Annotated in this window: 91 protein-coding genes, 1 tRNA gene and 6 pseudogenes (2 of these 98 running past the window's edge); 36 read left to right on the plus strand and 62 right to left on the minus strand. The window is 57.8% G+C overall.

The window, feature by feature from the left end; translation table 11 throughout:
* From yeiB to K5I40_RS02745, 3 genes are all read right to left on the minus strand, one after another.
* Positions 1–603 carry the 5' portion of a DUF418 domain-containing protein YeiB gene (yeiB, locus tag K5I40_RS02735; RefSeq protein ID WP_138369915.1) on the minus strand. It extends 555 nt beyond the left edge of the window, so only the first 603 of its 1,158 coding nucleotides appear in the window; the start codon lies at positions 601–603; the stop codon falls past the left edge of the window.
* A 17-nt stretch (positions 604–620) separates the two neighbouring features.
* Positions 621–1,289, minus strand: a complete 669-nt coding sequence (gene folE, locus K5I40_RS02740; protein WP_039031058.1) for a GTP cyclohydrolase I FolE — start codon at positions 1,287–1,289, stop codon at positions 621–623.
* A gap of 117 nt (positions 1,290–1,406) precedes the next feature.
* Positions 1,407–2,540: a YbfB/YjiJ family MFS transporter gene (locus K5I40_RS02745; RefSeq protein ID WP_223073751.1), complete on the minus strand. Its 1,134-nt coding sequence runs from the start codon at positions 2,538–2,540 to the stop codon at positions 1,407–1,409.
* Between the two features lie 140 nt (positions 2,541–2,680).
* Between K5I40_RS02745 and fghA the strand changes: the two genes are divergently transcribed.
* Positions 2,681–3,517 carry an S-formylglutathione hydrolase gene (gene fghA / locus K5I40_RS02750; protein ID WP_223073750.1) on the plus strand — a complete coding sequence of 279 codons (837 nt, stop codon included), beginning with the start codon at positions 2,681–2,683 and terminating at the stop codon, positions 3,515–3,517.
* A 149-nt stretch (positions 3,518–3,666) separates the two neighbouring features.
* On the opposite strand, the gene cirA is transcribed toward fghA, so the two are convergent.
* The 3 genes from cirA to yieE form a co-directional block, all read right to left on the minus strand.
* Positions 3,667–5,637, minus strand: coding sequence for a catecholate siderophore receptor CirA (gene cirA / locus K5I40_RS02755; RefSeq protein ID WP_138369913.1), 1,971 nt, complete (start codon positions 5,635–5,637; stop codon positions 3,667–3,669).
* A gap of 213 nt (positions 5,638–5,850) precedes the next feature.
* Positions 5,851–7,320, minus strand: coding sequence for an amino acid permease (locus K5I40_RS02760; protein WP_223073749.1), 1,470 nt, complete (start codon positions 7,318–7,320; stop codon positions 5,851–5,853).
* Between the two features lie 177 nt (positions 7,321–7,497).
* Positions 7,498–8,367 carry a DNA-binding transcriptional regulator YeiE gene (gene yieE, locus K5I40_RS02765; protein ID WP_039031053.1) on the minus strand — a complete coding sequence of 290 codons (870 nt, stop codon included), beginning with the start codon at positions 8,365–8,367 and terminating at the stop codon, positions 7,498–7,500.
* Between the two features lie 123 nt (positions 8,368–8,490).
* Here yieE and K5I40_RS02770 point away from each other — a divergent pair, with 123 nt between their 5' ends.
* From K5I40_RS02770 to K5I40_RS02780, 3 genes are all read left to right on the plus strand, one after another.
* The gene (locus tag K5I40_RS02770) at positions 8,491–9,537 is read left to right on the plus strand and encodes a YeiH family protein (RefSeq protein WP_039031052.1); all 1,047 of its coding nucleotides are present in this window, start codon (positions 8,491–8,493) and stop codon (positions 9,535–9,537) included.
* A 65-nt stretch (positions 9,538–9,602) separates the two neighbouring features.
* A complete protein-coding gene (gene nfo, locus K5I40_RS02775; protein ID WP_139563257.1) occupies positions 9,603–10,460 on the plus strand; it encodes a deoxyribonuclease IV in 858 nt (285 codons plus the stop codon).
* Positions 10,461–10,462: 2 nt separating this feature from the next.
* A complete protein-coding gene (locus tag K5I40_RS02780; RefSeq protein WP_223073987.1) occupies positions 10,463–11,539 on the plus strand; it encodes a sugar kinase in 1,077 nt (358 codons plus the stop codon).
* A gap of 33 nt (positions 11,540–11,572) precedes the next feature.
* Here the strand turns inward: K5I40_RS02780 and K5I40_RS02785 are convergent, their stop codons facing one another.
* The 6 genes from K5I40_RS02785 to fruB form a co-directional block, all read right to left on the minus strand.
* Positions 11,573–12,826 carry a NupC/NupG family nucleoside CNT transporter gene (locus tag K5I40_RS02785; RefSeq protein WP_223073748.1) on the minus strand — a complete coding sequence of 418 codons (1,254 nt, stop codon included), beginning with the start codon at positions 12,824–12,826 and terminating at the stop codon, positions 11,573–11,575.
* Positions 12,827–12,915: 89 nt separating this feature from the next.
* Entirely contained in the window at positions 12,916–13,851 is a 936-nt protein-coding gene (locus K5I40_RS02790) for a pseudouridine-5'-phosphate glycosidase (RefSeq protein WP_223073747.1), read from the minus strand.
* Complete coding sequence (locus tag K5I40_RS02795; RefSeq protein ID WP_223073746.1) at positions 13,844–14,779, minus strand: pseudouridine kinase; 936 nt, start codon at positions 14,777–14,779, stop codon at positions 13,844–13,846. The genes K5I40_RS02790 and K5I40_RS02795 overlap by 8 nt, the downstream gene beginning before the upstream one ends.
* A gap of 278 nt (positions 14,780–15,057) precedes the next feature.
* The gene (gene fruA, locus K5I40_RS02800) at positions 15,058–16,752 is read right to left on the minus strand and encodes a PTS fructose transporter subunit IIBC (protein ID WP_223073745.1); all 1,695 of its coding nucleotides are present in this window, start codon (positions 16,750–16,752) and stop codon (positions 15,058–15,060) included.
* A 16-nt stretch (positions 16,753–16,768) separates the two neighbouring features.
* On the minus strand, positions 16,769–17,707 hold the full coding sequence (gene fruK, locus K5I40_RS02805; RefSeq protein ID WP_039031046.1) for a 1-phosphofructokinase: 939 nt from the start codon (positions 17,705–17,707) through the stop codon (positions 16,769–16,771).
* Positions 17,707–18,837, minus strand: a complete 1,131-nt coding sequence (gene fruB, locus K5I40_RS02810) for a fused PTS fructose transporter subunit IIA/HPr protein (protein ID WP_223073744.1) — start codon at positions 18,835–18,837, stop codon at positions 17,707–17,709. Before fruB ends, fruK begins: the two co-directional genes overlap by 1 nt.
* A 347-nt stretch (positions 18,838–19,184) precedes the next feature.
* On the opposite strand from fruB, the gene setB reads away from it, so the two are divergent.
* On the plus strand, positions 19,185–20,366 hold the full coding sequence (gene setB / locus K5I40_RS02815; protein ID WP_039031044.1) for a sugar efflux transporter SetB: 1,182 nt from the start codon (positions 19,185–19,187) through the stop codon (positions 20,364–20,366).
* Here the strand turns inward: setB and K5I40_RS02820 are convergent.
* A complete protein-coding gene (locus K5I40_RS02820; RefSeq protein ID WP_223073743.1) occupies positions 20,363–20,617 on the minus strand; it encodes a YkgJ family cysteine cluster protein in 255 nt (84 codons plus the stop codon). The genes setB and K5I40_RS02820 overlap by 4 nt on opposite strands.
* Positions 20,618–20,780: 163 nt before the next feature.
* Here K5I40_RS02820 and yeiP point away from each other — a divergent pair.
* Positions 20,781–21,352: pseudogene (gene yeiP, locus K5I40_RS02825) on the plus strand (elongation factor P-like protein YeiP).
* Positions 21,353–21,476: 124 nt separating this feature from the next.
* Here yeiP and uxuA read toward each other — a convergent pair.
* Entirely contained in the window at positions 21,477–22,667 is a 1,191-nt protein-coding gene (uxuA, locus tag K5I40_RS02830) for a mannonate dehydratase (RefSeq protein ID WP_138369902.1), read from the minus strand.
* A gap of 205 nt (positions 22,668–22,872) precedes the next feature.
* Between uxuA and K5I40_RS02835 the strand changes: the two genes are divergently transcribed.
* From K5I40_RS02835 to yejF, 9 genes are all read left to right on the plus strand, one after another.
* Positions 22,873–24,339: a mannitol dehydrogenase family protein gene (locus K5I40_RS02835; RefSeq protein ID WP_223073742.1), complete on the plus strand. Its 1,467-nt coding sequence runs from the start codon at positions 22,873–22,875 to the stop codon at positions 24,337–24,339.
* A 123-nt stretch (positions 24,340–24,462) separates the two neighbouring features.
* Complete coding sequence (locus K5I40_RS02840; RefSeq protein ID WP_138369900.1) at positions 24,463–25,449, plus strand: GTP-binding protein; 987 nt, start codon at positions 24,463–24,465, stop codon at positions 25,447–25,449.
* A gap of 33 nt (positions 25,450–25,482) precedes the next feature.
* On the plus strand, positions 25,483–26,199 hold the full coding sequence (locus K5I40_RS02845; RefSeq protein ID WP_039031039.1) for a phosphatase PAP2 family protein: 717 nt from the start codon (positions 25,483–25,485) through the stop codon (positions 26,197–26,199).
* Positions 26,200–26,612: 413 nt separating this feature from the next.
* Complete coding sequence (mepS, locus tag K5I40_RS02850; RefSeq protein ID WP_039031038.1) at positions 26,613–27,182, plus strand: bifunctional murein DD-endopeptidase/murein LD-carboxypeptidase; 570 nt, start codon at positions 26,613–26,615, stop codon at positions 27,180–27,182.
* Between the two features lie 180 nt (positions 27,183–27,362).
* Positions 27,363–28,919 (plus strand): cyclic di-GMP phosphodiesterase, encoded by a 1,557-nt coding sequence (locus tag K5I40_RS02855; protein WP_223073741.1) that lies wholly within the window; start codon positions 27,363–27,365, stop codon positions 28,917–28,919.
* Between the two features lie 75 nt (positions 28,920–28,994).
* Positions 28,995–30,800: an extracellular solute-binding protein gene (locus K5I40_RS02860; protein ID WP_223073740.1), complete on the plus strand. Its 1,806-nt coding sequence runs from the start codon at positions 28,995–28,997 to the stop codon at positions 30,798–30,800.
* A gap of 9 nt (positions 30,801–30,809) precedes the next feature.
* Positions 30,810–31,904 (plus strand): microcin C ABC transporter permease YejB, encoded by a 1,095-nt coding sequence (locus K5I40_RS02865; RefSeq protein ID WP_138369896.1) that lies wholly within the window; start codon positions 30,810–30,812, stop codon positions 31,902–31,904.
* Positions 31,904–32,929, plus strand: a complete 1,026-nt coding sequence (locus K5I40_RS02870) for an ABC transporter permease (protein WP_039031034.1) — start codon at positions 31,904–31,906, stop codon at positions 32,927–32,929. The genes K5I40_RS02865 and K5I40_RS02870 overlap by 1 nt, the downstream gene beginning before the upstream one ends.
* A gap of 1 nt (position 32,930) precedes the next feature.
* Positions 32,931–34,520, plus strand: a complete 1,590-nt coding sequence (yejF, locus tag K5I40_RS02875; RefSeq protein WP_223073739.1) for a microcin C ABC transporter ATP-binding protein YejF — start codon at positions 32,931–32,933, stop codon at positions 34,518–34,520.
* A gap of 4 nt (positions 34,521–34,524) precedes the next feature.
* Here yejF and K5I40_RS02880 read toward each other — a convergent pair whose 3' ends face one another.
* The 3 genes from K5I40_RS02880 to rsuA form a co-directional block, all read right to left on the minus strand.
* Positions 34,525–34,869, minus strand: a complete 345-nt coding sequence (locus K5I40_RS02880; RefSeq protein ID WP_223073738.1) for a YejG family protein — start codon at positions 34,867–34,869, stop codon at positions 34,525–34,527.
* A 333-nt stretch (positions 34,870–35,202) separates the two neighbouring features.
* Positions 35,203–36,399 (minus strand): Bcr/CflA family multidrug efflux MFS transporter, encoded by a 1,197-nt coding sequence (locus K5I40_RS02885; RefSeq protein WP_039031031.1) that lies wholly within the window; start codon positions 36,397–36,399, stop codon positions 35,203–35,205.
* Positions 36,400–36,414: 15 nt separating this feature from the next.
* The gene (gene rsuA / locus K5I40_RS02890; protein ID WP_223073737.1) at positions 36,415–37,122 is read right to left on the minus strand and encodes a 16S rRNA pseudouridine(516) synthase RsuA; all 708 of its coding nucleotides are present in this window, start codon (positions 37,120–37,122) and stop codon (positions 36,415–36,417) included.
* A gap of 151 nt (positions 37,123–37,273) precedes the next feature.
* On the opposite strand from rsuA, the pseudogene K5I40_RS02895 reads away from it, so the two are divergent.
* Both K5I40_RS02895 and rplY read left to right on the plus strand, forming a co-directional pair.
* Positions 37,274–39,033, plus strand: a pseudogene (locus K5I40_RS02895) (DEAD/DEAH box helicase).
* Between the two features lie 125 nt (positions 39,034–39,158).
* Positions 39,159–39,443 (plus strand): 50S ribosomal protein L25, encoded by a 285-nt coding sequence (gene rplY, locus K5I40_RS02900; protein ID WP_039031028.1) that lies wholly within the window; start codon positions 39,159–39,161, stop codon positions 39,441–39,443.
* A 46-nt stretch (positions 39,444–39,489) separates the two neighbouring features.
* On the opposite strand, the gene yejK is transcribed toward rplY, so the two are convergent.
* On the minus strand, positions 39,490–40,497 hold the full coding sequence (gene yejK / locus K5I40_RS02905) for a nucleoid-associated protein YejK (protein ID WP_039031027.1): 1,008 nt from the start codon (positions 40,495–40,497) through the stop codon (positions 39,490–39,492).
* Positions 40,498–40,631: 134 nt separating this feature from the next.
* Between yejK and K5I40_RS02910 the strand changes: the two genes are divergently transcribed.
* From K5I40_RS02910 to K5I40_RS02920, 3 genes are all read left to right on the plus strand, one after another.
* The gene (locus K5I40_RS02910; RefSeq protein WP_032612681.1) at positions 40,632–40,859 is read left to right on the plus strand and encodes a YejL family protein; all 228 of its coding nucleotides are present in this window, start codon (positions 40,632–40,634) and stop codon (positions 40,857–40,859) included.
* A 17-nt stretch (positions 40,860–40,876) separates the two neighbouring features.
* Positions 40,877–42,637 carry an LPS biosynthesis-modulating metalloenzyme YejM gene (gene yejM, locus K5I40_RS02915; protein WP_223073736.1) on the plus strand — a complete coding sequence of 587 codons (1,761 nt, stop codon included), beginning with the start codon at positions 40,877–40,879 and terminating at the stop codon, positions 42,635–42,637.
* A gap of 72 nt (positions 42,638–42,709) precedes the next feature.
* Positions 42,710–42,786: transfer RNA gene (locus K5I40_RS02920), tRNA-Pro, on the plus strand.
* Positions 42,787–42,847: 61 nt separating this feature from the next.
* Here K5I40_RS02920 and K5I40_RS02925 read toward each other — a convergent pair.
* The 5 genes from K5I40_RS02925 to K5I40_RS02945 form a co-directional block, all read right to left on the minus strand.
* A complete protein-coding gene (locus K5I40_RS02925; RefSeq protein WP_139563268.1) occupies positions 42,848–43,372 on the minus strand; it encodes a phospholipase D family protein in 525 nt (174 codons plus the stop codon).
* Between the two features lie 22 nt (positions 43,373–43,394).
* Entirely contained in the window at positions 43,395–43,835 is a 441-nt protein-coding gene (locus K5I40_RS02930) for a hypothetical protein (RefSeq protein ID WP_223073735.1), read from the minus strand.
* 306 nt (positions 43,836–44,141) lie between these two features.
* On the minus strand, positions 44,142–45,545 hold the full coding sequence (locus K5I40_RS02935; RefSeq protein WP_223073734.1) for a DUF1996 domain-containing protein: 1,404 nt from the start codon (positions 45,543–45,545) through the stop codon (positions 44,142–44,144).
* 91 nt (positions 45,546–45,636) lie between these two features.
* On the minus strand, positions 45,637–46,821 hold the full coding sequence (locus tag K5I40_RS02940; protein ID WP_223073733.1) for an MFS transporter: 1,185 nt from the start codon (positions 46,819–46,821) through the stop codon (positions 45,637–45,639).
* 2 nt (positions 46,822–46,823) lie between these two features.
* A complete protein-coding gene (locus K5I40_RS02945; protein WP_039031021.1) occupies positions 46,824–47,084 on the minus strand; it encodes a DUF2534 family protein in 261 nt (86 codons plus the stop codon).
* A gap of 196 nt (positions 47,085–47,280) precedes the next feature.
* Here K5I40_RS02945 and eco point away from each other — a divergent pair, with 196 nt between their 5' ends.
* Positions 47,281–47,772 carry a serine protease inhibitor ecotin gene (gene eco, locus K5I40_RS02950; protein ID WP_039031020.1) on the plus strand — a complete coding sequence of 164 codons (492 nt, stop codon included), beginning with the start codon at positions 47,281–47,283 and terminating at the stop codon, positions 47,770–47,772.
* Between the two features lie 34 nt (positions 47,773–47,806).
* On the opposite strand, the gene mqo is transcribed toward eco, so the two are convergent.
* Complete coding sequence (gene mqo / locus K5I40_RS02955; protein ID WP_251929494.1) at positions 47,807–49,453, minus strand: malate dehydrogenase (quinone); 1,647 nt, start codon at positions 49,451–49,453, stop codon at positions 47,807–47,809.
* 193 nt (positions 49,454–49,646) lie between these two features.
* Between mqo and K5I40_RS02960 the strand changes: the two are divergent.
* Positions 49,647–50,935, plus strand: a pseudogene (locus K5I40_RS02960) (SulP family inorganic anion transporter).
* Here K5I40_RS02960 and mgtE read toward each other — a convergent pair.
* From mgtE to K5I40_RS02990, 6 genes are all read right to left on the minus strand, one after another.
* Positions 50,898–52,334, minus strand: coding sequence for a magnesium transporter (gene mgtE, locus K5I40_RS02965; RefSeq protein WP_223073731.1), 1,437 nt, complete (start codon positions 52,332–52,334; stop codon positions 50,898–50,900). The pseudogene K5I40_RS02960 and the gene mgtE overlap by 38 nt on opposite strands.
* 141 nt (positions 52,335–52,475) lie before the next feature.
* Complete coding sequence (locus K5I40_RS02970) at positions 52,476–54,119, minus strand: multidrug ABC transporter permease/ATP-binding protein (protein ID WP_223073730.1); 1,644 nt, start codon at positions 54,117–54,119, stop codon at positions 52,476–52,478.
* 76 nt (positions 54,120–54,195) lie between these two features.
* Positions 54,196–54,846: a DNA oxidative demethylase AlkB gene (gene alkB, locus K5I40_RS02975; protein WP_223073729.1), complete on the minus strand. Its 651-nt coding sequence runs from the start codon at positions 54,844–54,846 to the stop codon at positions 54,196–54,198.
* Positions 54,846–55,910, minus strand: a complete 1,065-nt coding sequence (gene ada / locus K5I40_RS02980) for a bifunctional DNA-binding transcriptional regulator/O6-methylguanine-DNA methyltransferase Ada (protein ID WP_223073728.1) — start codon at positions 55,908–55,910, stop codon at positions 54,846–54,848. The genes alkB and ada overlap by 1 nt, the downstream gene beginning before the upstream one ends.
* A 72-nt stretch (positions 55,911–55,982) precedes the next feature.
* Positions 55,983–57,038: an FAD:protein FMN transferase ApbE gene (apbE, locus tag K5I40_RS02985; RefSeq protein WP_039031014.1), complete on the minus strand. Its 1,056-nt coding sequence runs from the start codon at positions 57,036–57,038 to the stop codon at positions 55,983–55,985.
* Between the two features lie 120 nt (positions 57,039–57,158).
* Complete coding sequence (locus tag K5I40_RS02990; protein WP_223073727.1) at positions 57,159–58,268, minus strand: porin OmpC; 1,110 nt, start codon at positions 58,266–58,268, stop codon at positions 57,159–57,161.
* A 738-nt stretch (positions 58,269–59,006) separates the two neighbouring features.
* On the opposite strand from K5I40_RS02990, the gene rcsD reads away from it, so the two are divergent.
* Both rcsD and rcsB read left to right on the plus strand, forming a co-directional pair.
* A complete protein-coding gene (gene rcsD, locus K5I40_RS02995; RefSeq protein WP_223073726.1) occupies positions 59,007–61,679 on the plus strand; it encodes a phosphotransferase RcsD in 2,673 nt (890 codons plus the stop codon).
* Between the two features lie 16 nt (positions 61,680–61,695).
* Positions 61,696–62,346: a response regulator transcription factor RcsB gene (gene rcsB / locus K5I40_RS03000; RefSeq protein WP_032612710.1), complete on the plus strand. Its 651-nt coding sequence runs from the start codon at positions 61,696–61,698 to the stop codon at positions 62,344–62,346.
* Between the two features lie 104 nt (positions 62,347–62,450).
* On the opposite strand, the pseudogene rcsC reads toward rcsB, so the two are convergent.
* Positions 62,451–65,296 (minus strand): annotated as a pseudogene (gene rcsC / locus K5I40_RS03005) (two-component system sensor histidine kinase RcsC).
* A 143-nt stretch (positions 65,297–65,439) separates the two neighbouring features.
* Positions 65,440–68,075 (minus strand): annotated as a pseudogene (gyrA, locus tag K5I40_RS03010) (DNA topoisomerase (ATP-hydrolyzing) subunit A).
* Between the two features lie 132 nt (positions 68,076–68,207).
* Here gyrA and ubiG point away from each other — a divergent pair.
* From ubiG to yfaE, 4 genes are all read left to right on the plus strand, one after another.
* Complete coding sequence (gene ubiG / locus K5I40_RS03015; protein ID WP_223073725.1) at positions 68,208–68,936, plus strand: bifunctional 2-polyprenyl-6-hydroxyphenol methylase/3-demethylubiquinol 3-O-methyltransferase UbiG; 729 nt, start codon at positions 68,208–68,210, stop codon at positions 68,934–68,936.
* A gap of 333 nt (positions 68,937–69,269) precedes the next feature.
* Positions 69,270–71,555, plus strand: a complete 2,286-nt coding sequence (gene nrdA, locus K5I40_RS03020) for a class 1a ribonucleoside-diphosphate reductase subunit alpha (RefSeq protein ID WP_223073724.1) — start codon at positions 69,270–69,272, stop codon at positions 71,553–71,555.
* Positions 71,556–71,655: 100 nt separating this feature from the next.
* Positions 71,656–72,786: a class Ia ribonucleoside-diphosphate reductase subunit beta gene (gene nrdB / locus K5I40_RS03025; RefSeq protein WP_039031007.1), complete on the plus strand. Its 1,131-nt coding sequence runs from the start codon at positions 71,656–71,658 to the stop codon at positions 72,784–72,786.
* Positions 72,786–73,040 (plus strand): class I ribonucleotide reductase maintenance protein YfaE, encoded by a 255-nt coding sequence (gene yfaE / locus K5I40_RS03030; RefSeq protein ID WP_223073723.1) that lies wholly within the window; start codon positions 72,786–72,788, stop codon positions 73,038–73,040. Before nrdB ends, yfaE begins: the two co-directional genes overlap by 1 nt.
* A 101-nt stretch (positions 73,041–73,141) precedes the next feature.
* Here yfaE and glpT read toward each other — a convergent pair whose 3' ends face one another.
* Positions 73,142–74,494 (minus strand): glycerol-3-phosphate transporter, encoded by a 1,353-nt coding sequence (gene glpT, locus K5I40_RS03035; RefSeq protein ID WP_039031005.1) that lies wholly within the window; start codon positions 74,492–74,494, stop codon positions 73,142–73,144.
* A gap of 251 nt (positions 74,495–74,745) precedes the next feature.
* Between glpT and glpA the strand changes: the two genes are divergently transcribed.
* Genes glpA through glpC form a run of 3 tightly spaced genes read left to right on the plus strand, consistent with a single transcriptional unit; the run spans position 74,746 to position 78,768 of the window.
* Complete coding sequence (gene glpA, locus K5I40_RS03040; protein ID WP_223073722.1) at positions 74,746–76,374, plus strand: anaerobic glycerol-3-phosphate dehydrogenase subunit A; 1,629 nt, start codon at positions 74,746–74,748, stop codon at positions 76,372–76,374.
* Entirely contained in the window at positions 76,364–77,581 is a 1,218-nt protein-coding gene (gene glpB / locus K5I40_RS03045) for a glycerol-3-phosphate dehydrogenase subunit GlpB (protein WP_223073721.1), read from the plus strand. The genes glpA and glpB overlap by 11 nt, the downstream gene beginning before the upstream one ends.
* The gene (gene glpC, locus K5I40_RS03050; protein WP_223073720.1) at positions 77,578–78,768 is read left to right on the plus strand and encodes an anaerobic glycerol-3-phosphate dehydrogenase subunit GlpC; all 1,191 of its coding nucleotides are present in this window, start codon (positions 77,578–77,580) and stop codon (positions 78,766–78,768) included. Before glpB ends, glpC begins: the two co-directional genes overlap by 4 nt.
* 39 nt (positions 78,769–78,807) lie before the next feature.
* Here the strand turns inward: glpC and yfaU are convergent, their stop codons facing one another.
* The 8 genes from yfaU to tctD form a co-directional block, all read right to left on the minus strand.
* A complete protein-coding gene (yfaU, locus tag K5I40_RS03055; protein ID WP_223073719.1) occupies positions 78,808–79,608 on the minus strand; it encodes a 2-keto-3-deoxy-L-rhamnonate aldolase in 801 nt (266 codons plus the stop codon).
* A gap of 16 nt (positions 79,609–79,624) precedes the next feature.
* Positions 79,625–80,914 carry an MFS transporter gene (locus tag K5I40_RS03060; RefSeq protein WP_138369874.1) on the minus strand — a complete coding sequence of 430 codons (1,290 nt, stop codon included), beginning with the start codon at positions 80,912–80,914 and terminating at the stop codon, positions 79,625–79,627.
* Between the two features lie 50 nt (positions 80,915–80,964).
* Positions 80,965–82,170 (minus strand): L-rhamnonate dehydratase, encoded by a 1,206-nt coding sequence (gene rhmD / locus K5I40_RS03065; protein WP_039031118.1) that lies wholly within the window; start codon positions 82,168–82,170, stop codon positions 80,965–80,967.
* Positions 82,171–82,183: 13 nt separating this feature from the next.
* Positions 82,184–82,966 carry an IclR family transcriptional regulator gene (locus K5I40_RS03070; protein WP_039030999.1) on the minus strand — a complete coding sequence of 261 codons (783 nt, stop codon included), beginning with the start codon at positions 82,964–82,966 and terminating at the stop codon, positions 82,184–82,186.
* A gap of 200 nt (positions 82,967–83,166) precedes the next feature.
* The gene (locus K5I40_RS03075) at positions 83,167–84,366 is read right to left on the minus strand and encodes a nicotinamide mononucleotide deamidase-related protein YfaY (RefSeq protein ID WP_039030998.1); all 1,200 of its coding nucleotides are present in this window, start codon (positions 84,364–84,366) and stop codon (positions 83,167–83,169) included.
* Positions 84,367–84,458: 92 nt separating this feature from the next.
* A complete protein-coding gene (locus K5I40_RS03080; RefSeq protein WP_039030997.1) occupies positions 84,459–85,001 on the minus strand; it encodes a YfaZ family outer membrane protein in 543 nt (180 codons plus the stop codon).
* 130 nt (positions 85,002–85,131) lie between these two features.
* Complete coding sequence (locus K5I40_RS03085) at positions 85,132–86,541, minus strand: sensor histidine kinase (protein ID WP_138369872.1); 1,410 nt, start codon at positions 86,539–86,541, stop codon at positions 85,132–85,134.
* Entirely contained in the window at positions 86,528–87,202 is a 675-nt protein-coding gene (gene tctD, locus K5I40_RS03090) for a transcriptional regulator TctD (protein WP_039030995.1), read from the minus strand. Before tctD ends, K5I40_RS03085 begins: the two co-directional genes overlap by 14 nt.
* Positions 87,203–87,352: 150 nt before the next feature.
* On the opposite strand from tctD, the gene K5I40_RS03095 reads away from it, so the two are divergent.
* The 3 genes from K5I40_RS03095 to K5I40_RS03105 are packed head-to-tail and all read left to right on the plus strand — an operon-like array spanning position 87,353 to position 90,302.
* Positions 87,353–88,333: a tripartite tricarboxylate transporter substrate binding protein gene (locus K5I40_RS03095; protein ID WP_223073718.1), complete on the plus strand. Its 981-nt coding sequence runs from the start codon at positions 87,353–87,355 to the stop codon at positions 88,331–88,333.
* An 11-nt stretch (positions 88,334–88,344) separates the two neighbouring features.
* Positions 88,345–88,776, plus strand: a complete 432-nt coding sequence (locus tag K5I40_RS03100) for a tripartite tricarboxylate transporter TctB family protein (protein ID WP_223073717.1) — start codon at positions 88,345–88,347, stop codon at positions 88,774–88,776.
* Positions 88,777–88,787: 11 nt separating this feature from the next.
* Positions 88,788–90,302 (plus strand): tripartite tricarboxylate transporter permease, encoded by a 1,515-nt coding sequence (locus K5I40_RS03105; RefSeq protein ID WP_223073716.1) that lies wholly within the window; start codon positions 88,788–88,790, stop codon positions 90,300–90,302.
* On the opposite strand, the gene menE is transcribed toward K5I40_RS03105, so the two are convergent.
* From menE to K5I40_RS03145, 8 genes are all read right to left on the minus strand, one after another.
* A complete protein-coding gene (gene menE / locus K5I40_RS03110) occupies positions 90,303–91,664 on the minus strand; it encodes an o-succinylbenzoate--CoA ligase (protein ID WP_223073715.1) in 1,362 nt (453 codons plus the stop codon). It abuts the gene before it with no gap.
* Entirely contained in the window at positions 91,661–92,626 is a 966-nt protein-coding gene (gene menC / locus K5I40_RS03115) for an o-succinylbenzoate synthase (RefSeq protein WP_223073714.1), read from the minus strand. Before menC ends, menE begins: the two co-directional genes overlap by 4 nt.
* The gene (menB, locus tag K5I40_RS03120) at positions 92,626–93,483 is read right to left on the minus strand and encodes a 1,4-dihydroxy-2-naphthoyl-CoA synthase (protein ID WP_138369868.1); all 858 of its coding nucleotides are present in this window, start codon (positions 93,481–93,483) and stop codon (positions 92,626–92,628) included. The genes menC and menB overlap by 1 nt, the downstream gene beginning before the upstream one ends.
* Positions 93,480–94,256, minus strand: coding sequence for a 2-succinyl-6-hydroxy-2,4-cyclohexadiene-1-carboxylate synthase (gene menH / locus K5I40_RS03125; protein WP_223073713.1), 777 nt, complete (start codon positions 94,254–94,256; stop codon positions 93,480–93,482). The genes menB and menH overlap by 4 nt, the downstream gene beginning before the upstream one ends.
* Positions 94,253–95,923: a 2-succinyl-5-enolpyruvyl-6-hydroxy-3-cyclohexene-1-carboxylic-acid synthase gene (gene menD, locus K5I40_RS03130; protein ID WP_223073712.1), complete on the minus strand. Its 1,671-nt coding sequence runs from the start codon at positions 95,921–95,923 to the stop codon at positions 94,253–94,255. Before menD ends, menH begins: the two co-directional genes overlap by 4 nt.
* A gap of 88 nt (positions 95,924–96,011) precedes the next feature.
* A complete protein-coding gene (gene menF / locus K5I40_RS03135) occupies positions 96,012–97,307 on the minus strand; it encodes an isochorismate synthase MenF (protein ID WP_223073711.1) in 1,296 nt (431 codons plus the stop codon).
* Between the two features lie 99 nt (positions 97,308–97,406).
* Positions 97,407–97,712: a stress response protein ElaB gene (elaB, locus tag K5I40_RS03140; RefSeq protein ID WP_039030985.1), complete on the minus strand. Its 306-nt coding sequence runs from the start codon at positions 97,710–97,712 to the stop codon at positions 97,407–97,409.
* A 62-nt stretch (positions 97,713–97,774) separates the two neighbouring features.
* Positions 97,775–98,236, minus strand: a complete 462-nt coding sequence (locus K5I40_RS03145; protein ID WP_039030984.1) for a GNAT family N-acetyltransferase — start codon at positions 98,234–98,236, stop codon at positions 97,775–97,777.
* 73 nt (positions 98,237–98,309) lie between these two features.
* Here K5I40_RS03145 and rnz point away from each other — a divergent pair, with 73 nt between their 5' ends.
* Both rnz and K5I40_RS03155 read left to right on the plus strand, forming a co-directional pair.
* Positions 98,310–99,227: a ribonuclease Z gene (rnz, locus tag K5I40_RS03150; protein ID WP_223073710.1), complete on the plus strand. Its 918-nt coding sequence runs from the start codon at positions 98,310–98,312 to the stop codon at positions 99,225–99,227.
* A gap of 66 nt (positions 99,228–99,293) precedes the next feature.
* Positions 99,294–100,298 (plus strand): chemotaxis protein, encoded by a 1,005-nt coding sequence (locus tag K5I40_RS03155; protein ID WP_039030982.1) that lies wholly within the window; start codon positions 99,294–99,296, stop codon positions 100,296–100,298.
* 99 nt (positions 100,299–100,397) lie between these two features.
* Here K5I40_RS03155 and nuoN read toward each other — a convergent pair whose 3' ends face one another.
* The 13 genes and pseudogenes from nuoN to nuoA form a co-directional block, all read right to left on the minus strand.
* Positions 100,398–101,855, minus strand: a complete 1,458-nt coding sequence (gene nuoN, locus K5I40_RS03160) for an NADH-quinone oxidoreductase subunit NuoN (protein WP_039030981.1) — start codon at positions 101,853–101,855, stop codon at positions 100,398–100,400.
* A gap of 6 nt (positions 101,856–101,861) precedes the next feature.
* The gene (gene nuoM, locus K5I40_RS03165) at positions 101,862–103,391 is read right to left on the minus strand and encodes an NADH-quinone oxidoreductase subunit M (protein WP_039030980.1); all 1,530 of its coding nucleotides are present in this window, start codon (positions 103,389–103,391) and stop codon (positions 101,862–101,864) included.
* A gap of 159 nt (positions 103,392–103,550) precedes the next feature.
* Complete coding sequence (gene nuoL, locus K5I40_RS03170; protein ID WP_138369861.1) at positions 103,551–105,392, minus strand: NADH-quinone oxidoreductase subunit L; 1,842 nt, start codon at positions 105,390–105,392, stop codon at positions 103,551–103,553.
* The gene (gene nuoK / locus K5I40_RS03175; RefSeq protein WP_032612773.1) at positions 105,389–105,691 is read right to left on the minus strand and encodes an NADH-quinone oxidoreductase subunit NuoK; all 303 of its coding nucleotides are present in this window, start codon (positions 105,689–105,691) and stop codon (positions 105,389–105,391) included. Before nuoK ends, nuoL begins: the two co-directional genes overlap by 4 nt.
* A complete protein-coding gene (nuoJ, locus tag K5I40_RS03180; RefSeq protein ID WP_039030978.1) occupies positions 105,688–106,242 on the minus strand; it encodes an NADH-quinone oxidoreductase subunit J in 555 nt (184 codons plus the stop codon). The genes nuoK and nuoJ overlap by 4 nt, the downstream gene beginning before the upstream one ends.
* Positions 106,243–106,253: 11 nt before the next feature.
* The gene (gene nuoI / locus K5I40_RS03185; protein WP_003861491.1) at positions 106,254–106,796 is read right to left on the minus strand and encodes an NADH-quinone oxidoreductase subunit NuoI; all 543 of its coding nucleotides are present in this window, start codon (positions 106,794–106,796) and stop codon (positions 106,254–106,256) included.
* Positions 106,797–106,810: 14 nt separating this feature from the next.
* On the minus strand, positions 106,811–107,788 hold the full coding sequence (nuoH, locus tag K5I40_RS03190; protein WP_039030977.1) for an NADH-quinone oxidoreductase subunit NuoH: 978 nt from the start codon (positions 107,786–107,788) through the stop codon (positions 106,811–106,813).
* Positions 107,785–110,511 carry an NADH-quinone oxidoreductase subunit NuoG gene (gene nuoG / locus K5I40_RS03195; protein ID WP_138369860.1) on the minus strand — a complete coding sequence of 909 codons (2,727 nt, stop codon included), beginning with the start codon at positions 110,509–110,511 and terminating at the stop codon, positions 107,785–107,787. Before nuoG ends, nuoH begins: the two co-directional genes overlap by 4 nt.
* A 55-nt stretch (positions 110,512–110,566) precedes the next feature.
* Entirely contained in the window at positions 110,567–111,904 is a 1,338-nt protein-coding gene (nuoF, locus tag K5I40_RS03200; protein WP_039030975.1) for an NADH-quinone oxidoreductase subunit NuoF, read from the minus strand.
* Complete coding sequence (nuoE, locus tag K5I40_RS03205; protein ID WP_119937089.1) at positions 111,901–112,401, minus strand: NADH-quinone oxidoreductase subunit NuoE; 501 nt, start codon at positions 112,399–112,401, stop codon at positions 111,901–111,903. Before nuoE ends, nuoF begins: the two co-directional genes overlap by 4 nt.
* A gap of 2 nt (positions 112,402–112,403) precedes the next feature.
* Positions 112,404–114,205 (minus strand): annotated as a pseudogene (gene nuoC, locus K5I40_RS03210) (NADH-quinone oxidoreductase subunit C/D).
* A gap of 89 nt (positions 114,206–114,294) precedes the next feature.
* Positions 114,295–114,969 carry an NADH-quinone oxidoreductase subunit NuoB gene (gene nuoB, locus K5I40_RS03215; RefSeq protein ID WP_003861482.1) on the minus strand — a complete coding sequence of 225 codons (675 nt, stop codon included), beginning with the start codon at positions 114,967–114,969 and terminating at the stop codon, positions 114,295–114,297.
* A 15-nt stretch (positions 114,970–114,984) separates the two neighbouring features.
* Positions 114,985–115,343, minus strand: the 3' portion of a protein-coding gene (gene nuoA, locus K5I40_RS03220) for an NADH-quinone oxidoreductase subunit NuoA (RefSeq protein WP_032612789.1). It continues 82 nt past the right edge of the window; the window shows 359 of its 441 coding nt (coding positions 83–441); its start codon lies beyond the right edge, outside the window — the gene reads right to left on this strand; it ends in the stop codon at positions 114,985–114,987.

A 115,343-nucleotide genomic window follows, 5' to 3' on the forward strand; every position in this document is an offset into this window, starting at 1 on the left:
ATACTGCGCCCCGAGGGCCAGCAGCGTATTTCCGATCATATCCGCCCGGTTGCTGATGGCCTCCATACCGCCGCCCACCTTCCAGTACTGCTCATACTGCAGATTGGCCGCATCCGGCACCCAGGAGCGATTGGTCGAGCCGCCGGAGATAACGCCCAGCAGCAGCAAAATGGCCACGCCGATAAGGAACAGCACAACGCCGGTATTGAAGAGATTTTTGACATCATGAGCGTCGCGGATGATGCGCCAGCAGATCAGCCCCACCAGTCCGTAGGCCAGCAGAATGTCGCCATCCCAGAACAGCAGCCCATGAATAAAGCCAAACAGCACCAGCAGGGAGAGCCGGGCCTGGATCCAGCGTTTACCACGTTTCAGTAATAGCTGAAGGCCTGCCCCGAACAGCAGCGCAAACAGGGTGAGGAATTTGACCTGAGCGAAGAGATCCAGCACAGCCCATGTCCAGGCGTCGCTGAGGGTGATATCGCCATACCAGGCGGGATTGAGGTAAGCGGCTTTCGGCAAACCGAAGCCGCTTATATTCAGCAGCAGGATACCCAGAATAGCGACGCCACGAACGAAATCCAGCGTGACATTTCTTTCCATGTACCCTGCCCTGACGATCAGTTGTGGTGACGTACGGCGCGCAGGAACTCCTGGCGGGTATTCTGGCTCGATTTGAACAGACCGCCCAGCGAGGTGGTGGTGGTGGCGCTGGTCGCATCACGAATACCGCGCGCTTTCACGCAGTAATGCACCGCATCAATCGATACCGCCACGTTGTTAGTGCCAAGCAGCGTTTGCAGCGCGATAAGGATCTGCTGGGTTAAACGCTCCTGCACCTGCGGACGCTGAGCAAAGAACTGCACGATACGGTTAATCTTCGACAGACCAATCACCGCATCTTTCGGGATGTAAGCCACGGTCGCTTTACCGTCGATAGTCACGAAATGGTGTTCACAGGTGCTGGTCAGGGTGATATCACGCACGGTCACCATCTCATCGACCTTCATCTTGTTTTCGATGACGGTGATTTTCGGGAAGTTAGCGTAATCCAGCCCGGAGAAAATCTCATCGACATACATTTTGGCGATGCGACGTGGGGTCTCCATCAGACTGTCATCACTCAAATCGAGATTGAGCAGCTGCATGATTTCGGTCATGTGTCCGGAAATAAGACGTTTACGCGTTTCGTTGTCCAGATCCTGAACCGGTGGACGCAGCGGGGTTTCGAGACCGTGTGCGACCAGCGCTTCGTGGACGAGTGCTGCTTCTTTACTCATTGATGACATTCTTTTCTCCTGCAGGTGCGGTGCTCTTCTGCCCTCCGTGGGGCAAAATGTGCACTCATTGTGCGTGAGGCGGCGAGCATAATCCAGTATTCACCGCGATAATTATTCCAATTGCCGTTACCTTTCAACCTGACGCTGCCAGACCAGTCCGCCCGCAATAAACAATGCGATACCGGCAAGGCCCAGCGCGGGCTCAAGCTGATGGGTAAGCCAGCTCGACAGTGCCGAGGTCATCGGGCCAATCAGCTGCCCGACCGCATAGCCGGTGGTGAGTAAACCGGCCATGTAACGCGTATGATTCGGCGCCAGCTCGCGCCCGTAGAGTAACGAGAGCTGCACCGCACACAAAAATCCGCCGCCGACCAGCAGCGCACCGGTCACCAGACCGGCCATCCCCGGCATCAGCCAGGCGGCAATCACCCCCACCGCCTGCAACCAGAGCACCACCGCCAGCCGACGATGGCTGGTAGAGACGTGGCGCAGAGCGATACTCAGGGCAATCCCCAGCATCGAGGCAAACCCGAACACCGGCCAGACAAACTGGGCAAAGGCGCTACCGGGAAAGCGCAACGCCGCCATTTGCGACAGAAACGTCGCCGGGAGGATGTAACCAAACCCGGCGAGGCTGTAGCTCCAGACCAGACGACGCAGATCCCGGGTCAGGGTCAGCGGCTCCGGCGTAGTGCCCGGGCGATGCAGATGTCCGGTACGCGGCAGGTAACGCGCCACCAGCGCGACGAGCACCAGCGCCAGCAGGCCGTAAATTTGCCAGGCGGCGCTGGCCGAAAGCGCCTGGGCCTGGATCCACACCGCCAGCAAACCGCTTATCGCAATGCCCGCCCCCGGCCCGGCAAACACCGCGGCACTCAGGCCCGGCTTGCCGAAATGGGCCAGCCGTTCGTTGGTCCAGGCGGCGATAAGCACCATTGACCAGCCGCTCATGCAGCCAATCACAAAGCGCAGCAGGCCATGAACAATGGCGTTATCCGCCACGGCGGAAAGCAACGTCAGCGCCACCGCCCCCGTTATGCCCAGCCATAAACGCCCTTCGACAAACCGGTGCGCGCGCATTGCATCCCACGCCCCCACCAGATAGCCGAGATAGTTCATCGCCGCCACCAGCCCGGCGCTGGTCAGGGTGAGCTCGCCTGCCGCAATCATCAGCGGCACCTGCGGGGTAAAGGCAAAGCGCCCTATTCCCATCGCCACCACCAGAACCACAAATCCGCTGAGCGCGATACGCAGCGCCATGACCACTCCAGTTGTTAAAGTTTCGTAAATTCATGATGCAGGATATGACGTCAATGCGGAAGTGAAAGTTACTCACACGTAACTGAATTATCTGTATTATGGCTTTCATACCCAATATCCTCTTCCTTAAGGAGCCCTGCATGGAACTGCTCGAAGAGCACCACTGTTTTGAAGGCCGACAGCAGCGCTGGCGTCATGACTCCAGGGTGCTGAACTGCGCGATGACGTTCAGCATTTTTCTTCCTCCGGTGAGCGGCAACGCAAAACTACCGGTGCTGTACTGGCTCTCCGGCCTGACCTGCAATGACGAAAATTTCACCACCAAAGCGGGTGCCCAGCGCGTGGCGGCGGAACTGGGGATCGCCCTGGTGATGCCGGACACCAGCCCGCGCGGTGACGACGTGGCGGACGATGCCGGATACGACCTCGGTAAAGGTGCCGGTTTCTACCTGAACGCCACCCAGACGCCGTGGGCGCAGCATTACCGCATGTACGATTACCTGCGCGACGAGCTGCCAGCGCTGATCCAGGCGGAGTTTGCGGTATCGGATCGCAGTGCGATCAGCGGTCATTCGATGGGCGGTCACGGTGCGCTGGTGATGGCGCTGAAAAACCCGGGTAAATATGTCAGCGTGTCGGCCTTTGCGCCGATCGTCAACCCAACCCAGGTGCCGTGGGGACAGAAAGCGTTCACGGCTTATCTGGGTGAAGATTCGGCGACCTGGCAGGCGTGGGACAGCTGCGCATTGATGCTGGCCAGCCAGCCGGAACAGGCGATCCCGACGCTTATCGATCAGGGGGATGCCGATCAGTTCCTCGCGACCCAGTTACAACCGGCAGTGCTGGCAGAAGCCGCGCGCCAGAAGGACTGGCCGCTGACGCTTCGCATCCAGCCGGGGTACGATCACAGCTATTATTTCATTGCGTCGTTTATTGAAGATCATCTGCGCTTCCATGCGCAGCAGTTGTTGAAGTAAGTGCCCGCCTCATGCCCGGTGGCGCTACGCTTACCGGGCCTACAAAAGACCGCACCAGCCCGTAGGCCGGGCAAGCGCAGCGCCCCCGGCAAGCAGACCGCACCAGCCCGTACGCCGGGCAAGCGCAGCGCCGCCCGGCGTTTCCATCATCAGAACTGGTAATCCACCGCCATAAAGTAACGGCGTCCTTCTTCGGTGTAGCTGTAGTCGTCGCGGCTGAGATCTTTATCCAGCAGGTTCATGACGCCCGCACGCAGCTTAACGTTTTTGGTTGCCTGCCATGCGCCACCGGTGTTCCACACCACGTAGCCGCCCGGCGTTGGCTCGCCAGCCGTAAGCGCGCGCTTCTCACCTTTATAATTGCCCTGCACGTAGAAGGACCATGCCTGCGTTGCCTGCCAGTCAAGGGTTCCGTTCGCGGTATGGAACGGCAGCTCGGAGAGCGGCTTGTTCTCGCCATTGCTGATATCACGCCCGTCGTTATAGGTATAATTCAGCGTCATGCGCCAGTCTTCGGCAATCGGGAATTTCACTTCCGTCTCCACGCCGCGGATGCGCGCTTTGTTGACGTTGTAATAGCGGAAAATCGGCTCACCGTCGGCATTCAGCCCGACATAGTTAGGGTAGCCCTGGGCCTGGTTGACGTTGGCGGTACGGCTGATGCTGATACGGTCATCCACGTCGTTCTGGAAGGTGGTGATGCTGGCCTGAACGCCTTCTAACCATCCTTCTTCGCCGCTGTAGTAGAGACCCAGCTCGTAGCTTTCGCTGGTTTCCGGTTTCAGATCCGGGCTACCGACGATTTCACAGGCACCACGGCAGGAGCCGGTGGTCCAGTCCGGGCTCAGTTGCAGCAGGGATGGCGCTTTAAATGCCGTTGCCCAGCCGCCCTTCACCGTGACGGTATCGGTGGCGTTATAGACCAGATAAGCACGCGGGCTCCAGTGGTCGCCGTAGGTTTCGTGGTCATCCATACGCACGCCGGTGGTCAACGCCAGCGGCTCGAAGATCCGCCATTCGTCTTCCAGGAACAGCGCATACTGGCTGGCCGAGGTGTTGCTGCTGGAGCCGCCGGTCAGGTTTACCGGATCCTTCAGCTTGTCGTGACGCCATTCGCCACCGAAGGTCAGGAGCTGGTTGATCTCGCCCAGCGGCAGGACATATTTGCCGTCAATGGAGTTGCTTTCGGACGTAATCGGGTTAGCGTTGCCCGGGTTCTTGTTATCCACTTTCTCGCCGTAGAATTTCAGTTCGCTGTTGCCCACGCCCCAGCGGCCATTATGGCTCAGGGAGTAGTTCTGGCGCTCCAGGCGGTTTTTGTCCAGCGAGTCGGAATCACGATCCTGACGGTCGAAACCATACCCGGCGGTGAAATCGTGGTTTTCGTTCGGGGTCCAGGCAAACTCGACGTTGGCATCGCGGCTGGTAAAGCCTTCGATACGTGGGGTTTCGCCGGTGGCGCTGGTGGAGGAGCTCTGCGGATCGTCTTTATCACGCTGGGATACGCTGCCGAAAGCTTTCAGGCCGAGGACGCCATCCACCAGCGGGCCGCTGGTATAGAACTGGCCGCCGTAGGTATCACCGCGATCGCGATGTTCCTGAATGGTGGTATCGGCGGTGAGTGTGCCGGTCCATTTCTGGCCGATCTTTTTGGTGATGATGTTAACCACGCCGCCCAGGGCATCGGAGCCGTACAGGGAGGACATTGGCCCGCGCACCACTTCGATGCGTTCGATGGCATCGACCGGAACCCAGTTAAGGTCGAAATCGTTATGGCGGAAAACGGCGTTGCGCGAGTTGACGCGTTTACCGTCAACGAGGATCAGCGTGTAACTGCTGTCCAGCCCGCGAATACTGACGCCCTTACGGTTGTCCCCTTCGTTAGTTAACTGCACGCCCGGCACGTCCTGTAACACATCTTTCAGGTTCTGCACTGGCTTACGCTGCAGATCCTGCTGGGTGATGACGCTGATACTGGCGGGGGCATCCTTCAGGTTTTGCTCGTTGGCCGAGGCGGTCACGACCATAGTGTCGCCAGATTCCGCCGCAACAACCGGCAGCGCCAGGGAAAGAGCAGACGCGCACAGCCCTCCCCGAACGAAGGGATTCAACCTAAACATTCCATTTCTCCATGAGGTAAACACAGCAAAATCAATTATGTACTGTTCACATTGCATATTTTTATTAATATGCTAATGATAAAGCAAACGATAACTATTATCAATTCAATTGTTAAAAGTTATGTCAAGACTGCATAATGTGGAGAACGGGCTGAACAGAAAACGACATAAAAAAACCCGCTCGACTGAGCGGGTTAAAGAGAGGCGTTGCGATTATTTTTTGAAGCTATTCGGGAAATCCATATCCTTATAGCTTACGAACTTCGTCCCTTTCGCCAGCTTGTAACCAAACCAGATAATCAGGAACAGCGGGATGCCGATATAGGTGGCAGCCACGCCGCCCCAGTCGATGGTGTCGGCCAGGAAGGCTTCGTAGTTCTGACCCAGAGTAATGATCAGACACAGCACAAAGGCGAAGATCGGCCCCAGCGGGAAGAACCCGGAGCGGTACGGCAGGTTGTTAATATCGTAACCCTGCTTCACATAGCCGCGACGGAAACGGTAATGGCTGATGGCAATACCCAGCCAGGCGATGAAGCCCGTCATCCCGGAGGTGTTCAGTAGCCACAGGTAGACCGTCTGGTTGCCGAACATCGAGGTCAGGAAGCACAGGCAGGCAATTACGGTGGTGGCATAGAGCGCGTTACGCGGCACGCCGCCACGGGACAGCTTAGAGAAGATACGCGGCGCTTTGCCGTCACAGGCCAGGGAGTAGAGCATACGGGTAGAGGCATACATCCCGGAGTTACCCGCCGACAGAACCGCCGTCAGGATCACCGCATTCATCACCGCCGCCGCAGAGAGCAGACCGGCATGCTGGAAGACCAGCGTGAACGGGCTGACGCTGATGTCTTTCACATCGTTACGCAGCAGGCTCGGATCGGTATACGGAATGATCAGGCTGATAATCAGGATCGCAAACACATAGAACAGCAGGATACGCCAGAACACCTGCCGCACCGCGCGCGGAATGTTCTTCTCCGGGTTTTCGGATTCGCCTGCGGCAATACCGATAAGCTCGGTTCCCTGGAAGGAGAAGCCGACAATCATCGCCACGCCGATCATCGCCGAGAAGCCCCCGGCAAACGGCGCATCGCCAATGGTCCAGTTGCTCCACCCAGCCGGTTCGGTGCCTTTGAAGATGCCAACGATCATCGCGATGCCCACGATGATAAAGATGATTACCGTCGCCACTTTGATCAGCGAGAACCAGTATTCCGCTTCACCGAAGCCACGCACGGAGATGTAGTTCAGCAGGAAGATCACCGCGAGGAAGACCGCGCTCCAGATCCAGCCCGGCGTATCCGGGAACCACCAGGTCATCACCAGCTGTGCGGCGACAAGGTCCACGGCGATGGTGACCGCCCAGTTGTACCAGTAGTTCCAGCCCAGCGCGAAGCCGAAGCCTTCTTCTACATATTTCTGGCCGTAGGTAGAGAAAGAACCGGATACCGGCATGTACGCCGCCAGTTCGCCCAGGCTGGTCATCAGGAAGTAAACCATCAAACCGATCAGAATATAGGAAAAGAGCGCGCCGCCAGGACCCGCTGCAGAAATGGTCGCACCAGAGGCGACAAAGAGGCCTGTACCGATGGAGCCGCCAATGGCGATCATCGTCAGGTGACGCGCCTTGAGTTCGCGACGTAGCGCGGGCGCTTCTGTGGTTTTAGTTTCGGAAACCATGTGAAAATGCTGTCCATTCAAAAAATGAGGCGCGATTGTAGCAGACGATCGCCAGCTCTTCCGGCACAAATGCCCTGTTATAAGAGAGCTTCATGACTGGTCCAGGATTATAAGTAAAGCAGAGAATAGTATTGGTGCGAGGAATAGATCCCGGCGGGCAAAAACCGCCGGGCGGGCTTACATTTCGCAGTAACGCAGGAAACGTTGCAGGGAGTTAGAGAGGTGTTTCTGGCGGTGGTGGATGCGCCACAGGGTGCGCACCAGCTTGTTCGGCAGGGGAATGGGGATCTCCACCAGCGTACCGCTCTCCAGCTGTTCGGCAATCACCCGGCGCGACAGGCAGCTGATGCCGAGGCCGTGACGCACCGCGTGTTTGATGGCCTCAGAGTTACCCAGCTCCATGCCCATATGAAACTGCGGCAGATGCGAAAGCAGCAGATAATCGACGATCTCGCGCGTGCCCGAGCCCTGCTCGCGTAAAATCCACGGCGCCTGCGCCAGCCGCTCCAGCGTCACCTCCTGCTGTAATAAAGAAGAAGCGGGCGAGGCAAAGACCACCAGCTCATCCTCCAGCCAGGGCTCCGCAATGATGTCGGCGTTGTGGCACGGCCCTTCGATAAGGCCGATATCCACCCGAAAATCGATCACCGCGTTGATCACATCCTGGCTGTTGCCGACGCTCATCTCCAGCGGCAGACTCGGGAAATCCCGGCGGTAGCGGGCAATCACCTCAGGCAGGATATAGTTGCCGATGGTGCTGCTGGCGTAGACGCGAATGGCGCCGTTATCCTCGCGAAACAGCTGTTCGATTTCGACGGTCTGCTCCAGCAGCGCCAGCGCGCGCGGGTAGAGCAGCCGCCCGTGCTCGTTCACCACCAGCCGCTTCCCTACCCTGTCAAAAAGCTGAACCCCCAACTGGCCTTCGAGATCGGTCAGCGCGGCGCTGACCGCAGACTGGGAGAGCGCCAGCATCTGGGAAGCCTGGGTCGTGGACCCGCTTTTCAGCACTTCGGCGAAAACTTCAAGCTGGCGTAACGTAATGTGCATAGTGATCATCCACCAGGGTAAGCACCTTGCTTACCACTTATAAAGATTAATTATAAATATATAATCAATTTTATTTTTAAGCCAGAGCGCCGTAACCTTTTAGCCAGAGAAAAGGAGAAGGTTATGACAACACTCACCCTACAGCATCATCGTACAGTGTGGCACTACATCCCGGGCCTTGCCCTCAGCGCGCTGGTCACCGGCGTGGCCCTTTGGGGCGGCAGTATTCCGGCGGTGGCGGGAGCGGGATTCAGCGCCCTGACCCTGGCTATCCTGCTGGGGATGGTGGTCGGGAATACGGTCTACCCGCAGATTTACAAGCCCTGCGACGGCGGGGTAATCTTCGCCAAACAGCATCTGCTGCGCCTCGGGATCATCCTGTACGGCTTTCGCCTCACCTTCGCGCAGATTGCCGACGTCGGGGTCAGCGGGATCGCCATTGACGTATTAACCCTGACCAGCACCTTCCTGCTTGCCTGCTTTATCGGCCAGAAGGTGTTTGGTCTGGACAAACAGACCAGTTGGCTGATTGGCGCGGGCAGCAGCATTTGCGGCGCGGCGGCGGTACTGGCGACGGAGCCGGTGGTGAAGGCCGAGTCCAGCAAGGTGACGGTTGCCGTGGCGACGGTGGTGATCTTCGGTACCCTGGCGATCTTCCTTTATCCGGCCATGTATCCGCTGGTGGCGCACTGGTTCAGCCCGGAAACCTACGGCATTTATATCGGCTCGACGATGCACGAAGTGGCCCAGGTGGTAGCGGCCGGTCACGCCATCAGCCCGGATGCGGAGAACGCGGCGGTGATCGCTAAAATGCTGCGCGTGATGATGCTGGCGCCGTTCCTGCTGATCCTCGCGGCACGGGTAAAACAGCTTGCACCGGCGGGGAACGGGGAGAAGAGCAAAATCACCATTCCGTGGTTTGCGATCCTGTTTATCGTGGTAGCCATCTTCAACTCGTTCCATCTGCTGCCAAAAGCCGTCGTGGATATGCTGGTAACGCTGGATACGGTGCTGCTGGCGATGGCGATGGCCGCACTGGGCTTAACCACCCACGTCAGCGCCCTGAAAAAGGCCGGGGCGAAACCGCTGCTGATGGCGCTGCTGCTCTTCGTCTGGCTGATTGTCGGCGGGGGCGCCATTAACCTGGTGGTTCACAGCCTGATGGCATAAACCGCTGTAGCCTTATCCTGTTAACCCGCTATCATAAGCGTTTGCGGGTTAACAGGAGTCCCTTTATGAAATATGTTGGAGCGCACGTCAGCGCTGCCGGCGGTCTGGCAAATGCCGCCATTCGCGCCGCCGAAATCGAGGCGACCGCTTTCGCCCTGTTCACCAAAAATCAGCGCCAGTGGCGCGCCGCGCCGTTAACCACCCAGGTGATTGATGAGTTCAAAGCGGCCTGCGAAAAATATCGCTTCACTCCCGGTCAGATCCTGCCTCACGACAGCTACCTGATTAACCTCGGCCATCCGGTTCAGGAGGCGCTGGACAAATCCCGCGACGCTTTCCTGGATGAGATGCAGCGCTGCGAGCAGCTCGGCCTGACGCTGCTGAACTTCCACCCCGGCAGCCATCTGTCACAAATTGATGAAGATGCATGCCTGGCGCGGATCGCCGAGTCAATTAATATCGTCCTGGCGCAGACCGAAGGGGTCACGGCAGTAATCGAAAACACGGCGGGCCAGGGCAGCAACCTCGGGTTCCGCTTTGAACATCTGGCGGCCATCATCGACGGCGTGGAAGATAAAACCCGCGTCGGCGTCTGCATTGATACCTGTCACGCCTTTGCTGCCGGGTACGACCTGCGCAGCACGGAAGAGTGTGCAAAAACCTTCGCCGAATTCGAACGCATCGTCGGCTTTAAGTACCTGCGCGGTATGCACCTTAACGACGCGAAAAGCGCCTTCGGCAGCCGCGTTGACCGTCACCACAGCCTGGGCGAAGGTAACATCGGCCATGACGCGTTCCGCTTTATCATGCAGGACCCGCGATTCGACGGTATCCCGATGGTGCTGGAAACGATCAACCCGGATATCTGGGCCGAAGAGATCGCCTGGCTGAAAGCGCAACAGCATGCCGAGGCCACCGCATAATGATGAACGAAAGGGAAAAGCAGATCCTGAAGATCCTGCGGCGTAACCCTCTTATTCAACAGCATGAGATCGCCCAGATCCTCGATATCAGCCGCTCCCGCGTCGCCGCGCACATTATGGATTTAATGCGTAAAGGGGCGATCAAGGGCAAAGGCTATATCCTGACCGAACAGGATTACTGCGTGGCGCTGGGTGCCATCAATATGGATATTCGCGGCGTGGCGGATATTCGCTTCCCGGAACCCTCCTCCCATCCGGGGGCCATTCAGTGTGCGGCGGGCGGCGTGGCGCGTAACATTGCCCATAATCTGGCGCTGCTCGGGCGTGAGGTGCACCTGATCTCTGCCGTCGGCAGCGATTTTTATGGCGAAACCCTGCTGGAACAGACCCGTCAGGCGGGCGTTAACGTCCAGAGCACCATCCGCCTGCACGGACAGAGCACGGCGACCTATCTGTCGATTGCGAATCCGCAGGACGACACCGTTTTAGCGATCAACGATACCCATATCCTGCAGGGGCTGACGCCGCAGCTGCTGAACCAGTCCCGCGAGCTGCTGGCCCATGCGGGTGTGGTGCTGGCGGATTGCAACCTCACCGCAGAATCGCTGGAGTGGGTCTTTACCCTCGCCGGGGATGTGCCGGTGTTTGTCGACACGGTATCAGAATTCAAAGCCGGGAGAGTCAAACCCTGGCTGTCACGTATCCATACCCTGAAGCCAACCCTGAAGGAGCTGCAGATTCTGGCGGAGTGCGACGATCGTCAGGCCGCGCTCAACGCCCTGCATGAGAAAGGGGTGCAGCGGATTGTAGTGTGTCTGGAAGATGATTCGGTGCTGTGCAGCGAGCAAGGCGCGGAGCCGTTCCTGCTGACGCCGCCAGCCCACCCGGTAGTCGACCGCTTTGGTGCTGATGACGCCTTTATGGCGGGACTGATCTATGGCTTCCTCGACGGGAGCGATTTTGCGGACAGCGCCCGGTTTGCCGTTGCCTGTGCGGCGCTCTCCCGGGCCAGCGAAAGCATCAACAACCCGACGCTGTCGGTGGATAACACCCTGTCGCTGCTGGACAGCCAGCCGTAAACAGGCCGGGTAGATCCCCTACCCGGCCTGCGCCTAGCCCGCTAAACCAATAAAGAAGCCCGCGATGGTGGCGCTCATCAGGTTGGAGAGGGTTGCCGCCACCAGCGCCCGGACGCCAAGCTGGGCAATCTCCGGCGCGCGCTGAGGCGATACCGCAGAAAACGCCCCTACCACCACGCCAATCGAGCCGAAGTTAGCAAATCCGCACAGCGCAAAAGAGATGATGGCGATGGTTTTCACGTCCAGCTGACCGGCGGTTTGCAGATACGGCGAGAAGTTGAGATAGGCGACGAACTCGTTAATCGCCAGCTTCTGGCCAATCAGGCTGCCTGCCAGGGTAGCATCCTGCCACTCCACCCCCATGATCCACGCCAGCGGCGCCAGGGCGTAGCCAAACAGCCCTTCCAGGCTCAGGCTTTCAATGCCAAACCAGCCGCCGATGCCGCCCAGCATACCGTTCAGCAGGGCGATGATCGCCACAAACGCCATCACCACCGTCGCCACCCCGGCGGCGATTTTTAACCCGGTCATCGCCCCGGTCGCCGCGGCTTCGATAATGCTTTTCGGCGGCGTATCGCTGAACGACAGGTTTTCAAAGGTGACCTGCGACGCCTCCGTGGCCGGGCTCAGCAGACGGGCAAACAGGATGCCCCCGGGGATCGCCATCAACGAGGCGGCGAGGAGATAATCAATCGGCACCCCCATCCCCGCATAGCCAATCAGCATTGACCCGGCAATCGACGCCATCCCGCTGCAGATGGCGGTAAACAGCTCGTTGCGGTTCAGCTTGTCGATGAAGGGTTTGACTATAGCCGGGATTTCGTTTTGCCCGAGGAAGATAGTGGTCACCGCCACGAAGGATTCAATTTTACTGATGCGCAGCGCTTTCTGGAAAATGCCACCCAGAACACGGATCAGCAATCCCATCACGCCAATGTAGTAAAGCAGGCTGATCAGCGCGGTGACAAAGATAATGGCGGGCAGAACGCGGAACGCAAACACGAACCCGGCCCCGTCAAACAGGGTGTCCATCTTCGGCCCAACCAGCGCGCCAAAGATAAAGGCGCTCCCGGCATCGCTGTAGGACATGACCTTACTGACCCCGATGGCGGCCTGTTCCACCAGCCATTTGCCGGGTGGGAAATAGAGCATGATGCCGCCGATCGCCACCTGCAATACGAATGCGGCGCCGACGGTGCGCAGGCTGATCCGGCGTTTGTTGACTGAAAGAAGGAAAGCTATTGCTAACAGTACCGCCATACCCAGCAGACTTCTCATTACGTCCATAATGATTTCCTTACCTGAAAACCCGGCGACAGGCCGGGTATCCGTGATTCCACTGCGAAGACAGGCGACGGCAAACTGCCTGTGAAAGGTTACGCGAGGCGCTGGTACGACTTAGCGATATCGCAGGCCAGGCGGGCGTTGTTAAAGACCAGCTGAATATTGGATTTCAGGCTGTCGCCGCCGGTTAATTCCGCTACCCGGGCCAGCAGGAACGGGGTGCTGGCTTTGCCGGTCACGCCCTGCTCTTCCGCTTCCTTCACCGCCTGGTCGATAGCTGCATTGATGGTCTCTTCCGGCATGGCAAACTGTTCCGGGATGGGATTCGCCACCACCAGGCCGCCGTTGAGGCCGGTCTGCCATTTCACCGCCATTGCGCGGGCGATGGCTTCTGCGCTGTCGAGACGAATGCTGACCTCAAACGGGCTGGTGCGACAGAAGAAGGCAGGCAGGGACTGGGTCTGATAGCCGATTAACGGCACGCCATTGGTTTCGAGATATTCGGTGGTTAATCCGAGATCGAGAATAGATTTTGCCCCGGCGCACACCACGGCAACGTTGGTTTTCGCCAGCTCCTGCAAATCGGCGGAAATATCAAAAGTGTGTTCCGCCCCACGATGCACGCCGCCAATGCCGCCGGTGGCAAAGACCTTAATCCCGGCCATCGCGGCAATAATCATGGTTGAGGCCACCGTCGTGGCACCGTTTATTCCGGCTGCCACGACAAAAGGCAGATCCCGGCGGCTGACTTTCGTTACGGCGTGACCTTCGCGGCCTAATAATTCAATCTCTTCTTTACTTAGCCCCACTTTCATTACGCCGTGAATAATAGCGATAGTGGCCGGAATAACGCCCTGCTGGCGGATCGCATCTTCAACTTCCAGTGCCGTCTGGGCATTTTGTGGGAAAGGCATGCCGTGAGAAATAATGGTGGATTCAAGCGCCACGACCGGTTTGTTATTATTTAAGGCGTCCTGGACTTCAGGAGAAATTTGCAGGAACTCAGCAGATAAGTTTAATTCAGACATGTTCTCTCTCCATTAATGCGTTAACATTTTCAGACGATAAATCAGGGTTATTGGTATAAATCGACGCCAGCGCCAGCGAAGAGCAGCCCTGGGCAAAACGAACGGAATGGGCGAAGGTGGCGCCTTCCAGCCAGCAGAACGCCAGCCCCGCCATCATGGCGTCGCCCGCGCCGGTCACGTTCACCAGCCGGGTTTTGAAGGGGGCTGACCAGCCGCTTTCTCCCTCTTTCTCACTGTAATAAACGCCGTCGCCACCCATGCTTAACACCAGCCGGAACAGGCCATGCTCGTGGAACCAGGCCGCGACTTTTGGCGCATCGGCGGCACAGCTCAGCGGGATGCCGCTCAGGGTTTCGGCTTCAATACGGTTGGGTTTCAGGGTGTGGATATGGCCCAGCCAGTCGCGCACTTTATGGCACTTCCAGGCGGAGACCGGGTCAACGAATACCGGCGCCTGGCCTGCGTTTTCAAAGATCCAGCCCAGCGCGGATTCACTGAGATTGCAGTCCACCACCACCGCTTTTGCTGCACGCAGAAAGGCCAGATGGTGGGCCAGATATTCCGGGTTAATGTAGTCAGAAATGGCCATGTCATTAATGGCCACCAGCATTTCGCCGGTGTTATCGAGTAACGATAAATAGCTGGAGGTGCCCTCACCCGCGATGACCTGACATTTTTCTACCTGTACGCCAGCGGCCTGGGTTTGTGACAGCAGCGACTGACCGTAAAAATCATCGCCGACCGCGGAAAACAGCCAGACATCTTTCCCCAGCAACGCAAGGTTTTGCGCAATATTCCGGCCTACGCCGCCGGGGGTAAATTTTATTTTACCTGGGTTAGAGTCCGCATAATTCAGCGAGGCATGTGAATACCCCGCAACATCCATATTTGCAGAACCAATAACAACAATATAATCCTTTTCACGCATAGAACATCCTCTGGCACGCAGGCCATCGCAATGATAATTAAGCGAGGGAGTTACTTTAAAGACTATTAGAGCATGTGTTTGTATGTGAACACATGTTCATAGTATGCGTAAGAAGGGGAAAGTAAATAGATCCAAAATGAGATCGTGAAATGTATATGAACAGAATCACAGTTTTTTGTAGATACACTTTTTCGCTCTACAAAAAACTGCGAACCGCTGCACGATTAAAGGCAAAAAAAAGGGCAGAGTTACCTCTGCCCTTTCTGGAGAACGTTAAATTATGCTGCTTTTGCTGCAACCACCTCAGCTTCCGGGCGCTTCAGCACCGCGTAAGAGAGACCTGCCACCAGGGTACCGGCGATAATCGCAAACAGGTAACCCAGCACCGGCGTGATTGCGCCAGGGATCAGCAGAACAAACAGACCGCCGTGCGGCGCCATCAGCTTCGCGCCAACCGCCATAGATATGGCACCGGTCACGGCACCGCCGACGATACAGCACGGCAGAACACGCATCGGATCGCGGGCAGCGAACGGAATCGCCCCTTCGGTGATAAAGCACAGGCCGAGAACCAGCGCCGCTTTACCGCCTTCCTGCTGCGCCTTGTCGAACTTACGACGGGCAACGATAGTCGCCAGGCCCAGCGCCAGCGGTGGCACCATGCCCGCCGCCATAATCGCCGCCATTGGGGCATACGTCTGGGTACTCAGCAGGCCAACACCGAAGGCGTATGCCGCTTTGTTAACCGGACCACCCATATCGGTACACATCATGGCACCGAGAATAGTTCCCAGCAGGACCGCGTTGGCGGTGCCCATGGTCTGCAGCCAGTGGGTCAGGCCTTCGAGAATGCCTGCAACCGGTTTGCCGATCAGGTAGATCATCGCCAGACCAACCACCAGGCTGGAGAACAGCGGAATAATCAGGATCGGTTTCAGCGCTTCCATGCTCTGCGGCAGTTTCAGCTTCGAGCTGATAAGTTTCGCCACGTAGCCTGCGAGGAAGCCCGCGATGATCCCGCCGATAAAGCCAGAGCCGGTGCTCACGGCGAGCATACCGCCGATAAGACCCGGGGTCAGACCCGGACGGTCAGCGATGGAGAACGCAATGTAACCCGCCAGTACCGGCACCATCAGCGCGAACGCCGAGCCGCCGCCAATCTGCATCAGCGCCGCCGCCAGGGTACCCGGCTCTTTAAAGGCCTCGATACCGAACGCGAAGGAGAGCGCGATACACAGACCGCCCGCTACCACCATCGGCAGCATGTAAGAAACGCCCGTCAGCAGGTGACGATAGGCTCCGGCAGACTCTTTCTTGCCTTCGGAAGCCGCAGCCGCAGTGTTCCCTGTAGGCTGGAAGAGTTTGGCTTCAGCCTGGGCTTTATCCAGCTCCTGCGCAGTTTTCTTCAGCGCCAGACCGGTTGAGGTGCGGTACATCGGCTTACCGGCAAACTTCGCCAGATCCACTTCGATATCTGCCGCCACGATAACCAGATCCGCAGCCGCCACCTCTTCCGGGGTGATGGCGTTGCCCGCGCCTACGGAACCGCGGGTTTCAACTTTCACCCACCAGCCGCGTTTTTTGGCTTCGGTTTCAATGGCTTCAGCCGCCATAAAGGTGTGCGCCACGCCGGTCGGACAGGCAGTGACCGCCACAACGCGCTTCGGCCCGCTGGCAGCAACAGGTTCAGCCGCTGCGACAGGCGCGGTATAGAGCGCTGCGTGGCCTTTCGCTTCGCTCAGGAACAGTTCCGGGTGAGCCACGGCGCGATTGATGTCGCCCAGCCACACTTTTTTGCCGTTCAGCGATCTGTCGGCCGGAATTTTGTCGCCCAGCACGATAACCAGTTCGGCATCGCCCGGGTTGTCGATGAAATCAAGGTGTGCTTTATGTCCCGCCGAACCCAGCAGGGTTTTCGCCATATAAGCGCGAGCCTGTCCGAGTGCAGAGTCAATAATCAGCAGCGTTTTCATTATGCCTCTCCTGCTGTCAGTTAAAGGGTTTCAAGTCAACGCGCGCCATCATCGCGGCCAACTGGGTACGATCGGTAATGCCGACATTGCTCTGGCTGACGGCCAGGGCAGCAACGGCGGTGGCAAGACGTAAAGTATGCTCGCTGGATTCACGCATCAGCAGGCCGTAGATCAGCCCGCCAACCATCGAATCGCCGGCACCGACGGTGCTGACCACTTCCATTGACGGCGGTTTTGCGATCCATTCGCCAGAGGCGTTAACCCACAGCGCCCCTTCGGCACCTAAGGAAATCACCACGTGCGCGATGCCCTGCTCACGCAGCGCGTGGGCGGCCTCAATCACGTCCTTTAATTCTGGCAGCTTACGGCCAGCCCAGATCTCAAGTTCGCGACGATTTGGTTTGACCAGCCACGGCGCGGCTTTCAGACCGGCCACCAGCGCATCGCGGCTGCTGTCAAAAATGATGCACGGGCACTGGCTGCGCAGGCGCGTCATCCAGTCGGTAAAGGCTTCCGGGCTGACGCCGGACGGCAGACTGCCGCTGACGCAGACCATGTCGAACTGGCCGAGCCAGGTCAGGGAGTCATTCACAAAACGCTCCCAGTCGGCCTGGGTGACTTCAAAACCGGAGAAGTTCAGGTCGGTGACTTCGCCATCTTTTTCGGTCATTTTCACGTTGATGCGGGTACGGCCCTGCACCACCTGAAAACGGTTGGCGATCCCCAGCTCGCTGAACAGCTGCTGGAAACCATCCTGGTTATCTTTGCCGAGGAAACCGCCGACGGTGACGTCGATACCCAGATCCTTCAGCACTTTCGCAACGTTAATCCCTTTACCTGCCGCGTGCAGGCCAGTGGTACGCACGAGGTTAACTTCGCCGCGTTCAATTTCCGGGCAAAAGCCCACGAGATCGTAAGCCGGGTTCAGCGTAATAGTGGCAACACGTCTGCTCATTATGCGCCCTCCCCCAGACCGGCCGCGATGGCATCGCCAATCGCTTTCAGCGCCTGTTCAGCATCTGCACCCTGTGCGGTGAAGCGCAGGCGATGGCCTTTCTTCACGCCCAGCGCCACGACTTTCATCAGGCTGCGGCCGTTAGCAGGTTTACCGCTGCCGTCGAGGTTGGTGACGGTAACGTCGCTGGAGAATTGCTTAATAGTGTTGACCAGCATGGTGCCCGGACGGGCGTGCAGGCCGTGCTCGTTACGCACCACAAACTCGGCGCTCAGCAGTTCATCGGTGTTTACGTCATCGCTGGTCAGCAGCGCCAGCAGGGTTGCAGCGTCTGCTTTCAGCAGCTGTTCAGCTTTTTTGTTCAGCAGCAGGTCGCCGAGGCGCTTCAGCACCTCTACCGGCTGTTCATCCGCCATGGCGACGGTAATCAGCATCGCCGCGGTTTCCCCGGCGGTATCGAATGCGGTGGCCGCGCGGCTGACCGCGATAGCGCTGCGCAGGTTGCCTTCAGCACAGTCGTTCAGCCAGATGCCCTGGCCGAGATTCAGCGGCTTATCGTTGATGGCGTGCGCCACGAAAGCGGTATCCACCGCACCCACTTCTTTCAGACGACCGGCGTTCAGCGCCTGCAGGGTCACCAGATCGGACGCGGCTACGTCCAGAGTCAGCGTCTCGTTATCCAGCTTCAGGGCTTCGCTCTGCTTTTCACCCATCAGCAGCGCGCGCAGCTCTTCTGCGGTGGTCGCGGATTTCAGCTGTTCAGCCACATTGTCATCGCTGAGAACGTGCGTCAGCTGACGCAGCAGGCCGAGGTGTTCATCGCTGCTGGCGGCAATCCCGATGGCGACATAGGCCACCTGGCCTTCACCCCAGAGCACGCCCTGCGGGAACTGATAAACCTGAACGCCGGTTTTCAGCACCTGGTCGCGGGTATCGGTGGTGCCATGCGGAATGGCGATACCATTACCGAGGAAGGTTGAGGTCTGCAGCTCGCGCGCCAGCATGCCGTCAACGTAGCCGTCAGCCACATTGCCCGCCTGCACCAGCGCGGCAGCGATCTGCCGGATAGCCTCTTCTTTTGTACCGGCCTGTTCGCCCGGATGAATGTCCTGCACGGATAACTGGAACATGGTTCTCCACTCCTGCTGAATTTGAATCGATTCAGCTTAACTGTGAAAAAAGGCGCCAATCCGTTTGGGTTAGGTAAACCAATTAGCGCTGAAACGTTTCAAGAAGTCTTGCGCTTTATGGGATAGCTTTCAAGTAAAGAGTCATTTAAGCGTGCAGAATTTAGAGTTACAGCACATTTTTGCTTCAGTCGCCTGCTGCCAGCCGCTCGGCTTCAGCAACTTCAGCAAGCGCAACGGCAATCTGAAATGCTATTTTGATTTTTTGTGGGGTAATTGACGCGGACAGCTGTTTATTTTCTGACAAGCGGCGTAAAATCCGCGTCTCTTCATATCACTGATACAGAAACATGCACACCACTCCCGCGGCCGCCTCGCCAAAATCCTTTGATCTGACCTCATCGGCGTTTTTGATTGTTGCTTTCCTTACCGGCATTGCCGGCGCGCTACAGACGCCGACGCTGAGCCTGTTTCTCACCAACGAGGTGCATGCCCGTCCTGCCATGGTGGGTTTCTTCTTCACCGGCAGCGCCATTATCGGCATCCTGGTCAGCCAGTTTCTGGCCGGGCGTTCAGATAAGAAAGGCGATCGCAAATCCCTGATTGTTTTTTGCTGTCTGCTGGGAGTATTCGCCTGCCTGCTGTTCGCCTGGAACCGTAACTATTTTGTGCTGCTGTTTGTTGGCGTGTTTCTCAGCAGCTTTGGCTCTACCGCCAACCCGCAGCTGTTTGCCTTAGCCCGGGAGCATGCCGACCATACCGGCCGCGAGGCGGTAATGTTCAGCTCGATCCTGCGTGCCCAGGTGTCCCTGGCCTGGGTGGTAGGGCCGCCGCTGGCCTATGCGCTGGCGATGGGGTTTGGCTTCCCTACGATGTATCTCAGCGCCGCCGTGGCGTTTGTGGTCTGTGGCGCGATGGTGTGGTTTTTCCTGCCGACGATGCGCAAGGAGCCTAAGCTGGCCAGCAGCGTGCTGGAATCACCGCGCCGTAACCGTCGCGACGCCCTGCTGCTGTTTACCATCTGCACCTTAATGTGGGGCACTAACAGCCTGTACATCATCAATATGCCGCTGTTTATCATTAATGAGCTGCATCTGTCCGAGAAGCTGGCGGGGGTGATGATGGGAACCGCCGCCGGGCTGGAGATCCCAACGATGCTGATTGCAGGCTACTACGCCAGACGTTTTGGGAAACGCTTCCTGATGCGCCTTGCCGCCGTCGCCGGTTTGCTGTTTTACGTCGGGATGCTCACCGCACAAACGCCGGTAGTGCTGCTGGGCTTACAGCTGCTGAACGCTATCTATATTGGTATTCTCGCCGGGATCGGCATGCTCTATTTCCAGGATCTGATGCCGGGCCAGGCGGGTGCTGCTACCACGCTGTATACTAATACCACCCGCGTGGGCTGGATTATTGCGGGCTCTGTGGCCGGGATTGTGGCCGAGATCTGGAGTTATCACGCGGTATTCTGGATCGCACTGGGGATGTGCGTTCTCACCACGATCTGCCTGAGCCGCATTAAGGATATTTAGGGCGCGGTGAGCGCCTCGAGTTCCAGCAGCCAGGTCATGGCCTGCTGGCGCGTATCCTGGCACATCTCCCGCGAGGGCTGGAGTCCGGCGCACACTTTTGGGCGCAAAGGCGAACCGAAGATTTTGCAGCGCTGCTGCGCGTCCAGCTGCACGCAAGGGGTATTGGCAGGCTTGCCGTTGGGCATCCCGGGAATGGGGCTGGTGATGGAGGGCGCGGTGCAGCATGCTCCACAATCCGGACGGCAATCCATATATTCACTTTACCTGAAAGAAACCCTGGAGCACGGGCGTGGCGCGCACAGTAACACCTTTTGCGTATTGATAGCAAAAGCCGCGAAATCCGCTTGCCTGAAAAGCCGCGCGCGAGTACTTTGACGCGATATTTTTGACCTTCCCGTTAACAGGATTACTGCAATGCCAAGAGCGAACGAAATTAAGAAAGGTATGGTGCTGAATTACAACGGCAAACTGCTGATTGTGAAAGACATTGATATTCAGGCACCCAGCGCCCGTGGCGCAGCAACGCTGTACAAAATGCGTTTCGCCGATGTGCGTACCGGTCTGAAAGTTGAAGAGCGTTTCAAAGGCGACGATATCGTGGATACCGTTACCCTGACCCGTCGCTATGTCGACTTCTCCTACATTGACGGCAACGAGTACGTCTTTATGGACAAAGAAGACTACACGCCATACATCTTCACCAAAGATCAGATTGAAGAAGAGCTGCTGTTTATTCCTGAAGGCGCATGCCGGACATGCAGGTCCTGACCTGGGATGGCGTCCTGCTGGCGCTGGAGCTGCCGCAGACCGTGGACCTGGAGATCGTGGAAACCGCACCGGGCATCAAAGGCGCATCAGCGTCCGCGCGTAACAAACCTGCGACCCTGACCACCGGTCTGGTCGTTCAGGTGCCAGAGTACCTCTCCGCTGGCGAGAAAATCCGTATCCATATCGAAGAAAAACGCTATATGGGTCGTGCTGACTAAGTGCGGGCTGTTTTCCCGGTGGCGCTACGCTTACCGGGCCTACGAAAAACCGGCCAATGAGCCGGTTTTTTTATGGGTGCTTTTGTAGGCCGGGCAAGGCGAAGCCGCCACCCGGCAATACCGCTTAAAGAAGTTCCGGATATTTGGTCATCTTCAGCGCCAGCTCCACGCCGCGCACTTCCGCCATCCCTTTCAGACGGCCAATCGCCGAATAGCCTGGGTTGGTTTTCTTACGCAGATCGTCCAGCATCTGGTGTCCGTGATCCGGACGGAACGGGATAGGACGCAGATCGCCCGCCTGCTTACGGCGCTTCTCTTCGCCCAGAATCGCATCAACCACCGCGACCATGTTCACGTCACCGTTAAGGTGCGCCGCTTCGTGGAAGGTCTTCGGATTCTCTTCCCGGCAGGTTGCCCGCAGGTGGGTAAAGTGGATACGGTCGCCGAAGGTTTCAATCATCTTCACCAGATCGTTATCGGCGCGCACGCCGTAGGAGCCGGTACACATGGTGAAGCCGTTGTTGATGCTGTCGACCGTCTCTTTCAGCCACTGCATATCTTCAATGGTAGAGACAATGCGCGGCAGACCGAGGATAGGACGCGGTGGATCGTCCGGGTGAACCGCCAGACGCACGCCCGCCTCTTCCGCCACCGGTACAATCGCGCGCAGGAAGACGGCCATGTTCTCACGCAGCTGGTTTTTGTCGATGTTGCCATACTCTGCCAGGCGCGCACGGAACTGATCAAGGGTATACCCCTCTTCCGCACCCGGCAGACCAGCGATGATGTTGCGGGTTAATTTTTCGATATCCGCGTCGCTTGCCGCCTCGAACCATGCCTTCGCCTGCTGCTGCTCTTCTGCGGTGTAATCTGCCGCCGCGCCGTCGCGCTTCAGGATATGCAGTTCGAACGCGGCAAAGGCGATCTGGTCAAAACGCAGCGCCTTTGAGCCGTCCGGCAAAGTATATTCGAGGTCGGTACGCGTCCAGTCGAGGATCGGCATAAAGTTGTAGCAGACGGTGTCAATGCCGCAGGCCGCGAGATTGCGGATGCTCTGCTGGTAGTTGGCAATCCAGGTCTGATAGTCGCCGGAGTGGGTTTTGATCTCTTCATGTACCGGAATGCTCTCGACGACTGACCAGGTGAGCCCTTTCTCGGCCAGCAGCGCCTGACGCGCTTTGATCTCCTCTACCGGCCACACCTGGCCGTTAGGAATATGGTGCAGCGCCGTGACAACGCCCGTCGCGCCAGCCTGACGCACATCATCAAGAGAAACAGGATCTTTCGGCCCGTACCAACGCCAGGTTTGTTCCATTGATTCACCCTCTAAAGTTGTTATACCAATATTTCGACATGTGATGACGACTACCATACATGCATGCTGCAACAGGTCAATACGCCTCGCTATATTGATTGATCCATCTCACAGTTCCCGGATATTTACGGCTCACCAATTCAATTTGTTGTCATATAACTTTACACTGGGCTTGTTAATTAATGGTTAATCAGGTGTTTATTTCATGAAGACAATTGCCTCCACCGCGCTACCTGCCCACGTGTTACAGCCGCAGTACGATCGCCAGACGTTACGCTCCCGTATCGTGCATTTCGGCTTTGGCGCCTTCCATCGCGCCCATCAGGCGCTCCTGACCGATCGGGTGCTTAACGCCAGAGGCGGCGACTGGGGGATATGTGAGATTAGCCTGTTTAGCGGCGATACGCTGATGAGCCAGCTGCGCGCGCAGGATCATCTGTTTACGGTGCTGGAAAAAGGTGCCGACGGTAATCAGCCGATTATCGTGGGGGCGGTGCATGAATGCCTGAACGCTAAGCTCGATTCGCTGGCAGCCATTATTGAGAAGTTTTGCGAGCCACAGGTGGCGATTGTCTCCCTGACCATTACCGAAAAGGGTTACTGCATCGATCCGGCCACCGGCAAGCTGGATACCCATAATGAACGTATCATTCACGATCTGGAGTATCCCGATGCGCCGCACTCGGCGCCGGGGATTCTGGTCGAGGCCCTGCATCGCCGTCGCGAGCGCGGCCTGCCGCCGTTCAGCGTGCTCTCCTGCGATAATATTCCCGATAACGGCCATGTGGTAAAAAACGCGGTGCTGGGGATGGCTCACAAGCGCTCGCCGGAGCTGGCGGAGTGGATTGCCGCTAACGTCAGCTTCCCGGGCACCATGGTGGACAGGATTGTGCCTGCCGCCACCGATGAATCCCTGGCGGAAATCGCCCGCGAAGTGGGCGTCGAGGATCCGTGCGCTATCAGCAGCGAGCCGTTTATTCAGTGGGTTATCGAGGATAACTTCGTCGCCGGGCGTCCGGAGTGGGAAGTGGCCGGCGTGCAGATGGTGCAGGACGTATTGCCGTGGGAGCAGATGAAGCTGCGCATGCTCAACGGGAGTCACTCTTTCCTGGCGTATCTCGGCTATCTGGCCGGTTTCGCCCACATTAACGACTGCATGGCCGATAGCGCGCTGCGTGACGCCGCCCGTCGCCTGATGCTTAACGAACAGGCGCCGACCCTGCGTATTACGGGTGTGGACCTTATCGCCTATGCCGACAGCCTGATTGACCGCTTCGCCAACCCGGCGCTGCAGCACCGTACCTGGCAGATTGCGATGGACGGCAGCCAGAAACTGCCGCAGCGTATGCTGGAGGGTATTCGCCACCATCTTCAGCGCGGCACCGCCTGGCCACTGCTGGCGCTCGGCGTCGCGGGCTGGATGCGCTACGTCAGCGGCGTGGATGACGCGGGCAATGCCATTGATGTGCGCGATCCGCTGAGGGATAAAATTCGCGCCATCGTCGAGACCAGCAGCGAGGAGGAGCGCGTCACTGCCCTGCTGGCTCTGAATGAAATTTTTGGCAACGACCTGCCGCAGGATCCGCAGTTTGTGGAGGCCGTTACCGGGGCCTGGCAGCGTATCCGCCAGTCGGGCGCACGTCAGGCGATTATCGATACCCTCGCGGTTTAACCTTTTTTGCGCTTAAGGCGAGCGGGGAACTCCCCGTTCGCCCTTCCCCTTCCCAATTCTGTTCTTTTCCGCCAGGATTACTGATAATTGTTATAGCATTACATTTATCACCCTGGAGCACCTGTGACTAAAACCAACCTCATTACTGGCTTTCTCGGTAGCGGGAAAACCACGTCGATACTGCACCTGCTGGCCAATAAAGATCCCGACGAAAAATGGGCGGTGCTGGTCAATGAATTTGGCGAAATAGGCATTGATGGTGCGCTGCTGGCCGACAACGGGGCGCTGGTAAAGGAGATCCCGGGTGGATGCATGTGCTGCGTGAACGGCCTGCCGATGCAGGTGGGGCTCAATACCCTGCTGCGCCAGGGCAAGCCAGACCGGCTGCTGATTGAACCCACCGGGCTTGGCCATCCTAAGCAGATCCTCGACCTGCTGACCGCGCCGGTCTATGAGCCGTGGATCGATTTGCGTGCCACCCTGTGCCTGCTCGATCCCCGTCAGCTGCTGGACGAAAAATTTGTCCACAACGAAAACTTCCGCGATCAGCTGGCCGCCGCCGACATCATCATTGCCAATAAAGAAGATCGCGCCACGCCAGAGAGCCGCGCCGCGCTGGAGATCTGGTGGCAGCACTTCGGCGGAGAACGTCAGCTGGCGCACGCTACTCAGGGGAACGTGGATAACGCCCTGCTTGACCTGCCGCGGCGCAATGTTGCTGAACTGCCCACCAGCGCAGCCCATGCCCACAGCCACGGCGAAAAGCAGGGTCTGGCGGCGCTGAGCCTGCCCGCACACCAGCGCTGGCGTCGCAGCCTGAACAGCGGTCAGGGACACCAGGCCTGCGGCTGGGTGTTCGATGCCGATACCTGCTTCGACACCATCGGTTTACTGGAGTGGGCGCGCCTTGCCCCGGTTGAACGGGTGAAGGGGGTGATGCGTACGCCCGACGGGCTGGTGCGAATCAATCGCCAGGGGGCAGATTTCTTCATCGAAACGCAGGGCGTGGCGCCGCCGGATAGCCGAATAGAGTTAATTAGTGCGGTTAACACCGACTGGAACGCCTTACAGTCCAGCTTGTTGAAGCTTCGTTTAAGTTCGGGCAACTAACGTTGCCCTGTTTTAACTGTTAACGGCGTGATGATGAAAACCCGACTAATACCCATTTTGTTGCTCAATTTTGCCGGTGTGGCGCTCTTTTTATCCTGGTATCTGCCGGCCAACCACGGTTTCTGGTTCCCGCTGGACAGCGGGATCTTCCACTTCTTCAACCACAAGCTGGTTGAAAGCCGCGCTTTCCTGTGGCTGGTGGCTATCACCAACAACCGTGCCTTTGACGGCTGCTCGCTGCTGGCGATGGGCGCGTTGATGTTCGCCTTCTGGCGTAACGAGAGCCCTGCCGGGCGTCGGCGTATTCTGATGATTGGCCTGGTGATGCTGCTGACTGCGGTGGTTCTGAACCAGCTGGCGCAGGCCTTTATTCCGGTGAAACGCTCAAGTCCGACGCTATTTTTCCCGGATATCTACCGCGTCAGCGAATTGCTGCATATTTCAACAAAAGACGCATCGAAAGACAGTTTCCCGGGCGATCACGGAATGATGCTGCTTATTTTCACCGCTTTTATGTGGCGTTATTTCGGTCATAAGACTTTCGCATTAGCCCTGATTATTTTTGTGGTTTTCGCTTTCCCGCGAGTAATGATCGGCGCGCACTGGTTCACTGATATTGCCGTCGGGTCGCTTTCGGTGGCTTTGATTGGCCTTCCATGGTGCCTTATGACGCCGTTGAGCGATCGATTAATAGCCTTGTTTGATCGCTATTTGCCTGGCAAATACAACAACTCCAAAACAAGTTACTAACAGAAATTAACTATAACTAACAGGGATCGTTATCGATCCCTGATTAGTTTCTCCCCTGACATAACGGTCGCCGTCATCTTCCTGTCACATTAATCACGTTAGAAATTAACGCGTTGAGCACTCCTTAACCTAAATTCGCCTGTTTTTTCGCTATCCCGTCAACTGACTTTTGCTATCACATTTACTTATAAAAAACTGCGTATTTTTGCTCGCAATGCCTGGCTCAATCAGGTAATCTCAGACTCGTTTTACCTCAGCGCTACAATTATTATCGTTGTAAATAAATTTGTGCGATTCGCCACAGATTTGACCATAAAGAATTGTCTGATAGTGCGCAGGTATTTAGTCTCGTCTCGCTTGGCATTTTTTATAACGATATTTGTCGTTAAGGACTTCAAGGGAATATAAACAACATGGTCAAATCTCAACCGATCTTGAGATACTTCTCACGGGTAATCCCGGCGATTGCAGTCGCGGTTCTGCTTTCAGCTTGTAGCGCATCGAACACCGCAAAGAATATGCATCCTGAGACGCGTGTTGTGGGGTCAGAAGACGCCTCTTCACTGCAAGCCTCTCAGGATGAATTTGAAAAGATGGTCAGCAATCTGGATATCAAATCCCGATTAATGGACCAGTATGCCAGCTGGAAAGGCGTGCGCTATCGCCTTGGCGGCGAAACACGTAAAGGCATCGATTGTTCCGGTTTCGTACAGCGTACGTTCCGCGAGCAGTTTGGTTTAGAACTTCCACGTTCAACTTATGAACAACAGGAAATGGGCAAATCGATTTCGCGTAGCAGCTTACGCACCGGCGATTTAGTTCTGTTCCGTGCGGGTTCAACCGGCCGTCATGTCGGCATCTATATCGGTAACGACCAGTTTGTCCACGCGTCCACCAGCAGCGGTGTGACGATCTCCAGTATGAACGAGCCATACTGGAAGAAGCGCTATAACGAAGCGCGCCGTGTACTGACTCGCAGTTAACCGCCTGTGCTGTCCGTTTCCCTTGGCTGACAGCATGGTAAAAAGCACTGCTATTGCAGTGCTTTTTTTTATCGCGATTCGCGATAATTCTGGAGTTCTCGTTCCAGGCTATAGTCTTGTAGTAGCGTGAGTTTAGCCGTCATGATAACGCGGGCGGCACATCAGGATCCCATAACATTTATGTTTACCCGCCATTTATCGTCCCGCCGAAAAGTGCTGATGCTCAGCATGCTTTCAGCTCTTATTGTCGCCCTGCTCTGCGGCGGTATGCAGTTTTTTTACAGCTACCATAAGCGCGACGTGAAATACGACAACCTGATTAGCGACCTTCGCGTGTACATGGAAAGTTATTTTGAAGAGCTGCAGACTTCTATTGATAAATTACAGCCGCTGACGCTCAGCGAGTGCAAGGACGTCAAATCTGAACTCACTTCCCGCGCCTCATTCAGTCTTAACGTCCGCGCCTTTCTGCTGGTTAAAGATAAAATGGCTTTTTGCTCGTCAGCCACCGGTCCTATGCATGTCCCGCTTAACGAACTTGTGCCAGATATCGACGTTAATAAAGCGGTAGACATGGCCCTGTTGCCGGGTACACCGATGATGCCTGAAAAACCGGCCATTGTGTTGTGGCATCGTAATCAGCTAATTAAAGACGGCGGCGTATTTACCTCCATTAACCTCAATCTGACGCCGTACCTGCTCTATACCGCCCGTCAGGATGAGTTCGCCGGGATTGCCCTTATCATCGGCAATACGGCTTTTTCGACGCATTCAACCCGGTTAATCCATATTAAAGATTTAGACGACAGGCCTCTGCGTTCAAGCCAGATAAAGGGACTGCCGCTCACCATTAATCTGTACGGCGACATCTGGTCGGCGGAAGATCTGATCTTCGCGCTACTGTTCGGCCTGCTGTGCGGCTCCAGTATTGGGCTGCTCTGCTTCTTCTGGCTGATGATGCGCGCCAATCCGCGTAAAGAGATCCTCACCGGTATCAAGCAGAATCAGTTTCATGTTGTGTACCAGCCGGTGGTGGATTCGAAGGATTTGCAGATGCGGGGCGTGGAGGTGCTGATGCGCTGGCAACATCCCGGCGCAGGGGCTATCCCGCCGGATGCCTTTATTAACTTTGCCGAGGCCCAGCAGCTTATTGTGCCGCTGACGCTGCATCTCTTCGACCTAATCCGCCGCGACGCACCGGCCCTGGCTAAACGGCTGCCGCCAGGCTCCAAGCTGGGCATTAATATTTCGCCCGGGCATCTGCACGCCGACAGCTTTAAAGACGATATGCGTCAATTCGCCGCCTCGCTGCCGCCGGATCATTTCCAGATTGTGCTCGAAATTACCGAACGCGATATGCTGAATCAGCGGGAAGCGACCAGGCTGTTTGAGTGGCTACATCTGGAAGGTTTTGAAATCGCCGTGGATGATTTTGGTACCGGGCACAGCGCCCTGATCTACCTTGAGCATTTCACCATGGACTATCTGAAAATCGACCGCGGCTTTGTGAGCGCCATCGGGATGGAAACCATCACCTCTCCGGTACTGGATGCGGTGCTGACCCTGGCGCGACGGCTGAACATGGTGACGGTCGCAGAAGGTGTCGAGACCGCCGAGCAGGCGAAATGGCTGCGCGATCACGGCGTTAATCTGCTGCAGGGGTACTGGATAAGCCGCCCGTTGATTCTGGAGCAGTTCCTGAGCTGGAAACCTGATATTCACCTTGATAGCGAATAATTTCCCAACCACCGCTGCGTCACTTATCATTCAGGTATCCTGCCCGTCGAGAATATAGAAGGAAAACGTAGCGGAATGATTGTGCGTATGATGTTGCTGCTGGTGGCGTTGATGAGCGGGTTCAGTCAGGCGCAAACCATTAAAGAGAGCTACGCGTTCGCGGTGATTGGCGAGCCTAAATACGCTATCAATTTCGATCATTACGATTACGTCAATCCTGCCGCGCCAAAAGGCGGCGCTGTCACCCTGGCGGCGAACGGCACCTTTGATAACTTCAACCGTTATGCCCTGCGCGGCGTAGCGGCAGAGCGCACCGACGCCCTCTACGATACCCTCTTTACCACCTCCGACGATGAACCCGGCAGCTATTATCCCCTGGTGGCCGAAACCGCGCGTTATGCAGATGATTTTTCCTGGATGGAGCTTACCATCAACCCGCTGGCGCGTTTTCACGACGGGACGCCGGTCAGGGCCAGCGATATCGCCTTCACCTTCCATAAATTTATGACCGAAGGCGTGCCGCAGTTCCGGCTGGTCTATAAAGGGGCGACGATCACGGCCATCGCGCCGCTGACGGTGCGCATCGCCCTTACCAGCCCCAATAAAGAGGATTTGCTGAGCCTGCTGACCCTGCCGGTAATGCCGGAGAAGTTCTGGAAAGATCACAAGCTCAGCGACCCGCTCTCTAAACCGCCGCTGGCCGGTGGTCCCTACCGCATCACCCGCTGGAAGATGGGGCAGTATGTGATCTATTCCCGGGTTAAGGATTACTGGGCGGCAAACCTGCCGGTAAACCGGGGCCGCTGGAATTTCGACACCCTGCGCTACGACTACTATCTGGACGACAACGTGGCCTTCGAAGCCTTTAAAGCGGGTGCGTTTGATATGCGGGTCGAAAGCAGCGCCAAAAACTGGGCCACCCGCTACAAGGGCAGGAATTTTGACCGGGGCTATATTGTGAAAGAGTCCTTTAAAAATGATTCAGCCCAGGACACGCGCTGGCTGGCGTTTAATATTCAGCGCCCGGTCTTTACCGACCGCCGCGTGCGCCAGGCCATTACCCTCGCCTTTGATTTCGAGTGGATGAACAAAGCGCTGTTTTACGGTGCCTACAGCCGGGCCAACAGCTATTTCCAGAATACCGAATATGCCGCAACGGGTTATCCGGATGCCGCTGAACTGACGCTTCTCGGGCCGCTCAAAAGCGCCGTTCCCCCGGAAGTCTTTACCAGCGTCTTTCAGCCCCCCGTCTCAAAAGGCGACGGCTACGATCGTGATAACCTGCTGAAAGCCAGCCGGCTGCTGGATGAGGCGGGCTGGGAAATTAAAAATAAGCAGCGGGTCAGCAAGCAAACCGGTAAACCGCTCAGTTTTGAACTACTGCTGCCCTCCGGGGGCAATAACCAATGGGTGCTGCCGTTCCAGCACAACCTGGAACGCCTCGGCATCGTCCTGAATATCCGCCAGGTGGATAATTCACAGATCACCAACCGGATGCGCAACCGCGATTACGACATGATGCCGCGCCTGTGGCGGGCAACGCCGTGGCCCAGCACTGACCTGCAGATTTCATGGGCCTCTCAGTACATTGATTCCACTTATAACTCACCGGGGGTGAAAAACCCGGCGGTGGATAACCTGATCGCCCAAATCGTCGCCGCGCAGGGGGATAAAGCCAAACTGCTGCCTTTCGGGCGCGCGCTGGATCGGGTGTTAACCTGGAACTATTACATGCTGCCAATGTGGTTTATGGGGGAAGACAGGGTTGCCCGCTGGGATAAATTCTCCCTTCCCGCCCAGCGCCCGGTCTATTCCCTCGGGTTTGATAACTGGTGGTATGACGTTAACAAAGCGGCGAAATTACCCGCCGAACGGCGTTAAGGGATCGCAATGGGCGCTTATTTACTTCGTCGTTTACTGCTGGTGATCCCCACCCTGTGGGCGATTATCACCATCAACTTTTTTATCGTGCAGATTGCCCCCGGCGGGCCGGTGGATCAGGCCATTGCCGCCATTGAATTTGGCAACAGCGGTGCGATGCCCGGCGGAGGCGATGAAGGGATGCGCGCCAGCCATGCCCGCACCGGGGTGGGCAACATCAATGAGAGCCACTATCGCGGCGGACGCGGCCTCGATCCCGAGGTGATCGCCGAGATCACCCAGCGTTACGGCTTTGATAAGCCGATCCATGAGCGCTACTTCAAAATGCTGGGAGATTACCTGCGCTTTGATTTTGGCGACAGCCTGTTTCGCAGCGCGTCGGTGCTGCATCTGATCAAAGAGAGCCTGCCGGTCTCCATTACGCTCGGGCTGTGGGGCACGTTGATTATCTACCTGGTGTCGATCCCGCTCGGCATCCGTAAAGCGATGGATAACGGCAGTCGGTTTGATATCTGGAGCAGCACCTTCATTATTATTGGCTATGCGATCCCGGCGTTCCTGTTTGCCGTGCTGCTGATTGTCTTTTTCGCGGGCGGCAGCTACTTCGACCTCTTCCCGCTGCGCGGCCTGGTTTCGACCGATTTCGACACGCTGCCCTGGTATCAGAAGATCGCCGATTACCTGTGGCACATCACCCTGCCGGTACTGGCAACGGTGATCGGCGGATTTGCGGCGCTGACCATGCTGACCAAAAACGCTTTTCTCGACGAGATCCGCAAGCAGTACGTGGTGACCGCCCGCGCCAAAGGGGTGAGCGAGCGGCGCATCCTGTGGAAACACATTTTTCGCAATGCCATGCTGCTGGTGATCGCCGGATTTCCGGCCACCTTTATCAGCATGTTCTTTACCGGCTCCCTGCTTATTGAGGTGATGTTCTCCCTCAACGGCCTGGGTCTGCTGGGCTACGAGGCCACCGTCTCGCGGGACTATCCGGTGATGTTTGGCACGCTCTATATTTTCACCCTGATTGGCCTGCTGCTGAATATCCTCAGTGATATCTGCTATACGCTGGTCGATCCGCGTATTGATTTTGAGGGTCGCTGATGCCGCGCTTAAGCCCCATCAACCAGGCCCGCTGGGCTCGCTTTCGCCACAACCGCCGCGGCTACTGGTCGCTGTGGATCTTCGCCCTGTTTTTTGCCCTGAGCCTGTGCTCGGAGATCATCGCCAACGACAAGCCGCTGCTGGTGCACTTTAACGATCGCTGGTACGTCCCGGTGCTCAAAAACTACAGCGAGAGCGACTTTGGCGGCCCCTTTGCCACCGCGGCGGATTATCAGGACCCGTGGCTACAGGCGCAGTTAAACGAGCACGGCTGGGTGCTGTGGACCCCGGTCCGCTTTGGTGCCAACAGCATTAACTTTGCCACCACCACCCCATTCCCGTCGCCACCCTCGGCGCAAAACTGGCTGGGCACCGATGCCAACGGCGGCGATGTGCTGGCGCGCATTCTGTACGGGACGCGAATTTCTATTCTGTTTGGCCTGATGCTGACCCTTTTTTCCAGCGTGATGGGGGTACTGGCGGGAGCGATCCAGGGCTATTACGGCGGCAGGATCGACCTCTGGGGACAGCGATTTATCGAAGTGTGGTCCGGCATGCCGACGCTGTTCTTAATCATTCTGCTCTCAAGCGTGGTACAGCCCAACTTCTGGTGGCTGCTGGCTATCACGGTACTGTTTGGCTGGATGGCGCTGGTGGGCGTGGTGCGGGCGGAATTTCTGCGCACCCGCAACTTCGATTATATTCGCGCGGCCCAGGCGCTGGGGGTAAGCGACCGCGGGATCATTTTCCGCCACATGCTGCCGAACGCCATGGTGGCGACGTTAACCTTCCTGCCGTTTATTCTGTGCAGTTCCATCACCACCCTCACCTCCCTCGATTTTCTCGGCTTCGGCCTGCCGCTGGGCTCGCCTTCGCTGGGGGAACTGCTGTTGCAGGGTAAAAATAATTTGCAGGCGCCGTGGCTCGGGATCACCGCCTTTCTCTCCGTCGCCGTGCTGCTCTCATTGCTGATTTTTATTGGCGAAGCGGTCCGTGACGCTTTTGACCCGAATAAGGCGGTGTAAGATGACGCAGCCCCTGCTCCATATCGACGCGCTCTCCATTGCCTTTCGCCAGCAGGGCGAAGTGCGCACCGTGGTGAACGATATCTCCCTGAAAATTGATGCCGGTGAGACGCTGGCGCTGGTGGGTGAATCGGGTTCCGGTAAGAGCGTCACAGCCCTGTCCATACTGCGTCTGCTGCCTGCACCGCCGGTGGTCTATCCTCAGGGCGATATTCTGTTTCACGGCCAGTCGCTGCTGCATGCCGACGAGCGCACCCTGCGCGGCGTGCGCGGGAATAAGATCGCCATGATCTTCCAGGAGCCGATGGTTTCACTGAATCCGCTGCACACGCTCGAAAAACAGCTCTATGAGGTGCTCTCCCTGCATCGCGGGATGCGCAAGGAGGCCGCCCGGGGTGAAATGCTCGACTGCCTGGAGCGCACCGGGATCCGCAACGCCGCAAAACGGCTCGGCGATTTTCCGCATCAGCTTTCCGGGGGGGAACGCCAGCGGGTGATGATCGCCATGGCGCTGCTGACGCGCCCGGAGCTGCTGATCGCCGACGAGCCGACTACCGCGCTGGACGTCACGGTGCAGGCGCAGATCCTGCAATTGTTACGCGAGCTGCGCAACGAGCTGAACATGAGCCTGCTGTTTATCACCCACAATCTCAGCATCGTGAAAAAGCTGGCCGACCAGGTGGCGGTAATGCAGAACGGCCGCTGCGTGGAGCAGAACCGCGCCGCGTCGCTGTTAGCCGCGCCACAGCATCCCTACACCCAGCGACTTCTCAACAGCGAGCCCGCCGGGGATCCCGTCCCGCTGCCGGAGGCTGCTCAGCCTTTGCTGCGCGTGAAGGATCTCTCGGTGGCGTTTCCGGTGCGCAAAGGCATCCTGCGCCGGGTGGTGGACAACAAGCGGGTGCTGAACAACGTCAGCTTTACCCTGCGTCCCGGCGAGACCCTGGGGCTGGTGGGCGAATCGGGATCCGGCAAGAGCACCACCGGGCTGGCGCTGTTACGCCTGATCGCCTCGAAGGGGGAGATTTTATTTGACGATCGCCCCCTGCATGAGTGGGATCGCCGCCAGATGCTCCCTGTCCGCCACCGGATGCAGGTGGTTTTCCAGGATCCTAACTCTTCTCTTAACCCGCGCCTTAACGTGCAGCAGATTATTGAGGAGGGGCTGCGCGTCCATCAGCCCGGGCTCAGCGTGCAGGCACGCGAAGAAGAAGTCATTCGGGTGATGGGGGAAGTGGGACTGGATCCTCATACCCGGCATCGCTATCCGGCCGCCTTTTCCGGCGGACAGCGCCAGCGCATCGCCATTGCCCGGGCGCTGATCCTGCGCCCGGAGCTGATTATTCTGGATGAACCGACGTCGTCCCTCGACAAAACCGTGCAGGCGCAGATTCTGGCGCTGCTGAAAGATCTGCAGCAAAAACACCGTCTGGCCTATATCTTCATCAGCCACGATTTACAGGTGGTACGGGCGCTATGTCACCAGGTGATTGTGTTACGTCAGGGAGAGGTGGTCGAGCAGGGAGACTGTCAGCGCGTGTTTGCCGCGCCGACGCAGGAGTATACGCGTCAGCTGTTAGCGTTACGCTGACGCTTCAGACAGGATTCTGACCCGAGAAAGGCTCGGCGATAGCCACACCGACGTTTTTCAGGCGGCAGGTTGCCGCGAACTCATCCTGGCTTTTCACGAACAGGCACGGCTCGCCTTCGCACTCCAGCACCGAGCTGTAAAGCTCAATGTCGGTCAGCGCCTGGCTCAGCTTTTCCATCAACGGCCACGCGTTGCCCTCTTCCGGGCTCAGCAGCTTAAGGGCCACCAGACAGTTATCAGGATTTGTTCCGCTCTGCGGAATCGGTTCAACCTTCGAGCCTGCAAAACCCGCTGACCAGCGATAGCTCTGCGGCAAGCGATGCACAATTGAGAGCTGTAATGTATTCACGTTTGTTCCCCGGAAGCAAAATATACTTCACAATCTATTTACATTTATAGTAACACATCATCACTCACCTGCTCTGTTTTTAGTAAGAAAACGCTTACACCCAGTTTCCATGGGCGCTGACGTCTTATTTATCAGGGCTTTTTGTCAGTGTTTCAGGTTCATAGCGGCGCTATATGTACCCGTTTCTGTGATCTAACACAACCTTTTTAACTACAAAGATGTGACTATTTACATAAATAGATTTTACATAAAAGAAACAAACAAGAGGTCAATGAACCGCCTTTTAATTGACCTGAATCAAAAAAGGGCCCCGTCAGGGCCCTTAATTGTGCATCAGTTCACCGATTTTCGCGGCCGACTGGCGTAGAGGCAGAAAACAATGGAGCCGGTGGCGCACAGCGCGATTGTCCAGAGCATCGGCCAGGCGCTGTTAAAGGTCGCCAGCGAAAGCAGTGCGCCGACAATAGCACCGATCCCGAAGCGGAAGGTTCCCGCCAGCGAAGAGGCGGTCCCGGCCATGTGCGGGAACTCGTCGAGGATGACCGCCATGGCGTTGGACGAAACCATCGATATGCAGCCAACAAACGCCGCGATACCCACCACCAGCGCCCAGAACCCGACATCGAAGAAGGCAGTCACCACCATCCACACCGCCATCACGAACTGGATCCACAGCCCGATGCGGAACATGTTCAGCGCCCCTACCCGGCGAACGAAGCGGCTGTTAATCATCGTCAGCACGAAGATGAACACCACGTTCAGCGCGAAGTAGTAGCCAAAGTGCTGCGGAGAAACATGGTTAAGCTCAATGTAGACAAACGGCCCGGCGCTGAGGAACGAGAACATCCCTGCAAAGCTGAAGCCGCTGGCCAGCATGTAGCTCAGCACGCGCTTATGACGAAACAGCGAGGCAAAGTTGCCAAGCGTGGTGCGAATATGAAACTTCTGCCGGTGCTCGGCGGGCAGCGTCTCTTTAATAAAGAAGAAGATCATCGCCGAGGCCAGCAGGGCCGCCAGCGCCAGGATCCAGAAAATCGCGTGCCAGCTAAACCACACCAGCACCGCGCCCCCGACCATGGGCGCCACCAGCGGGGCCACGGTAGTGACCAGCATGACGAACGACATCATGCGGGAGAACTCTTCTTTCGGATAGATATCACGCATCAGGGCGTTGATGACCACGCTTGCCGCCGCAGCCGCCAGGCCGTGGAAGAAACGCATCACAATCAGGTGATCGACGGACTGCGCCATGGCACAGGCCATCGCCGCGCCGGCGAACACCAGCGTGCCGCCCAGCACCACCGGTTTACGCCCAAGGCTGTCAGCCATTGGGCCGTAGAGCAGCTGTCCGAGCGCGAAACCGAGAATATAGCTGCTGAGGGTCATTTGCACGCTGCCTGCAGGCACGCCAAACTGCTGGGCGATCACCGGCAGTGCGGGCAGATACATGTCGATGGACAGCGGCATCAGCATGGCCAGCAGGCCAAGAATAAAGACAATGCTCAACGACGAGTGTGGCCTGGTGGTCACAGTTAGCTCCTGAAATTAGCGTGAAGAGAGGCCAACGCTGGCAATTTCTTCTTCCGTCAACGGGCGGTATTCACCCGGCTCAAGTTCCGGGTCGAGAGTGATATCCCCGATCCGTTCGCGATGCAGCCCGACAACGTGATTTCCTACGGCGGCAAACATGCGTTTTACCTGATGATAGCGCCCTTCGCTGATGGTCAGACGCACTTCGGTTGGGGTGATGACTTCCAGCACGGCGGGTTTGGTCAGATCTTTTTCATTATGCAGCTGCACGCCGTGGGCGAATTGTTCTGCCGTGCTGTCGCTCACCGGGTTTTCCAGGGTCACCAGATAGGTCTTCTCACAGTGGTGACGCGGGGAGGTGATGCGGTGCGACCACTGACCGTCGTCGGTCATCAGCACCAGGCCGGTGGTATCGATATCCAGACGTCCGGCGGCATGCAGTTTGTGCGCGACGGGCTCATCAAGGAAATAGAGCACGGTAGGATGATCGGGATCGTCGGTGGAGCAGACATACCCTTCCGGTTTGTTCAACATGAAGTAACGCGGGCCAGTCTGCTGGATCAGCGCATTGCCTTCATATTCTACCTGTTGGTCAGGCTGGAGTTTAAACGCGCTGTCTCGCACAATATCGCCATCCACGGTGACGTGGCTGGCGCGGATCAGACGCCCGGCAATAGCGCGGCTTACGCCGAGTTGCTGAGCGATAAACTTATCAAGTCGCATGAAATATTTTAAGCCTTAAAGGTGCCAGGAGCCGGACAATGCGTCCGGAAAAGAAGCAGTCGGAAACAGCTCAGTATAACGGGCTCTGTGCGCCACTCAAGGGAAAAAGTTTCGTGGCATAATATAAGCGAGATAACCAAACCGAGACCCCATGACCTTTACACTTCGCCCCTACCAGCAGGAAGCCGTGGACGCCACCCTCGCCCACTTTCGTCAGCATAAAGAACCGGCGGCCATTGTGCTGCCCACTGGCGCAGGCAAAAGCCTGGTGATCGCCGAACTGGCGCGCCTGGCCCGTGGCCGCGTGCTGGTGCTGGCGCACGTCAAAGAGCTGGTGGCGCAAAACCATGCCAAGTATCTGGCCCTGGGTCTGGAGGCCGATATCTTTGCCGCCGGGTTACAGCGTAAAGAGAGCCACGGCAAGGTGGTGTTCGGCAGCGTGCAGTCGGTGGCGCGCAACCTCGACAAATTTCAGAGCGAATTCTCCCTGCTGATTGTGGACGAGTGCCATCGCATCAGCGATGACGACGACAGCCAGTATCAGCAGATCCTGAGCCATCTCAGGAGCGTCAATCCGCAGATCCGTCTGCTGGGGCTCACCGCCACGCCGTTCCGCCTCGGTAAAGGCTGGATATACCGTTTTCATTATCACGGCATGGTGCGCGGGAATGAAAACGCGCTGTTCCGGGACTGCATTTACGAGCTGCCGCTGCGCTACATGATTAAACATGGCTACCTGACGCCGCCGGAACGGCTGGACATGCCGGTGGTGCAGTATGATTTCAGCCGCCTGCAGGTGCAGAGTAACGGCCTGTTCAGCGAGGCCGACCTTAACCGCGAGCTGAAAAAGCAGGATCGTATTACCCCGCATATCATCAGCCAGATTATGGAGTTTGCCGCCACGCGCAAAGGGGTAATGATTTTTGCCGCCACCGTGGAGCACGCCCGGGAGATCACCGGCCTGCTGCCCGCCAGCGATGCGCGGCTGATCACCGGCGAAACGCCGGGCAGCGAGCGTGACCAGCTGATTGAAGCCTTTAAGGCGCAGCAGTTCCGCTATCTGGTCAATGTGTCAGTGCTTACTACCGGCTTTGATGCCCCGCACGTGGACCTGATAGCCATTCTGCGCCCGACCGAGTCCGTCAGCCTTTATCAGCAGATTGTGGGACGCGGCCTGCGCCTGGCCCCCGGAAAAACCGACTGTCTGATCCTGGATTACGCCGGTAACCCGCACGACCTTTATGCTCCGGAAGTGGGCGCGCCAAAAGGCAAAAGTGACAACGTTCCGGTGCAGGTGTTTTGTCCCGCCTGCGGGTTTGCCAATACCTTCTGGGGTAAAACCACCTCTGACGGCACGCTAATCGAACACTTTGGCCGCCGCTGCCAGGGCTGGTTTGAAGATGACGAGGGCCATCGCGAGCAGTGCGACTATCGCTTCCGCTTTAAAAACTGCCCGCAGTGCAATGCCGAGAACGATATCGCCGCCCGTCGGTGCCGCACCTGCGATGCGGTGCTGGTCGATCCCGACGATATGCTGAAAGCGGCCCTGAAGCTGAAGGACGCGCTGGTGCTGCGCTGTAGCGGTATGGAGCTGGCGCAGGGTGCCGATGAGAAAGGCGAGTGGCTGAAAATCACCTATTACGATGAAGACGGCGCCGATGTAAGTGAGCGCTTCCGTCTGCAGACGCCCGCCCAGCGTACCGCCTTTGAACAGCTGTTTATCCGCCCGCATACCCGCACGCCCGGCGTGCCGCTGCGCTGGGCAACCGCCGCGGATATCCTTCATCAACAGCCGTTACTGCGCCACCCGGATTTTGTGGTGGCGCGAAAAAAGGCCAGTTCTGGCAGGTGCGTGAAAAGGTGTTTGATTATGAGGGCCGCTTCCGCCGCGCCAATGAATTGCGGGGATAACGGGACTTTTCATTGATGTAAAAGTCATTTGAGTATAAAATGCCGCCCGCTTCACATCCGTGAGGCAGAACACTCACCTGTTGCTGGGTCGCCTGTAGCAGGATTTTATATACAGAGAGAAATCAATGTTCACTATCAATGCAGAAGTACGTAAAGAGCAGGGTAAGGGTGCGAGCCGCCGCCTGCGTGCAGCTAACAAATTCCCGGCCATCATCTATGGCGGCGAGGCTGCTCCTGTCGCAATCGAACTGGACCACGACAAACTGTGGAACATGCAGGACAAAGCTGAGTTCTACAGCGAAGTTCTGACTATCGTTATCGACGGTAAAGAAGAGAAAGTTAAAGCTCAGGCAGTACAGCGTCACGCTTACAAGCCAAAACTGTCTCACATCGACTTCGTTCGCGCGTAATCGCAAACCTGTCGAAAAACGCATCAGCGGGGTTTTTTTATGGCCGTTATTTACCGCCGGAGGTGCGGCGCTGCAGCTGGTCGCGCAGGTTTGGCGGGGTGCCTTTAATGGTCAGCGTGTCGGTCGCCGGATCCCAGAAAATGCGCTCGCCGAGCAGCATGGCATCGAAGTTAATGGTTAACCCGCCGCCGCTACCGGCAAATTTGGTCAGCTGACGCAGCGTACTGCGATCCGCCGGGAAGCTCTCTTCCAGCTCGTAACCCTTCTCTGCTGTAAACTCCTGGAAGCTCACTTCGCTGACGCCGGAAAGCTCTTTGGAGAGCGACTCCAGCTCGATCTCTTCGCCTGCCTGCAGTTGCTCGTTGCAGTAGGCATACACCTGCTGACGCACGTTCTGGCGTTCAGCTTTATCCAGCTCGGCTTCTGCGGTGAAGTCATCCACCGCCTGCAGCAGGCCTTTGTTCTGTGCTTTGGCATTCAGGCCTTCGCTGGCGCCGAGGAAATCCATAAAGAAATCGGCAACTTTGCGCCCTACCCGGCCTTTCAGGAAGGTGAGATAGCGGGTGGATTCCGGGTTGGTTTCCCACTCGGTCAGGTCGATACGCGCCACGATATCCGCATGGTTGATGTCCAGATAGTGGGTCGAGCTGATATCCAGCTGCTCATTGACGCGCATGCTGCTTAAGTTATTCAGCACCGCCACCAGCAGGTATTCGACCGCCAGGTAACGATAGTGGCAGAACAGGACGATCCCGCCATCGGCAAAGGGGTATTTTGCCAGCTCATCACGCAGGCGGCCGGTTGCCGCACGGCTGAACGCGAGAAACTCTTCTTCGCCCTGACGCTGCAGGCGCAGCGCCTGCGCCAGCTCGCTCTCTTCGCTGAACAGGCCATAGGCTTTATTTTTGGCACTGTAAACGCGGTGCAGCTCTGCCATCATGTCAACAACGGTAGGCGTCGGTTCCAGTAACGAATCGCGCAGCACCAGCTCAAGGGTTTGCTCATCACGCTTGATAAGCTGGTGCAGGGCAATCTGGTTGATATCCAGACTCATGATAAACTCTCCTTTTAGACCGGGCCGTATTCAACCACCCCGCAGTCATGTATGCAACCGAAGATAAAAAAGGGGAAAAAAAGCTGTTGCTACGGTAATATGTTGCCCTTTCCTCTACAAACAGATTTCGATTTATGCCACAACTCTCCCGCTATAGTGATGAACACGTTGAACAAATGCTCAGTGAGCTGCTCAACGTACTGGAAAAACATAAGGCGCCGACCGACCTTTCCCTGATGGTGCTGGGAAATATGGTGACTAACCTTATCAATACCAGCGTTGCGCCGGCCCAGCGCCAGGCAATCGCGAAATCCTTCGCCCAGGCTTTACAGTCCTCGGTCAACGACGACCAGGCGCACTAAGGGAAACGAACCCGTTTATGGTGACGAATCGTCAGCGCTACCGTGAAAAAGTCTCCCAGATGGTTAGCTGGGGGCACTGGTTTGCCCTGTTTAACATTCTGCTGGCCATGGTGCTTGGCAGTCGTTATCTGTTTGTCGCCGACTGGCCGACGACGCTTGCCGGACGCGTTTACTCCTGGATAAGCGTCATTGGCCATTTCAGCTTTCTGGTATTTGCCACCTATCTGCTGATCCTCTTCCCGCTGACGTTTATCGTCATGTCGCAGCGGCTGATGCGGTTTGTCTCCGCCATCCTCGCCACCGCAGGCATGACGCTGCTGCTGATCGACAGCGAGGTCTTTACCCGCTTCCACCTGCATCTTAATCCCGTCGTCTGGGAACTGGTGATCAATCCCGACCAGAACGAAACGGCGCGTGACTGGCAGCTGATGTTTATCAGCGTGCCGATTATCCTGCTGATTGAGATGCTGTTTGCCACCTGGAGCTGGCAAAAACTGCGCAGCCTGACGCGCCGCCGTCGCTACGCTAAACCGGTCGCCGCCCTGTTTTTCGTGGCCTTTATCGGCTCGCATTTCATGTATATCTGGGCGGACGCCAACTTCTACCGGCCGATTACCATGCAGCGCGCGAACCTGCCGCTCTCCTATCCGATGACCGCCCGTCGCTTCCTCGAGAAACACGGCCTGCTGGATGCGCAGGAGTATCAGCGCCGCCTGATCGAACAAGGCGATCCTGAGGCCGTATCGGTGCAGTATCCGCTGAGCGATCTGCGCTACCGTGACATGGGTCAGGGGCAGAACGTTCTGCTTATCACCGTCGATGGTCTTAACTATTCGCGCTTCGAAAAGCAAATGCCGACGCTGGCAGAGTTCGCCGATAAGAACATCAACTTTACCCAGCATATGAGTTCCGGTAACTCAACCGATGCCGGTATCTTTGGCCTGTTCTATGGCATTTCGCCGGGCTATATGGACGGCGTGCTGTCGTCGCGTATCCCTGCGGCGCTGATCACCGGGCTGAACCAGCAGGGCTACCAGCTGGGCCTCTTCTCCTCAGACGGCTTTAACAGCCCGCTGTACCGCCAGGCGCTGCTGTCTGATTTCTCTTTGCCAACAACGAAGAGCCAGTCCGACGAACAGACTGCCGGACAGTGGATCAACTGGCTTAACCGATATGCCCAGGACGATAACCGCTGGTTCTCCTGGATTGCCCTGAACGGCACAACGCTTGATAACAGCAACCAGAAAGCCTTTAACCGCCGCTACGCCCAGGCCGCAGGCAATGTGGATAACCAGATTGCCCGGGTGCTGGACGCGCTGCGCGAATCCGGCAAACTGGATAACACGGTAGTGGTGATCACCGCCGGACACGGCGTGCCGCTGGGTGATGAGGGTAATGGTGTCGACTGGGCGCGCCCTCGCCTGCACGTTCCTCTGGTGATCCACTGGCCTGGCACGCCATCGCAGCGCATTAACATGCTGACCGATCATAAGGATGTGATGACCACCCTGATGCAGCGTCTGCTCCACGTCAGCACGCCAGCCAATGAGTATTCTCAGGGTCAGGATCTGTTCAGCGCAACGCGTCGTCATAACTGGGTTACTGCCGCCAGCAATAATACGCTGGCCGTCACGACGCCAAACCTGACGCTGGTGCTGAGCAGCAACGGTAATTACAAAACCTATAACCCGCAGGGTGAGAAACTTGACGACCAGACGCCGCAGCTAAGCCTGCTGTTACAGGTGCTGACGGATGAGAAACGGTTCATCGCTAACTGATTTAAAATTAATCAGTTAGCCTGCGCCACACTTGCATTAAATGCGAAAATGGGTAGTATAAATTTCTCGTGTCGGCACGTAGCGCAGCCTGGTAGCGCATCGTCATGGGGTGGCGAGGGTCGAGAGTTCAAATCTCTCCGTGCCGACCAAAAATCCCAAAAAAACCAACCCATTGCGTGGTTGTTTTTTATGCCTGTGATATGAAGGGAACTACTTTTTAGCGATAAGCCAGCGGCTATTGAAATGAGCCTGATACCGGGCGAGAAGCTGCGGGTTGCCTTTGATGATCAGCACGTTTTCTGAGTTTTCAAACTCCGCCGATGCTGCAAAATTAAACGATCCTGTTTCAAGCGTTTCTCCGTCAACGATCATCATCTTGTCGTGCTGGATGTGGTAGTGATTGTCTTCCCTGATATTGACCCCGTTAGCCAGGGCCCAAACCACCGCTTTTTTACTGGTTCTGTTCTGGTTGCGCCGGTAGTCAATCACTGCCCTCACCCTGACGCCTCTCTTTTCAGCACTCACCAGCGCCTGCACGATGTCGGCGCTGCTGAAGGTATACGCCATCATATCTATCCTCGATTGGGCAGAATTGATGGCGTTAATAACTAAGGCTCTGGCCGATCCTTCAGGACTAAAACCCACCTGAATTGATTCAGAGGCATGAACGGCAGACCCGGCGCAAAGGCTAAGGGATGCGACCAGGGCGGTCGCAACGAAACCTGTTGATATCATTGATTTTGCTAAGAAAAAAATGTCAGTGAACTACAGTGGCGCTGGTAACAACATCAGCACTACTGATTTTTAAGGCCACGGTCTGCATACCCTTTACCCAGGTCAGCGGTTTTGTATTTTTAAAACCATATCCCTCAAGCGCGTTGTAAGCAGCATCAACGTTTTGTCCAAGAACGCTATCGCGCAGAAAGCTGTTCAGTTCAGCGGATTTCTGGTTCTCCGCCTTTGATTTATGAATGTCGCAGCTGCCGTCCATATCCGTTTGTTCATTACATCCGGAGCGTTCAAGCTGGGCGCGATACTTTGCGTTAATCGCCAGTGCCGGGGACGACACTACAGCGGAGAGCACAACAGCGAGCAGTAATTTTTTGACCATATTAGTTAACACCACGAAGATTAAAAATAATAAAATCAGCGAGTTATTATTACTTTGTAAACAAGTCGCTCTGCTTAAAAACAACACAGTTGATTCGCATCGGAAATTATCATTGCGTGCTGTGATTCACAAAGGAAATTATTTTAAAGTCAAACTAATAAGTTATTGATATGAGTCAGGACGATTAACTATGGCATTATTTCTAAACGTAAAATTCATCCGTCACTAACACTGAGAGCCGTTTCAGATGAAACAGGCCCAGCACAATAAATTACTCAACTAACTGAATTAACTATCTTTTTATAACCTATCCCGACAATTGTAAGCGTTTGTAAGCCATAAAAAAGCCAGCCTGTTAGCTGGCTGGCATGTGTACTCAGGTTTTACGCCCGGTTAAATTTCCGGCGTCTTTTTATAGCCCACCACCATCAGGACCAGGCTCTCTTTTGAGTTAGCGGGGTTGAACTGGTAGTGATTCCCCTGACGATCCCCGCCGATGTACCAGGAAATTTCTGTCTTGCCTGCGGCCAGCGCTTTTCGCACTGCTTTATCGACGTCCAGCATGCGGTATTCTCGGGAGTTATTGAGATAGAGGATCGCATCCGAGTTGTAACTGCAGGAAGGACGTTTCTTCCATGTGACGGTCGCAGGATCCCAGTCGTTGCTGGCCGGATAAAAGAAGATCTGATCCGCGCCGTTGGCTTCGACTTTTCCGCCGTAGATCCGCACCCGGTATTTGAACTGCGATGGATCCTGCCCTTCCGGCAGCGCCGGGATCTTAAATTTAACCAGACTCATGGTCTCGCTGTTGCGGGTGCGGCCGCCGTTTTTCCAGTTATCCTGAACCAGCAGGGTTTGCGGCGCAGGTGCCGGTGTAGTTGGCGTTTCGCTGCTCACCCAGACGTTGGCCAGCGCCTTCGAATAGCTGTACGCCACGTTGGTACCGCAATCCATGCTCTGATTCATGCACAGCTCAGTCATAAACCGCGCGCTGTCTTCGTACCAGCCATTTAAAAAGTCAGCGTGGGCGGTGTAGAGGCTTCCCCAGCGTTCTTCCCGCGCATCGCCATTCATGACGGGATCGAGGGAAAGCTGCGCCTTGGCCGTATCCAGAGAGGTGATGTCGTGAAGCACGTAAGCCACGTTCATGTTAACCGTCGGGATTTTCACCGGATAACCGGACGGGCACTGCCCTTTCACATCGTATGTGGCATTTGCCATGCCGTGGTGGGGTTTGAGGTGGATGCCGTCCCAGCAGTTGGGGAACTGGATGCCGATATTAAACTGCACCGCATCTTTAGCCTTTCTCAACCCGCACACTTCACCGATTTTATTGGTGTAACCTTTGCCGTTGCCGCATAAAAAGGTGATCCGCGAGTTAGGGGCACTGCCGTGATGGTCCCCCGCCAGCAGCGCCAGACCTGCCGGGAACGGGTTGAGGGGATACTGATCGACGTTGCTGGCCTGATAGTAGGTTTTCTGGTACGCGGGCTGCACCACCGTACCGTCCGGCAGGCGCATCGACGGTGCCCAGTAAGCCGAGCCGTCCGCTTTGTTATCGCAGGTGGTTTCCGGCTGCTTACGCAAAGAGGCATAGTCAGAGAAAGCATCGGTATGAGTGTTACCGAAAAAATCGTGCAGCATCGCCTGGTTAGCGTGGCCGTACATCATGATGGCGTCATCGCCAAGGGTGTGGTTATAGGCGCAGACAACCTGGGCCTGCGGGCCTGCATGAGCGTAAAGCGAAGGCAGCAGAAGGGCTGACGCCAGCGCGGTGTAAAGTGTGGTCCGTTTCATGGTGTTCTCCTGACTGAAAGGACCACATTGGTAACAAAACCGCGCTAACTCTCCGAATTATTAACGGAATAATTTTCCCCTGACGGGCGCTTTACAGCTCCGCCGGTCGTTTCAGCAGGTAGACCAGCGTTATCAGGCAGATCATCGCTCCGGCATAGAAGGTGTATTCCGCGCCCCACGTTTCCCAGATGATCCCCGCCCCCAGGCTGGCAATCAGCAATGCCACGCCGCTCACCATGCTGAACAGGCCAAACGCGGTACCGCGCAGGTCGGCGGGGGCCGTTTTGGCGATCATCGCGGTCAGCAGTCCCTGGGTCATCCCCATATGGATCCCCCACAGCGCCACGCCGACGATAATCCCCACCCAGTGGGTGCTCAGCGCCAGCACGATATCGGCGGCGATCAACACCGCCAGGCCCCACATCAGCAGGCGGGTGTGGCTCATGGCATCGGAGAGTTTGCCGAACGGATAGGCCGAAAACGCGTAAAGCAGGTTCATGGCGACCATCACCAGCGGGATTAATGCCAGCGGAATATCGGCCTGCTGGGCGCGCAGCACCAGAAAGGCCTCGCTGAACCGGGCCAGAGTGAAAACTGCGCCAAGGCCAATCACCCACCAGCAGCTGGCGCCGAGGCGCTTCAGGTTCTCTTTTTTAATCGGGTTGGTACGTTTGTGAGCGACAGGGGTGGCGGGCTCATGCAGGCCGACAAAGAGCAGCAAAACGGCTAAAACACCGGGAATCACGGCAATCCAGAAGATCGTGCGAAAATCGTCGTTCCACAGCAGCATCATGCCGACGGCGAGCAGCGGCCCCAGAAAGGCGCCGATGGTATCCATCGACTGGCGCAGTCCGTATGCCGCCCCGCGTAGTTCGGGCGGGGTGACGTCGGCGACCAGCGCGTCGCGGGGTGCGCCGCGGATCCCCTTCCCTACCCTGTCAATCAGACGCGCGCCGAGGATCATCCCCGACGAGGAGGCGATGGCAAACAGCGGCTTGCTGGCAGCGCCCAGCCCGTAACCCAGCAGCGCCAGCCCTTTACGTTTTCCGAGATAGTCGCTGATAGCGCCGGAAAAGACCTTGATGATAAGCGCGGTAGCTTCCGCCAGCCCTTCAATCAGGCCAATGAAGATCACGCTGGCGCCCAGAGTGGTCACCATAAAGAGCGGCAGTAAGCTATGGATAATTTCCGATGAAATATCCATCAACATGCTGACGCCGCCAACCACCCAGACCCCTTTTGGGATCCGGCTCAGCGTGGAAAACCGGGAGATCATGCTCAGTGCTTATCGCTGCCGCCGAGGAAAAATATCCCCAGCGGGATAGCCAGCAGGACGGTAAAGACCGTGCTGTAAACCAGCACCATCGCCGATTGCAGAACGTACATGCTGGTGGTCCACTCGGTCAGCGGAATGTTGTACTGCTCAACCACGCCAATGATGGTCACACGGCCCACCCCCATCACCGCGATCAGAAAAACCGTCAGCAGCGCCAGCAGAAATTTTTTCCCCGCCGGGGTGTTAAGTTTATTACGTACCATGCGTGTTTTCCTTCACAGATAGATAACAAAGATGCTGCTCACCCTACCACGATCGCCCCTCCGGCACCAATCCAGAATTTAAAACCAGATTAAAGGCTTTTTGTCAGTGATATAAACCAGATAAAAATAAAACCAAGGCAAAAAACACCAGTTGTGATAGGGTGATGGCCACCGTTTGACATAAAAAGGAATGACTGTGAAAAACGCATCCAAAAGCATCGTCGGCCTGCTGGCCCTCACCTGCGCCAGTGCATACGCCACGTCTGCCGACCAGCCGCTCAGCAAAACAGCCCCATATCCGCAGGCGGAACAGGGTATGAAACGCCAGGTTATTGACCTGCCAGAGCAGAAAGATGAAGCGAATTACAAGGTTGAACTGCTGATCGGCCAGAAGCTGGAAGTGGACTGTAACGCGCATCGCCTCGGCGGTCAGTTAACCAGCAAGACGCTGGAAGGCTGGGGATATGACTATTACGTCTTCGATAAGGTCACCTCGCCGGTCTCCACCATGATGGCCTGCCCGGACGGCAAGAAGACCCGCAAATTTGTGACCGCCAGTCTGGGCGAGCATAGCCTGCTGCGCTACAACAGCAAGCTGCCGATTGTGGTCTACACGCCTGCGAACATCGAGGTGAAGTACCGCGTCTGGCGGGCTGACGAGAAAGTCGAAAACGCCGTCGCGCGTTAATAAAAAAGCCGGGTGATAACCCGGCTTTTTTGTATCAGAGCGCGATATCCGCGACCGGTTTGCTTTCCGGCTGGGAAGTCGCCTGCGGCTGAGCCTGAGGCGCCGCATCCGGAGCCTGAGGTTTTTCATATTTCAGCTGCAGCACGCGGCTGGTGTACTCCAGCTCCTGCTCGGTGGCGTCGATATTACCGTTCAGCGAAGTGCCGTAAGACGGAATGATGGTCTTCAGCTTCGCCTGCCATTCCGGGCTGGCGACTTTATCTTTGAACACTTTTTCCATCAGGTGCAGCATGATCGGAGCCGCGGTGGAAGCGCCCGGCGATGCGCCCAGCAGCGCGGCCACGGAGCCCTCTTTATCGCTCACCACTTCGGTGCCCAGACGCAGCACGCCGCCTTTTTCCTCATCACGCTTGATGATCTGCACGCGCTGGCCCGCCTGCCACAGACGCCAGTCCGCTTTCTTCGCGTCCGGGTAGTACTCTTTCAGCGCCTCAAAGCGATCGTCATCGGAGAGCAGCACCTGGCTAATCAGGTATTTCACCAGATCGAAGTTATCCAGACCCACATCAACCATCGGCCCGACGTTCGAGGTGGTGGTGGAGCTGAGCAGATCCCACAGCGAGCCGTTCTTCAGGAATTTGGTCGAGAAGGTGGCGAACGGCCCGAACAGCACCACGCGCTTACCGTCAAGAATACGGGTATCGATATGCGGCACCGACATCGGTGGCGCGCCCACGGAGGCCTGACCGTAGACCTTCGCCAGATGGCGATTCACCACCTCCGGGTTTTCTGACACCAGGAACTGCCCGCCAACCGGGAAGCCCGCGTAGTTTTCCGCTTCCGGAATACCGGTCTCCTGCAGCAGCTTCAGTGCCGCGCCGCCGGCACCGATAAAGACAAACTTCGCCTTGATGACGTGCTCTTCTTCATTATGCGCCAGATCGGCAACGGTCACGCTCCAGGAGTTGTCGGCGTTACGCTTAAAGCCGCGCACTTCGGTATTCAGCGCCAGGTTGAAGTTCTCTTTTTTCTGCAAAGAGCCCACCAGCTGACGGGTGATTTCGCCGTAGTTTACGTCGGTACCGATTTCCGTACGGGTAGCGGCCACTTTCTGGTTCGGGTCGCGTCCTTCCATGACCAGCGGTGCCCACTCTTTGATCTGAGCGTGATCTTCAGAGTACTTCATGCCGCGGAACAGCGAGCTCTGCTGCAGGGCAGCATAACGCCCACGCAGGAAGTTAACGTTGTCGTCGCCCCAGACGAAGCTCATGTGCGGCACGGTGTTAATAAAGCTGTGCGGATCGTGCAGCACGCCGCTGTTCACCTGGTGAGACCAGAACTGACGGGAGATCTGGAACGCTTCGTTGATCTCCACGGCTTTCTCAATGCTGATGGAGCCGTCTTTCTTCTGCGGGGTGTAGTTCAGCTCCATTAACGCGGAGTGGCCGGTACCGGCGTTGTTCCAGCCGTTGGAGCTCTCCTGCGCCACGCCGTCCAGGCGTTCAACCATGGTCATGGACCAGTCCGGCTGAAGCTCCTGCAAATAGGTTCCGAGGGTGGCGCTCATGATCCCGCCGCCGATTAACAGAACGTCCGTTTCCTGCTCTTGCGATGCCTGAGCCTTCGCCGCCGTGGAGACAGCACTAAGGCTTGCCGCCGCAGCCAGCAGCAGGGCAGTCATTTTTTCATAATTAATGCCTTCGTAATACGCGTTGTTCGCTATTTATGCAGATGAAGTCGAGTGCGGCGCCACGGTAGCAACATTTAAATATTGTTTAAAGGTTAAGAAATTATTGTAATTGTGAAATTTAATGGTGGAATGTTTGTATGGGAATGGCGTGTCCGGCTGGCAAAACGTTCATTTTGTGGCTACTATGCTGCACTTTGTGATCGCGCGCACGGAAGCCCGCCCAAACCTGCGAATCCTATGTCTCAATCTTTAATGCCCAATGAAAGTCGCGTAACCGCTGTGTTGCGCTCTCCAACGCTTTTTGTACGTGAAATACTGGCCGGTGTGATCACCGCTCTGGCGTTGATTCCGGAGGTGATCTCCTTCTCCGTGGTCGCGGGCGTCGACCCGAAAGTAAGTCTGTTCGCTTCGGTAGTTCTGTGTCTGGGGCTGTCGGTAATGGGCGGTCGCCCGGCGATGGTAACCGCCGCTGCGGGTTCCGTGGCGCTGGTGATCGGGCCGATGGTTCATCAGCATGGCGCGCAGTATATTCTGCCGGCGGTGCTGCTGGCGGGCCTGATCCAGATCCTGTTCGGCGCGCTGGGGATGGCGCGGCTGATGCGCTTTATTCCGCAGGCGGTAATGACCGGGTTTGTAAACGCTCTGGGGATTTTGATTTTCTTTGCCCAGGTACCGCATTTCTGGAGCCGAAGCCCGCTGATTGTCGGCCTGTTTGTGCTTACGCTGCTGATTGTGCTCTGGGCCCCCCGCTACATTAAAAGTATTCCTTCCCCGCTGATTGCCATCGTGGTGCTGACGATTTACACCGTGACCAGCGGCCAGCTGCTGCCGACCGTCGGCGACGAAGGCTCCATTGGTGGCGGCCTGCCGGGGATCACCCAGATGCTGGTGCCGCTGGATCTGCACACCCTGAGCATTATCTGGCCCTGCGCCCTGAGTATTGCTTTTGTCGGCCTGATGGAATCACTCCTGACCGCCAAGCTGGTGGATGAGCTGACGGCAACCCCGTCCAGCAAGCGCCGCGAGAGCATGGGGCTTGGCGTGGCGAATATCATGGCGGGCTTCTTCGGTGGTATCGCCGGTTGCGCGATGATCGGTCAGACTATCGTTAACGTCGAGATGGGCAAAGGACGCAGCCGCGTCTCGACCTTTGCCGCCGGGCTGGTGCTGCTGTTGCTGGTGACCGCCCTGAGTGAAGTGATGGCTAAAATTCCGATGGCGGTGCTGGCGGGGATCATGGCGATTGTCGCCATCAAGACCTTTAACTGGCAGAGCATTCGCCCTGCCACGGTGAAAGGCGCGCCGGTTGCGGAAACCCTGGTGATGCTGGTCACCGTCGGGGCCACCGTTTCAACCGGCAACCTGGCGATTGGCGTGGTGGGCGGGATTATCATGATGGCGATCCTCCCTGCCCGCCTGCGTCGCCATAGCGCCGCTACAGCAGAAACAGCGTCGCCAGCCCAAGAAAAATAAAGAAACCGCCGGTATCGGTGATGGCGGTGATCATCACGCTCGACCCCACTGCGGGGTCGCGCCCGAGGCGGGTCATTACCATCGGGATGATTACCCCCATCAGCGCCGCCACCAGCAGGTTCAGCACCATCGCCAGGGTCATCACCCCGCCCAGCGCCATATCGTCATACAGCCACCAGGTCACACCCCCCATAATCCCGCCCCACACCAGGCCGTTGATCAGCGCCACGCCCAGTTCGCGCAGGATCAGGAAGGTAAAGTTGCCTGGCTGAATATGCTGCAGCGCCAGGGCGCGCACGATCATGGTGATGGTCTGGTTGCCGGTGTTGCCGCCAATCCCCGCCACGATAGGCATCAGCGAGGCCAGCGCCACCAGCTGGGAGATGGTGTGTTCAAAGCCGTCGATCACCCGCGAGGCGATAAACGCGGTACAGAGGTTGATCGCCAGCCAGGCCCAGCGGGTTTTCACCGCTTTGCTCACCGGGGCGTACACATCCTCTTCGGCGCTCAATCCCCCGAGAGCGCGCATGTCGTTGTCGGTCTCTTTATAGACCACGTCGACGATCTCATCGATGGTCAGACGCCCCATCAGCTTACCCACCGAGTCCACCACCCCGGCGCTGAGCAGGTTGTCACGCTCAAAGGTGCGGGCAGCCTTTTCGGCGTCGTCTTCGGGGGAGAAGAGCATCGGCTCCGTTTCCATCACCTCGCTGACGCGGGTCTGGGCGCTGTTCAGGAGGATGGCCTGCAGCTCAAGCTCGCCGAGCAGGCTTTTATCCCGCGCGGTGACAAACAGCTTGTCGGTGTTCTTCGGCATTTTGCCCAGCCGCCGCAGGTAGCGCTGGACGGTGCCCAGGGTCACGTCCGGGCGCACGGTGATCACGCTGAACTCCATGATCGCGCCGACGCGGTCCTGCTCATAGTGCATGACCTGATGAACGCGGGCGCGGTCCTGAGGCGGCAGCGAGGCCAGCAATCGTCCGGTCAGGTTTCGCGGCAGATGCTGGACCAGGTAGAGCTGGTCGTCGATATCCAGCGTACGGACCGCGTCGAGAATGGCGTGGTCGCTCATCTCATCGATCAGATCGTCCCAGACGTTTTCGGAAGCCTCGAGCAGTACCTGCCCGCGCTCGTGATCCTCGACCAGCCGCCACAGGGCGTGGCGCTCTTCCGAGGGCAGCGCTTCAAGGGTGTCGGCGAGATCGGGCGGCGGCAAATGTGCCACCAGCGCCCCTACCTCAGCAATATCGTCGGCTAACGTCCCGACATCATATTGCTCAGCCAGGGTCAGTTTGCCCAGCAGGGTTGAAGTGAGCGCTTTGTCGGTGGTCATCAGCCATATCAGGCGCGCACGCTCTTCATCGCGCAGCCGTGCGCTATTTTTCGTTAATCCAGACATCAATTATCAATCCATTAAATGAGTTGGCATTAAGCATAGCGTGGGCTTATGTAAATATTAATAAACGGATGAGAGGAGAGGATAAAAAAGCAGCAGGCGGGGAAAACAGACCCGGCGGCAGAGCGCCACCGGGCAGGCGGGTTATGCGGTACGGGCTACCGCATCACGCGACGCGGCATCACGTTCGGCACCGGTCAGTTCCGTCAGCTGGCCGCTGCGCATCTCAAGCAGGCGGTCGGCATGGATAAAGTAGTGATCGTCATGGCTGATGGCAAAGATGGTTTTGCCCATCTCCTGCATCAGCGGGAGCAGCACCTGATAGAACTCGCGGCGGAAATGCGGGTCCTGATCCGCCGCCCACTCGTCCAGCAGAATGATGTCGCGCTCTTCCGCCAGGGCCAGCAGCAGGGCTACGCGCTTCTTCTGCCCTTTCGACAGCTTAAGGTTGAGGATCTTGCCATCCTGCAGCTCCAGCTTGTGCGACATTTGCAGGTGCGCCAGCCATTTTTCCACCAGCGCCGGATCGGCCTGCCTGCCTTCCGGCCCCAGCAGCTGATCGAACAGCCAGACGTCGGTAAACACAGCGGAGAACAGCTTGCGGTAATCTTCCGGTTTTTCGGCACTCAGCGGTTTACCGTCCAGCAGGATCTCCCCCGACTGCGGCTGGTACAGCCCGGTCAGGAGCATCGCCAGGGTTGATTTGCCGCTGCCGTTGCCGCCAATCAGGAACAGCAGTTCGCCGCGGTTAAGGGTTAAGTTCACCGGCCCGACGGAGAAGTCGTTATCCTGGTACTTAAACGTCACGTTGCGCAGCTCCAGCGTCTGCCAGTTCGGGAATGCCTGCGGGCGTGGGAATTCCGCTTTGTACGGGGCAAGCGCAAACTTGCGCAGCTTGTTAAAGGCCACCTGGGCGCTGAGCAGGGTCGGCAGCGCGCCGACCGCCGAAAGCAGCGGCGTGCGCAGGAACAGCAGCGTCAGCGAGTAGGTGGCGGCGACGTTGGTGTCCGCCCAGCCGAGGCTGTTGGCCATCCAGAAGACCAGACCAATCGCCCCCAGCATCATGATATTTGACCAGTTAACCGCGCTCAGGTGGAAGGTATCGGCCCGCACGATGTGGTGGCGATATTCTCGGGCATCCGGGATATAGAGGTTATTGAAGATGTGCTCGGCGCGCTCGCGGTTGAGGGTCAGCTCTTTGCGCCCTTCCAGCACCGTCTGATAGTCGTTATAGAGCTTGTCTTCGGTTTCGCGCAGTACCGCCATGTGCTTGTAGACGCGTGACACCAGCAGGTAGCCGCCCCAGATGGTGATCGCAATCCACAGGGCGGTGATCGCCAGCATTTTGGTGGAGAGCCAGGCCAGATAAGCCGCCGATCCGAAGGTCAGAATGATCCCCTGCACCAGTTCCGGCAGACGCACAAAGGCGATGGTGATCGAGCGAACGTCGCTGGTTAACCCGGCCAGCAGCGAGGCGCTGCCCAGCTGCTCTACACGTTCAACCTGGGTATCCAGAATCCGCTTGATGAACTCGCTGCGCAGGCGGTAGACGAAGTGGTGACCCAGCGTCGTCAGCGCCAGCTGCGAGCCCAGCGTGACGGCCATCAGCAGGACCAGCAGACCGAGAAATTCCGGCAGCACCATCAGGGTGGTGTCGACGGTTTCAATTAAACGCAGGTTGATAAAGGCGATAAGCCCGATACCCAGCGCGGCGCTGAGCAGGCTTAATGCCATCACCGCGATAAACGGCCAGCGGTATTGACGCCAGACCAGTAACAGGAGTTCCATGCAGAGCAATCCAGACAAGAAAAAACAGCCAGCAGTGTAAACTGCTCGCCGCTTACATCAAGAATAATTCTTATTTTTATTCGTTGTTCGCTGCCTGGCGGAAGGTGAGGTTGTAGCGATAGTCGCCGGTAAGCGGATGCGTCCCTGGCTTAAGCGGCTGAATGCCATGGTAAAACAGTCGTGATGGCCCACCCCAGACCACCACGTCGCCATGCTCCAGCAGCAGGCGTTTAAGCGGATCGTTGCGGCGCAATCCGCCGAACTGGAATACGGCGGGCAGGCCCAGCGATACCGAGACAATCGGCGCCCGCAGGTCCGCTTCATCTTTATCCTGATGAAGGGAGAGCTTCGCCCCGACGGCGTAGCGGTTGATAAGGCAGGCATCCGGCTGAAACTCGGGATAGCCCGCCGCGCAGGCGGCATCATGGCACAGAGCGGCAAACGCCTCAGGCATCGGCGGCCAGGGGGCCGCGGTGAGCGGGTCGAGCGGTGAATAGAGATAGCCCCGCTGATTAGTGGTCCAGCCCAGCCCGCCGCAGTTGGTCATCGCCACCGACATGGTGTACCCCCCGGGGGTGACCATCTGGCGAAACGGCGAGACGCCTGCCACCTGGTCGATGGCCTGCATTAATGCAGGCCCGCCAGCCCGGGCGAAGCGGCGCAGGATCACCGCCCCGGGTGCCAGCGGCTCCTGCCAGGGTTGTTCATCGGCAAAAAGATCGAGCATCACACCTCCTCTTTTTTGGCTTCGCGACGCAGTAACGCCGCTTTGCGGGCCGTGCCCCAGCGGTAGCCCGAGAGCCCGCCGTCGCTACGCACCACCCGATGGCAGGGAATAACGATTGCCAGTTTGTTGGCGGCACAGGCCCGGGCCACCGCACGCACCGCGCCGGGATGCCCGATGGCGTTGGCCACCTGCTGATAGCTTGCCGTCTCTCCACCTGGAATGGCGCGCAGGGCCTGCCAGACCTGGCGCTGAAAGGCGGTGCCGCGAATATCCAGCGGCAGCGTGAGCGCGACGGCGTGGTTATCAATGCTGGCGATCACCCGGGCGACGCGCGAGGTAAAGGCGGCATCGGCCTGCTCCCTGTGGGCGTGAGGAAACATCGTCTCCAGCTCGGCAATCAGGGCGCTATCGTCATCGCCGGGCAAAATCGCGCAGACGCCCCGCCCGCTTTCCGCCACCAGGCAGCGCCCCAACGCGCAGTCGCTCAGGGCGTAACGCACGGTGGTCTCTTCTCCGCCGCTGCGGTACTGCTTCGCGGTCATCCCCAGCGTGGCATCGGCCTGCCGATAGTAGCTGCTGCTGCCGGGGAATCCCGCCGCCAGCACGGAGTCGGTAATGCTCTCGCCCTGCCCCAGGGCATCGCGGAGTCTTTTTGCCCGGGCAGCCTGCTGCCAGCCTTTCGGCGTCATGCCGGTCGAGGATTTAAACAGACGATGAAGATGATACGGGCTCATCGCCACCTGCTGCGCCAGCATCTCCAGGGTCAGGGGCTCTTCCTGCTCCAGTAACCGGCAGGCTTTTTCGATGGTGGCGACGCGCTGCGCCTGCGGATCCTCTTGATCCGGGCGGCAGCGCTTACAGGGGCGAAAACCCGCCTGTTCAGCGTGGCGGGCATCGGGATAAAAGCGGACGTTTTCGCGCAGGGCATGGCGCGCCCGGCAGGACGGGCGGCAGAAGATACCGGTGGTCTGTACGGCAAAAACGAACTGACCGTCGGCATGACAATCGCGGGCCAGCACCGCCAGCCAGCGTTGGTCATCATTATTCAGGTTTGGCTTTTTCATGATCGGCTCCTTCTGTAAGCATACTCATAGCCTGCCTGAGCGCCAGCCGATAAAAACCCGCAACCTTGCTTTTTAATTCGCCCCGTTAACGAGGAAGCTGGCGAACTGCGGGGACATCCAGGTTTTGAAGCCCTCCCCTTCGCGGGTGATCATATAGACCGCCAGCCCTTGCTGCCGCACGATCTCTTTGGCTTTTTCCGCCCCCAGCACCATCAGACCGGTATCCCAGGCATCGGCTTCGAGAGCCGTCGGGGCGATCACCGTCACCGACACCAGATTATGGGTAATCGGACTGCCAGTCTGGGGATCGATCACGTGGGAAATACGCTTGCCGTCCAGCTCATAGTAGTTGCGGTAGCTGCCGGAGGTGCTGATGCCGTGGCCGTTGATATCGACAATGGCCTGCACGGCATTCTCCCTGTCGGTCGGCTTCTGGATCGCCACGCGCCAGGGTTTATCGCTGGCATTCATGCCCCGGCTGACCAGCGCCCCGCCCACAGAGACCAGATAGCGGGAGATCCCCTCTTCGGCCATCAGCTGCGCCAGGTGATCGGCAGCATAGCCCTCACCCACCGTGGAGAGATCGACAAACAGATCGGGAATGTCTTTTTGCAGATACTGCTGACCGGACTGATTAATCACCGACAGATGCTGCAGCCCCGTTTGCGCGCGGGCGTCGTCAATTTGCGCCTGGTCGGGTATTTGTACCGGCTGCTTGTTCGGGCCAAAGCCCCACAGGTTAACCAGAGGGCCGACGGTAATATCCATCGCGCCGTTGGTTTTATAGCCCACCCGCAGCGATTCGGTGACTATATCCGCCATCGCTTCGCTCACCGGCCAGGGTGAAGTGCTCTTCGACTGGTTAAAGCGCATCAGCGCCGAGTCGTTCTTATAGGTGGACATCAGCTGATCATCGCCATCCAGCTGGGACTGGATCTTGCCGCGCAGCTCTTCTGCCCGGGCAGCGGAGAGATCGATGGCGCTGACGCGCCAGAAGGTGCCCATCGTTTTCCCTTCCAGTACCGTCGCGGCGGCGGTTTCGCTCTTTACCGGCGGTGTGGGGGCATCACATGCAGACAGCATAAAAAGGGTCGCCAGAAAGCCGACACGCAGAAAAGTAATTTCCATTCGTTATTATCCTCAAGCCTGAGACCGGCAAGAGTACACCAAAAAGCAGGCTTTGTAAGGGCCTGACAGCAAAACCAAAAAAAGGGGCCATTTGGCCCCTTTCGCAATACTACGTAAGACTTAGAACTGGTAAACCAGACCCAGCGCTACGATGTCATCGGTGCTGACGCCAGCCTGACGGTTGAAGGAGTTATCATCCAGCAGGTTGATTTTGTAATCCACGTAGGTGGACATGTTTTTGTTGAAGTAGTAAGTCGCGCCAACATCAACATATTTCAGCAGATCCTGGTCACCGTAGTTCTCAATGTCCTTACCTTTGGACTGCAGGTAAGCCACGGATGGACGCAGACCGAAGTCGAACTGGTACTGTGCAACCACTTCGAAGTTCTGTGCTTTGTTAGCAAAGCCGTAAACGTCGCTGCCGTTCTGGGAGTTACCGAAACGGGTTGCGTTATAGGTCTGGGAGTACTGTGCTGCCAGGTAGATGTTGTTCGCATCGTATTTCAGGCCGCCGCTGTACACGTCAGCACGGTCACCTTCGCCGTAAACGCCTGCAGCGTTCTGGTCTGAGGTACGTTTAGAAGAAGACGCTGCCGCACCTACGCTGAAGCCTTCGCCCAGATCGTAGGTCAGGGAGCCGCCGAAGCCGTCACCGTTCTGTTTCAGCAGGCTACGGCCACCGACGTTCTCGCCGCTGACGCTGCCGTTTTTACCCTGGTACTGCAGAGCAAAGTTCAGGCCATCAACCAGACCGAAGAAGTCCTGGTTACGGTAGGTAGCAACGCCGTTACCACGGGATTGCATGAAGTTGTCGGAACCGTAGGTGTCGCCGCCGAATTCTGGCAGAACGTCGGTCCAGGAGGTTACGTCGTAGATCACGCCGTAGTTACGACCGTAGTCGAAAGAACCTGCTTCAGCGAATTTCAGACCTGCGAAGGCCACACGAGTCCAGGACTGGTTGCTGCTGCTTTCTGTGTCATTAGCCTGAACGTTGTATTCCCACTGACCGTAACCAGTGATCTGATCGTTAACCTGAGTTTCGCCTTTGAAGCCGATACGCATGTAGGTCTGGTCGCCGTCAGCGCCTTCGTCATCAGAGAAATAGTGCAGACCGTCTACTTTACCGTAGAGATCTAATTTGTTGCCGTCTTTGTTGTAAATTTCAGCCGCATTCGCTGCGCCTGCTACCAGCAGTGCTGGCACCAGGAGGGACAGTACTTTAACTTTCATTATTTTAACCCTCTGTTATATGTCTTTTATTACCACTGCTTACTGATTAACCCTCTTAACCAGTCGGCAAGTTCATTCTCCGCAAAAATACAGAATAATCCAACAAGAATATGATACGAAAACTTTTAAGATGTTTCATATTGCCGTATAGATGTTTCAATTTGTAAATATGAGGGAACTTTTTTGCCGCACAATAAGTTAAAAAATAAAGCACCAATAATCAAAAAGTTAAAATAAACAATTAAATTCAACAACTTACATAAAATAAATTATAGCACTGATTGACAAAACAAAAATCCCGGCGGCTACTAAAATATCTCTCGCTATCATCATTAACTTTATTTATTACCGTCATTCAAATTTGAATGTCTGTTTATCCAGAATTGAACCGAATGCAATGCATTCGGTTTTTTTTTACTCATCTTTACGCAAATTCAAATAATTTGTGCTACCCACCTGAAACTATAACGACTATTAATTAAATCCTCGCGTACTATTTTTAGCCTCAAAAATTGAATGGTTGATTTAATTTCTTGTTTATTCGTGCTATTTTTTCGCGAAATTGTCAATTATTTGTACAATATTGATCCGAACGTACAGATTTAACGCGGTTCGTTTGTTTTGCGCAACGCGTCGAAAAAGTCAGCATATGCGAGAGAGTGAGGCTGGAAATTCGATTATTACGCTTTATACTGCCCTACTCGCCTGCAGCGCAGCCATAACGGATTAAACACATCAATGAGTCAGTCTGATATCACAACCGCGAACAAGTTCTCCCTGCTTCCGGGCAGCATTACGCGTTTCTTTCTTCTACTGATCGTTGTGCTGTTAGTGACCATGGGCGTGATGGTGCAGAGCGCCGTGAATACCTGGCTCAAAGACCGCAGCTACCAGATTGTCGATATCAGCCACGCGCTGCATAAACGCATCGACACCTGGCGCTATGCCACCTGGCAGATCTACGACAACATCGCGGCGACCCCAACCACCTCCTCTGCGGAAGGGCTGCAGGAGACGCGCCTGAAACAGGACGTCTACTATCTGGAAAAAACGCGACGCAAAACCGAGGCCCTGATCTTCGGTTCCCACGACAGCGCCACGCTGGAGATGACCCAGCGGATGTCAACTTACCTGGATACGCTGTGGGGCGCGGAGACGGTTCCCTGGTCGATGTACTATCTCAACGGTCAGGACAACAGCATGATCCTGATCTCCACCCTGCCGCTTAAGGATCTCTCTTCCGGGTTTAAAGAGTCTACGGTGGGTAACATTGTCGATTCCCGCCGCGCGGAGATGCTGCAGCAGGCTAACGCCCTGGACGAGCGCGAAAGTTTCTCCTCCCTGCGCCGGCTGGCCTGGCAAAATGGCCACTACTTTACTCTGCGTACCACCTTCAATCAGCCAGGCCATCTGGCGACGGTGGTGGCCTTCGATCTGCCGATCAACGATCTGATCCCACCGGATATGCCGCTCGACAGCTTCCGTCTGGAGCAGGACAACACGGTTCAAAACCTGCGCGCGCCAACGGATAAAGAGAGCCCGGACAGCGTCTCTATCTCCTTTAATGGCTCGAAAATCGAGATAGCTTCAACCCTGAACACCACCGGCATGCGCCTGGTCTGGCAGGTGCCTTTCGGGACGCTGCTGCTTGATACCCTGCAAAATATTCTGTTGCCGCTGCTGCTTAATATCGGTCTGCTGGCGTTGGCGCTGTTCGGTTACAGCACATTCCGCTCGCAGCCGGGTCGCCAGAGTGATGTCCCCGTTGCGTCCGGCACCAGCAACGAGCTGCGCGTCCTGCGCGCGCTGAATGAAGAGATAGTCTCCGTGCTGCCGCTCGGCCTGCTGGTGCACGATCAGGAAGCCAACCGGACGGTGATCAGTAACAAAATTGCCGACCACCTGCTGCCGCACCTGAATCTGCAGAACATCACCAGCATGGCGGATCAGCACCAGGGGGTGATTCAGGCCACCATTAATAACGAACTGTACGAGATCCGTCAGTTCCGCAGCCAGGTGGCGTCGCGCACGCAGATTTTCATTATTCGCGATCAGGATCGCGAGGTGCTGGTCAATAAAAAGCTCAAGCAGGCGCAAAGGCTGTACGAGAAAAACCAGCAAGGTCGCGCGGCGTTTATGCAGAATATCGGCGAGGCGTTCAAACTGCCGCTGAAGGCGCTGGCCAGCGAAGCCGCCCATTTATCCAGCCCGGAGAGCCTGCAGCTGTCGTCTCATGCCGACACGCTGGTGCGGCTGGTGGATGAGATCCAGCTGGCCAATATGCTGGAAAATGACACCTGGAAGGGCAATGCGTCGCTGTTCTCGATTCAGGATCTGATCGATGAAGTGGTGCCGGAAGTGCTGCCGGTGATCAAGCGCAAAGGGCTGCAGCTGCTGATTAACAACCCGCTGCGCGCGAATGATGAACGTCATGGCGACCGTGACGCCCTGCGCCGCATTCTGCTGATGCTGATCCAGTACGCGGTCACCACCACCCAGATCGGCAAGATTACTCTCGAAGTGAGCAGCGATGAGTCGGCCGACGACCGCCTCACCTTCCGTATCCTGGATACCGGCGAGGGGGTCACGGCCAGTGAAATCGACAATCTGCACTTCCCGTTCCTCAACGAGACCCAGCACGACAACTATGGCAAAGCCAACGCCCTCACCTTCTGGCTCTGCGATCAGCTGGCGCGCAAGCTGGGCGGCCATCTGAATATCAAAGCGCGTGAATCTCTGGGCACCCGCTACTCTCTGCACGTGAAAATGCCAGCCACGCCGCAGGAAGCAGAGGAAGATGAACGCCTGCTGGATGACGTGGTGATCATGGTGGACGTGACCTCAAACGAGATCCGCAATATCGTGGTTCGTCAGCTGGAAAACTGGGGCGCAAGCTGTATTTCCCCGGACGAAAGGCTGGCAAGTCAAGAATATGATCTCTTTTTAACGGATAATCCGTCTAATCTTACTGCCTCGGGCTTGCTTTTAAGCGATGATGAGCCAGGCGTGCGAAAAATTGGCCCCGGCCAGGTGCGCGTCAACTTTAATATGAGCAATGCTATGCAGGAAGCTGTACTACAACTAATAGAAGAGCAGCTGTCGCAGGAAACGATCCCGGAATCCCCACTGGGCGGCAACGGAAATGCTGAACTTCATGCCAGCGGATATTATTCGCTCTTTGTAGACACAGTACCAGATGATGTTAAGAGGTTGTATACTGAGTCGGCCGCGAACGACTTCGCGGCGCTGGCTCAAACAGCACACCGGCTCAAAGGGGTGTTTGCCATGCTTAATCTGGTTCCAGGCAAGCAATTATGTGAAACGCTGGAACATCTTATTCGTGAGAAAGATGCCGCCAGCATAGAAAAATACATCAGCGACATTGACGCCTACGTCAAAAGCTTGCTGTAGCAAGGTAGCCCTATACATGAACAATATGAACGTAATTATTGCCGATGACCATCCGATTGTACTGTTCGGTATTCGCAAATCACTTGAACAGATCGAGTGGGTGAATGTAGTCGGTGAATTTGAAGACTCCACAGCACTGATTAATAACCTGCCTAAGCTTGATGCGCACGTGCTCATCACCGACCTTTCCATGCCTGGAGATAAGTACGGTGACGGGATTACGCTGATCAAATACATCAAGCGCCATTTCCCAAGCATTTCGATTATCGTGCTGACCATGAACAATAACCCGGCGATTTTAAGTGCCGTTCTGGATCTCGATATTGAAGGGATTGTCCTGAAACAGGGCGCACCAACCGATCTGCCTAAGGCGCTTGCCGCGCTGCAGAAAGGGAAGAAATTCACCCCGGAAAGCGTCTCTCGCCTGCTGGAAAAAATCAGCGCTGGCGGTTACGGCGACAAACGCCTGTCGCCAAAAGAGAGCGAAGTATTGCGTCTGTTTGCTGAAGGTTTCCTGGTAACCGAAATCGCCAAGAAGCTGAACCGCAGCATCAAGACCATCAGTAGCCAGAAAAAATCTGCAATGATGAAGCTGGGCGTTGAGAACGATATCGCCCTGCTGAACTACCTCTCTTCCGTCACGCTGAGTCCTGCGGATAAAGAGTAATCGGTGAAATGCCGGGTGGCGCTTTGCTTACCCGGCCTACAATGCCCGTAGGCCCGCGCAAGCGAAGCGCCGCCGGGCAAAAAAAGCCCATAAATGGGCTTTTTTTATCCCCGCGTTTTCCTCACCCGCTCGGCATACACCGACAGCGTCTGTTTCAGCACGTCCAGCGTTACCGGCTTGGACAGACAGCTGTCCATTCCCGATTCCAGACAACGCTGCTTCTCCTCTGCCAGCGCATTGGCGGTGACGCCCACCACCGGCAGCGTCAGGCCGAGCTGGCGGATGCGCTGGGTCAAACGATAGCCGTCCATGTTCGGCATGTTTACGTCGCTCAGGACGATGTCGATATGGTTTTTGCTCAGCACGTTCAGGGCATCCACGCCGTCATTGGCGGTTTTACACTGATAGCCCAGCGAGCCCAGCTGGTCGGCCAGCAGACGGCGGTTAATCGGATGGTCATCCACCACGAGGATCATCATGTCCTCATTCAGGGACTGCTCCGACTCTGGCGACGGCAGCGATGTGCTACCGCCTGCGCTGTCCATCTCAACACGGTAGATGCGCGCCAGCAGGGCAATCAGCTCATGCGGCGCTGCCACGCTGTTCACCCACTCGCCGTGGGCACGCTCCAGGGCGATACCGATATGGCGACGGCAGAAGATCACCGCGGCTTTGCCCTGCCACGGCTGCGTCAGCTCATCGTCAGTCAGGAGCATATCGTCCGCGTCCGGGGTTTGCCCGGCATAGCGCGCCACCCGGATGCCGTGCGACGTCAGCAGTGACTCAAGATAGGCATGCAGCGAGGCGTTATTAACCGCCAGCCAGCAGCGTTTATCGCTTAATCCCTCAATCGGCATGTTAGCCGGAGACTGTGCGGCATAGAGCGGAATACGGATAGTGAACTGGCTGCCCATGCCCGGCTCGGTATCCACCGAGATATCGCCGTCCATCATGCTGATCAGTTTTTCACAGATCGCCAGCCCCAGCCCGGTGCCCTGGAAGTTGCGCTGAACGCCGGTTCCCACCTGGAAGAAGGGATCGAAAAGCTTAACCACCTCTTTCGCCGGGATGCCCACCCCGGTGTCACGCACGCGGATGCTCAGGTAGTCCCCTGCCCGGCTGACGTGCATCACAATGCAGCCCATATCGGTAAACTTGATGGCGTTGCTGAGCAGGTTGGAGATCACCTGCTGCAGGCGCATCGGATCGCCCTCAAGCGATAGCGGCACGTCCGGCTCGATAAAGCAGTACAGCCCCAGCTGTTTACGCACCACCAGCGGCAGATAGTTGGCGCTGATATGGTTCATCACCTCGCGCGGCGAGAATTCGCGCGGCTCGATTTTCAGCTGTTCGGACTCAATTTTAGAGAAGTCGAGAATATCGCTGATGATTTTCAGCAGCAGGCTGGAGGAGTTATTCATCGCCGTCACCAGACGGTCGACGCCGCGCGGCAGCTCTTTGGTCTGCAGCAGATCGAGGTTACCAATAATCCCGTACAGCGGGGTACGCAGCTCATGGCTGACGGTGGCAAGGAACATCGATTTCGACTGGCTGGCCTGTTCAGCGGACTGGGCCATATCCTGCAGCGACTCTTCCATTTTGACGCGCGCGGAGACATCCACCAGCACGCAGATAGCCACGTTCTCATTGCGGTAGCGCGAGTGGACAAAGCTAATCTGCAGATTGGTGTTGTTGCTGGTCAGCACGTCGACGAAGTTGACCTGCTGTCCGCAGATGATCTGCGTCAGCCGCTGCCGGTCCTCATGGGTGAGCATATTCAGGTAGTTATGCGCCAGCTCGTTACTGAGGATATTGGTCCCGTCGAGGGTGCGCAGAATACAGATCCCCACCGGCGCCGAGGCGACAATTTTGCGGTTGAACTGCTCGTGCTCTTCAAGACGCTGGGCATCGACCTCCGCCGGGATAAAGATTTTGCGCTCATACATGCGCGCAAGGGTAAAGAGCGCAATCCCCACCAGCACGTTCAGCAGTACCGAATTGAGGATCAGCATGCGAATTCGCTCCAGCACCATATCTACCGGCACGGAGTAAACGATGCTCAGGGACGAAGGCGGCAGGCTTTTTTTCAGTACAAGGTCACGAAAACCGGCGCTGTAACCAAACCATGAGCGCTCCTGCATCCAGCGCGGATCGACCTTCAGTCGGGATTCCGGCCCGGCCAGCGAAATCAGGGTGTGGCCATTTTCATCGAGAATGGTAACGCCCATCGGCAGGTTGCCCGGGGTGAAAAAGTTCTCCATTCGGATAGACTGCTCAATGCCGAGCATCGCCTGCAGGCGATTGCCGAGATAGACCGGCGTCAGAGCATAGAAGTAGCCTACCCCTGAACGTGGGCCCTGGCTTATCCAGAAGAGGTTATTGCCGCGCTCGTCCTGCGGCGCGTTACGGTATTTGACAATCCGCTCATGCAGGGTCTTCAGGGCGCTGTCGCGGTCCACCGGCACTTCGCGCAGACCAAAATCGGCCATGCAGAGGTTTTCGCTGCCAATCAGAAAGACCCGGTTAAGGTCGTAGGCTGCCGAGAAGTTATCGCGCCAGTAGCGCATAAACCAGGCCAGCGACTCCAGCGAACCCCGCCATGCGGAGCCCATCGCCGAGCAGTCAGAGTCGGGGAACAGAGGTTCAAAGTTGGGGACATCCGCTTTACTGTCGCGTCCGCGCATAGCCAGAACGCCGTTTTCCGCCGTCAGACGGTTCTCGGCGATGTACTTGAGCTCCTTCATGACGTCCGACGTTCGCTGAATATAGCGCTGGGACTGATCGAAGCTGAGACTAAACTCCTGGCGGATCTCCGCCTCCTTCTGGTGCAACGCATTGACGATGTAAAACACCGAAAACAGTGCGATCAGCACCCAAATCAGGAGCGCCAGCGCCCGAAAAGATAGCGAGAAACTTTCAGCGTGGTTCGAAAGGAGACGAGGTATTTCAAGGGGGCGAGGCTCCGCCGTCAGGATCACAAGGAATGGGTTAAGGTAGCGGTAAATCGCCGCCGTCGCAACGTTCGGTTGTCTGCAATTCAGGGCCGCAGCAAAAGAAAAGGGCCGGAAACCGGCCCTTTATCGTCAGGAGAGATTACTCTTCGGCATCATCTGCCGCATCATCGTCGGTTTCCGCTTCCGGTGCGATTTCATCGTCACCTTCTGCCACGCTACCGTCGATAGAGTCGAGCTCTTCATCATCTACTGGCTCAGCGACACGCTGCAGACCCACCACGTTTTCATCTTCCGCGGTACGGATGAGGATCACGCCCTGGGTGTTACGCCCGACCACGCTGATTTCCGACACGCGGGTACGCACCAGCGTACCGGCATCGGTGATCATCATGATCTGGTCGGCATCGTCGACCTGTACCGCGCCAACAACGGAACCGTTGCGCTCGGTGACTTTGATCGAGATAACGCCCTGGGTGCCACGGGACTTGGTTGGGTATTCGTCCTGCGCGGTACGTTTACCGTAACCGTTCTGGGTGACGGTGAGGATTGCGCCTTCGCCACGTGGAACGATCAGGGAGACCACACTGTCTTCACCCGCCAGCTTGATGCCGCGAACGCCGGTCGCCGTACGACCCATCGCGCGCACCGCGTTCTCTTTAAAGCGCACCACTTTACCGGCGGCAGAGAACAGCATCACTTCGTCAGAGCCTGAAGTCAGATCCACACCAATCAGTTCATCGCCTTCGTTCAGGTTGACGGCAATAATGCCGGCAGAACGTGGGCGGCTGAACTCGGTCAGGGCAGTTTTCTTCACCGTACCGCTGGCGGTCGCCATAAAGACGTTTACGCCTTCAGCGTACTCGCGAACCGGCAGGATCGCGGTGATGCGTTCGTTTTGCTCCAGCGGCAGCAGGTTGACGATTGGACGTCCACGCGCGCCACGGCTCGCTTCCGGCAGCTGATAGACCTTCATCCAGTACAGACGGCCCCGGCTGGAGAAGCAGAGGATGGTGTCGTGGGTGTTGGCCACCAGCAGGCGGTCGATAAAGTCTTCTTCTTTAATACGTGCCGCCGATTTGCCCTTCCCGCCACGACGCTGTGCTTCGTAGTCGGTTAACGGCTGGTACTTCACGTAGCCCTGGTGAGACAGGGTCACAACAACGTCTTCCTGGTTGATCAGGTCTTCGATGTTGATATCCGCAGAGTTAGCGGTGATTTCAGTGCGACGCTCATCGCCGAACTGATCGCGGACCAGCTCCAGCTCTTCACGGATCACTTCCATCAGGCGATCGGCGCTGCCCAGAATGTGCAGCAGTTCAGCGATCTGCTCCAGCAGCTCTTTATACTCGTCGAGCAGTTTTTCGTGCTCAAGGCCGGTCAGTTTCTGCAGACGCAGATCCAGAATCGCCTGTGCCTGCTGTTCGGTCAGCCAGTATTTGCCATCGCGAATACCGTACTGCGGCTCCAGCCACTCAGGACGCGCAGCATCGTCACCGGCACGTTCCAGCATCGAGGAGACGTTGCCCAGATCCCACGGTTTGGCGATCAGGCCCGCTTTCGCTTCGGCAGGCGTTGGCGCACGACGGATCAGTTCGATGATCGGGTCGATGTTCGCCAGCGCGACGGCCAGCGCTTCGAGGATGTGTGCACGATCGCGGGCTTTACGCAGTTCGAAAATGGTACGACGGGTCACCACTTCACGGCGGTGACGCACGAACGCGCTCAGAATGTCTTTCAGGTTCATGATCTTCGGCTGACCATGGTGCAGTGCCACCATGTTGATACCGAAGGAGACCTGAAGCTGAGTCAGGGAGTAGAGGTTGTTCAGAACCACTTCCCCTACCGCGTCGCGTTTGATTTCAATCACGATACGCATGCCGTCTTTATCAGACTCATCACGCAGCGCGCTGATACCTTCAATACGTTTCTCTTTAACCAGCTCGGCAATCTTCTCGATCAGGCGCGCTTTGTTCACCTGATACGGAATTTCGTGGACGATAATGGTCTCACGGCCAGTTTTGGCATCCGCTTCGACTTCGGCGCGGGCACGAATATAGATCTTGCCGCGACCGGTACGGTACGCTTCTTCGATACCGCGACGGCCATTGATAATTGCTGCAGTCGGGAAGTCCGGGCCCGGATGTGTTCCATCAGCCCTTCAATGCTGATGTCTTCATCGTCGATATAGGCCAGGCAGCCGTTGATCACTTCAGTGATGTTGTGCGGTGGAATGTTGGTCGCCATACCTACGGCGATACCGGACGAACCGTTTACCAGCAGGTTAGGGATCTTCGTCGGCATAACGTCAGGAATTTTTTCCGTGCCGTCATAGTTGTCGACAAAATCTACCGTCTCTTTTTCCAGATCGGCCATCAGCTCATGGGCAATCTTCGCCAGGCGGATTTCCGTATAACGCATTGCCGCAGCGGAGTCGCCGTCGATAGAACCGAAGTTACCCTGACCATCAACCAGCATGTAACGCAGCGAGAATGGCTGCGCCATACGGACGATGGTGTCGTACACCGCGGAATCACCATGAGGATGGTATTTACCGATTACGTCACCAACGACACGGGCAGATTTTTTGTACGCTTTATTCCAGTCATTGCCCAATACGTTCATGGCGTATAGTACGCGACGGTGTACCGGCTTAAGTCCATCGCGGACATCCGGCAGCGCTCGGCCAACAATGACCGACATCGCATAATCCAGATAGGAGCTCTTCAGCTCTTCCTCGATGTTAACCGGTGTAATTTCTCTCGCAAGGTCGCTCATCTAACCGCTATCCCTCTACTGTATCCCGGATTCAAAGGTCGGAAATTATAACACACCCGCTTAGGTTTAAACTAATTTGCTTTGTTATCCTGATATACTTCCTCGTCTTTAAATTACGGAGTAAAAGCGTCCATGAATGCGGAAAAATCCCCGGTGGCTCAAAACGTCGACCACGAAGAGATCGCCAAATTTGAAGCCGTGGCCTCACGCTGGTGGGATCTTGAAGGTGAGTTCAAACCGTTGCACCGCATTAACCCCCTGCGCCTGGGCTATATCGCGGAGCGTTCCGGCGGCCTGTTCGGTAAAAAGGTGCTCGATGTGGGCTGCGGCGGCGGCATCCTGGCCGAGAGCATGGCGCGAGAAGGCGCCACGGTAACCGGACTGGATATGGGCTTTGAGCCGCTGCAGGTGGCACGTCTGCACGCGCTGGAAAGCGGTATTCAGGTGGAGTACGTGCAGGAAACGGTGGAAGCCCACGCGGCGGAGCACGCCCAGCAGTATGACGTCGTCACCTGCATGGAGATGCTGGAGCACGTTCCCGACCCGCAATCGGTGGTAAAAGCCTGTGCGGCGCTGGTAAAACCGGGCGGCCAGGTGTTCTTCTCCACCATCAACCGCAACGGCAAGGCGTGGCTGATGGCGGTAGTCGGCGCAGAGTATTTGCTGCGGATGGTGCCAAAAGGCACTCACGACGTGAAAAAATTCATCAAGCCGGCGGAACTGCTGAGCTGGGTCGATGGCACCTGGCTGAAAGAGCAGCACATGACCGGCCTGCACTACAATCCGCTCACCGACAAGTTCAAACTGGCACCCGGCGTGGATGTTAACTATATGTTGCACACAACCGCCAAAAACGACTAACGTCATTCAGATTTCTTATAAAGATTGCGCAGCAAAGGTTGCGCAATCTTGACCATGCGTTGAAGAAATCAGCACTCGATCAAATTTTCGTTTTTTTTTGCTGAATATTGACATCTCGTCCAGGCCTTATGGTTCGTGGACTTAGCCTTTATCACGCTTTGGCAACCTGAATTTAACCTCAAAATCAACTCTTGTGCTGAAAAGAATCCTTACTAGAATACTCACCATCTAGCGTTATCCTTATCGTAAAACCCCTATATATAGTATTTATCCACAGAGGCCTGTGGATAAGCAGGGGATATTTTCATTTTTCACGGACAGGTAAAAACCCACATGAATCAGAGTCTGCTGGTGACAAAGCGCGACGGTGCTACCGAGCGTATCAATCTGGACAAAATCCATCGAGTTCTCGACTGGGCAGCAGAAGGGCTGAATAACGTATCGATTTCTCAGGTTGAACTGCGCTCCCATATCCAGTTCTATGACGGCATTAAAACGTCTGATATCCACGAAACCATTATCAAAGCCGCGGCGGATCTCATCTCCCGTGAAGCACCGGATTATCAGTACCTCGCTGCCCGTCTGGCGATTTTCCACCTGCGTAAAAAAGCCTACGGCCAGTTTGAGCCGCCAGCGCTGTTCGATCATGTGGTGAAGATGGTTGAGCTCGGCAAGTACGACATGCATCTGCTGGAAGACTACACGGAAGAAGAGTTCAGGCAGATGGACGGGTTTATCGATCACTGGCGTGATATGAACTTCTCCTACGCCGCGGTGAAGCAGCTGGAAGGTAAATACCTGGTCCAGAACCGCGTGACCGGCGAAATCTACGAGAGCGCCCAGTTCCTCTACATTCTGGTGGCGGCCTGCCTGTTCTCTAACTACCCGCGTGAAACCCGTCTGGAATACGTGAAGCGTTTCTACGATGCCGTTTCCACCTTTAAAATTTCTCTGCCAACGCCGATCATGTCCGGCGTGCGCACCCCAACCCGCCAGTTCAGCTCCTGCGTGCTGATCGAGTGCGGCGACAGCCTGGATTCCATCAACGCCACCTCCAGCGCCATTGTGAAATACGTTTCCCAGCGTGCCGGTATCGGCATCAACGCCGGTCGTATTCGTGCCCTGGGCAGCCCAATTCGCGGCGGTGAAGCGTTCCACACCGGCTGTATCCCGTTCTACAAACACTTCCAGACCGCGGTGAAATCCTGCTCTCAGGGCGGCGTGCGCGGTGGTGCGGCCACCCTGTTCTACCCGATGTGGCATCTGGAAGTCGAAAGCCTGCTGGTACTGAAAAACAACCGTGGCGTGGAAGGCAACCGCGTGCGCCACATGGACTACGGCGTGCAGATCAACAAGCTGATGTACACCCGTCTGCTGAAAGGCGGTGACATCACCCTGTTCAGCCCGTCCGACGTCCCGGGCCTGTACGACGCCTTCTTCGCCGATCAGGACGAATTCGAGCGTCTGTACGTGCAGTACGAAAACGACGACAGCATCCGTAAGCAGCGCGTGAAAGCGGTTGAGCTGTTCTCGCTGATGATGCAGGAACGTGCCTCTACCGGCCGTATCTACATCCAGAACGTCGACCACTGCAACACCCACAGCCCGTTCGATCCGGTGGTTGCGCCAGTGCGCCAGTCCAACCTGTGTCTGGAGATCGCCCTGCCGACCAAACCGCTGGAAGATGTTAACGACGAAAACGGCGAAATCGCCCTCTGTACGCTCTCCGCGTTTAACCTGGGTGCAATCAACAGCCTCGACGAGCTGGAAGAGCTGGCGGTGCTGGCGGTACGTGCTCTGGATGCGCTGCTGGATTATCAGGATTACCCAATCCCGGCGGCAAAACGCGGTGCGATGGGTCGTCGTACGCTGGGTATTGGCGTGATTAACTACGCTTACTGGCTGGCGAAAAACGGCAAACGCTACTCCGACGGCAGCGCTAACAACCTGACGCACCAGACTTTCGAAACCATTCAGTACTACCTGCTGAAAGCCTCGAACGAGCTGGCCATCGAACAGGGTGCCTGCCCGTGGTTCAACGAAACCACCTACGCCAAAGGCATTCTGCCGATCGACACCTACAAGAAAGACCTGGATGCGATCGCCAATGAGCCGCTGCATCTTGACTGGGAAGCGCTTCGCGAATCCATCAAGACTCACGGCCTGCGTAACTCCACGCTCTCTGCCCTGATGCCGTCCGAGACCTCTTCGCAGATCTCCAACGCTACCAACGGTATTGAGCCGCCGCGCGGTCACGTCAGCATCAAAGCGTCGAAAGACGGGATCCTGCGCCAGGTGGTGCCGGACTACGAGCTGCTGAAAAACAACTACGAGCTGCTGTGGGAGATGCCAAATAACGACGGCTACCTGCAGCTGGTGGGTATCATGCAGAAGTTTATCGACCAGTCGATCTCTGCGAATACCAACTACGATCCGTCACGCTTCCCGTCAGGAAAAGTGCCGATGCAGCAGCTGCTGAAAGACCTGCTCACCGCCTACAAATTTGGCGTGAAAACCCTGTACTATCAAAACACCCGCGACGGTGCGGAAGATGCGCAGGACGATCTGGTCCCATCTATTCAGGATGACGGCTGCGAAAGCGGCGCATGTAAGATTTAATGTTAATGCCGGGTGGCGCTACGCTTACCCGGCCTACGGTTTTGTAGGCCCGGCAAACGCAGTGCCGCCGGGCAATACAATTTCAACAGGACTCACTTCAATGGCATACACCACCTTTTCACAGACGAAAAACGACCAGCTCAAAGAGCCGATGTTCTTCGGCCAGCCGGTCAACGTGGCGCGCTACGATCAGCAAAAATATGACATCTTCGAAAAGCTGATCGAAAAGCAACTCTCTTTCTTCTGGCGTCCGGAAGAAGTTGACGTTTCCCGCGACCGTATCGACTTCCAGGCCCTGCCGGATCACGAAAAGCACATCTTCCTCAGCAACCTGAAGTATCAGACCCTGCTGGATTCCATCCAGGGGCGCAGCCCGAACGTGGCCCTGCTGCCGCTGATCTCCATCCCGGAGCTGGAAACCTGGGTTGAGACCTGGGCGTTCTCCGAGACGATCCACTCCCGCTCCTACACCCATATCATCCGTAACATCGTCAACGATCCGGCGATTGTCTTCGATGATATCGTCACCAACGACCAGATCCTGAAGCGCGCGGAAGGCATTTCCCACTTCTATGACGACCTGATCGAGATGACCAGCTACTGGCATCTGCTGGGTGAAGGCACCCACAGCGTGAACGGCAAAACCGTCACCGTGAACCTGCGTGAGCTGAAGAAAAAACTCTACCTGTGCCTGATGAGCGTGAACGCGCTGGAAGCGATCCGCTTCTACGTCAGCTTCGCCTGCTCCTTCGCCTTCGCGGAACGCGAGCTGATGGAAGGCAATGCCAAAATCATTCGCCTGATCGCCCGCGATGAAGCCCTGCACCTGACCGGCACCCAGCATATGCTGAACCTGTTGCGCAGCGGCGTGGACGATCCGGAGATGGCGGAGATTGCTGAAGAGTGCAAACAGGAGAGCTATGACCTGTTTGTCCAGGCGGCCCAGCAGGAGAAAGAGTGGGCGGAATATCTGTTCCAGGGCGGCTCCATGATCGGCCTGAACAAAGATATTCTCTGCCAGTACGTGGAGTACATCACCAACATCCGTATGCAGGCGGTCGGTCTCGACCTGCCCTTCCAGACCCGCTCCAACCCGATCCCGTGGATCAACACCTGGCTGGTGTCCGATAACGTCCAGGTTGCGCCGCAGGAAGTGGAAGTGAGCTCCTACCTGGTCGGTCAGATTGACTCTGAAGTTAACACCGACGATTTGAGCGACTTCCAGCTCTGATGAGCCGCGTGACGCTTCGTCTTTCTGGCACAGAAGTTCTGTGCCAGGAAGAGCACCCCTCCCTGCTTATTGCGCTGGAATCCCATCAGATTGCCGTTGAATACCAGTGCCGCGAAGGCTACTGCGGCTCCTGCCGCTGTCGTCTGGTTTCCGGTCAGGTTGACTGGGTCACCGAACCGCTGGCCTTTATCAACGAAGGGGAAATTTTGCCCTGCTGCTGCCGGGCAAAAGGGGATATTGAGATCGAGATGTGATTGTGTCGGGTGGCGCTTCGCTTACCCGACCTACAAAACCGCAGTTCACAGGCCGGGTCAGGCGAAGCCGCCACCTGGTTATCCAGCCATAAACCTGCACCTTATTGACGACGCGCCTGCACTTCCGCGTGGTGACGTTTTTCACCGATCATGACCACAATCAGCAGCAGTACCGCCAGCACGCTACCGCCAATCATCACCATAAAGCCGCCGTCCCAGCCGAAGAAGTCAACGGTGTAGCCGACAATCGCGCTCGCTGCGACCGAGCCGCCGAGGTAGCCGAACAGACCGGTAAAGCCAGCCGCCGTCCCCGCCGCTTTTTTCGGTGCCAGTTCGAGGGCGTGCAGACCAATCAGCATAACCGGACCATAAATCAGGAAGCCGATAACGATCATACAGGCCATATCCACACCCGGATTACCCGGCGGGTTGAGCCAGTAAACGACGGTCGCGATGGTCACCAGGGTCATGAAGAACACCCCCGTTGCGCCGCGGTTGCCTTTAAACACCTTGTCCGACATCCAGCCGCAAATCAGCGTGCCGGGAATACCGGCGTATTCATACAGGAAATAGGCCCAGGACGATTTATCCAGCGCGAAGTGCTTCACCTCTTTCAGATAGGTCGGTGACCAGTCGAGGATGCCGTAGCGCAGCAGGTAGACGAAGACGTTCGCCACCGCGATGTACCACAGCAGTTTGTTAGGCAGCACGTACTTCATGAAGATCTGTTTTGCGGTCAGCTCTTCTTCATGCTGCTCGCTGTAATCATCCGGGTAGTCATTTTTGTACTCTTCAATCGGCGGCAGGCCACAGGACTGTGGCGTGTCGCGCATCAGAGCGAAGGCGATAATCGCCACCACGATGGCGCCGAAGGCAGGCATATAGAGCGCAGCGTGCCAGTCGTTGAACCAGGCCATCCCCAGCAGGAACAGCAGAGGCGGAATACCGCCGCCCACGTTATGGGCGCAGTTCCACACCGACACAATGCCGCCACGCTCTTTCTGTGACCACCAGTGCACCATGGTGCGTCCGCATGGCGGCCACCCCATGCCCTGGAACCAGCCGCAGAGGAACAGCAGGACGAACATGACGGCAATGCTGGAGGTTGCCCAGGGAACAAAGCCCATAAAGAGCATCACCGCTGCCGCCAGGATCAGACCGGCGGGCAGGAATACGCGCGGATTCGAGCGATCCGACACGGAGCCCATGATGAATTTGGAAAACCCGTAGGCGATAGAGATCCCCGACAGCGCGAAGCCGAGATCGCCACGGGAGAAGCCCTGCTCCACCAGATACGGCATGGCGAGCGCAAAGTTTTTACGTACAAGGTAGTACGCCGCGTACCCGAAGAAGATCCCCAGGAAAATTTGCCAACGCAGACGGCGGTAGAGCGGATCTATTTCTGCCTCAGGCAGACGCGCCCTGTGCGGCGCAGGTTTGAAGATACTGAGCATGACAGCCTCCGTGGCCTTGAAGTGAATGAGCAGGTGGCTCGCACCTGAATTCCAGAGGCGGGGATGTTAAGAAATCACGGTGATTGTTACTGTGAATCAACGCACAGATTGTTACAGAAATATGACAAAATGCGCAAAAAGGCGCACAAAACACTGTTTCAGTTTCGAATTTCGCTCGTTTGTGTTCGAAATCAAACAAACCACAGTTTTCATGTGGCTAAATGATAAAAAACGAACACTGAGGGATGACAATGACAATTCACGATCCAGGTTACAGCGATGTGATTATCATTGGCGGTGGTGCAACGGGTGCCGGGATCGCACGCGATTGCGCCCTTCGCGGCCTGAGCGTCACGCTTCTGGAGCGCCATGATATTGCCACAGGCGCAACCGGTCGTAACCACGGTCTGCTGCACAGCGGCGCGCGGTATGCGGTTACCGACGGTGAATCCGCTCGCGAGTGTATTGCCGAAAATCAGATCCTGCGGCGCATTGCCCGCCACTGCATTGAACCGACCGACGGTCTGTTTATCACCCTTCCCGAAGACGATCTCGCCTTTCAGTCGACCTTTATTACCGCCTGCCGGGCGGCGGGGATTGCGGCCGAGGCCATCGACCCGGCCCTCGCGCGCCGCATTGAGCCCTCGGTCAACCCGGCTCTGACGGGGGCGGTGAAAGTGCCTGACGGTACGGTTGATCCTTTTCACCTGACGGCCGCCAATATGCTGGACGCCCGCGAGCATGGCGCGCGCATTCTGACCGGACACGACGTCACCGGGCTTATCCGCGAAGGCGATCGCATCTGTGGCGTGCGGCTGTTTAACGCGCAATACAACGAACACAGCGAGCTGTTTGCCTCCGTGGTCGTTAATGCCGCTGGGATCTGGGGACAGCGCATCGCGGAATACGCCGACCTGTCGGTTCGCATGTTCCCGGCAAAAGGCTCGCTGCTGATCCTCGACCACCGTATTAATAACCACGTGATCAACCGCTGCCGCAAGCCGTCGGATGCCGATATCCTTGTTCCGGGCGATACCATTTCGTTAATCGGGACGACCTCAACCCACGTCGACTACAGCCAGATTGATGACAACCGCGTGACCGCCGAAGAGGTGGATATCCTGCTGCGCGAAGGGGAAAAACTGGCCCCGGTGATGGCGCAGACCCGCATTCTCCGTGCCTATGCCGGAGTGCGTCCGCTGGTCGCCAGCGATAACGATCCGAGCGGACGTAACGTTAGCCGGGGCATCGTGCTTCTCGATCACGCTGAGCGCGACGGCATGGAGGGGTTCATTACCATTACCGGCGGCAAGCTGATGACCTACCGTCTGATGGCCCAGCTTGCGACCGATGCCGTCTGCCGCAAGCTGGGCAATAGCCAGCCGTGCGTCACCGCAGAACAACCGCTGCCCGGATCGCGGCAGCCCACCGAGAAAACGCTGCAAAAGATCATCTCCCTCCCTGCCCCGCTGCGCGGGTCGGCCGTCTATCGCCATGGCGACAGGACGCCGGCCTGGCTGGGTGAAGGGCGGCTTAGCCGCAGTCTGGTCTGCGAATGTGAAGCCGTTACCGCCGGTGAGGTGCAGTACGCGGTGGAGAACCTGACGGTCAATAGCCTGCTCGATCTCCGTCGCCGCACCCGCGTGGGCATGGGCACCTGCCAGGGCGAACTCTGCGCCTGTCGTGCCGCCGGGTTGTTGCAGCGTTTTAATACCACTACCGCCACCCAGTCGCTGGATCAGCTCAGCGCTTTTCTGAATGAACGCTGGAAAGGCATTCAGCCCGTCGCCTGGGGCGATGCCCTGCGCGAAACCGAGTTTACCCGTTGGGTCTACCAGGGGCTTTGCGGTCTTGAGAAGGAGCAACAGGATGAAATTTGATACGGTGATTGTCGGCGGCGGGCTGGCGGGCTTGCTCTGCGGCATCAAACTCACGAAGCAGGGGCTGCGCTGCGCCATTATCACCCGGGGCCAGAGCGCCCTGCACTTCTCGTCGGGCTCGCTGGATCTGGTGGACGAAAGCTACCGCGATAAACTGCCGCCGGAGCACCCTTATCACCTGACCGGTGCGCAGCATATTGACCGCCTGGCGCTGGAAACCGAAGCGCTGCTGGCGGAGTGCGGCGCGCGTCTGCAGGGGAGCGCCAGGCAAAATCATCAGCGGGTCACGCCGCTTGGCAAACTGCGCTCCGCCTGGCTCAGCCCTGAAGAGGTGCCCGTGGCCCCCTTTAATGCCGCGCGCGTGCGGGTGGTGGGCATCAGCGGTTTTCTTGATTTTCAGGCACATCTTGCGGCGGCATCGCTGTGTCGCCAGGGCGTTAACGCCGAGGCGGCCGAGATTGAGCTGCCCGAACTGGATGTCCTGCGCGATAACCCGAGCGAGTTTCGCGCGGTGAACATCGCCCGTTTTCTGGATAACGAGGAGAGATGGTCGCTGCTGTACGACGCCCTCAGGCCGCTCGGCGACAGCTGTGACGCCCTGTTTATGCCCGCCTGCTTTGGCTTAAGCGACAACAGGCTCTGGCGCTGGCTTTCGGATCGCCTGCCCTGCACGCTCGGGTTACTGCCTGGGCTTCCACCTTCGGTGCCCGGCATTCGCCTCCATACCCAGCTCCAGCGCAAATTTGTGGCGCAGGGTGGCGTGTGGATGGCGGGAGACGAGGTGAAAAAAATCACCCTGACCGAGGGGGAAGTCAGCGAGGTATGGACGCGCAACCATGGCGATATTCCCCTGCGCGCGCACTTCACCGTGCTGGCAAGCGGCAGCTTCTTCAGCAACGGGCTGCTGAGCACCCGCGAGGGGATCCGGGAAGCCATTCTGGGCCTGGATGTCAGGCAAAGTCCGTCTCGCGCGGACTGGTATCAGAGCGATTTCTTTACGCCGCAGCCCTGGCAGCAGTTCGGCGTTATCGTGGATACCCATCTGCACCCGCAGCTTTCCGGTAAGGCGATCGGCAATCTTTTCGCCATCGGCTCCGTGCTGGGCGGATACGATCCCATCACCCAGGGCTGTGGCGGAGGCGTTTGTGCCGTAACGGCACTTCACGTTGCAGAGCAGATTATTCAGCGCACGGAGGCTGAACAATGAACGATACCCGTTTCGAAAGCTGCATTAAATGCACGGTCTGCACTACGGTCTGCCCGGTCAGCGGCGTGAACCCGCGCTATCCCGGTCCGAAGCAGGCCGGGCCCGACGGCGAGCGCCTGCGCCTGAAGGACGGCAGGCTTTACGATGAGGCGCTGAAATACTGCATCAACTGTAAACGCTGTGAGGTGGCCTGCCCGTCGGATGTCAACATCGGGGATATTATCCAGCGCGCCCGGGCACGCTACAGCACGCAAAAGCCGTCATTGCGGGACGCCATTCTGAGCCATACCGATCTGATGGGCAGCCTCTCAACGCCCTTTGCCCCGCTGGTGAATGCCGCTACCTCACTCCAGCCGGTGCGCAAGCTGCTGGACGCCACGCTTAAAATCGACCACCACCGCAGCCTGCCAAAATATTCTCACGGGACTTTCCGCCGCTGGTATAAATCCGTTGCGGCGGAACAGACGCAGTTTGCCGAACAGGTCGCCTTCTTCCACGGCTGTTACGTGAACTACAACCATCCGCAGCTGGGAAAAGATCTGCTGAAAGTGCTTAACGCCATGGGAACCGGCGTGCAGCTTCTCAACAAAGAGAAGTGCTGCGGCGTGCCGCTCATTGCCAACGGGTTTACGGATAAAGCGCGCAGGCAGGCGAAAAGCAACGTTTCGTCGCTGCGCGAGGCCATTGTCGACAAGGGGATCCCGGTGCTGGCGACTTCGTCCACCTGTACCTTTACGCTGCGCGATGAGTATCCGCACCTGCTGGATGTCGATAACAGCGGCCTGCGGGAACATATCGAGCTGGCGACGCGCTTTCTGTGGCGCAAGCTGGACGGCGGACAGACGTTGCCCCTGAAGGCGTTACCGCTGAAAGTGGTCTATCACACGCCATGCCATATGGAAAAAATGGGCTGGGCTCTTTATACGCTGGAGCTGCTGCAGCTGATCCCCGGGCTGGAGCTAACGGTGCTGGATTCGCGCTGCTGCGGCATCGCGGGCACCTACGGCTTTAAGCGGGAAAACTACGAAACATCACAGGCGATAGGTGCCCCGCTGTTCCGCCAGATTGAGGAGAGCGGCGCGGATCTTGTGGTGACCGACTGTGAAACCTGTAAATGGCAGATTGAGATGTCCACCCACAAGCGCTGCGAGCATCCCATTAGCCTGCTGGCACAGGCGCTGGTTTAGCAAGCGCCCGGCAGAACGTCACTGCCGGGCTGCCCCTGATTAATAACTCGTTTTACTGGCCGCGGATAACGGCGTTTTGAACATCACCAGCCGCCTGTCGAGGGCGTCGGTGTAGAGCATGGTGTCCACGCCTACCGCAACAAAGGTCGCCCCCCAGCTCAGCGCCTTTTGCGCCATCTGTGGATCGACTGCAAGAAAGCCTGCGGCTTTACCCGCAGCACAAATGCGGCGAATGCTGCGCTCGATAATCGCCTGGACTTCCGGGTGCCCGGCGTTGTCCGGATAACCCAGCGATGCCGACAGATCGGCCGGACCGATAAACACGCCGTCAATCCCCTCCACTTCCAGGATCGCATCCAGGTTATCCAGCGCCGTTTTGCTCTCCACCTGAATCAGCAGGCAGAGCTCGTCATTGGCCTGAGCCATGTAATTTTCGACTCGTCCCCAGCGCGCCGCTCGCGCCACCCCTGCCCCGACGCCGCGCGTGCCCAGCGGCGGATAGCGCGTAGCCGAGACGATCTCCCGCGCCTGCTCTGCGCTGTCGACCATCGGGATCAGCAGCGTTCTGGCACCAATATCCAGCACCTGTTTGATCAGGCTGCGCTCGCCGTCAACCGGGCGGATTACCGGCTGGCTGACATAAGGGGCAATCGCCTGCAGCTGGTGGTAGAGATCCTGAACGGTGTTGGGCGCATGCTCCCCGTCGATTAACAGCCAGTCATAGCCTGAGGTTGCCGCTATCTCCGCCATATAGGACGAGGTGGAACTCAGCCACAGCCCAATCTGCGGTTCGCCGTTTCGCAGGGCCTGCTTAAAAGGGTTAGAAAGAACGTTCTGCATAATAACTCCCTGAAAATTAATGATGTATGCGGTCGGCCTGCGGCACGGAGCGGGTCACTCCCAGCACGAAGATCGCCAGCGATCCGAGAATGGCGATGGCGGCCAGCGCCAGCAGCCCGGCGGCATCGCTGCCAAAGACGTTCTGGGCTTCCACCCGGATGAGCGGGGCGAGAAAACCGCCCACCGCGCCAAACAGGTTGACGAAGCCAATCCCTGCCGCCAGCGCGGTGCCGGAGAGCAGCTGCGTCGGCATGGTCCAGAAGACCGGCTGCACGGCAATGAACCCCACCGCGGCCACGCACAGGGCCATTATCGCCAGTACCGGCGACACCAGCCCCGACACGCCTACCCCAATACCGGCGGCCAGCAGCGTCAGGGTGGCGATATTGCGCCGTTCGCCGGTGCGGTCGGAATAACGCGGAATAAGCCAGGTGCCAAACAGCGCGGCAACCCACGGGATCGCCGCCACCACCGAGGCGGTAAAGCCCACTTTGGTGCCAAGCAACGCAGCGACCTGGGTCGGCAGGAAGAAGATCAGCCCGTAAACGGCAATCTGAATGGTCATGTAGATAAAGGCCAGCTGCCAGACCCGGCCATTGCGCAGGGCATCGCTCAGGCGTGACGTCGCTTTGCTCTGCTCTTCACTCGCCAGCTGGTTGATCAGCGCCTGTTTCTCCTCTGCGTTCAGGAAGCGTGCCTGCTGCGGCGTATCGTCAAGCCAGAAGAAGGTGAAGACCCCGGCCCCCACGGCGATCAGCCCTTCGATAACAAACATCCAGAACCAGCCGGGATGGCCCATAAAGCCATGCATCTCCAGCAGCGCGCCGGAGAGCGGCGATCCGAGCGACAGCGCCAGCGGCGCGCCCATGTAGAACAGCCCCATGATGCTGGCGCGGTTGCGCTGGGGGAACCACTGGGAGGTAAGGTAGATCATGCCGGGGAAGAAGCCCGCTTCCGCCGCCCCCAGCAGGGTGCGGATCAGCAGGAATTTGCTTTCGGTATCGGCCCACGCCATCGCCGCAGAGAGGAATCCCCACAGCAGCGTGGTGGTGCCAATCCACGTCCGGGCACCGAATTTGCGCATCAGCAGGTTGGCGGGAACCCCCAGCAGGGCATAGACCACAAAGAAGATCCCGGCCCCGAGCGCGTAGGCTTCGTTGCTGAGCCCGGTATCGATCTGGTAGCTCTCCTTGGCGAAGCCGATGTTGGAGCGATCCAGAAACGCCAGCACGTACAGCGCCAGCATAAACGGGATCAGACGGGCGCGGTTTTTCCTGACCACGCCGTCAAGCAGAGTCATACTCATAGACAATCCTCAGTGAACGGTGACGCCACGCCGGTGCGCGGCGCGGCGGTTTAGTGGCTGTAAGGACGTTTCAGGGCGCAGTCACGGTTGAGCTCGACGCCGAAACCGGGTTTATCCAGCACCGATTTGTGGATGCGGCCATTCACCGGCACCGGTTCATCGAGCAGGATCGGGTCAAACTGCGGACGCAGCGTGGCGCAGTCCGGGCTGGTCATCAGGAATTCGCTGAACGGCGTGTTGGTGAAGGTGATCACCGCGTGATGGGAGTAGACCGACGAGCCGTGCGGCACCACCAGCTGCCCACGGGCTTTGGCGATGGCGGCGATCTCCACCAGGGTGGTTAAGCCGCCGCACCAGCCCACGTCCGGCTGCATGATGTCGATCCCGGTCTCCGATAGCGTGCGGAAGGACTGCAGGGTGCCGTGGTGCTCGCCGCTGGTCACCATCATGCCCGGCGGGGCATTGCGCTTCAGCTCGCGGTAGCCTTCATACTGCTGCGGCGGCAGGCACTCTTCAATCCACTTCAGGTTATAGGGTGCACAGGCGTGGGCCAGCTTCGTGGCGTAATTCACATCCTGGCTCATCCAGCAGTCCAGCATCAGCCAGAAATCAGGGCCACATTTTTCCCGGTACTCCGCCACCATCGCCACATCCTGGCGGATCCCGGCGTCGCCGTCGTGCGGCCCCCGGTGAGTCGGCATTTTACCGCCGATGAAGCCCATCTCTTTCGCCAGGTCCGGGCGCGCGCCGGTGGCGTAAAAACGAATTTCATCCCGCACCGCACCGCCCAGCAGCTTGTAGACCGGCAGCCCAACCACCTTGCCGAACAGATCCCACAGCGCCAGGTCGATGCAGGAGATGGTGTTCAGCACCAGCCCGCCAGAGCCTGCATAGAACATCGTCGCCCCGAGCATCTGGTCGTGGATGAGCTTGATGTCGCTGACGCACTTGCCCTCAATAAAGCGGCTGAGGTGTTTCTCTACGATAAAGCAGCCCATCTCTCCTGCGGTGGAGACGGCAAAACCGGTCTGGCCGTTGTCGGCCTCCACTTCGACAATCAGCGTACCGAGGACGTTAATGCCGAACGACTGGCGCGACTGCTCATACTGCGGGTATTTGCTCATCGGGGTGGCGATGTGGTCGTCGATCCAGTGGTTAGCCCCCTGGTCGTGATAATCGCCGCCGCCAGCGCCCTTCTCTGCCGTAGCGCCACCGGTGAACCAGGCGCGGATCTGTTTAATCTTTGGTAGGGTCATGATGTTCTCCATTTTATGAGGCGTGTTGTTCGAAGGGGCTTTTCCAGCCCAGTAAGCGGGAAATGTCTTTCGCGCAGGCAATGGCTTTACCGGCCAGGTAGTCGCGGTTGTCCTCGTTGATTTGCAGCCGGGTGCCCACCACCGAGATCGCCGCGGTGAGTTCGTTGCTGGCATTAAAGACCGGGGCCGCCACGCAGCGCACGTCGGGGTAGTCTTCGCCGTTATCAAAGCTCCAGCCCCTGGCGCGAATGCGTGCCAGCTCGCTACGCAGCTGCCCGGGATCGGTAATGGTGGTCGGGGTGGCTCGCTCCCAGCTCAGACCGGCGATAATCGCCTCCTGCGTCTGGGTGGGTTGCCAGGCAAGCAGGCACTTGCCAATGCCCGAGCGGGAGAGCGACAGGCTTTTGCCCTCATGGGAGCGCACGCTGATGGTGGCCGGGGACTCGATCTTCAGAATGTAGTAGGCGTTATCGTGATCGATGATGCCGAGATGGCACAGCATGCCGCACTCGTCCATCAGCCGGGTCAGGCGCGGGCGCGCCAGCTCGCGCAGATCCATCCGGCTGACGGCGTGGCCTGCCAGCTCCACCAGCTTGGTCCACAGGCAGTAGTTATCCTGGTTATCGAGGCTCAGAAAGCGCTGTTTTCTCAGCTCACCCAGCAGCAGATAGGCGGTGCTTTTCGGGATGCCGAGCTCTTCGATGATGGTCGCGGCGCTGCACGGCCCCAGACGGGCAATGGTATTGAGAATATCAATGGCGCGGGTCAGCGCCGGTACTTTGCTTGATTCCAGCATAGTGGACTCCAGTCCTGAATACTGGAATCAGTGTTGCGGCTGTGAGGGAGTTTATTTGTGAGCGAGTTCAAATCTCGCGCGCTATCCAGCCTGCTGGACAAGCAGCAGTGGAATTATGTGATAAACAGCACGGAAAAAAATCTGGCGAGTACAACAGGTTGGACAAACAGGCGCCGGGCGGGGAGCCCGGCGCGCAACGGTTACGGCAGGAACAGCGACTCAACCACGTTGATCCAGCCATGCTCGCTGGCAACGGGTTTGCCGTTCAGCCAGCGACGCAGCATATTCAGCGCCATCATCGCACAGACCTCCTGACGTACCGCCAGGCTGTAGCGCGTGGCGCTCATTTTGACGCGCAGGCCGTGGGTGCCTTCGGGAGTAGAAAGGGCAAAGTTAAGATGCTCCTCTTCCAGCCCCGAGATCGCCAGCGCCAGCCCGGCGAAGTGGTTCACCCGACGTTCGGCGGCCCAGTGCGCGGTTTGCGCCAGGGTCTCTTCCTGAGAAGGCACCACTTCGCTTGCCAGCAGCGAGGCGTTGGCGCGGGATAACTGCAGAGCCAGAAGCCCGCCGGTGAACTGCTCGCTCAGGGTCAGGCCTAGCTGACGGGCCTGCAGTTCACGAACGATCTGCGCCGGTAACCCCTCGGTACCTTCAAAAATCAGATTCTCACCCGCGACGCGCTGAACTTCTGGCCACAGCGCCAGCATCGCGGCTTTTTCCGTCGCCGGGCCGGTGAGTTTAAGTTCGATAATCGGCATCGAAGAGCGATACCCCATCGTGACGCCCGGCGGTAAAGCGAGATGATCGAGGCTCTGGGCCAGATCGCTTTCGGAGCGGCCAAAGGTAGTAAGACGCAGGCAAATCGGCGGTTCAGGAAGGGTAAAACGGGCCCGCAGTCGCGGCAGGATCTCCTGTTCGACCATCACCTTAAATTCGGAGGGCACTCCGGGGGTGAAGAACATCAGACAGCGGTTAAGCTGAATAGCAAAGCCGCATGCGGTGCCAACCGGGTTATCCACCAGCTCCGCGCTGGCCGGGATTTCGGCCTGCTTGCGGTTACTGGGCGCCATCACCCTGCCGCGGTCGCTGAAGAAACGTTCCATATGGCTGAGCCACTCGGTGTGCAGCACCAGCTCTTCGCCTTTTGCCGTGGCGGCGGCCAGCGCGCTCAGATCGTCGCTGGTTGGGCCGAGCCCGCCATTCACAATCAGCACGTCGGCGTGTTCGCTGCGCTCGCGCAAAACGTTAACCAGTGCCTCAAGCGAGTCACCCACCGTATTACGCCGCGTTAACGGTAATCCCTGTTCAAAGAAAATATCAGCCAGCCAGGCCGCATTGGTATCGGTAATTTGTCCATGCAGCACTTCATCGCCAGTGGACAGCATCTCCACGTTTATCATTGTGTTCTCCCGCTTAGGTGGTGAAAACACTATAACGCAATCGGCGGGGAGAGGGAGAGAAACAGGCGCGGCAGAACGCCGCGCCGAAGGGATCAGAAGCCTGCGCTCACGCCCACGTACGGGCCATCAGCAATGGCGTTGTCGCGGTTGCCATCTTTGCCCGCCAGGTTCAGGTAGCGGTAGCCCGCTTCAATGGTAATCGGACGCATAATAGTCCAGCGCGCACCGGCGTTGGCTTCTTCATAGCTGTCGATACCGCTGGAGAGGGAGTCCGGAGAGTAGTAGTACTCGCCAAACAGACCGAAGCTGTCGCCAATTTTCCACTGCAGGCCGCCGCCGACCGCTGCCGCGTAGCCTTCGTCGCCGTCGTTCGGGTTGGTGTAAATGCCTTTACCGCCGACGGTTGCGAGGAATGGGCCAAGAGGGATATTGAACCCCAGCCCCAGGCTTGCCGCATCGCCGTCGTCATCGTTATGCGTCCAGCCACCGGTCATCGCCAGACCTGCGCTATCCGTGCCAAGGCCAAAGCCCAGGTGGGTATAATCCTCGCCCGCCGAGCCGTTAAAGGAGATAGCGTTAGCCGCCGCAGATACAAACATCAGGCCGCTTAAGCCCAGTAATGCCACTTTTTTCATTGTCGTGATCCCGCACAATTTTATTCATGAATGTCCCAAAACCGCGAGATTTTACCCTGAGACTCTCAGGGATCAATGGACTCTGCGTGCGTCAGACAATTAGTTTGTAACGATTTGATAATATCTGCCTTTATGCCATCAGGAGAAAACGCATTTTCACGCACAGCCCGCCAGAGGTTTCGCTGCGCGACAGCTGAAGATGGCTGCGGTGCAGGCGGGCAATATCGCTCGCCAGCGCCAGACCGATGCCCGATCCGCTGGCATCGCCCACGTTATCCAGACGGCGAAACGGCAGCATGGCCTGCGGGATCAGATCCTCGGCTATTCCCGGACCGCTGTCTTCCACGCTCAGCTCAACCGCGCCGTTATGCGTGCGCAGGTACACCGTCACCATCCCCTGCTCCGGCGTGTATTTAATCGCATTCTCCAGCAGATTGGCGCACAGCTCGCCCAGCAAAACTTCATCTCCTTCGATTATCACCGGCTGCTGCTCACCGTCGTATCCCAGATCGATCGCTTTGCTGCGCGCCTGCGCCAGCCGGGAGAAGCAGCAATTCTGCACCACCTGCACCAGATCGACGGCGGCAAACGGGTGCTCCTCCTGCTCTTTACGCTTCACCGCCGCAAGCTGTAACAGGCGCTCGGTCAGCACGATGGTGTTATCCAGCGTCACGTTCATCGCCCGTAAGCTCTCCTGCCACAGCGCCGGATCGTCCCGCGTCAGGGCAACCGAGACCTGCGTTTTCAGCACCGCTAAGGGTGTTTTGAGCTGGTGAGAGGCATCGGCATTGAAGCGCTCCTGGCGCGAAAGCACCCCGCGCAGCCGGTCAATATAGCGGTTGAAGGCCACGATCAGCAGCCGGGTTTCTGACCAGGGCAGCAGCTCGGGCAGCGGGGCCAGCACCCCCGGCTCGCGCCGGACCATCAGGGATGAGAGCTGGCGCATCGGGCGCAGCACGCGGCGCAACAGCCAGGCGGTTAAAATCAGCGTCAGCAGGACCAGCATCCCCTGAGATACCCATGACGAGAACAGCAAGCTGCTGGCGAGATAGCGGCGGGACTGCAGCGTTTCGGCGACATAGATCTCCGCCATGCCGACAATACCGTCCTCGTTGACGGGCTGGAGCAGTTTCGCCACGCGGATCGCCTGCCCGCGGTATTCGGTATGATAAAACCAGGCCAGCGCCGGGTAGAGCGTCGTACGCGACGTTGAAGGGGGCATCTTCGGCAGATCGTCATAACCGGAGATCACCCGCCCGTCGGGGGCGACCACCTTGTAGTAAAGCCGGTCGTTCATGTTGAGCTCAAAGCTGTCGAGCACCACCCAGGGCACATTCACCTCGAGCCTGCCGTCGTGAACCACCAGCCGCTCGGAGACCGTCCGCGCCGAGGATAACAGGGTGCGATCGTAGGCCTGCGTCGCCGCCTGCAGTGCGCTGACGTAGCTGTTAAACGCGGACAATCCCCACAACAGCAGCAACGGCAGGCCCAGAAAAAGCAGCAGCTGAAAGTAAAGCGACTGCGGCTTAACCCACCTCATCGCCGCACTCCAGCACGTAGCCAAGCCCGCGCAGGGTGGTTACCCGCACCCCGCTGCCGCTCAGCTTTTTGCGCAGGCGATGGATATAGAGGTCGATACTCTCCGGGCTGACGTCGTCGTTCAGGCTGAACACCTGGTCGAAAAGCTGCTGTCGGGAGACGGGGCGGGTCCGGCGATGCATCAACACTTTCAGCAGTGAGAGCTCGCGCGGCGTCAGGGACAGCGGCTCATCGCGCAGCAGAAAAAAGCCTTCATCGTCGTACTCCAGCTCCCCCAGGCGCTGACGCTCCTGGGTCCGCCCTTCGCTTCTGCGCAGCAGGGCGCGCAGCCGGGCATCGAGCTCCTCCAGCTCGAACGGCTTCGGCAGATAGTCATCCGCCCCGGCATTCAACCCTGTCACCCTGTCCGCCACGTTGCTGCGGGCAGTGAGAAACAGCACGGGGAGCGTCTGGCCGCGCTTGCGCAGGCGATGGACCACCTCCAGCCCGTCAAAACCGGGCATGCCGATATCCAGGACGGCGACGGCATAGCTTTCACCCTGCAACAGATGGTCGGCCGCCCGGCCGTCGTTAACACAGTCCACGGCGAAGCCACCCTGCACCAGCGCTTTCTCCAGCCAGTGAGCCAGCTCACGATTATCTTCCGCGAGTAAGAGACGCATATCACATCCTGTAAAGTTGGTGTCGCAGTGAAAGGGAAATGAAAGGTTAATGTTTTAACAATCACGCAACGGAATCGCCACAAGGTGGTTCACATAATCAGAAAAAAGACCTGTACCCGTACTCCCGGTTCTCCGGCGTGAGGATAAACGATGAAAAAACAATTACTTTCTACCCTTGCTGCAAGCGTATTGCTGTTGAGTGCCTCTGTCGTCCAGGCGCAGGATGCCCCGTCCCGCACCGAATGTATCGCCCCGGCTAAACCAGGCGGCGGCTTTGATCTCACCTGCAAGCTGATTCAGGTCAGCCTGCTGGAGACGAAGGCTATCGAAAAACCGATGCGCGTCACCTACATGCCCGGCGGCGTGGGCGCGGTGGCCTATAACGCGATTGTCGCCCAGCGCCCTGCCGAAGCGGGCACCGTGGTGGCCTTTTCCGGCGGCTCGCTGCTGAACCTCTCCCAGGGCAAATTTGGCCGCTACGGTGTGGATGACGTGCGCTGGCTCGCCACCGTCGGCACCGATTACGGCATGATCGCCGTGCGGGCAGACTCCCCGTGGAAATCCCTTCAGGATCTGCTGACCGCCATGGAAAAAGATCCGAACAGCGTAGTGATTGGCGCGGGTGCATCGATCGGCAGCCAGGACTGGATGAAAGCCGCCCTGCTGGCGCAGCAGGCAAAAGTGGATCCACACAAGATGCGCTATGTGGCGTTTGAGGGCGGCGGCGAGCCCGTCACGGCGCTGATGGGCAATCACGTTCAGGCTGTCTCGGGCGATCTCAGTGAAATGGTGCCCTACCTGAGCGGCGATAAAATCCGCGTGCTGGCGGTCTTCTCGGAAAACCGTCTGCCGGGGCAGCTGGCGAACGTCCCGACCGCCAAAGAGCAGGGCTATAACCTGGTCTGGCCAATCATCCGCGGATTCTTCGTCGGGCCAAAAGTGACCGATGCCGAGTACCAGTGGTGGGTCGACGCGTTCAACAAACTTCAGCAGACCGAAGAGTTTAAGAAACAGCGCGATCTGCGCGGGCTGTTTGAGTTTAACCTCAACGGCAAGCAGCTGGATGAGTACGTTAAAAAACAGGTGAATGACTACCGCGAGCAGGCGAAATCCTTTGGACTGGCGAAATAACCGGAGGCGCTATGAGCGATCGTATTTTTGCCGGGATATGGCTGCTGCTCTGTATTGGCGGGCTGTTCGTCGCCTGGCAGATCCACAGCGAATACAGCTATGAACCCGTGGGGCCTCGCCCTTTCCCGATGGGCATTGTCGGCCTGATGCTGCTCTGCTCCGTCGCCCTGCTGCTGCGACAGCCGGATGACGTGCAGTGGCCGCTACGCCGCACCCTGCAACGTCTGCTGGTGATGGTGATTGTTCTGTTGACCTACGCGTGGGGCTTTGAGTGGCTCGGCTTCCCGATTGCCACCGCCCTGCTGACGATGGTAATTGGCATGCTGTTTAACGCCTCGCTGCCTGCGGCGGGGATCTCCGGGATCGTGCTGGGCATTTTACTCTGGTACGCCTTCGACCGCCTGCTGGACGTGACGTTGCCTCTCGGCGCCTGGTTTAACTAACGGAGCACGCTATGGATACCTGGATTTATCTCTCTCAGGGGTTCGCGGTAGCGATGACCCCGGAAAACCTGGTCATTGCCCTGATCGGCTGTTTCGTCGGGACCATTGTCGGCCTGCTGCCGGGCCTGGGGCCCATCAACGGCGTGGCGATCCTGCTGCCGCTGGCCTTTGCCCTGCACCTGCCCGCAGAGTCGGCGCTGATCCTGCTGGCGACGGTTTACATCGGCTGCGAGTACGGCGGGCGTATTTCGTCGATACTGCTTAACGTGCCCGGCGACGCTGCCGCCATCATGACCGCGCTGGACGGTTATCCGATGGCGCAGCAGGGACGCGGCGGGGTGGCGCTCTCCATTTCGGCGGTCAGCTCGTTCTTCGGGTCGCTGATTGCCATCGGCGGCATCATCCTGTTTGCTCCGGCGCTGGCCCAGTGGTCGCTGGCGTTTGGTCCGGCTGAGTATTTTGCGCTGATGGCGTTCGCCATCGCCTGCCTCGGCAGCATGATGGCGCAGAATCCGCTGAAGTCGTTTTTATCCGCGCTGATTGGCTTAGGCTTAGCCACCGTCGGCGTGGATGCTAACACCGGGGTGTATCGCTTTACCTTCGACAGCGTTCACCTGTCTGACGGCGTGCAGTTTATCGTCGTGGTGATTGGCTTGTTCTCGGTCTCTGAAATTTTACTGATGCTGGAACATACCAGCAGCGGGCAGACGCTGGTCCGCAAAACCGGCCGCATGATTTTTAACGCCAGAGAGGGTGCGCAGTGTATCGGCGCCACCTTGCGTTCCTCGGTAATTGGTTTCTTCGTCGGCATTCTGCCCGGCGCGGGGGCGACCATCGCCAGTGCTATCACCTACATGACCGAGAAAAAGCTGAGCGGTAACAGCGACAGCTTCGGCAAAGGCGATATTCGCGGCGTGGCGGCGCCCGAAGCAGCAAACAACGCCTCGGCCTGCGGTTCGTTTATCCCGATGCTGACGCTCGGCGTGCCGGGTTCCGGTACCACGGCGGTGATGATGGGCGCGCTGACGCTCTATAACATCACCCCGGGTCCGGCGATGTTTACCGAGCAGCCGGATATTGTCTGGGGTCTGATTGCGGCGCTGCTGATCGCCAACGTGATGTTGCTGGTGATGAACATCCCGCTGATCGGCCTCTTCACCCGCATGCTGACCATTCCCCTGTGGTTCCTGGTGCCCGCCATTGCAGCCGTCTCTGCGGTTGGGGTCTACGCGGTGCACAGCACCACCTTCGACCTGGTGCTGATGGTGCTGCTCGGCGTGCTGGGGTACATCCTGCGCAAGATGCACTTCCCGATGTCGCCGCTGATCTTAGGGTTTGTGTTAGGGGAAATGCTGGAGCAGAACCTGCGCCGCGCCCTCTCCATCAGCAACGGCAATATGGCGATCCTGTGGGAAAGCAGCGTGACGAAGATCCTGCTGGCGATGGCGATTATGGTGATCGTGGTGCCGCCGGTTCTGCGTCTGGTGCGCCGCCGTCAGCGCAAGCCGCAGCCAGATATTGGCTGATTAGCCTCTCAGCAGGGCATTGACCCACTGTTTTAACGCCTGGCGGGAGATTTTAATCCCGCCATTTTTTAGCTCAGCGGGCAATGCCAGCCAGTGTACCGGCTGTTCAAAGCGCGCCACCCTGCCCCGGATCCAGTCAGGGAAGCGGGCAATATCAGTTCCCGGCTCACACTCCACCACCGCGACCGGACGCTGCCCGAACTCGGCGTCGTCCAGCGGAACGATAAACACCTGGCTTATCTGCGGATGCGTGGCGATGATCCGCTCAACGGCTTCCGGCTGAACCCCCTCTCCCCCGCTGAAAAAGAGATTATCCATACGGCCTAAAATGGTCAGACGCCCGTTTTGCCACTCCCCGCGATCGCGGGTGGCAAACCAGCCCTGAGCATTCGTCAGGGAGAGTAACGCCCCGTCCCGCCAGTAGCCTGCCGCCATACTTTGCGCCCTGATCCAGACCTCACCGTCAACAACCTGCACCTCCCTGCCGGGCAGCGGAGCGCCAACGTCCGGCTCGCCGTCCGCCGCTTTCGCACAGACGGTTGAGGCGAACTCCGTCAGACCATAACCGCAGAAAGTGCGAATACCCTGCTCGCGCGCCTTCTCCGTTAATTCAACAGAAATTGCCGCTCCGCCGAGCAGGACGGCTTTCAGCGCAACCTGATGCTGAGCATTAAGCAGACGCCAGAGCTGTGTCGGCACCAGAGAGGCATGGGAGCAGCCCTGCAGCGCCTGCTCCAGCGGCTGTTTTTCACGTACGGTTAAGCGCGCGCCAGCCTGCAGCCAGCGCCACAAAATGCCCTGGCCAGAAACGTGGAACAGCGGCAGGGAGAGCAGCCAGTCGTCATCATCGCTGTAGGGCATCAGCGCCAGAACCCCTTCTGCGCTGGCAAGATGCGCCGCACAGGTGTGCACCGCCGCTTTCGGCAAGCCCGTCGAGCCGGAGGTGAGCGTCATGGAGGCCAGACGTTCCGGCTGCCAGGGGACAGCATACTCACCCGGCATCTCTGAGAGGCTAAGTAAAGCGATGCCGTCATAGGCGCCGTCCAGCACCAGCGCATGGTTCAGCGTCATCTGCGGAAGCAGCACGTCCAGCAGCGGTCCCGGAAGCTGGGGATTCACAGGCAGAATGCGCGCCCCGCACTGGAGCAGCGCTAGCCAGGCCAGCAGCGTCTGCGGGTGGTTACAGGCGAGCAGCATGACGCCCTCGCCGTCCTTAACACCCTGATGCCGGAACCCGGCGGCAAGGCTGTCGATACGCGCGCACAGCTGATGCCAGGTGAGCACATCGTCATTCAGCCGCAGCGCCGGTCGATCGGCTTTATGCGCGCACCAGTGCCGCCACGGCCAGTCGGAAAAGGTCATAGCAGCGGCTCCAGCGCCTCGCGGCCCAGACAAGGCAAGGCGTTGCCCGGCCAGGTGCGCAGCAGCTGCGCCTGCATCAGGTTCAGGGTGTCCAGGCCGGGAACGGTATCCGGCGTGTACTGCGCGGCAATGCGCGCCAGCTGGGTCAGGCCGAGGCTCGACTCAATGGACGAGCTGATCACTGCCGTCAGCCCCAGGGCATGCGCCGCGTTCACCTGCTCGTGCACCTTTGCAAGGCTGCCGGTGAGCATGGGCTTGATTACCACCGCCCTGACGCCCGGCTCGGCCGCGAATTCAAAATCGTCCTCGCGCAGGCTTTCATCCCAGGCGATGGCGATCCCGGTCTCACGGGCAAATGCCAGCGAGTCCGCGCGGGTTTTGCAGGGCTCTTCCAGAAAGGCAATCCGATCGCGGTACGCAGGGTTAACGTACTTCGCAAACTGCTGCGCCTTCAGCGGGGTCCAGGCCCGGTTAGCATCCAGGCGCAGGCGCAGATCCGGGATGGCTTCCAGCAGCAGGTTCGCCACCATGCCGTCACGCACCGCTTCATACAGGCCGACCTTGATCTTCGCCACTTTCTCGCCCGGCATCGCGGCGAGGACGGCAAACAGCTCATCGGGATCGCCGGTACAGAGCGGCGCCGCGCGGTAGTTGGCCGCATCAGGTAAAAGGCCAGCCAGCTCGGCCAGCGCACAGCTGATGCCAAAATCCACCGACGCCACGCCCGGCAGCAGCGGCTCTTCGCCGTCACGCCAGGCTATGCACCAGGCCCGCAGGGCAGCTTCTGCGTCTTCCAGCGATTCATGGCTGAAGCCCGGTAGGGGGGAGATCTCTCCCCACCCTTCCCGTCCGTCGTGCTGCAGATAAACGAACAGACCGTCGCGGGTTTTTAACCGCCGCTCGCGCAGTACCACACCCGCGTCCATCGGTATCTGCCAGCGGTAGATCTGCACGCTACGCATTACGGATTCCGTTTGTATTTGCTGAAGTCCGGCTGGCGCTTCTCGTTGAAGGCGTTACGTCCTTCCTGGCCCTCTTCGGTCATGTAGAACAGCATGGTGGCATTGCCCGCCAGCTCCTGCAGCCCGGCCTGACCGTCGCAGTCGGCGTTCAGGGCCGCCTTCAGGCAGCGCAGCGCCATCGGGCTGTTTTGCAGCATTTCACGACACCAGCGCACGGTCTCTTTTTCGAGGTCGGCAATGGGTACCACGGTGTTCACCAGGCCCATATCCAGCGCTTCCTGGGCGTTGTACTGGCGACACAGGAACCAGATTTCACGCGCTTTTTTCTGACCGACGATGCGGGCCATGTAAGACGCGCCCCAGCCGCCGTCGAAGGAGCCGACTTTCGGGCCGGTCTGGCCGAAAATGGCGTTCTCGGCGGCAATCGTCAGGTCGCACATCATATGCAGGACGTGACCACCGCCAATGGAGTAACCCGCCACCATCGCGACAACCGGTTTCGGGCAGGTGCGGATCTGGCGCTGGAAGTCGAGCACGTTCAGGTGGTGCGTGCCCGCATCGTCCTGGTATCCGCCGTAGTCGCCGCGCACTTTCTGATCGCCACCGGAGCAGAACGCCTTCTCACCTTCCCCGGTCAGGACGATCGCGCCGATGTTGTCGTCATAACGGGCATCCGCCAGGGCCTGGATCATCTCTTTGACGGTTAACGGGCGAAACGCGTTGCGCACTTCCGGACGGTTGATGGTGATTTTAGCGATGCCGTCCGCCGATTTGTGGTAGCGAATGTCGGTATAGCCTTCGGAGCAGTCCTGCCATTCCACCGGTGCGTAGAGCATGTTTTCATCAGGGTAGATCATAGAGTGTCCTTTGTTGAAAGACGGAGTATCTGGGCCAGACGCTCAGCCACCGCAACGGGGTTTTCCCGATGGGCGTTATGTCCGGCGTGAGGAATTTCATGGCGGATCGCAGAAAGTTGCCGGGCAATGTCCCGAAACTTGTGGTCCTGCTCGCCAAAGAGATAGAAAAAAGGGACGGTGCTCTCAGCGAGCGCCGCCCGTAAATCGGGTTGTTCTGCCAGGGACGTGGCCTGCAGCATCGCGGCCAGGGTCGTCCCGTTGTTGTGGCTACGCAGAGCGACCAGTTGCTCCCGCTGCGCCGGGGTGAGCGAGGCAAAGACCGGCTGTTGATACCAGTCGGCAAACACCGCTTCCAGGGGCCCCTGGCGAAAACGCGCCGCCCAGTGGGCATCGGAGGCGCGGCGGCTGGCGCGTGCATGTTCATCACTCAAACCGGGATGCGCCCCCTCGACAATCAGCCCCAGCAGCCCATCGGGCCGCTGGCAGGCGTGATACAGCGCAATGCGGCCGCCAAGGGAGTACCCCACCAGCCAGTAGTTTAGTATGTTGTAACTAACAAGGGTGCGTTCCAGCAGGCGACTGACGTCAGCGAAATTACTCACCGCAATGGATGCCGACTCGCCGTGCCCCGGCAGATCGAGATACAGCCGGGGATACGCATCCAGATGCCCGCCCGGCAGTTGCCATTCGCGGCAATCGCCGGAAAAACCGTGCAGGAACACCAGCCAGGGTTTATCCGCCTGACCTTTACGCTGCGTTCCCGCGAGGATCACAGGTGGCTTACCTGCGCCAGCAGGTTTTGCAGCATCTGCGCCCCGTCGCTGTCGTTCACCACCACTTCGATAAGCGTGGCGCCGGGTTTGCTCCACGCCGTGTTGAGCGCGCTCTCCAGTTCATCCCAGCTCTCAGGGCGCTGATACCTGAGGCTGAACATCGCCGCGGCATGTTCAAACTGCACGTTTTGCGGCATCAGATAAAAGCGTTCCCGTTCGCTCTGCGGGGTCGGCAGCAGGGAGAAAATCTGCCCGCCGTTGTTGTTGATCACCATCAGCACAAAGGGCGCTGAGGCCTGACGGAGCAGCGCCAGCGCATTCAGATCGTAGAGCGCCGACAGATCGCCGACAATGGCCAGCGTCGAACGGGCACTGGCGCGCTGAACCCCGGCGGCAGTGGAGATCAGCCCGTCAATGCCGCTGGCCCCCCGGTTACTGAACACCGGATAGCCCGCCGGCAGGCGGGAGAAGGCGTCAATCAGGCGCACCACCAGGCTGTTGCCCACAAACAGTTGTCCCTGTTCGGGCAGATAGCGATGGATGCGGTGCGCGAGCTGCGCCTCGCCGAATGCGTCGCTGTGTTGCGCCGTCAGCGCCCAGGCCTGGCGGGAGAGTTCGGGGATTTCGCTTGCCCAGGGGGCGCGTTTTTCCGCCGGATGCCGTTCCAGCCAGTCGGCCACGCCGGAGACCAGCCGACGCCCGCGATGGTGCGCGGGATCGAGCCGCCCGTCGTGCGGATCCACCAGCCAGTACTCTTCCGGCGTGCAGGTAGCCTGCCACTGTAAAAGTCGTTTTCCCGTCAGGCTGCTGCCAAGCTGCACCACAATCTGCGCCTGCTCCAGCTCGGTGACGGCCCTGGCGTTGCCGAGCCAGAGATCGGCGCACGGCAGCGGCTGTCCGGTCTGGGAGAGCACGTCGCCAATCAGCGGCCAGCCCAGCCGTTGCGCCCACTGGGCCACCTGTTTGCCCTCTTCGGCACTCATCCTGCCCGCGAGCACCACGCCGCGCTTCTGCCGCCAGAAGAACCAGTCGCGCTGGATGGGGCTTGAAAGCTCCGCCGGTGCGCGCAGCCAGGGTTTATCGCTCTGCCACCAGTCGCCCAGCGCCTGCTGCCAGTCAAGATCGGTATCATCCATTTCGCCATACAGCGGCTCTGCAAACGGACAGTTAATGTGCAGCGCGCCCGCACGCAGCGCGCCCAGGGCGTTATCCACCGTCGAGACCAGCCAGCGGGCAGGAATATCCCGGGTCGGGCGCGGCAGCGACAGAGTCTGAGAGGGATGGGAAGCAAAAATACCCTGCTGGCGAATGGCCTGGTTTGCGCCGCAGTCGATTAACTCCGGGGGGCGATCGGCGGTCAGCAGGACCAGTTTTTCACCGGTCAGACCGGCTTCAATCAGCGCGGGATAGAGATTCGCCACGGCCGTACCGGAGGTGACAATGACCGCCACCGGCGCGTCGCTGGCTTTTGCCAGCCCCAGCGCCAGATGTCCGAGGCCGCGCTCATCAAAATGGGTGTGATGAATAAAGGCATGGTTTTCAGCAGCGGCCAGGGTCAGCGGCGTCGAGCGCGAACCTGGCGCGATGCAAACGTGCCTGACCCCATGGCGGGTCAGGGCTTCGAGGATCACCGCCGCCCAGCGTCGGTTAAATGAACTCACTGACATGGAATTGTCCGGTATCAATATTGCGACGTAGTATAAATAATAGAGAAAGATGTAATTTTGATATGAATCGGGAATGTACGACTCAGTATTAATCCTTTAGGAGCAGAGTGCGCAGTCCGGCGGCTTTATTTTCAATCTCCTGCCACTCCTGTTCAGGGTCGGAACCGCTCACGATCCCTGCCCCGGCATACAGGCGAACGGCGTTCTCCTGCACCCTGGCCGAACGCAGCGCCACGCAGAACTCGCTTTGCGCCAACGAGAGATAACCCGCAGAACCGGCATACCACTCCCGGTCGAAGGGTTCATTGCGGGCGATGAACTCCCACGCCGCCTGGCGCGGCAAACCGGCCACTGCCGCCGTGGGTTGCAGGCGCAGCAGGCACTGCTCATCGTCCGGCTGTTGCAGCGTGGTCCAGATGCAGCGGCGTAAATGTTGAACCTTACGCAACCGCACGATTTGCGGCGGAAGCACGTCAAGCACCCCGTTATCACGCTGCAGACGCTGACAGATGTCCTCCACCACCAGCATGTTTTCACGCTGGTTTTTATCGTCGTTCATCAGCCAGTTCCCCAGGCGGGCGGCCCTGGCATCGTCAGGATGGCTGGCAACGGTCCCGGCCAGCGCCTCGGTGCGCAGCAGCACGTCACGCCGCCGCCACAGCCGTTCCGGTGAGGATCCGAGAAACGCCTGGCTGGCATCGCTGCGCATCAGGAAGTGATAGCACTGGAAGTTGACCTGGCGGCTGGCCGCCATCAGCGCGGCAGGGTTTACCGGCTGGTTAAACTGCAGATCCGTGGCCCGGGCCAGCACCACTTTATCGAATTCCCCCCGGGCGATGGCGTCTGTCGCCCGGGTGATTAACTGCAGCCAGCCTGCTTTGTCAGGCTGATGGGTTTCGCTCACCACCGTCTGCGTCACCGGGGCAACCGGCTGGCTGTCCGCCAGGGAACGTACAAACTCCCGCGCGCGGATGGCCTCGGTTTTTAACGAAGTGTCGCTCCAGAGCACCAGGCGCAACGTGGCGGTTCCGCCGAAGCGCTGCCACAGCAGACGCGGCAGGAACAGGCTGCCCTGGGCTGGATCGAACGCGTTAACGCCAACCACCCGAAGATCGGGCGCGTGCGGATACAAGTGCAAAAATTGACGGGCAGCGGATAACGAGGGGAAATGCTTTATCGCCCCCAGCGCGGCGTACTCTTCATCGCCATTGCGCTGCTGCCAGTAGAACTGCGGGTAGAGTTGCTGGGCATTCAGCCAGCCGAGCGGGTCGAACGCATCATTCAGGGGAAAGGAGACATCGAGACAATGCAGGCCAGGCGCCTCGGGAAAATCAGCAGCTAACTGATGGCAAAGACCTTCCAGCGCGGTGGAAATCGAGTGCACGCGAACTTCTCCCAGCTCAAAAACCTCACATTATAAGGGGTACTTATAAGAAAATGCAGTACCCCCGATTTGGCAGGGAGAAGCCTTCGTGCTGTGTCGTTAACGGCGGGCGAGCAGAATACCCAACACCAGACCAGCGGCGGCGCCTACGCCAATCCCCTGCCATGGTTTTTCACGGACATAATCATCCGCACGGTAGACCGCTTTTTTGGCCCTGTAATAGTATTGATCGGACGCATGGCCAACGCGCGTTTTCACATCATGCAGAGCCTGCTCAGCACGCGCTTTAAGCTCAACGTATTTCTGATCGGCCGGATCGCCGGAAGAGCGTAAGACCTCTTCCAGGGTTTCACTCAGCAGGGTCAGATCGTCATCAACATGGTTATCCGATGATTGAAAAGACATAGTGTTCTCCATGTGGTTGCATCAGTTCGATAACTATAGACAATGCCTGCCAATTCCGCCTGTTACGCTTGTTGTTCCTCTTTCGCCATCCCGACATGCGGTATGCCGTCTTCATCGTAAATTTCGGTCACCGGGATAAAACCAAAATGGCCGTAAAACGCCTGCAGATGGGCCTGTGCCCCCAGGTATAAGGCCTTGTTCGGCCAGTGGTTTTGACAGGAGCGAAGCGTTTGCTCCATCAGGGCGTAGCCGAGCTTTTCGCCCCGCGCCAGGGGGCTGATAATGACGCGGCCAATCACAACCGGGGAAAAATCATCGTCGCTTTTCAGAATCCTCGCATACGCCACCAGCTGGTTATCTCTCCAGCCGAGGATGTGGCGGTTCTCTCCCACCAGATCGTCGCCGTCAATGTCCTGATAAGGGCAGGTTTGTTCTACCACAAACACCTCGCAGCGCAGTTGAAGTAAGGCGTAAAGCGCAGGAACGGTCAGCTCGCTATGGTGCAGATCTTGCCACTGGATCATGGAGGTCTCCTTATCGTATAGGTAGCCGTTATACTAATGACTTTTCGTCCCCGGCGCAGAGGCTTAGTGCATTATGGAGCTGCTTTTTTTAGGAACATCCGCTGGCGTGCCGACCCGTACGCGCAACGTCACATCCCTGGTGCTGGATCTACAGCACCCCACCCGCAGCGAACTGTGGATGTTTGACTGCGGCGAAGGCACGCAGCATCAGCTGCTGCGCACCGCCGCCCATCCCGGCAAGCTGAATAAAATCTTCATTACCCACCTGCACGGCGACCACCTTTTTGGCCTGCCGGGGCTGCTGTGTAGCCGCTCAATGGCGGGCAATATTCACCCGCTGACCATTTACGGCCCGCCCGGTATCCGGGAGTTTGTCGAAACCAGCCTGCGGATCAGCGGCTCGTGGACTGACTATCCCCTCGAGATTATTGAGATCAAACCGGGAGTGGTGTTCAGTGATGATGCCTATACCGTGACCGCCGCGGCGCTCAATCACCCCGTAGAGTGTTACGGCTTTCGCATTGAGGAGTGCGATAAACCCGGCGCGCTGGATGGCGCGGCGCTCGTTGCGGCTGGCGTGCCCTTCGGCCCGCTGTTCCAGCAGCTGAAACGCGGTGAAAGCGTGACCCTGGCAGATGGCCGGACGATCAACGGCGCCGACTATCTCTCCCCGCCCCGCCCCGGTAAAAAGCTGGCGATCTTTGGCGATACCGCCCCCTGCGAGAACGCCCTTGCGCTGGCAAGCGGGGTTGATCTGCTGGTGCATGAGGCCACCCTTGAGAGTGCGATGGAGGAGAAGGCCAACAGCCGCGGCCACAGCTCGACGCGTCAGGCGGCCATGCTTGCCCGGGATGCGCAGGTAAAAAAACTGATCGTCACCCACGTCAGCTCCCGCTATGACGCCGAAGGCTGCGCCATGCTGCTGGCCGAGTGCCGCACCGTGTTTGCCGACACCCGGCTCGCGGAAGATTTTGCTACAGTGCGCGTTTAATGCTCTGGTTTTCCCCGAAACTGCCGATAACCAAACCAGGCAGGTATTTTTCACTTAGGGGCAAACATGGATAACTTCCAGAAAGACATTGATGACAGGGCAAATCTTACCCTGTCGAACCGTTTTGAGCTGCTGCTGTTTCGTCTGGGCACCTCGTTGAATGAAAACAAATCTGAGCTGTTCGGCATCAACGTCTTTAAGCTTCGCGAGATTGTGCCCATGCCAGCATTCACCAAACCGGCGGGGATGAAGTCGCCGCTGATGGGTATGGTTAATATTCGCGATCAGGTGATCCCGGTTATCGATCTGGCCGCGGTGGCAGGCTGCAAGCCCACCACCGGCCTTAACATTCTGCTGATCACCGAGTACGCCCGTAGCGTCCAGGCCTTTGCCGTGGAGTCGGTTGAGAACATCATGCGACTGGACTGGAAGCAGGTGCATGCGGCGGAAACCGCCGTCAGCGGACGCTATATCACCAGCATTGCCTGCCTGGACGAGAAGACCGATACCAACGATCTGGCGATGGTGCTGGACGTGGAGCAGATCCTCTATGACATCACCCCGGCCAACCACGACCTGCATGCGACCGATCTGAAAACCACCAAATTCAATATCAAGCCAGGTGCGGTGGCAATTGTGGCGGAAGATTCTAAAGTGGCGCGCTCAATGCTGGAAAAAGGGCTGCAGGCGATGGAGATCCCGGCGCTGATGCACATTACCGGCAAAGAGGCGTGGGAGAAAATTGGCGTGCTGTCGGCGCAGGCGCAGGCAGAAGGGGTGCCGATCACCGATAAGATCGCGCTGGTGCTCACCGACCTCGAGATGCCGGAGATGGACGGTTTTACCCTGACGCGCAAGATCAAAACCGACGCCATCCTGAAGGACATTCCGGTGGTGATCCACTCCTCGCTTTCCGGCAATGCCAACGAAGACCACATCCGCAAGGTGAAAGCTGACGGCTACGTGGCAAAGTTCGAGCTGAACGAGCTGTCGTCGGTGATTGAAGAGGTGCTGGAGCGGGCGACGAAGAAAATCGACGGGCCGTTGATTAGCCGTAAGCAGCTGGCTTAAGCCCGGCGGCGCTTCGCTTGCACGGGCCTACGGTCTTGTAGGCCGGGTAAGCGCAGCGCCACCCGGCAATAAAAAAACCCGCCGAGGCGGGTTTTGCTTTTACATTAATGGCATCGCGTGCTGCACGATGGTGATCAGCGGCTGCGGATAGATACCGAAGATCAGTACCAGCAGCGCGGAGATCAGCACCACAATACCGCCGGCGCTGTACTGCCAGTTGCCCGGCGCATCGCGGTTGAGCTGCGAAGGCGCGCTCAGGTACAGGCTCACGGCAACGCGCAGGTAGTAGTAGAGACCAATCGCGGAGCCGATAACGACACCCGCCGTCAGCCACCACAGACCCGCCTGCACACCCACTGCCAGCACGTAGAACTTACCGATAAAGCCCAGCGTCATCGGGATACCCGCCAGAGAGAGCATCATCACCGTCATCACCGCAGAGAGGATCGGACGGTGCCAGAACAGACCACGGTAGGAGAACAGGGAATCTGCATCCGGGCCACGGTACGGGCTGGACATCAGGCTCACCACGCCGAACGCGCCGAGGCTGCTGAACAGGTAACCGGCCAGGTAGACACCGACGGTCTCCATGGACATCTGGCCGCTCTGCAGAGCAATCAGCGCCACCATCAGATAGCCCAGATGGGAGATGGAGGAGTAGCCCAGCAGACGCTTGATGTTGGTCTGGCTCAGCGCCATCAGGTTACCGAAGATGATGGAGACGAAGGCGATAATGCCCAGCACCACGCGAACCGCTTCACTCTCGCCAACCGGTGCGTAGAGGAACAGACGCATCACCACGCCGAAGATAGCGATTTTGCTCGCCGTCGCCAGGAAGGTGGATACCGGCGCCGGAGCACCCTGGTAAACGTCTGGCGTCCACAGGTGGAACGGAACCAGAGAGAGTTTAAATCCGAGGCCAACGATCATCATGCCCAGACCCGCCAGCAGCAGCGGCTCGTGCAGCATGCCATCGCCGAGGCTCTTGCCGAGCGCTTCGAAAGAGAGGTTACCGGACTGAGCGTAGATCAGCGCAATACCAAACAGCAGGAAGGACGAAGCAGCAGCAGACAGGATCGTATACTTGATACTCGCTTCCAGAGAGCGCTTCTGGCGGAAGGCGTAACCAATCAGGCCGAACAGCGGCAGAGAGATCAGCTCGATGCCGAGGAACAGCGCCGCCAGATGGTTGGCATTGGCCAGCAGAATACCGCCAAGGGCAGCAATCAGAACCAGCAGGTAAAACTCTTCTTTGTTGTCGTTGTAGCCTTCCAGCCACGGGTAAGCAAAGGTACAGGTCGCCAGGCTGGCTAACAGCACCAGCCCGGTGTAGAGCATAGCGAAGCCGTCAACGCGCATCAGCGGCGTGACGTCCATCGCCCCCGCCTGGCCAACAAACCAGAGGGAGACTAACGCAGCGTTCAGACCCAGAACCGCCAGCGTGGCATTCAGGAAGTGATTGCGTCGCCACGCAATGGAGAGCATCACAACCACCACCGTCAATCCGACGATCAGCAGCGGTAGCAGCGCAATCAGTTGTTGTGGAGTTATTGTCATGGCGATTTACGGCCTTGTAGTAGAAGCAGAATTAACAAACCACTGCTGGATATTACCCATCGCGGAGTGCGAGGTATCCAGAATCGGCTGAGGGAAGAAGCCCAGCAGCACCAGCAGTACGACCAGCAGCAGGATGATGAACAGCTCGCGCAGCGACATCCCCGGCAGTTCTTTAGCAGCGATTTCACTCTTCGCTTTACCGAAGTAAGCGCGGTGCAGCATCGCCAGCGAGTAAACCGAAGCGAACACCAGACCGAAGGTAGAGATGACGGTGATCACCGGAACCACTTTGAAGCTGCCGAACAGGATCATGAATTCGCCGACGAAGTTACCGGTACCCGGCATCCCCAGCGTCGCCACCGCGAAGAACATCGACATCGCTGGCAGCCACTTCATCTTGCCCCACAGGCCGCCCATCTGACGCATGTCACGGGTGTGCAGACGTTCGTACAGCTGACCACACAGGATGAAGAGACCGGCTGCGGACAGACCGTGAGCAATCATCTGGATGACCGCGCCCTGGTACGCCAGCTGGCTGCCGGTGTAGATAGCAATCAGCACGAAGCCCATGTGGGAAACGGAGGTGTAAGCAATCAGACGCTTGATGTCGTACTGCGTGAAGGCCATCCAGGCACCGTAGAAGATACCGATCACACCGAGCCACATGGCAATCGGCGCAAACTCTGCGGAGGCATTCGGGAACAGCGGCAGCGCGAAACGCAGCAGGCCGTAGGCCGCGGTTTTCAGCAGGATGCCTGCCAGGTCAACGGAACCCGCCGTTGGTGCCTGGGAGTGCGCATCCGGCAGCCAGCCGTGCAGCGGAACCACCGGCATTTTCACCGCAAACGCGATAAAGAAGCCCAGCATCAGCAGATATTCCACGCCGTGGGACATCGGGGTCTTCAGCAGGTCCTGATAGTTGAAGGTCCAGACGCCGGTCGCGTTGTAGTGCACGAACACCAGCGCCAGGATAGCAATCAGCATTACCAGACCACTCGCCTGGGTATAGATGAAGAACTTGGTTGCCGCCGTGATACGCGTTTTACCGTCGGACGCCTTATGGCCCCACAGCGCGATCAGGAAGTACATCGGCACCAGCATCATCTCCCAGAAGAAGAAGAACAGGAACATGTCGATGGCAAGGAACACGCCGATCACGCCGCCCAGGATCCACATCAGGTTCAGGTGGAAGAAGCCCTGGTATTTTTCGATTTCTCGCCAGGAGCACAGCACCGCCAGAACGCCGAGCAGACCGGTCAGCACCACCATCAGCAGCGACAGACCATCAATCGCCAGATGGATCGTAATACCAAAACGTGGGATCCACGGCAGAATGAATTCAGACTGCCACTGCGGGATGCCCGCAGACTGGGTGAGTGAATAGCCGCCCTGCAACCAGAGTTGCAGGCCAAGCGCGAGCGTCAATCCCATGGTGATCAGCGCAATCCAGCGCGGCATCTTCACGCCAAAGCGTTCGGTCTGCCAGCACAGGAACCCACCGATAAAGGGAATTAATATTAGCCAGGGTAGTAACATGGCGATTTGCATTCCTTTTTAAAGTCCCGAAGGGACCGATTTTCAACGAATTCGACAAAATTCACGCGTTAGTGCGGTTTGTGGTGTCGGGTGGCGCTCACGCTTACCCGACCTACGGTCTCGTAGGCCCGGTAAGCGCAGCGCCACCGGGCAAAACCACTATCGCAACACCATCAGCAGCGCCAGCACGACAACCGCACCGATGCTCATGGACGCCACATACCAGCGCAGATAGCCGTTCTCGCTGAACAGCAGGCCTTTACCTGCAAAGCGGGAAAGGATCGCCGGGATGTTCATCATGCTGTTCAGCGGATCGCGCTTGATAAGCCACGCAATGCCGAGGAACGGTTTCACGAAGATCATGTCGTACAGCCAGTCGAAGCCCCACGCGTTGTACCACCAGGTGCCCAGCAGACGGCCCGGCGCACTGTTGGCAACCGCAGTGACCAGGGTACGTTTGCCCAGCCACAGCCATGCTGCAATCAGGATGCCCGCGATAGCGACCACACCGGAGGTGATTTCAAGCGTCAGAACGCGACCGTGCTCAAGCTCGGTTGTTGCCGGCAGTACGCCCTGCAGCGGTGGCACAATCATCGCGCCAACGAAGGTGGACAGGACCAGCAGCACAATCAGCGGCAGGTGGTGGGTGATCCCCTTCCCTGCGTGAGCGTGAATTTGTTCTTTACCGTGGAAGACGATGAAAATCATACGGAAGGTGTACAGAGAGGTCATGAATGCACCGACCAGACCCGCAACCATCAGATTGATATGACCATTCGCCATGGCACCCGCAAGGATTTCGTCCTTACTGAAGAAGCCCGCGGTGATAAGCGGAAGTGCCGCCAGCGCCGCGCCGCCCACCAGGAAGCAGACGTAAACCAGCGGAATGGACTTGCGCAGACCGCCCATCTTGAAGATGTTCTGCTCGTGGTGGCAGGCCAGGATCACCGAACCGGACGAGAGGAACAGCAGCGCTTTAAAGAACGCGTGCGTCATCAGGTGGAAAATCGCCGCATCCCAGGCCTGAACGCCCAGCGCCAGGAACATGTAACCAATCTGGCTCATGGTGGAGTAAGCGAGAACGCGTTTGATGTCGGTCTGAACCAGCGCGGCAAAGCCTGCCAGCACCAGGGTAACCGCACCGACGATACCCACCAGATGCAGGATTTCCGGCGTCATCAGGAACAGGCCGTGGGTACGCGCAATCAGGTAAACACCGGCGGTCACCATGGTCGCGGCGTGGATCAGCGCGGAGACAGGGGTTGGACCCGCCATCGCGTCGGCAAGCCAGGTCTGCAACGGCAGCTGTGCGGATTTACCCACAGCACCACCGAGCAGCATCAGCGTTGCCCACCACAGCATGTTGTTGCCTGCTTCGAAGTGCGCCGGCGCCAGTTCCACCATTTCGCGGAAGTTCAGCGTGCCCAGCTCGTTGTAAAGAATGAACAGGGCGAAGGCGAGGAAGACGTCACCCACGCGGGTCACGACAAACGCTTTCATTGCCGCTGCGCCATTCTTCGGATCGGTGTAGTAGAAACCGATCAGCAGATAAGAGCACAGACCCACGCCTTCCCAGCCGAGATACATCAGCAGCAGGTTATCGGCCAGCACCAGAACCACCATGCTGGCGATAAACAGGTTGGTGTAGGCGAAGAAGCGGGAGTAACCCTCTTCACCGCGCATATACCAGGAGGCGAACATGTGGATCAGGAAGCCCACGCCGGTCACCACGGAGAGCATGGTCAGCGAGAGACCATCCAGCACCAGGTTGAAACCGATGTTGAAATCACCGACTGACATCCAGGTCCACAGCGGAACGCTGAAAGGCTCACGTCCGCTATTTAAGAAGTCGATCCCCGCATACGCGGTCACCAGCGCCGCAAGGCCGATGGAGCCGATACCGACGGTAGCGGAGAGATTCTCAGACCAGCGGCCTCGAGAAAACGCCAGCAGCAAAAAGCCGATCAGCGGAAAAATAATGGTTAAGGCAAGCATGTTCATCCACGCAACTCACTTACTGAATCGATGTTCAGGTTCTGGCGGCGACGATGGAGCTGCAGCAACAGCGCCAGGCCAATACTCGCTTCCGCAGCCGCGAGGCTGATGGCGAGAATGTACATCACCTGACCATCGGTCTGGCCCCAGTAGCTACCGGCAACCACAAAGGCCAGCGCGGCAGCGTTGATCATGATCTCCAGGCCAATCAGCATAAAGAGCAGATTGCGGCGGATAACCAGACCGGTTAAGCCCAGCACGAATAAAATCGCGGCGAGGATCAGTCCGTGTTGTAAAGGGATCATGCGCGATCCTCCGTTTTTCTTTGCGCGCTGTCGTCCTTGCGGTTGCTCAGCACTTCACCCATGCGCTCTTCGCGACCCACGTGGAAAGCGACGACCAGACCTGCCAGCAGCAGCATGGAGGCCAGTTCAACCGCCAGAACGTAAGGACCAAACAGGGAGATACCCACAGCTTTGGCGCTGATTGGCGTCCCGTCGATACCCTGGTCGTTAACACCCAGAATGGCGTAAACGATCACCGCCAGCATGATGGCCGACAGAATTGCCGGACCAATCCACACCTGCGGCTTCAGCCACTGACGTTCCTGCTCAATTTCAGACCCGCCCAGGTTCAGCATCATCACCACGAAGACGAACAGAACCATGATGGCCCCGGCGTAAACGATGATTTCAAGCGCACCGGCAAAGTGTGCGCCCAGCGCAAAGAACACCCCGGAAATAGCCAGCAGCGAAATGATTAAATAGAGCAGCGCATGCACCGGGTTGGTGTGCGTAATCACTCGCAGCGTAGCCAGGATGGCGATCAGGCCACAGATATAAAAAGCGAATTCCATTGCCCCTCTCCTTACGGTAACAGGCTCTTGACGTCGATAGGCTTGGCTTCGTTCTCTGCTTCGCCCTTATCTTTGCCGTCGATTGCCATACCCGCCATCCGGTAGAAGTTATATTCCGGGTATTTGCCCGGACCGGAAATCAGCAGATCCTCTTTCTCGTACACCAGGTCCTGACGCTTGTATTCGCCCAGTTCGAAATCCGGGGTCAACTGAATCGCCGTGGTCGGGCACGCTTCTTCACACAGACCGCAGAAGATGCAGCGTGAGAAGTTGATGCGGAAGAACTCCGGATACCAGCGACCGTCTACCGTCTCTGCTTTCTGCAAAGAGATACAGCCTACCGGACAGGCTACCGCACACAGGTTACAGGCAACGCAGCGCTCCGAACCGTCTGGATCGCGCGTCAGCACGATACGGCCACGGTAGCGCGGCGGCAGATATACCGGCTCTTCCGGGTACATCCGGGTTTCGCGTTTTGCAAACGCGTGCAGGCCGATCATCCAGATACTACGTACCTGGGTGCCAAAGCCTACCAATAATTCTTTCAAGGTCATGATCTCAAAGCCCCTTATGGCTGCTGCCAGAGAATGACAGCCGCCGTTACCAACAAGTTGACGAGCGTCAGCGGCAGGCACACTTTCCAGCCGAAGGACATTACCTGGTCATAACGCGGACGCGGTAATGCTGCGCGAATCAAAATGAACATCATCATGAAGAACGCGGTTTTCAGCGCGAACCAGATGAACGGCGGTAAGAACGGGCCATGCCAGCCACCAAAGAACAGCGTTACCATCAGCGCGGAAATGGTGACGATACCGATGTACTCGCCCACGAAGAACAGACCGAACTTCATACCGGAATATTCAATGTGGTAACCATCGGCCAGTTCCTGCTCAGCTTCTGGCTGGTCAAACGGGTGACGGTGACACACCGCCACACCGGCGATAGCAAAGGTGACAAAACCAAAGAACTGCGGAATGACGTTCCAGATGTCGGCCTGGTTGTTGACGATGTCGGTCATGTTGAATGAACCGGCCTGCGCCACCACGCCCATCAGGGAGAGACCCAGGAACACTTCGTAGCTCAGCGTCTGCGCGGAAGCACGCATCGCACCCAGCAGGGAGTATTTGTTGTTACTGGACCAGCCCGCGAACAGCACCGCGTACACCGCGAGGCCTGCCATCATCAGGAAGAAGAGGATCCCGATGTTCAGGTCAGCCACAACCCAGGTCGGGCTCACCGGAACGATAGCAAACGCCAGCAGCAGCGAGGTAAAGGCGATCATCGGTGCCAGAGTAAAGATCACGCGATCCGAGAAGCGCGGGATCCAGTCCTCTTTAAAGAACATCTTGATCATGTCCGCGACCAGCTGGAGTGAACCACCCCAGCCCACGCGGTTCGGTCCGTAACGGTTCTGGAACAGACCGAGCAGACGACGTTCACCAAAGCTCATGAACGCGCCGCAGGTGACGACCACCAGCAGAATAACAACCGCTTTCAGGATGCTCAGCAGGATGTCGATAAGATCGGGCGTTAACCAACTCATGCTTTTGCCTCCTGCAGGTTATCAAGACGTGCACCCGCCAGGACCGGCGCGATGCCAGGCATACCCATCGGCAGACCCACCTGCCCCGCCGTCAGACCTTCAGAGAGAATCAGCGGCAGGCTGATTGTCTGGCCTTCGTAGCTAAAGCTGATGTTCGCGCCCGCGTTAACGCCAAGCTTCGCGGCATCCGCCGGGTTGAGCTTGATGTACGGCTGCGGCATACGGGTCTGGAAGACCGGGGAACGCTGGGACATTTCGTCGCTACCGAACAGATGGTAGTACGGCGCAATACGCCAGTTGCCCTCTTCGGCCTGGAAACTTGCCGGAACGGTAGAGAAGAACTCGAGACCGGTTTCAGACGCTTCGATCAGGCGCACGCCCGGATCGCCGTGGCGCAGAGAACCGCCCACTTCCGCCTGGAACTTGTTCCATGCCTGCGGGGAGTTCCAGCCTGGTGCCCATGCGAACGGGATCTGCGAACGCGGTGCAGACGGCTGGTTGTTCCCTTCCATAGAGAAGGCGAACATGGTGTCTTTGTCCTGCGGCTGGCGCGGTTCGTGCACGCTGATGTTGGCGCGCATTGCGGTACGGCCACTGTAGCGGTGCGGTTCACGCGCCAGTTTCTGACCGCGAATACGGAAGCTCGCTTCCGGCGCGGCATCTTTAATGCCTGCCAGCTGCGGCAGTGCGGCGACGGCAGCGTCGATCACGTGGTCGAGCTGGGTCCAGTCCACTTCGCGGCTCAGCACGGTGCTGTGCAGGGAGTGCAGCCAGCGCCAGCTCTCCAGCATCACAATGCTGCTGTCGTAGTACGCCGGGTCATAAACCTGGAAGAAGCGCTGGGCACGGCCTTCGTTGTTGATAACGGTACCGTCGCTTTCTGCGAAGCTTGCCGCAGAGAGCACCAGATGCGCTTTGTCCATGATCGCGGTGCGCTGATGGTCGATAACCATCACCAGCGGCGCTTTTGCCAGCGCAGCGTCAACACGCGCCGCAGAAGCATGGCGATGCAGGTCGTTTTCCAGCACCACAACGGCGTCAGCGGAACCGGATTCCAGTTCGCTTAACGCCGCTTCCAGAGAGCCGCCGCCGATCATGCCCAGACCGATGCTGTTTACCGCACGGGCAATCATGGTCACGCCAACGTCCGCACCGCGGCCCTTCAGGGCTTTGGCAACGTTTGCAGCGGCTTCAATGATCTCTGCGCTACCGGCGTTAGTACCGGAAACGATCAGCGGTTTTTTCGCACCGGCCAGAGCCTGCACGATCACATCGATCTTGTTCTGCAGATCGCGATCCAGACCTTCAACGGCCGGAGCACTGTTATCCAGCGCGTGGGCAATCGCAAAGCCAAGGCGGGCCTGATCTTCAACCGGCGCACGGTAGGTCCATGCTGCGATATCATCCAGACGGGTGTCATCGACGTTGGTCACAAACAGAGGATGCTTGGCGCGCTGACCGATGTTGAGGATCGCCGCAATCTGCCAGTCAGCCACTTTCTGCGCCGCTGCCATTTCACGTGCTTTACCTTTCACCGCCTGGCGAACCGCCAGGGCAGCGCGAGCGCCGGTCTGGGTTAAATCTTCGCCCAGCACCAGAACCGCATCGTAAGATTCGATTTCGCGCAGCGCCGGGGTATGGATCCCGCCTTCGCGCAGCACTTTCAGCACCAGCTGCAGACGTTCCTGCTCGCCTTCGGCGATACCGGTGTAGAAGTTATTCGCTCCCACCAGTTCACGCAGCGCGAAGTTGCTTTCGATGCTGGCGCGCGGGGAGCCGATACCGATCACTTTCTTCGACTGACGCAGAATATCGGCTGCGCCCTGCATCGCCTGCTCGGCGTTCAGGGTGATGAAGTCGTCGCCACGACGCTGAACCGGCTGACGCGGACGGTCTTTCAGGTTCACATAGCCATAGCCAAAACGACCGCGGTCGCAGAGGAAGTAGTGGTTAACGGTACCGTTGTAACGGTTTTCGATACGACGCAGTTCGCCGTAACGTTCACCCGGGCTGGTGTTACAGCCAAGGGAGCACTGCTGGCAGATGCTTGGCGCAAACTGCATGTCCCACTTACGGTTGTAACGCTCGGAGTGCGTTTTGTCGGTGAAGACGCCGGTCGGACAGATTTCGACCAGGTTACCGGAGAATTCGCTTTCCAGGGTGCCATCTTCCGGACGACCGAAGTAGACGTTGTCATGTGCGCCATACACGCCCAGATCTTCGCCGTCAGCGTAGTCTTTGTAGTAACGCACGCAGCGGTAGCAGGCGATGCAGCGGTTCATTTCGTGAGAGATGAACGGCCCCAGATCCTGGTTACGGTGGGTACGCTTGGTAAAGCGATAGCGACGGAAGCTGTGACCGGTCATCACGGTCATATCCTGAAGGTGGCAGTTACCGCCCTCTTCACAGACCGGACAATCGTGCGGGTGGTTGGTCATCAACCACTCCACCACGCTTTCACGGAACTGTTTTGCTTCCGCGTCGTCGATGGAAATAAAGGTTCCTTCGGTGGCTGGCGTCATACAGGACATCACCAGGCGACCACGCGTGTCTTCCGCGTTTTGATATTGCTTCACCGCACACTGGCGGCAAGCACCGACGCTCCCCAGCGCCGGATGCCAGCAAAAATACGGAATATCAAGGCCCAGAGAGAGACATGCCTGTAGCAGGTTGTCCGCCCCGTTCACCTCGTATTCTTTGCCGTCTACATGAATCGTAGCCATTAGCATGCTTCCAGTTGGCTCGAATTAGCTTCGAGCGTTAATCAAAATTCTGTTTTTACCAGCGCGCTTTCAGCAGGTTCGGCTGAATACCATTGATTGAATGGGTATTGCTGAACGGCTGCTTGATGCCTGCTTCGAATTCTTCGCGGAAATATTTAATCGCGCTCTGCAGTGGCTCAACCGCACCTGGCGCATGCGCACAGAAGGTTTTACCTGGGCCCAGGAATCGACACAGTTGCTCAAGTGTCTCGATATCACCAGGCTGGCCTTCGCCACGCTCGATTGCGCGCAGGATCTTCACGCTCCACGGCAGACCATCACGGCACGGTGTACACCAGCCGCAGGACTCGCGGGCGAAGAACTCTTCCAGGTTACGCACCAGCGGTACCATGCCGATCTCGTGGTCGACGGCCATCGCCAGCGCCGTACCCAGACGGCTGCCTGCTTTACCAATGCTTTCGAACTCCATCGGCAGATCGAGGTGCGCTTCGGTCAGGAAGTCGGTCCCTGCCCCGCCTGGCTGCCAGGCTTTGAATTTGAGGCCATCACGCATGCCGCCGGCGTAGTCTTCAAGAATTTCACGTGCGGTGGTGCCAAACGGCAGCTCCCAGACGCCCGGGTTTTTCACGCGACCGGAGAAGCCCATCAGCTTGGTACCGGCATCTTTGCTTGAAGAGATGCCCTGATACCACTCCACGCCGTTAGCGAGGATAGCCGGAACGTTACACAGGGTTTCGACGTTGTTAACGCAGGTCGGTTTACCCCATACGCCGGAGCTCGCCGGGAACGGTGGCTTGGAACGTGGGTTCGCACGGCGGCCTTCCAGGGAGTTAATCAGCGCGGTCTCTTCCCCGCAGATATAACGCCCGGCACCGGTGTGCACGAACAGTTCGAAGTCGAAACCGGTGCCCAGAATGTTTTTACCCAGCAGGCCCGCTTCGGTGGCTTCGGCAATCGCGCGACGCAGGTTTTCTGCCGCCTCGATGTACTCGCCACGCAGGAAGATGTAGCCACGGTAGGCTTTCAGCGCGAAGGCCGAGATCAGCATGCCTTCCACCAGCAGGTGCGGCAGCTGTTCCATCAGCAGACGGTCTTTATAGGTGCCCGGCTCCATCTCATCGGCGTTACACAGCAGGTAACGGATGTTCATGGATTCGTCTTTTGGCATCAGGCTCCACTTCAGACCGGTGGAAAAGCCCGCGCCGCCGCGCCCTTTCAGGCCAGCGTCTTTAACCGCATTAACGATCTCATCCGGAGCCATGCCGCCAAGGGCTTTGCGCGCACCTTCATAGCCGTTTTTGCTCTGGTATTCGTCAAGCCATACCGGCTGTTTGTCATCGCGCAGACGCCAGGTCAGCGGATGAGTTTCAGCAGTACGAATTACAGTTTTCATTTGTACTGCTCCAGCAGATCGGGAATGGCTTCCGGCGTCAGATGGCTGTGAGTGTCCTCATCAATCATCATGGTCGGCCCCTTGTCGCAGTTGCCCAGGCAGCAGGTTGGCAGCAGGGTAAAGCGACCATCAAAGGTCGTCTGGCCCGGCTTGATATTGAGCTTCTGCTCAATAGCGGCCTGAATGCCCTGATAACCGGTGATATGGCATACCACGCTGTCGCAGTAGCGGATCACGTGGCGACCGACCGGCTGGCGGAAGATCTGGCTATAGAACGTTGCCACGCCTTCGACGTCGCTCGCCGGGATACCCAGCACCTTTGCGATCTCATAGATCGCGCCATCCGGCACCCAACCACGCTGTTTCTGTACGATTTTCAGCGCTTCAATGGACGCCGCACGCGGGTCTTCGTAGTGGTGCATCTCGTGCTCAATGGCGGCACGCTCTGCTTCACTCAGCTCAAAAGCCTCGGTTTGTGGTTGTTGATTCTCGTGCATAATTAGCGGTCCACATCTGACATAACAAAATCGATACTACCCAGATACACAATCAGGTCGGAGACCAGACTGCCGCGGATGGCGGCCGGGATCTGCTGCAGGTGCGCAAAGCTCGGCGTACGAATACGGGTGCGGTAGCTCATGGTGCTGCCGTCACTGGTCAGGTAATAACTGTTGATACCCTTGGTCGCTTCGATCATCTGGAAGGATTCGTTGGCCGGCATGACCGGACCCCAGGAAACCTGCAGGAAGTGCGTGATCAAGGTTTCGATATGCTGCAGCGTGCGCTCTTTCGGTGGCGGCGTGGTCAGCGGGTGATCCGCCTTGAACGGGCCTTCCGGCATGTTGTTGAGGCACTGCTCAAGAATGCGCAGGCTCTGACGCAGCTCTTCCACTTTCAGCATCACGCGGGTATAGCAGTCGGATACACCGCCGCCGACCGGGATTTCGAAGTCGAAGTTTTCGTAGCCAGAGTAAGGACGAGCTTTACGCACGTCGAAATCAATACCGGTCGCACGCAGGCCAGCACCAGTGGTGCCCCACTCCAGCGCCTCTTTCGCGCCATAAGCGGCAACGCCTTTCGAACGACCAATCAGGATGGTGTTACGCAGTGCGGCTTTCTCGTAAGACGCCAGACGTTTCGGCATCCAGTCGAGGAACTCACGCAGCAGACGATCCCAGCCGCGCGGCAGGTCGTGTGCGACACCGCCGATACGGAACCAGGCCGGGTGCATACGGAAGCCGGTAATCGCTTCTACCAGATCGTAGATTTTCTGACGGTCGGTAAAGGCGAAGAAGACCGGGGTCATCGCGCCGACGTCCTGAATGAAGGTGGAGATATACAGCAGGTGGCTGTTGATACGGAACAGTTCAGACAGCATGACGCGGATGACATCAACGCGTTCTGGCACCTTGATGCCGGCCAGTTTTTCCACGGCCAGCACGTATGGCATCTCGTTCACGCAGCCGCCGAGGTACTCGATACGGTCGGTGTACGGGATGTAGCTGTGCCAGGACTGACGCTCGCCCATCTTCTCTGCGCCACGGTGGTGGTAACCCACATCCGGCACACAGTCGACGATCTCTTCGCCATCAAGCTGAAGAATAATACGGAATGCACCGTGGGCAGACGGGTGGTTTGGACCGAGGTTGAGGAACATGAAGTCCTCGTTGTCGGTGCTGCGCTTCATGCCCCAGTCTTCCGGTTTGAAGGTCAGCGCTTCCATCTCCAGATCCTGCTTGGCTTTGGTCAGCTCAAACGGGTCGAATTCGGTGCGCGCGCCGGATAGTCTTTACGCAGCGGGTGGCCGGTCCAGGTCTGCGGCATCATGATGCGCGTCAGGTGCGGGTGGCCATCGAAGGTCATGCCAAACATTTCCCAGGTTTCACGCTCGTACCAGTTGGCGTTCGGGAACAGTTTGGTGATCGTCGGCAGATGCATGTCGTTTTCAGACAATGCCACCTTGAGCATGATATCCGTGTTGCGGTCTATTGAGATCAGGTGGTAGAAAACGGAAAAATCCGCCGCGGGTAAACCGTGGCGGTGGGTACGCAGACGTTCGTCCATGCCGTGTAAGTCAAACAGCATGACGTAAGGTTTAGGTAGTTTCTTTAGGAAATCAACCACTTCCAGTAACTGCTCACGCTTCACCCAAACAACGGGTACCCCGGTGCGGGTGGCCTGAACAGTAAAGGCATCCGGCCCAAAACGGTTGCGCAGTTCGCCGATGACCGGGTCATCAAGATGATCCCGTGTTTGCCAGGCGGCGTCTTGCGCGGTTAAGTCGGTCATAGTGTTCACCATTGCAAAAGGTCCGTGGTGACTGTCGGGCGTGGCTTCGCGCTATTTGAATAGTGATATGCGAAGGTTATCTCCATGCCCACAGGCGCAAATTAAATTTCGTCTGGTGTACGCAGATTGGTCACTGCAATACGTTCGCCGCGTTTACGCTCGCGCTCAGACTGCATGTTAGCGCGGTACACGCCCTGGTCACCCACAACCCAGGAGAGCGGACGGCGTTCTTTGCCAATCGACTCCTGCAACAGCATCAGCGCCTGCATGTAGGCTTCTGGACGCGGTGGGCAGCCCGGGATGTAAACGTCAACAGGGATAAACTTATCTACACCTTGTACGACGGAATAGATGTCGTACATGCCGCCAGAATTTGCACAAGCGCCCATGGAGATAACCCATTTTGGCTCGAGCATCTGGTCGTACAGACGCTGAATGACCGGTGCCATTTTGGTAAAGCAGGTACCCGCAACCACCATCAGGTCAGCCTGACGCGGAGAGGCACGCAGTACTTCTGCACCAAAACGCGCAACGTCATGCACCGCAGTGAATGACGTCACCATTTCAACGTAGCAGCAAGAAAGGCCAAAGTTGTATGGCCAGATGGAGTTCTTACGACCCCAGTTGACCATATCGTGCATGGCATGCTCGAGCTTGCCCATGTACACGCTTTTATTGACTTCTTGCTCCAGGGGGTCGGTTACGATCTCCTGCTTTTGCAGGGGGTAACGGTCATTCTCACCGTTAGGATCTATGCGGGTGAGCGTATAATCCATCTTATTGCCTCGCTGTTACTGCTGACGATTAGAGATACTGTTTTCCGGGTTGATACGTTCACGGCGTGAACGCGCAGGTGTCCAGTCCAGCGCGCCAATACGCACCAGATAAACCAGACCGGCCAGTAACACTAAAATGAAAATTGCGGCCTCGACAAAGCCTACCCAGCCACTCTCACGAATGGAGGTCGACCATGCGAACAGGTAAAGCGCTTCCACGTCGAAAATGACGAAGAACATAGCTACCAGATAGAACTTGGCAGACAGGCGTAAACGCGCGGTACCTACCGAATCGATACCCGATTCGAATGGCGTGTTTTTGTGCCTTGCGCGGGCGCGACCGCCCAGGAACCAGCCGCCGACTAACATCAGGC

This window comes from Leclercia sp. LTM14, assembly GCF_023736175.1.
Lineage (GTDB): Bacteria > Pseudomonadota > Gammaproteobacteria > Enterobacterales > Enterobacteriaceae > Enterobacter > Enterobacter barmai.

What these genes read in the sequence shown, in the direction of transcription:
- setB (WP_039031044.1), top strand. Translation starts at nt 19,185, where the DNA reads ATGCACACCACTCCCGCGGCCGCCTCGCCAAAATCCTTTGATCTGACC.
- K5I40_RS02770 (WP_039031052.1), top strand. Translation starts at nt 8,491, where the DNA reads ATGACAACACTCACCCTACAGCATCATCGTACAGTGTGGCACTACATC.
- rcsB (WP_032612710.1), top strand. Translation starts at nt 61,696, where the DNA reads ATGAACAATATGAACGTAATTATTGCCGATGACCATCCGATTGTACTG.
- K5I40_RS02845 (WP_039031039.1), top strand. Translation starts at nt 25,483, where the DNA reads ATGAAAACCCGACTAATACCCATTTTGTTGCTCAATTTTGCCGGTGTG.
- K5I40_RS02940 (WP_223073733.1), bottom strand. Translation starts at nt 46,821, where the DNA reads ATGATCTCCCGGTTTTCCACGCTGAGCCGGATCCCAAAAGGGGTCTGG.
- apbE (WP_039031014.1), bottom strand. Translation starts at nt 57,038, where the DNA reads ATGGAAATTACTTTTCTGCGTGTCGGCTTTCTGGCGACCCTTTTTATG.
- K5I40_RS03100 (WP_223073717.1), top strand. Translation starts at nt 88,345, where the DNA reads ATGAGCGATCGTATTTTTGCCGGGATATGGCTGCTGCTCTGTATTGGC.
- K5I40_RS02860 (WP_223073740.1), top strand. Translation starts at nt 28,995, where the DNA reads ATGATTGTGCGTATGATGTTGCTGCTGGTGGCGTTGATGAGCGGGTTC.
- nuoF (WP_039030975.1), bottom strand. Translation starts at nt 111,904, where the DNA reads ATGAAAACTGTAATTCGTACTGCTGAAACTCATCCGCTGACCTGGCGT.
- glpT (WP_039031005.1), bottom strand. Translation starts at nt 74,494, where the DNA reads ATGCTCAGTATCTTCAAACCTGCGCCGCACAGGGCGCGTCTGCCTGAG.
- nrdB (WP_039031007.1), top strand. Translation starts at nt 71,656, where the DNA reads ATGGCATACACCACCTTTTCACAGACGAAAAACGACCAGCTCAAAGAG.
- rplY (WP_039031028.1), top strand. Translation starts at nt 39,159, where the DNA reads ATGTTCACTATCAATGCAGAAGTACGTAAAGAGCAGGGTAAGGGTGCG.
- K5I40_RS02970 (WP_223073730.1), bottom strand. Translation starts at nt 54,119, where the DNA reads ATGGAACTCCTGTTACTGGTCTGGCGTCAATACCGCTGGCCGTTTATC.
- K5I40_RS02945 (WP_039031021.1), bottom strand. Translation starts at nt 47,084, where the DNA reads ATGGTACGTAATAAACTTAACACCCCGGCGGGGAAAAAATTTCTGCTG.
- yieE (WP_039031053.1), bottom strand. Translation starts at nt 8,367, where the DNA reads ATGCACATTACGTTACGCCAGCTTGAAGTTTTCGCCGAAGTGCTGAAA.
- folE (WP_039031058.1), bottom strand. Translation starts at nt 1,289, where the DNA reads ATGTCATCAATGAGTAAAGAAGCAGCACTCGTCCACGAAGCGCTGGTC.
- K5I40_RS03105 (WP_223073716.1), top strand. Translation starts at nt 88,788, where the DNA reads ATGGATACCTGGATTTATCTCTCTCAGGGGTTCGCGGTAGCGATGACC.
- K5I40_RS02790 (WP_223073747.1), bottom strand. Translation starts at nt 13,851, where the DNA reads ATGTCTGAATTAAACTTATCTGCTGAGTTCCTGCAAATTTCTCCTGAA.
- menE (WP_223073715.1), bottom strand. Translation starts at nt 91,664, where the DNA reads ATGACCTTTTCCGACTGGCCGTGGCGGCACTGGTGCGCGCATAAAGCC.
- rsuA (WP_223073737.1), bottom strand. Translation starts at nt 37,122, where the DNA reads ATGCGACTTGATAAGTTTATCGCTCAGCAACTCGGCGTAAGCCGCGCT.
- ubiG (WP_223073725.1), top strand. Translation starts at nt 68,208, where the DNA reads ATGAATGCGGAAAAATCCCCGGTGGCTCAAAACGTCGACCACGAAGAG.
- glpB (WP_223073721.1), top strand. Translation starts at nt 76,364, where the DNA reads ATGAAATTTGATACGGTGATTGTCGGCGGCGGGCTGGCGGGCTTGCTC.
- nuoG (WP_138369860.1), bottom strand. Translation starts at nt 110,511, where the DNA reads ATGGCTACGATTCATGTAGACGGCAAAGAATACGAGGTGAACGGGGCG.
- cirA (WP_138369913.1), bottom strand. Translation starts at nt 5,637, where the DNA reads ATGTTTAGGTTGAATCCCTTCGTTCGGGGAGGGCTGTGCGCGTCTGCT.
- K5I40_RS02865 (WP_138369896.1), top strand. Translation starts at nt 30,810, where the DNA reads ATGGGCGCTTATTTACTTCGTCGTTTACTGCTGGTGATCCCCACCCTG.
- nuoL (WP_138369861.1), bottom strand. Translation starts at nt 105,392, where the DNA reads ATGAACATGCTTGCCTTAACCATTATTTTTCCGCTGATCGGCTTTTTG.
- K5I40_RS02835 (WP_223073742.1), top strand. Translation starts at nt 22,873, where the DNA reads ATGAAGACAATTGCCTCCACCGCGCTACCTGCCCACGTGTTACAGCCG.
- nuoH (WP_039030977.1), bottom strand. Translation starts at nt 107,788, where the DNA reads ATGAGTTGGTTAACGCCCGATCTTATCGACATCCTGCTGAGCATCCTG.
- fruK (WP_039031046.1), bottom strand. Translation starts at nt 17,707, where the DNA reads ATGAGCAGACGTGTTGCCACTATTACGCTGAACCCGGCTTACGATCTC.
- K5I40_RS02870 (WP_039031034.1), top strand. Translation starts at nt 31,904, where the DNA reads ATGCCGCGCTTAAGCCCCATCAACCAGGCCCGCTGGGCTCGCTTTCGC.
- K5I40_RS02745 (WP_223073751.1), bottom strand. Translation starts at nt 2,540, where the DNA reads ATGGCGCTGCGTATCGCGCTCAGCGGATTTGTGGTTCTGGTGGTGGCG.
- fruB (WP_223073744.1), bottom strand. Translation starts at nt 18,837, where the DNA reads ATGTTCCAGTTATCCGTGCAGGACATTCATCCGGGCGAACAGGCCGGT.
- rcsD (WP_223073726.1), top strand. Translation starts at nt 59,007, where the DNA reads ATGAGTCAGTCTGATATCACAACCGCGAACAAGTTCTCCCTGCTTCCG.
- alkB (WP_223073729.1), bottom strand. Translation starts at nt 54,846, where the DNA reads ATGCTCGATCTTTTTGCCGATGAACAACCCTGGCAGGAGCCGCTGGCA.
- K5I40_RS02855 (WP_223073741.1), top strand. Translation starts at nt 27,363, where the DNA reads ATGTTTACCCGCCATTTATCGTCCCGCCGAAAAGTGCTGATGCTCAGC.
- K5I40_RS03145 (WP_039030984.1), bottom strand. Translation starts at nt 98,236, where the DNA reads ATGATCCAGTGGCAAGATCTGCACCATAGCGAGCTGACCGTTCCTGCG.
- nuoI (WP_003861491.1), bottom strand. Translation starts at nt 106,796, where the DNA reads ATGACCTTGAAAGAATTATTGGTAGGCTTTGGCACCCAGGTACGTAGT.
- K5I40_RS02785 (WP_223073748.1), bottom strand. Translation starts at nt 12,826, where the DNA reads ATGGACGTAATGAGAAGTCTGCTGGGTATGGCGGTACTGTTAGCAATA.
- K5I40_RS03085 (WP_138369872.1), bottom strand. Translation starts at nt 86,541, where the DNA reads ATGAGGTGGGTTAAGCCGCAGTCGCTTTACTTTCAGCTGCTGCTTTTT.
- K5I40_RS02925 (WP_139563268.1), bottom strand. Translation starts at nt 43,372, where the DNA reads ATGATATCAACAGGTTTCGTTGCGACCGCCCTGGTCGCATCCCTTAGC.
- mqo (WP_251929494.1), bottom strand. Translation starts at nt 49,453, where the DNA reads ATGACTGCCCTGCTGCTGGCTGCGGCGGCAAGCCTTAGTGCTGTCTCC.
- menB (WP_138369868.1), bottom strand. Translation starts at nt 93,483, where the DNA reads ATGATCTACCCTGATGAAAACATGCTCTACGCACCGGTGGAATGGCAG.
- yfaE (WP_223073723.1), top strand. Translation starts at nt 72,786, where the DNA reads ATGAGCCGCGTGACGCTTCGTCTTTCTGGCACAGAAGTTCTGTGCCAG.
- rhmD (WP_039031118.1), bottom strand. Translation starts at nt 82,170, where the DNA reads ATGACCCTACCAAAGATTAAACAGATCCGCGCCTGGTTCACCGGTGGC.
- nuoN (WP_039030981.1), bottom strand. Translation starts at nt 101,855, where the DNA reads ATGACAATAACTCCACAACAACTGATTGCGCTGCTACCGCTGCTGATC.
- fghA (WP_223073750.1), top strand. Translation starts at nt 2,681, where the DNA reads ATGGAACTGCTCGAAGAGCACCACTGTTTTGAAGGCCGACAGCAGCGC.
- nuoK (WP_032612773.1), bottom strand. Translation starts at nt 105,691, where the DNA reads ATGATCCCTTTACAACACGGACTGATCCTCGCCGCGATTTTATTCGTG.
- rnz (WP_223073710.1), top strand. Translation starts at nt 98,310, where the DNA reads ATGGAGCTGCTTTTTTTAGGAACATCCGCTGGCGTGCCGACCCGTACG.
- menC (WP_223073714.1), bottom strand. Translation starts at nt 92,626, where the DNA reads ATGCGTAGCGTGCAGATCTACCGCTGGCAGATACCGATGGACGCGGGT.
- yejF (WP_223073739.1), top strand. Translation starts at nt 32,931, where the DNA reads ATGACGCAGCCCCTGCTCCATATCGACGCGCTCTCCATTGCCTTTCGC.
- K5I40_RS02795 (WP_223073746.1), bottom strand. Translation starts at nt 14,779, where the DNA reads ATGCGTGAAAAGGATTATATTGTTGTTATTGGTTCTGCAAATATGGAT.
- K5I40_RS02935 (WP_223073734.1), bottom strand. Translation starts at nt 45,545, where the DNA reads ATGAAACGGACCACACTTTACACCGCGCTGGCGTCAGCCCTTCTGCTG.
- K5I40_RS02910 (WP_032612681.1), top strand. Translation starts at nt 40,632, where the DNA reads ATGCCACAACTCTCCCGCTATAGTGATGAACACGTTGAACAAATGCTC.
- K5I40_RS02990 (WP_223073727.1), bottom strand. Translation starts at nt 58,268, where the DNA reads ATGAAAGTTAAAGTACTGTCCCTCCTGGTGCCAGCACTGCTGGTAGCA.
- yfaU (WP_223073719.1), bottom strand. Translation starts at nt 79,608, where the DNA reads ATGCAGAACGTTCTTTCTAACCCTTTTAAGCAGGCCCTGCGAAACGGC.
- menD (WP_223073712.1), bottom strand. Translation starts at nt 95,923, where the DNA reads ATGTCAGTGAGTTCATTTAACCGACGCTGGGCGGCGGTGATCCTCGAA.
- tctD (WP_039030995.1), bottom strand. Translation starts at nt 87,202, where the DNA reads ATGCGTCTCTTACTCGCGGAAGATAATCGTGAGCTGGCTCACTGGCTG.
- K5I40_RS02820 (WP_223073743.1), bottom strand. Translation starts at nt 20,617, where the DNA reads ATGGATTGCCGTCCGGATTGTGGAGCATGCTGCACCGCGCCCTCCATC.
- mgtE (WP_223073731.1), bottom strand. Translation starts at nt 52,334, where the DNA reads ATGTCTGGATTAACGAAAAATAGCGCACGGCTGCGCGATGAAGAGCGT.
- K5I40_RS03070 (WP_039030999.1), bottom strand. Translation starts at nt 82,966, where the DNA reads ATGCTGGAATCAAGCAAAGTACCGGCGCTGACCCGCGCCATTGATATT.
- K5I40_RS02780 (WP_223073987.1), top strand. Translation starts at nt 10,463, where the DNA reads ATGAACGAAAGGGAAAAGCAGATCCTGAAGATCCTGCGGCGTAACCCT.
- uxuA (WP_138369902.1), bottom strand. Translation starts at nt 22,667, where the DNA reads ATGGAACAAACCTGGCGTTGGTACGGGCCGAAAGATCCTGTTTCTCTT.
- nfo (WP_139563257.1), top strand. Translation starts at nt 9,603, where the DNA reads ATGAAATATGTTGGAGCGCACGTCAGCGCTGCCGGCGGTCTGGCAAAT.
- ada (WP_223073728.1), bottom strand. Translation starts at nt 55,910, where the DNA reads ATGAAAAAGCCAAACCTGAATAATGATGACCAACGCTGGCTGGCGGTG.
- K5I40_RS02760 (WP_223073749.1), bottom strand. Translation starts at nt 7,320, where the DNA reads ATGGTTTCCGAAACTAAAACCACAGAAGCGCCCGCGCTACGTCGCGAA.
- nuoJ (WP_039030978.1), bottom strand. Translation starts at nt 106,242, where the DNA reads ATGGAATTCGCTTTTTATATCTGTGGCCTGATCGCCATCCTGGCTACG.
- glpC (WP_223073720.1), top strand. Translation starts at nt 77,578, where the DNA reads ATGAACGATACCCGTTTCGAAAGCTGCATTAAATGCACGGTCTGCACT.
- mepS (WP_039031038.1), top strand. Translation starts at nt 26,613, where the DNA reads ATGGTCAAATCTCAACCGATCTTGAGATACTTCTCACGGGTAATCCCG.
- elaB (WP_039030985.1), bottom strand. Translation starts at nt 97,712, where the DNA reads ATGTCTTTTCAATCATCGGATAACCATGTTGATGACGATCTGACCCTG.
- K5I40_RS03075 (WP_039030998.1), bottom strand. Translation starts at nt 84,366, where the DNA reads ATGATAAACGTGGAGATGCTGTCCACTGGCGATGAAGTGCTGCATGGA.
- yejM (WP_223073736.1), top strand. Translation starts at nt 40,877, where the DNA reads ATGGTGACGAATCGTCAGCGCTACCGTGAAAAAGTCTCCCAGATGGTT.
- fruA (WP_223073745.1), bottom strand. Translation starts at nt 16,752, where the DNA reads ATGAAAACGCTGCTGATTATTGACTCTGCACTCGGACAGGCTCGCGCT.
- nrdA (WP_223073724.1), top strand. Translation starts at nt 69,270, where the DNA reads ATGAATCAGAGTCTGCTGGTGACAAAGCGCGACGGTGCTACCGAGCGT.
- K5I40_RS03155 (WP_039030982.1), top strand. Translation starts at nt 99,294, where the DNA reads ATGGATAACTTCCAGAAAGACATTGATGACAGGGCAAATCTTACCCTG.
- K5I40_RS03095 (WP_223073718.1), top strand. Translation starts at nt 87,353, where the DNA reads ATGAAAAAACAATTACTTTCTACCCTTGCTGCAAGCGTATTGCTGTTG.
- K5I40_RS03080 (WP_039030997.1), bottom strand. Translation starts at nt 85,001, where the DNA reads ATGAAAAAAGTGGCATTACTGGGCTTAAGCGGCCTGATGTTTGTATCT.
- nuoB (WP_003861482.1), bottom strand. Translation starts at nt 114,969, where the DNA reads ATGGATTATACGCTCACCCGCATAGATCCTAACGGTGAGAATGACCGT.
- yejK (WP_039031027.1), bottom strand. Translation starts at nt 40,497, where the DNA reads ATGAGTCTGGATATCAACCAGATTGCCCTGCACCAGCTTATCAAGCGT.
- K5I40_RS03060 (WP_138369874.1), bottom strand. Translation starts at nt 80,914, where the DNA reads ATGAGTATGACTCTGCTTGACGGCGTGGTCAGGAAAAACCGCGCCCGT.
- glpA (WP_223073722.1), top strand. Translation starts at nt 74,746, where the DNA reads ATGACAATTCACGATCCAGGTTACAGCGATGTGATTATCATTGGCGGT.
- nuoE (WP_119937089.1), bottom strand. Translation starts at nt 112,401, where the DNA reads ATGCACGAGAATCAACAACCACAAACCGAGGCTTTTGAGCTGAGTGAA.
- nuoM (WP_039030980.1), bottom strand. Translation starts at nt 103,391, where the DNA reads ATGTTACTACCCTGGCTAATATTAATTCCCTTTATCGGTGGGTTCCTG.